Here is a 115,343-nt window from a genome sequence, read left to right on the forward strand (position 1 = left end):
TCCAGACCTGGTACGACGGCCTGACCAACACTAAGCAATACCCTTGGAAAAATTGGGCGTTTAATTTCATCCAAATACTGTCGGAGATCGCCAAGGAACGCCCTGATCTGCTGGTGTTGGTTATTTCTGTGCGCAACGGGGGTAGCGATGCCTACCAACAGGTGCACCGTGTCAACCCAGTCGCTATCGACTTCAAAGCAGGTGGCAACGCCGAGCGAATTCAGCGGGATCGGCGGCGAATGCTGTTGCACCGTCTGTTCGACAATCGCATGCAAATTGCCGATGGAACCATCGAATCTCTGATCGCTCAGCACGTGGCCGAGTCTTTTCGTCTGCTCGACGTCCCCCCAGCCGAGCAGGACCGCAAGCGCCGCGAATTCACTGAGTCTTGGCCATACGCGCCTCACCTGTTGCGCCTGCTGGAAGAGCAGGTTCTTATCGCTACTGACGCGCAAGAAACCCGCGACATGATTCGCATCTTGGCCAATCTTTACAAGAGCCAAGGCGAAGCAGTTCCGGTGCTCACTGCTGCGGATTTCCGGCTCGACGATGATGCATCGGGCATTGGTGCACTGCTGGATTCGGTATCCAACGAGCATCACCGAAGTCTGCGTGAGAAAGCGCAGCACAACATCATCTCGGTCACCGAAGCGGTGTACGACCACGCCAACTTGGCGCCACACCTGCAAGAAATTGTGGGTGCGTTGTGGCTGCGCTCAATTGCCGTCGGCAACCTTGCCGGGGCCGACCCCGCCACACTGCAGGTAGATATAACCAGGGACAAACCGGTGGACAGCAATGCCTTTCAGGTTGAGCTGGCGACCATTCTCGAAAACAGCTTCAACATCCACCAGGATGGTTCGCGCCTGGTCTTCCGAGAAGAGGAAAACCCGCGTGCAAAACTCATGGCCTGCGTCCGGAACGACAAGCTGTTCACTGACGGCTCCGATCAAGCACAGCTAGCCAAACAGGTGTGCTACGTCATCGGTGGCAGCGATGAGGTAGCCAAGACCTTCCGCGTGATCGCTCTACCTAAATCTTGGCAGAACGATCCTTGGACATCGCTGGGTGAAACTGAACAGCCTGAACGATGGGACGACCGTTTACCCATTCTGGTATTGCCGGAAGAGCCAGAAAAGATCGAACAGACTTTAGGCCGCTGGCTCAGGGATCATCTACAGAAGCGTCGCAACACCATTCGCTTTCTTATGCCCCGAGCCGGCTCCTCCAATGCCTTTCTGGATCGCGATCTGCTCATCCTCGCACGCGCCGAGATGAAGGCGCAGGAGTGGAGTAGCCAAAACCTCGAGTATAAGAAACTGCATAAGGAATTCGAGAGCACGCTGCGCGAAAACCTGAAAAAGCGTTTTGACCGCTTTGCTGTCCTGCACCGCTACGACCACCAAAGCCCGCAGCAGTCTTTGTTCAGTGTGGAGCATCTGAAAAAGCAAGGCGCGCAAATCCCTGAAGGCATCGAGGAGACATTGATCAACGATCTCTTCGTACCTGAAGATTTTGAAGACCTCGTGCTTGAAGCTTCCTCAGAAAACGCATCAGTAGGAAAATTGCTGCGTGAGCTGCAAGAGCCTCGTCCAGCAGGACAAGACTGTATTCCTTGGCTGGGTGAAACAGCGATGAAGGAGCGTATCCTCCGCCTGTGTGCACGCGGCAAGATTGCCATCAACCTGCGTAACCTTGAAAACCTGCAAACTCACGCAGGCGAAGATGAAGATACCGCATGGCGACGTTTGCGGCCTAAGCTCTCCTTTACCGGACGTCAGCTTGATGAGGTGTATCTGATGGAGCCCTCGGCAGTATCCGCCACAGGAGGCAGCGCACCGTCTGTGCCACTGCCGCTCGTAGGGGACAATGGCGGTGACATCTTTGGCGGACGAACGAGTACATCGCAACCCTCGTCAGTCGATGGCGACAATCGTTTCGGGCGCGTCGCGCCGACGGACAACGGCGGCATTTTCGGTGGCAACACAGAGAACACCACTAAGCTACGCATCCCGTTCTCTAATCCGCCCACTTCGCCTCTCAACCTGATTGGCAAGCTTGAAGGCTGGGGCATAGGCCCAGCCACCCCTCTGGCAGAAGTCTCGCTAAAAGTATCTGCTGCAACAGGCGCGCAGCTAAAGGAACTGCTCAAAAAGCTACCTGATGGCATGACATTCGAGCTGAGCCTTGAGAAGGAGGACAACTGATGCCGCTCGATGCAGGTATATTGCAAAAACTGACCCAAGGCACGCCTTCCGAAGCTTGGCGCTTGATCATTGAACGCACCATCAACATTGCCTCCAGGCCACTAGCTGAGGGCAATGCGCCAGGGGAGGTGATAAAGCGCGAGCGCGAAATTGCAGAGCTCGATCTCTTCCTGGCGTCCAGCGGATGGGATTTGTGGCAGGCCTTCGGGCAGCCCAATATCAGTGGCGTAGAACGCACATCGGAGCGCCTCGCACGGTGGTGGGATGAGCCCTTTTCGGCCCGGGCAGTCTTAATACTGGATGCCCTGAGCCTGCGTGAGCTTCCGTGGTTATTGCAGGGAGCTAAAGAGCGCGGTTTTACTATTCATGGAGTTACTGCCACGGCATCTGAGCTACCCGGTGAAACAAACGAGTTTGCCCGCGCACTGGGATTGGCCAGCCGAAGTCAATTGCAAGCCAACGGCGGCGGCTTGGCGCATAAACTACAACCGGCGCAGACAGAAAGCATTGATCTCCCCTGGAAAGATTGTGAAGGTTTACTCGACAATGCCTCAGGCGCGAAGAACTGGGTGTTCTGGCACCACTGGCCGGACGCCAAGTTGCATGATTACGGTGCAGGCCAAGGGCTGGAACTACTGACTAAGGACGCCGCACAGCAGCTTTCCAGCGACGACTTCTGGGCTTTTGTCGAACACCTAGCCACCGGGAGACGTTTAATTATCACTTCCGACCACGGCTACGCCGCCACCGGCTACTTCCCAGATGCCGATGGTGATGTCGCGACACATCTAAAACAAACATTTTCGAGCGGACGCAGCAAGGTAGGCAGAAGTGATCCCGGCCCCTTCGTCCCACCGGTCGCATTGCAAATAGACGGTCCGCATGGCCCACACCTGTTGGCACTGGGTCGAAGAAAATGGCGCAGCCAGGGCGGTTACCCGACGCTCACACATGGTGGCTTGTCGCTGTTGGAAGTTCTGTCGCCTTTCATAGAACTATCGAAGTAGGCATATAGCCTTCGTAGAGAACACGCGCGAACAGTCGTGCACGCAAGAAAAACTAAGGAAGCTTTGAATGGCCACCAAAAAACAGTTGCTCGCTCAAGAGGTTGCTAAGGCAGTCGGCGCGGGCAAGGCCGTCGCGCTAGAAACAGTCGATTTCAACGACCCCAAGCGCCCTAAGACCTGCCTAGAAGTGGACTTCCCCATCCTGCCTGTCAATCAGGTAGCGATCATAGAGGGCAATGCAGGCAAGCCGATCTACCAAATGTCGAAGTGGTGGGCACGACGTCGCTCCAGTGTGTTCCGCTCTATGTTGATAGCGGCGGCAACGAAGGCTCCGGAAGACAAATCGCATGCCGCCCGACTCGTGTGGGACAACTACTACGCCAACCATCAGAAGAAAGGCACATTCAAGCACCTGAAGGTGGCGGACATCTTCATGGGTGGCGGCACCACACTAGTGGAAGGCTCTCGCCTCGGTATGCAGATGGTCGGCAACGACCTCAATCCGGTAGCGTGGTTCGTGGTCAAGCAAGAACTGGCTGACGTCGATCTCGGTGATGTGAAGAAACTCCTCGCTGACATTGAGGCAGAGGTCAAGCCGCAGATCATGCCTTACTACTATTGCGACGGCCCTGATGGTGAAAAAGGCAAGTGGACCCACCTCCCAACGGACAAGGTAATGCCAGCCGGTTTCGACCCGCTCGCCATTCCGCGTGAAGAGCGTAAAAACTATAGCTATGAAGGACCAGAGATCATCTACACCTTCTGGTCCAAACACGGGCCTTGTCAGGTAACGGGTTGCGGTCATCGTACTCCGATCATGACCAGCCCGGTGATGGCGGTAAAAACACTCACGGTCAAGCACTGGAAACATTCGTGCGGTAAGTGTGGTGAAGCGTTCGACGTAGAGGAAGATGCCGCTCGCATGGCACCTGACGCATTGCTCTACGTCTCACCAAGCGAATATCCCTATTCCGTTCTCGACCGTAAGAAGGGCGTGATTTGTCCACAATGCGGCCACACGGCCTTGGTCAACCTCGGCAAAGGTAAGAATAAGAAGGTGGAACTGAGCCTGCTGGTCCATCCGCAGTGGCTCGCAGGCGAAGCAAAGCAAGATGCCAACGGCCAGCCCTTTGGTGGCTCTGCGCAGGATGACGTAGCGGCTACTACGCGATGGGATGCAGCACGCGCCAAAAAGATTCGCCTCTTGGAAGTGCGCGGCGCCCTGCCGGCAGAAGTGACCGACCCGGAAACCGGAATTAGTTTCGCTCCGGAAAGCGGCACCGTACCAAAGAGATCACACTACGCCTGTGGAGCCTGCGGCACGGTGCAGGATGTACTGACCACCGTCAAGGCCACTGGCAAGACAGGACCGATGGCAGCCTATGCAGTGCAAGGCTATGCGCCCAAACGCGGTGCGTCAGGTAAACCTTACAATGGACGCTTTTTCGCAGCCTACGGCACAGCGCAAGCACAGCAGCACGACACTGCGCTTGCTGAATGGGAAGCGCGCAAAGATGCCGATCTGAAAGAATACTGGCCACGTTCGGAGCTTCCCTACGGCTTCATGACCCACCACTTGCAAGGTGGCGTGCCAAATCACGGCTTCACCCACTGGTGGACCATGTTCAACCCTCGCCAGTTGCTTGTCCACGCACAGCTACTAAAAGCCATCGGTGAAGTAGGGAACTACGACTGGGCAGTACGGGAGTTTGTGCTAGGTGCGTTTCAGCAATACCTGCGTAATCAAAGTCTATTCACTTTGTGGAATGTCCAAGGCGACAAGCTAGAACCCCAGTTTGCGAACAACAACTATCACCCGAAATCGACGGTGGTAGAGAACTGCGTCTTTCCCTCATTGGGTCGAGGCAACTGGGCATCCAGTACTGAAGGTATTCTCGAAGGCCGCGAATGGGCTGTTCAGCCATGGGAGGCGGTGAGCATTGAGGCACTGAAGCGCAAAAACCCTGTACTGGCTGACCAACTGAGCGGCAAGAGTGAAAAAGTCATGCCGGGGGATCCGGTGCAGGCTGTGGATCTGTATCAGGGCTCGTCGACTGATCTGGCCCAGCTTGAAAGCAGTAGCCTTGACCTAATCATCACCGACCCACCGTTTGGCGGGCTGTTGCACTATTCGGAGCTTGCAGATTTTTTCTACGTCTGGCTGCGTTTGGCACTTAAGAATAAGTACCCAGAAATCTTCGGCCCAGAGTACACCCCCAAGTCGTTGGAAGCAGTGGCCAACCGCGCCCGCGAGCCGGAAGATCCAGATGGTTTCTACCAGCGATTGCTCACGCAGTGCTGGCGTGAGGCGCATCGGCTCTTGAAGCCCGGCGGCATTCTCGCCTTCACATTTCACCATAGCGAGGATGAGCCGTGGGTAGCGGTGCTGGAATCACTTTTCGACGCCGGCTATTACCTCGAAGCAACGTATCCGATCCGCTCCGACGAAACTAAAGGAGACGGCGAATTCGGCTCCAAGACTATCGAGTACGACATCATTCATGTCTGCCGCAAGCGAACCGAGGAACCTAAGCCCGTGAGCTGGGGACGCATGCGCCGCGAGGTGATGGCTGACGTGCGGCAGTTACAGGCTATGCTGGAGAACCATGCCAAGGAAGGACTGCCTGCAGCTGATATCCAGGTCATCCGCCGCGGCAAGGCGTTGGAATATTTCTCGCGCCACTATGGCAAGGTCTATGTGGATGAAGGCCGGACTATTTCCGTTAGGGACGCGCTGGTCGGTATCAATCAACTCATTGACGAAGACGCCGATAAGGGTAAAGAACCTCCGCCCGTGAACGCCGAACCGATGACCCGTCAGTTCCTCCGCACCTTCGGTACGGCCACCGAAATGAAGCGCGACCAGTTACAGAAATTCTTGCGCGGCACGATTACTACACCTGATGACTTTGAGCAGCGTGGTTGGTGCAGCGAAGTGAAGAAGGTTTTCACCCGCACCGCGCCTCTCGATTTCGCCCGTGACTGGCAAGGCAAACACAAACGTAAGCTGATTTCCGACCTTGACCAGGCATTGGTGCTGATCGGTGCTTGTGTAGACGGCAGCGGAGTCAATGCCTCAGACACGCTAAAAAATGAGAATTTCAAGGCACACGTGGCCTTGAAACCGTTGTTGGAATGGCTGCAAAAAAATGGCCCAGATCAAATCACACGCAATGCTGCTTCACGTGCGCTGTCGATCTACATCACGTGGCAAAGTAGCCAAGCACCCAAACCACGGCAGGTATCGTTGTTCGATGACGATTGGGAGTATGCGCAATGAGGCAGGTCCTCGATACAGTGTGGCAACGGCGCGGCACAAGTTGGTTGTGGGATGAGGAAGCGCGCAATCAAGTTTGCAAGGCGGAAGAAGTATGGAGCTTGCGTCAGTTTCTATTGTCCGCGCAGGCACCGGGTAAGCCAAGCCATTGGCCCGATGACCTGCCCAGCAACAATAGCCGGACACTGATAGTGGCCGGGCTTGAGGGTAGCCTTGACTTACTAGCCCCGGATCAGGGTGAAGTCTGGCTAGGAGATACCATCAAGCGTGCCATCCTCTCGTTTCAGGATGAATACGCCGGCGAGGCCGCATTGATATTCTGGTTGCCGCAGAAGCACGGACGTCTCAAGGTGCAAGCCTCGACCGATGCAGTGAGCTGGCTATGCGAGGCACCAAATCGAGGTCAACAGCTTGACTTTGGCCGCCTCCTCTGGGGGGAAGCCAATGAGTACCCACAGGAAATACTACTGCGCGAAGGGGCTCAAACTGCGGGTCTGTTCCATTTGCGGATTACTTGAGGTCGGCGCGTGCATACAGAAGACTTGTTCCAGCCCGGTGAGCGCATCACTCACCACGAGTATGGCCAAGGAGTCGTTCTTGATCTCCCACGTGATGGCTACGTGCGCGCGTTCTTTGGCGTCGGCGAACGACGAGTACCAGATGCGTCACTACGACGCGAACTCTCGCGCACTGAGCGCATCTTGCGCACCGTAGATGGTAGTGCAGAACGGGGGCGCAAAGCGTGGCTGTGCTATGAGGCGCACGCGCTGCCAGTGATGGAAAGCGCCTCGGCGCTTACTTCAGCTCGCATAGATCTGCTTCCACACCAGGTAGTACTCACCCACCGCATTGCCACCGCCTCGCCTCGGCGCTATCTGATTGCCGATGAGGTAGGGCTGGGAAAAACGATTGAAGCAGCGCTCATCCTGCGCGAACTGGCCAGCCGTGGCGAGTTGACACGAGCGCTAATGGTCGTACCTGCGGGCTTGGTGAACAACTGGCATCGAGAACTGAACGAGGTATTCAACCTCGATTTTGAAGTGTTCGGCTCCGAGGGCGATATCACCGACCGCAAAACCAATGCCTTCGCTAAACACGATCGACTGATTGCCAGCATCGACACCCTGAAGCGCCCGGCTCGAATCAAACGTCTGTTGGATGCCCCACGCTGGGACTTGGTGGTGTTCGACGAAGCACACCACCTGACTGCACATCGCATGGGCGGCAAGGTACGCAAGACCGAGAATTACAAGTTGGCCGAGGCATTGAAGGACCATGCACGTGATCTCTTGCTGTTGTCCGCCACCCCACACCAAGGGGATCACTTCCAGTTTTGGATGCTCGCACAGCTTTTGAATCCTACGCTGTTTGGTAGCCCGGAGGATATGCTTGAACACCGTCATCGGCTCAACACGGTGATGTTCCGTCGCACAAAGGCCGATGCCTGCCAACCCGATGGCTCACCGCTGTTTGCGCGGCGTTGGGTGCACACCGAGTCCTTCCTGATGAATCAGGAAGAGCGGCTGTTCTACGAAAAGCTGCGCGAGTATCTGGAGGACGGCTTTGATCTGGCGCGGCGCCAGGGTAACCAGGGACGTGCTCTGGGCTTTCTAATGGCGATTTTCCAGAAGATCGCGGCATCAAGCTTTTCCGCGGTTCGTCGCACGCTCAGACGTCGCCTGCTGATGTTGACGCTGCACGAGGCGTTGCTGCGCGACAAGGAGCTGGATATTGAGGGTCGCGAAAGGCTCACAGATGAAGCTCGCGCTTTGATCCACGAAGATTTTGGTCTCGCCTATGACAACATCGGTCGCAGCGAGGTTGATCGGGTTCTAGCTGATCTCAAGTATAGGCTGGTGAAGAAACTGGACGAAGAGGCATTAGAGATGGCCTCTGACCCCTACGGTAGCGAGTATTTGTCCACGGGTGCCGAGGATGCTGCATCCACAATGATTGATTTGCATCTTCCTGAGGAGCGCTTGCGTATTGGCGACTTGCTGAACATCTTCCCGCAGCTGCGCGAGACCAAAGCGCAGAAGCTCCTTGACGGTCTGGGCCATCTATGGCGGCAAAACCCGAACGAAAAGATTGTAATCTTCGCCACTTACCTAGGCACAGTGGACCTGATTGCCCGTGAGATCGAGCACACCTTTCCTGGCCAAGGAGTGGCAGTGTTGCGCGGTGGCGACCACGGTACCAAGCTGGCAGCAGAACGACGTTTCCGCCAAAAGGATGGCCCTCGCGTTTTGGTGTGCACAGCGGCGGGGCGAGAAGGTATTAATCTGCAGTTCGCACGTGTCCTATTCAATTTCGATCTACCGTGGAACCCCATGGACATGGAGCAGCGTATCGGACGCATTCATCGCTATGGCCAGCGCGACACCGCACAGGTATACAACTTGGTACTGTCGGACACCATCGAGGGTCGAATTTTCTTACTACTTGATGAAAAGCTAGTCGAAATTGCGCGCACGGTCGGCAAGGTGGATGACCAAGGTAATATCGCTGAAGACTTGCGCGCCCAGATTCTTGGACAGCTTTCCGAGCGACTGAATTATGACCGGCTTTACCAAGAGGCGCTCTCGGATCCCGAACTGAAGCGAACTCAGGTGGAGCTTGAAGCCGCACTGTCAAATTCTCGCGAGGCTCGGCAAGTGGTATTCGACTTGTTCCAAGACCTCGATGGTTTCAGCCTCGACGATTACCAGCCGTTCTCGGACGTGTCGTCAAGCTTGAATAGGCTGGTCCGATTCTTGTCGGTAGCGGTGACAGATAACCAACAACAGTTGATCAAGGTCGACGATGAAACATACGATTTGGTGTTTGCTGACGGAAGCCGTCGAACTCGTTTCACCCTGAACCGGGACGCGGCCACCAGTCAGAGGGATCTGGAGCTGCTTGGTCTGGATCACCCGTTGATGCAGGAGGCACTTGGCCGATGGCGCAGCGTACCGCCGGAAGACATCGGCATTTCAGTAACTGCTGATGTGGACGAACCTGTGCTGCTATCGTTGTGGATAGCAGATGCGTCCGCTGGCAACGGAGAGCGCCGCACCGTCGTCCAACCTATTGCTGTCAAGCTAGACGGTACACGGGTTCCTGGAGTCGAACGACAATGCGAACGGTATCTACAGGCTCCTACGACATCGCCGAAACTACTACTAGAGCATCGACTCACGCTATTTTCTAATATCATTGAACCTGCCTTGGAACGAGATCTAAAACACAAAGGCGGATTTCTCAGCGATGGAAGCTACTCATTCGATTTAATTGGGTATGCTGAGATATTTCCAAATAAGTAATATTTTTCGCCGCCCATCAGGGCGGATGCTCGGCGCTACGTCTGACGTAGCTTTATAATTTAAAGGAAAACTACGATGGCACTTAAGTCTAAGGAATGGTTTTACAAACAATGTTTGGCAGAAATCAAGACTCACACACCCAACTCACACATGGCGTGGGCTGTGGTTGAAAAGGGTATTGGCCAATCTGATGGTACCCGGGGCCATGTGACACAAGCAGTGGGTGTTGCCCAGCAGTTCCTGCAAACCCACCCCGAACACATTGAAAACATCAGGTCAACTGATCCGACAAAGCCATATGACGTGACAAGTAATCCAGATCTTCAGAACGATTTAAGGACATGGATTGCTGACCAGAGTGGCCCCCTAGGACGCGCTACCTATGGGTACGACTACGACAAATTTAAGAGAAACACAACTGCAACCTTGGGAGGGACGCGAACTGGCGGTGGGGGTGCAGACGACGAGTTTAAGAGAGTGCTCCGCTTGATGGCGGAATACCTTTGATACACATATAGAAGAGGCCGTGACTGGAAAACGTGAGCAAATATAACTCCTAGCTCAAATAGTTCCCATGGCATTCTTAGCTCAACGGGAGCAAGCTCACAACGGAGGATCTCGATGAAGCGTGCCATCTTTACTAGTGGAACGCTTCATTGGTCATTTCGACAACTCGACCTTGCTTGTAGAAACCGGAGTGACTTCCCATAAGTCTCGGCCGCTACTTTCTGATTCACTAAAGTGCATGCCCAACTTCGTATCGACCTGTTACTCTTGTGCGGAAAAAAATAATACCCGTCACCAGTGATTTGCAGAAATTCCCTAAGAACGGTGATTACTTCCTCAAATAGCCCGTGACATTGTCGCATCGCGCCAAGTCCTGACGGCAGGCCGACGCCGCCTCGAAATTGAGATCCCTTTAGCGCGCTTTATCCAGCTACAGTAGATTAGTTATGTTAAGTAATATTAAGACCACCCAAATAGTGCACTTTCTTGGACTGGCATGTTGGATCTAAGAACTGTTTCTGGATAGTCAGAAAAAGAAATACCCTGCCCATCCGCATAAACTTTCCATTCATCATGCCCTAGGCATTTTCTAGGCAGAATCAAAGTCATTGCCCTGGCGCCAACTTTTGACGTATTCTTTGATCCTTTACCTGTTCATAACAGCCTATATCCAGGCAGAATCCTCACCCCAGCTATCATTGCACCCGAATTCTATGAAACTTCTCAACACTTACGAAGACCGTGACGAAGCCGAAGACGCCGCCGCAAAGGTGACTGGAGATAAGCGGCTTGCCAGTGAACGAGACGCTACAGTAACTATATACAATCTGTTCGGTATCCCCAACTGGGGCAATTTCCACCGCTTGGGAATGTACAATCTTGGAGAGCTGAAGATTCTGCTGGATCACCGAGACGACTGGAAGCCCGCCGACCAAGCCAGGCATACCGAGATCATTACCACATTGAGGATGGTAGAAAAGAGTTACGGGACCAAATTGCCGGCACACTGGCTATAAAATAGTACTCATGGAGTCCTAGTTTCAAACCTTCCCTTTGAAGATATTTATCTTAATCTCCAGAAAGCGGCTCAAATAAAGTTTTTTGTTGCCGCTGCCTTCTTGACAAGAATACGAATGCATATCCCCTCCGGCCAAAAACCAAAAAACTCACTTTCTGAGGAGCTTCCGTATCCGTCCAGCCAAGTCATCTATCCAGCCCCGCGAGGCCAAGACATGGTATGCACTTAAATTTGGGTGGACACCATTTCTAGCCTTTTAAGCGGGTCTTTCTATGCAGCCACAACGCCGATCCTATTCCAAATCCTTCAAGGCCCAGGTAGTCCAAGAGTGCGCTCAGCCCGGCGCGTCGATTGCCAGCGTTGCGTAGCACCACAGCCTTAACGCGAACCTCGTCCATAAATGGATTCGGGTAAAAACGAACGAAGTCACGCAGCTACAACCTGCTTTCATTCCGCTACCTTTACAGCTCGCCGGAGGGCATTCCCAGGTTGCGTCATCGAGCATCTGCGTTGAAATCCAGCACTCGCGTGGCACGGTCAAAGTGAACTGCCCCACTGAACATGCGGCTGAGCTTGTCGCTACTCGTGTTAATTGCGATGATGCGACCCTCTGTAACTGGCGCAACGTGGAAGGCGGCAAGCAAGGATGGCAAGTCAAAAAGGTCGACTCAGGCCAGGAAAATGCAAAGTGGTGTTCTTCGATTTGGAGTTTTACGTTCCTGAGAAGAAGCGCACAGCATCGGGTTTCTGCTACAACCCATGGGACAAGGATTGCAGGTTCATCGGTGGCTCATTCCTGGTGGCTAACCCCGAGCGGGACTTCAGCATCGCAAAATCCGAAGTCCTTAAGAAGACCAAATCCTTCTGGCTATGGGAGCATGCGACAGAGAAGGAGATGCTTGAGCATATCTATGCCTTACTCAAAACAGCATGTGACCAGGTGAAAAACGCCCATGATGGTGCGGTGTCCGCAATTTTGTGCGGGATCGGAATTACCTCCTCAGACGTTCCGATTCTGTTCGAGCTGTTCAAACGCTTTCATATCCTTTCGAATCAGCAAGCCTTCGCGTTCCAAAACAGTTTTCGAGTCGTAGACCTTTCCCTGCTCGTCATCGGGACGTTCAACAATCCTAGCAACCTCTTATATCCAAAGTCCAAAAATCACATTCTGAATAAATACATGTACGGGACGAAATTCGAGCCGGGCAAAAGCGTTTGGCAGCTCTATGAAGCTGATAACCATGCTGAGATTCAGAGCCGCGTGCTGGATGAAGTCTATTCCACCCATAAATGCTACGAGTTGATTCAGTCAGAGTTCGAGTCGTTCAAGAAGCTCGAGGCAAGGAGCAAAAGGCAGGAGAAGCTTCTGAGCAAGGCCAGGGAAGCTGCAACTGAGGTTTCCTCTGAGGTTGAAGCCGCTGACTGACGTCAACAAAGCATCCAGTGAACATAACGTCAGCATTCTGGCATTGGTGATGGGTATACCCGCTTTTAGCGGACACAACTGCCTTATCACCATGATGTCTGTACCAATGACGCATTCAAGCGTAATGCCTGGACGACAAATGCAATATGCAAATTTTTCACATTGCTTACAGATCAGTCTGCGTCTGGTGGCCTTTTACTCCCTCGGACTTTGACAGATGAGCTCGCCGGACGCTTACGAGCTTCCGGGATTGTCATAGACAACACTCCAAGAGAAAACGTGAACAGCACACCTCAACAGCTGAAAGGCATTCCAATTGGTATCCCAAATAAAAAACAAACCGTTTATTAATCATAATAATCAATAAGATAAAAGCCAGGTTCAAATTACCCCGGCCCACCAATTTGTCTTCCCGGGAAGACCCAGAAAAGCCGTAAAGCCTAGAGAAATCAAAGCTTTACGGCTTTTTTCTTGCCCGCGTTTTCCCACTTAATCCCAGGGCATCCCACGGTTGACGGGGGCATATATGGGGGCATAAAACGCTCATCAGCTCGCTCGGAGAGGATGTGCCCCCAATGCCCCTGAAAGACACCAACTGCCGCAACGCCAAGCCCCAGGACAAGCCGTACCGCTTGTATGACGAACAGGGCTTGTACCTAGAGGTACAGCCCAATGGAGGCCGTTACTGGCGCTTGAAGTACCGCTTTCTGGGAAAGGAAAAACGCCTGGCCCTTGGCGTTTACCCCGAGGTCGGCCTGCAGGAAGCCCGTCGCAAACGTGATGACGCTCGTATTCAGCTTGCTGGCGGACAAGACCCTTCGCTGCAAAGACGCATGGCCAAGGTGGTCAGCCAGCTCGATCACCAACACACCTTTGAATCGGTCGCAAAGCAATGGCTCACTATTCGCGAGTCAACCTGGGATACGGAGTACACCCGTACGGTGCGGCAGCGCCTTGAGCTCAATGCCTTCCCCTGGCTGGGAAAACTCCCGATCAGCAGCATCACCACGCCCATGCTGGTCGAAAACCTCCAGCGCATCATCAAGCGCGGTGCTCGTGAGACGGCGCGTCGTGTAGCCCAAATCTACAAACAGATTTTCGAGTTCGCCGAAGCTGCCGGAATCACCCCACCCAACCAGATTGGTAACCTCTCTCGTACGCTCCCAGCAAAGCGGGTGAAACACTTTGCCGCCGTGACCGATCCTGAAAAACTCGGCGCACTGCTCAAAGCACTGGATAGCTACACGGGAACACTGCCTGTTTGTTGTGCACTCAAACTGGCCCCGTTGCTGTTCTGCCGGCCCGGTGACTTGCGCCACATGGAGTGGTCGGAGGTCAATCTGGATGCGGGCGAGTGGTTGATTCCCGGCCACAAGATGAAAGGACTCACTGTCACTAAACAGGATCGCCCGGATCATTTGGTTCCCCTCAGTCAGCAAGCAATCGCTGTTCTGCGCGAGCTTAAACCACTCACCGGTAGACATCGATATGCCTTCCCCTCAGCCCGAGGAGGCGATCGACCGATGTCCAACAATGCCGTTCTCAGTGCGTTACGCCGCATGGACATCAGCGGCGACGAAATGACAGGGCACGGCTTTCGTGCGACCGCGAGAACCATAGGTGCTGAGGTGCTGGGATTTCGCCCCGACCTCTTGGAGCATCAGCTTGCGCACACGGTAAAAAATCCGCTGGGACGTGCATACGACCGAACCTCATTTCTGCCAGAGCGCCGCGACATGATGCAGCGCTGGTCAGATTACCTTGATGCCATCAAGGCCTGATCTCATAGCTTGGGCTTGCAATACCGATCCTCGCTTGGTAAAAATCAGACATCCCTCGGACGTTCATAGGTCTTCATGGGATCGTCACGCTGCCCCGGTTACGGCGTTAAGAATTCAAAGTCCATCTGCTGTTAGCAAATGGATTTTCTGGCTACCTCATCGGGGTATCGCCAGCATCTCGCAGGGCCTTGCTGCACGTGCTCGCCTGCAGCAAGGCTGCTAAAAACCTACGTACTCCTATTCCGTACCAGCTGGGTCTTTCCTCTCCCCCACGCCCAAGACACAGCTTCAGCTGTCATCCGAACAGCTGTCGCCGGCAATAAAACTCGGAGACCCGTAACACGGGTCCCAACAAACTCCCTGCTTCGCAGTAGGAAAGTCCGAGCGCCACTCCCAACACATATGCGTATTGCAGCACTTGAGGATCGCCGCAACGCCACCGCCTGAGCATTGATAAATGTCAGCACATGCTATTGCACTTGGCTCTGATGAGCCGCGCTTCCTACGTCTTCCTGACGTTGAATTCGCGGTTGGGAAAAAGAGATCCACGATCTATCGCGACATAGCGGCGGGAAAATTCCCTGCTCCGTATGACTTGGGCAGCAGCAGATCGGTGGGCTGGCTCAGCACCGAAATATCTGCCTGGATCCTGAGCCGGCCGCGCGTGCAGCTTCGCGGGGAACATGACAATGACTAACGCCCTATCCCCACTGCACGCACAGACCCAATGGTTCCATGTTTTCAGGGCTATGATCGATCAAGGTGAAGTAGCGCGAATCGGCCCCCATGCGTTTACGGTTTATGCCGTTATCAAGGCGCACGCAAATTATTCCTCAGGTACAGCGCATCCAGGCATCGAACGAATTTCTGAGCAGTCAGGCGTCAGTCCTGCACAAATCAAACGTGCGTTAAGGGTTCTAGAAACGGCAGGGCTTATCACAAAGAAAAGATCTGGTCGCTCCAACATTTACACCCTACGCGAAAAAATTCAGGTTACCGAGGACGGTCGGCCCCTCGCCGTAGCTGCCTGGAGTTATGTGCCGAGTACCGCCCAGCATGCGGTTTCCGAGATCAAAAACGCACTTGCTACAGGCAATCTCGTAGGTACGAGAACTCTGAATATCGAGCGACTGAACCTACAAATCAATCTGGCCAGGGGAAACTCCCAAATCAATTTAGACTCATTGCTCACCGACCTGGACAGGTTGCCAGCAGGCATACGGGACAAGCTACGGAGAAACCTCAACCGCAGTGACGGTGTTATACACAGCTCAGAGTGATACGTATCCATCTGAGCCGCCTAGGGTGTCGATAGAGCTCATCTAGAGCTCTATCGCGTCGAAAACCAGCTCAGACTGAGCCCCTAAAAAGAAAGAATAAAAAATAAAAAGAACAGCGGGGACGACGTAAGACAAAAGCGCTGTTATGACAGCCGTTTCTCTCGCCTACTACTTTAGCCGCCCAATCTGACCGTCTCTCCCCCTGATCAACGCTAAACAAGGTACATTTGCGCAAATAGAACACGATCAGCAGTGCCGGAATGGAGCGACCTTACCGGCTTGAAAGGGAATTGGAGTTATGGACAAAAAGTCGCTTTCCGAGCGGGATATCTGCAGCAAGTTCATCGTCCCAGCAGTCCAGCAAGCCGGCTGGGACATGCACAAGCAGGTGCGCGAGGAAGTCAGCTTCACAAAGGGCCGCATCATCGTCCGGGGCAAGCTACATAGCCGGGGAGAGTCCCGCCGTGCCGACTTCATCCTTTACCACCAGGCCAACCTGCCCATCGCCGTGATCGAGGCGAAGGACAACAAGCACTCAGTTGGCTCGGGCATGCAGCAGGCCCTGGGCTATGCCGAGGCGCTGGATGTGCCGTTCGTGTTTTCCAGCAATGGCGATGGCTTTCTATTCCATGACCGCAGCGGCACGGGCGATCAGGTAGAAATCGAGCTGCGCCTCGACCAGTTCCCCAGCCCTGACGAGCTCTGGCAGCGCTACTGCCAGTGGAAGGGCCTGGATGACCAAGCCCAACACAAGATCGCAGCGCCCTACTACGACGACGGCACCGGGCGTATGCCGCGCTACTACCAGATGAACGCCATCAACCGCACCGTTGAAGCAGTGGCACGTGGTCAGGGTCGCGTGCTGCTGGTCATGGCCACCGGCACCGGCAAAACCTACACCGCCTTCCAGATCATCTGGCGGCTGTGGAAGTCCAAGCAGAAGAAACGCATCCTCTTTCTGGCCGACCGCAATATCCTGGTCGACCAGACCAAGAACAACGACTTCAAGCCGTTCGGCCAAGCGATGACCAAGATCGCCAAACGGCAGATCGACACCTCCTACGAGATCTACCTGTCGCTCTATCAGGCCGTCACCGGCACTGAAGAAGAGATGAACATCTACAAGCAGTTCTCCCGCGATTTCTTTGACCTTATCGTGATCGACGAATGCCATCGTGGCAGTGCCGCCGAGGATTCCGCCTGGCGCGAGATTCTCGACTACTTCTCCAGCGCTACCCATATCGGCCTTACCGCCACGCCAAAGGAAACAAAGGAGGTGTCCAGCATCACCTACTTTGGCGAGCCGATTTACAGCTACACCCTCAAGCAGGGCATCGAAGACGGCTTTCTGGCGCCCTACAAAGTGGTGCGCATCGACTTCGACAAGGATCTGCAAGGCTGGCGGCCGCCCAAGGGCATGCTCGATAAGAATGGCGAGCTGATCGAAGACCGCATCTACAACCTCAAGGACATGGATCGCACCCTGGTCATCGAGGCACGCACCCAGCTAGTGGCGCAGAAGGTCAGCGAATTCCTCAAGGCCACCGATCCGTACCAGAAGACCATCGTCTTCTGCGACGACATCAACCATGCCGAGCGAATGCGCCAGGCTCTGGTCAACCTCAACCCGGAGCGTGTGGCCGAGAACCGCAAATACGTCATGCGCATCACCGGCGATGACCAGGAAGGCAAGGCCGAGCTGGATAACTTCATCAACCCGGAAGAACGCTACCCGGTCATAGCCACCACCAGCAAGCTGATGACCACCGGCGTCGATGCGCAGACCTGCAAGTTGATTGTGCTCGACCAGCACATCAAGTCGATGACCGAGTTCAAGCAGATCATCGGTCGCGGCACCCGCATCAACGAGGATTTCGGCAAGTACTGGTTCACCATCATGGACTTCAAGAAGGCCACCGAGCTGTTTGCCGACCCGGCCTTCGATGGTGACCCGGTGGTGATCTATGCTCCCGAAGGTGATGATTCGCCCGTGCCGCCGGATAACCCGCTGGCCGATGAAGACGGCATCAGCGCAGGCAGCGATTCCGAGGGCAATGATCTGGAGTTCACCGGCGAGGATGACGGCAAGAAGCGCCTCAAGTACGTCGTCGACAGCATCCCGATCTACGTCATTGCCGAGCGTGTGCAGTATTACGGCCCGGACGGCCGGCTGATCACCGAATCACTGCACGACTACACCCGCGCCTGTGTGCAAAAACAGTTCGTCTCGCTGGATGACTTCCTCCGGCGCTGGAGTGATGCCGAGCAGAAGAAGGCCATCATCGACGAGATGGCCGCCCAAGGCGTGATGTGGGAAGCACTGGCCGAAGAGGTGGAAAAGAAACACGGCAAGCCCCTCGATCCGTTCGACCTCATCTGCCACGTCGCCTTCGACCAACCTGCCCTGTCACGCCGCGAGCGCGCGGAGCAGGTGAAAAAGCGCAACTACTTCGCCAAGTATTCCGGCGCAGCCCGCCAGGTGCTGGAAGCGCTGCTGGATAAATACGCCGACACCGGCATCGAGCATATCGAGGACATCAAAATCCTCCAGCTCGACCCATTCAGCCAGATCGGTGCGCCCATCGAACTGGTCAAGGCCTTTGGCGGCAAAGCCGGCTATAACAAGGCCATCCATGAACTGGAAGACGAGCTTTACGCCTAACCCATGCAAAAGCTGAATTCATTTGAAATTGCCGCCGAGCTTCAACGCCTAGGTTACGCCTTGGCCGTCAATAACAAACACGCTAACGGCTATAAGCACCCGGCCTTAGATGGCTGTGTATTCGTGAAAATGAGTAAAACGGGCACCCCTGTTTGTGAGCAACCTTTTCTCATTCATCCTGACCATCTCGACTCACCAAGCTGGAGAAAAATCAAAGTTCTCTCGCCCAGCGAGCCGAATATGGAATACAAAAACACCAATATGACGGGGTTTCCCAAAGTACCGGGGTCAGATAGCAAGCTGGCTGTTGCTTTGGATATCTCCTCCCGGACTGACCTTCAACTTCTGCTAGAGCTGCTGAGGCACCGTGGACTTGGCGCAGCGGCAATCCTGCACGTGGAAATGTCCAAGTCTGAGCAGCTTGACGTGATGCTTAAAATAAGCGGCATCACTGACACAGAACGGGAAGCCCTGATCAAAGTTCGGATCGGCCAAGGCGGTTACCGCGACGCTTTGCTGGTCTATTGGGGCGGATGCGCAGTGACTGACTGCTACGTATCCGCGCTATTACGTGCCTCGCACATCAAACCCTGGCGCGCAGCCAGTGCGAGTGAGCGTCTCGATCCATACAATGGTTTGCTGCTCACCCCCAACCTCGATCTGGCCTTCGATCAGGGCCTGATCAGTTTCGATGACGAAGGGCAGATTCTTCTTGGCGAAGATCTGGACGCGAATAGCGCTCGCGCGCTGAATCTCACCCCCGAATTGCGCTTGCGTCAGATAGAAGTGCGTCATCGCGCTTATCTGGCCTGGCACCGCGAACATTTGTTTAGGAAGTAAGCATGTCTATTAGCAGTACCATCAAATCCATCCAGGACATCATGCGCAAAGACGTAGGCGTCGACGGCGACGCCCAGCGCATAGGCCAACTGGTCTGGCTTCTGTTCCTCAAGATCTTCGATGACCGCGAACTGGAATGGGAGCTGATGGATGACAACTACCGCTCGCCCATCCCCGAAAGCTGTCGTTGGCGTACCTGGGCCGCCAACCCGGAAGGCATGACTGGCGACTCCCTGAAGGACTTTATCGACAACAACCTGTTCCCGCAGCTGCAAAATCTGCACGAATACAGCAACACGCCATCAGCCTTCGTGGTGCGCAGCGTGTTTGAAGACGCCTACAACTACATGAAGTCCGGCCAGTTGCTGCGCCAAGTGATCAACAAGATTCAGGAAGGCGTGGACTTCAACAAGGCCCAGGAGCGCCACGAGTTCGGCAACCTCTACGAGCAACTGCTGCGCGACCTGCAGAACGCCGGCAACGCCGGGGAGTTCTACACCCCGCGCCCGGTCACCGAGTTCATGGTGCGCATGGTCGACCCCAAGCTGGAAGAAAAGGTCATGGACCCGGCCTGCGGCACCGGCGGTTTCCTCACCTGCGCAATCGAGCACAAACGCAGCCACTATGTAAAAACCGCCGAAGACGAACGCACCTTGCAGGCCAGCATCTTTGGTGTGGAGAAAAAGCCACTGCCACATCTGCTAGCCACCACCAATATGATCCTGCACGGTATCGAGGTGCCCAACCAGATCCGCCACGACAACACCCTGAGCAAACCGCTGATCAGTTGGGGGCCGAGCGAGCGGGTGCACTGCATCGTCGCCAACCCGCCGTTCGGCGGCATGGAAGAAGACGGCATCGAAACCAACTTCCCCGCCGCCTTCCGCACCCGCGAAACCGCCGACCTGTTTCTAGTGCTGATCATGCAACTGCTGAAAGACGGTGGCCGAGCCGCCGTGGTGCTGCCCGACGGCTTTCTTTTTGGCGAAGGCATCAAGAGCCGCATCAAGGAAAAGCTGCTGACCGAGTGCAATCTGCACACCATCGTTCGCCTGCCCAACGGCGTATTCAACCCCTACACCGGCATCAAAACCAACCTGTTGTTCTTCACCAAGGGTACGCCGACCAAACAGGTGTGGTTCTACGAACACCAGTACCCGGCAGGCTACAAGAGCTACTCCAAAACCAAGCCCATGCGCATCGAAGAATTTGCCGTGGAAGAAGCCTGGTGGGGCAACGAGGCCGATGGTTTTGCCGCACGGCAAACTGGCGAATTTGCTTGGAAGGTCAGCTTCGAAGAGCTGCAAGCACGCAACTGGAACCTCGATTGCAAAAATCCGCATATCGGTGAACAGATCAGCCACGATCCGGACGAACTACTGCAGGGCTACGCCGCCCTGCAAGGCGAAATCAGCGAGCTGCGCGACCAGCTCAAGGCCGTGCTGGCCGAAGCCTTGGAGCGCGATATATGAACGCGCGCAATCAATTGGAAGAGGGCTGCAATCGCCTAGCCAGCACCCTGCTGACCGACAACCTACCGCTACTGGCCGGCGCGACCAACGGCATCAAAAAGCTGCGTGAATTGATTCTGGAGTTGGCTGTGCGCGGCAAATTGGTGCCGCAAGATCCGAGTGATGAGCCGGCCAGCGAGTTGCTCAAGCGGATTGCCGAAGCAAAGGCGCAAGACACTTCAGGTCGGAAGAAGTCTAGCGAACAAGGACCAAGTGTTTCTGGTGAAATCAGTAAATTTGATTTACCAAGCGGATGGCGCTGGGTGCGCTTCGGAGATATTGCTCAACACAACTCTGGGAAAACACTGGATAAGGGAAGAAATACTGGAGTTGCTAGGGATTACATAACAACTTCAAATCTCTATTGGGGACGATTTGAGCTCGCCAATGTTCGCCAAATGCTCATGGAAGAAAGTGACTTAGCACGCTGCACTGCAACAAGAAATGATCTATTGATTTGTGAAGGAGGAGAGGCTGGGCGTGCAGCAGTCTGGGATCAAGAGCGTGAGATATGCTTTCAAAACCATGTACATCGGGCTCGGTTCTATGGTGGCGTCCATCCCTACTACGCTCAACGGTACTTTGAAAAGCTAAATTACTCAGGTGAGATATCTGGGTATCGAAAGGGCGTTGGCATATCAAACATGTCAAGTAAGTCACTGGCATCTATAACAATGCCACTGCCCCCTACGGCTGAACAACACCGTATCGTCGCCAAAGTCGATGAACTGATGGCCCTGTGCGACCGCCTAGAAGCCCAGCAGGCCGACGCCGAAAGCGCCCACGCCAAACTGGTGCAGGCGCTGCTCGACAGCCTGACCCAGGCCTGCGCGTCCCCCGACTTCGCCGCCAGCTGGCAACGCCTGGCCGAACACTTCCACGCTCTGTTCACTACCGAAGCCAGCATCGACGCTCTCAAGCAAACCCTGCTGCAACTGGCCGTGATGGGCAAACTGGAACCGCAAGATTCTAGGGATGAACCGGCAAGTGATCTGCTGGAAGTAATAGTTAACGAGATTGCACTGCTTCATTCAGAAGGAAAAATCAGAAAGCCAAAACCGATAGACCCTATTTCTACAGAGGAAGAAGCGTTTGAAACGCCCAAAGGCTGGAAGTGGGTGAGGCTTTCGCAGATAACGCGACAATTAGGCGATGGCTTGCACGGGACGCCAATTTACAGCCAGGATGGCGAGTATTACTTTGTAAATGGAAACAACTTGACGGGAGGCAAGATAGTCATCAAGCCAGAAACCAAAACCGTTAGTGAAAGCGAGCATTCCAAACATAAAAAGCCCTTGGATGAGCAAAGCATTCTAGTTTCGATCAACGGCACTATCGGAAATATTGCGTTTTATAACTCTGAAAAAATTATTCTTGGAAAAAGCGCCTGCTACTTCAACCTTGCCAGCGGGGTATCCAAACACTTTGTCAGATTGTTGATTGAGGCTCCTGGGTTTATGAAGTACGCCTTGAAAAGCGCTACTGGAACCACAATCAAGAATCTTGGCCTCAAAGCAATGAATGACTATCCAATTGCCTTGCCACCTCTCGCCGAACAACACCGCATCGTCGCCAAAGTCGATCAGTTCATGGCCCTCTGTGACCAACTGAAAACCCGCCTAACCCTGGCTCGCCAACTTAACGAACAACTGGCCAGCACCTTGGTCAAGCAAGCGGTGGAGTGATGAGCGAAACCTTCAATATTTATTGCGACGAGTCCTGCCACCTAGAGAATGATGGCCAGAAGGCCATGGTGCTGGGTGCAGTCTGGTGCCCTGAAACGAAGCGTCTGGAGATCGCCAAACGTCTGCGTGAAATCAAGGCCAGGCACAAGCTGCCAGCGGACTTCGAGATCAAGTGGACCAAGGTGGGCTCGACCAAACTGCAGTTCTACCTGGACTGCATCGACTATTTCTTCGATGACGATGATCTGCATTTTCGCGCCCTAATCGTGACCGACAAGGCGCGCCTCAATCATGGGCAGTACTGCCAGAGCCATGATGACTGGTACTACAAAATGTACTTCTCGATGCTCAAGACCATCTTTGAGCCAGACGCTGGCTATCACGTCTACATCGACATCAAGGACACTCTGGGGCATGAGAAGGTCGCCAAGCTCCATGAGGTGCTAGCCAACAACGCATATGACTTCTCCCGCAAGGTGATTCGCCGGGTGCAACGCATCCACTCCCATGAAGCGCAGCAGCTACAGTTAGCCGATCTGCTGATCGGCGCACTGTCCTACCTGCATCGCGGACTTGGCGGCAGCGAGGCCAAAATGCGACTGATAGAGCGTATCCGCGAGCGCAGCCGCTACAACCTGAAGCAAAACACGCTGTTGCGCGAGTCCAAGCTCAACCTGTTCTTCTGGAATGGGAGCAACGGAGCATGAGTCTACCGGGCTGGCTGCCGCCGCTGGAGGAACTGAAGGCTTACGGTGGCGATTTTTCTCGTTATCTGGAGGCCATCTACCAGATCTTCTGTGCCGACTTCGTTGAGTCTAAAACCGTATTCGAAGGGAAACGTCTGGGCTTAAAGCGACACCCGGTTATCCAGGGGAAGGAGGCGACATTTTGGCACATGATTTCAGAGGGAGCCGTCGAAGCCGACCGCCTGCCAGACTTTCGGCGCTTCGAACGCATCCGTTGGCCAAAACCATTCATCGAAAACGCTGCCGATCCCGCACTCAAAGTATGGCGAGAGTCCCGTAAAGGAAGCACGAGAGTTCATATTTGGTTTTCTGAAGCGCAATACCTTGTAGTTCTCGACGAACGCGAGACCTACATCCTGCCGTGGACGGCTTATCCAGTAGACCAAATACATGAACAGCGAAAGCTGGAAAGACGCTGGGAGAAGTATAGCGAGGAGGATTAGGCTGGCCGCGCCCTCCGCAGGAGGACGGGGCCGTAACTCCTTCTACGCTGACACCCTAAGGCTGGTAGATGAGCTGGAGCAGACAGTAGGTGTTCCTGAACGCAATTTCAAGCGACTTAACGGTATTTCAGACGACTGTCTAGGTTGCGATTGTTTTCTTCCGCTACGGCGGACACCCTAAGACGACTCAGGCGACTCCGGCGCACTGAATGAGCGGGCATAACGATACAAAGTCGTCCGCGAAATGCCATAGCGTCGGGCCACGTCTCCAGGCTGTATCTCAGGATCTTTGAGCAGGGCTTGTATCTCGCGTAGCTGGCGGTCATTCAAACTACGCTTGCGTCCGCCTTTTCGCCCACGTGCACGAGCCGCCGCCAGCCCTGCGCGGGTGCGCTCTCGAATCAGGTTGCGCTCGAACTCAGCCAAGGCAGCGAACACATGAAAGATCAGCTTGCCGGCAGCGCTGGTGGTTTTAATTCGTTCGTTGATCGACTCGAACCCCACTCCATCCTGCTCAAGTCGACTGACGATCCCAACCAGGTCAGGTAAGGAGCGGCCGAGGCGGTCCAGTCGCCATACGACCAGAGTGTCGCCACTACGCAGAGCCTTGAGACAATGCCCCAACTCCGGCCTATCCGCTGACTTGCCGCTCATGGTCTCTTCGTAAACTACGGAGCACCCAGCCAGGGTGAGTGCATCTCGCTGCAAGTCGAGGTTCTGATCATCAGTCGACACTCGAGCATATCCAATCCGCTTTCCCATACGTTTTTCTCACACTGATTTCGGTACGGGAAAAGTGACAGGAAAGCGGTAAATCCCAAGTCCAAAAGATCATGTCACTTTCAGAAGGCGACAGCACGAAATATCAAAAGTCGACCGCACGGTCTTTTCTGACGTTGGAGTCGCCTCAGAAAACGGAAAATAAAGCACGCTAAGGCGTAGTTCCCTCGGGCTACACCGCGTCCGCACTGCGCGGTTCTTTCTTCCCTTGCAGTGACGCAATCAGCGGGCAGGAAACGTTCCCCTTCCGCGCATGGCAGGCGCACACCAAATCAGACAGCACGGCCTCCATGCGCGCCAGGTCAGCCATCCTCTCGCGCACGTCCTTGAGCTTGTGCTCGGCCAGGCTGCTGGCTTCCTCGCAATGGGTGCCATCCTCCAGCCGCAGCAGCTCGGCGATCTCATCCAGGCTGAAGCCCAACCGCTGGGCTGATTTCACGAAGCGCACCCGCGTTACATCCGTCTCGCCATAGCGGCGAATGCTGCCGTAAGGCTTGTCCGGTTCCGGGAGCAAGCCCTTGCGCTGATAGAACCGGATGGTCTCCACATTGACCCCGGCCGTCCTGGCGAAAACGCCAATGGTCAGGTTCTCCAAATTGTTTTCCATATCGCTTGACTCCGTACATAACTACGGAAGTAAGCTTAAGCTATCCAATTCAGATTCGAAAGGACAAACGTATGTCTGAACCTCAAAACGGGCGCGGCGCGCTCTTCACTGGCGGGCTGGCCGCCATCCTCGCCTCGGCTTGCTGCCTCGGGCCGCTGGTTCTGATCGCCTTGGGGTTCAGCGGCGCTTGGATCGGCAACTTGACGGTGTTGGAACCCTATCGCCCCATCTTTATCGGCGTGGCGCTGGTGGCGTTGTTCTTCGCCTGGCGGCGCATCTACCGGCCGTCAGCCGCCTGCAAACCGGGTGAGGTTTGCGCGATTCCCCAAGTGCGAGCTACTTACAAGCTCATTTTCTGGGGCGTGGCCGTGCTGGTTTTGGTCGCGCTCGGATTTCCCTACGTCGTGCCATTTTTCTATTGATCACAGGAGTTCACCATGAAAAAGCTGCTTTCCGCCCTTGCCCTCGCTGCCGTTGTTGCCCCCGTGTGGGCCGCCACCCAGACCGTTACGCTGTCCGTACCGGGCATGACCTGCTCGGCCTGTCCGATCACTGTCAAGAAGGCGATTTCCAAGGTCGATGGCGTCAGTAAAGTTGACGTGACCTTCGAGACGCGCGAAGCGGTGGTCACCTTCGATGATGCCAAGACCAGCGTGCAGAAACTGACCAAGGCTACCGAGGATGCGGGCTACCCATCATCAGTCAAGAACTGATCATGAAAGACCCGAAGACACTGCTGCGGGTCAGCATCATTGGCACAACCCTCGTGGCGCTGTGTTGCTTCACCCCTGTTCTGGTCATTTTGCTCGGTGTGGTCGGCTTGTCCGCGCTGACCGGCTATCTGGACTATGTGCTGCTGCCTGCGCTGGCGATTTTCATCGGCTTGACCATCTACGCCATCCAACGAAAACGCCAAGCCGATGCCTGCTGCACCCCGAAATTCAATGGAGTAAAAAAATGACCGAAATCACCGTGAATGGCATGACCTGCACATCCTGCGCCACCCATGTCAAAGATGCTTTGGAAAAGATTCCCGGCGTGAATGCCGCTGTGGTGTCCTATCCAGAAAGCCGCGCGCAAGTCATGGCAGACACCGCCGTGAGCCACAACCAACTGCTGGCCGCCATCGCCGCATTGGGTTATCAAGGCTCGATCCGGGTTGGTGATTTCAAAGATGAACCAAAAATCCGTGATGCACTTGAGGGCGCCGGTTTGCATATCGCCATCATTGGCAGCGGCGGGGCCGCGATGGCGGCGGCGCTGAAGGCCGTCGAGCAAGGCGCGACGGTCACGCTGATCGAACGCGGCACCATCGGCGGCACCTGCGTCAATATCGGCTGTGTGCCGTCCAAGATCATGATCCGCGCTGCCCATATTGCCCATCTGCGCCGGGAAAGTCCGTTCGACGGCGGTATTGCGGCAACTGTGCCTGCGATTGACCGCAGCAAACTGCTGGCCCAGCAGCAGGCCCGTGTCGATGAACTGCGGCACGCCAAATACGAAGGCATCCTGGACGGCAATCCAGCCATCACCGTTTTGCACGGTGAAGCGCGTTTCAAGGACGACCAGAGCCTGGTCGTCCGTTTGAACGAGGGTGGCGAGCGCGAGGTAACGTTCGACCGCTGCCTGGTCGCCACCGGTGCCAGTCCGGCCGTGCCGCCGATTCCGGGCCTGAAAGAGTCACCCTACTGGACTTCCACCGAAGCGCTTGTCAGCGACACCATTCCCGCACGCCTGGCCGTGATCGGTTCGTCGGTGGTGGCGTTGGAACTGGCGCAAGCCTTTGCCCGGCTCAGCAGCCAGGTCACGATCCTGGCACGCAGCACCTTGTTCTTCCGGGAAGACCCGGCCATCGGCGAGGCCGTGACAGCCGCTTTCCGCGCCGAGGGCATCGAGGTGCTGGAGCACACGCAAGCCAGCCAGGTCGCCCATGTGAACGGCGAATTCGTGCTGACCACCGGACACGGTGAATTGCGCGCTGACAAGTTGCTGGTTGCCACCGGTCGGGCACCGAATACGCGCAGCCTCGCGCTGGACGCGGCGGGGGTCACTGTCAATGCGCAAGGGGCCATCGTTATCGACCAAGGCATGCGCACGAGCAACCCGAACATCTACGCGGCCGGCGACTGCACCGACCAGCCGCAGTTCGTCTACGTGGCAGCGGCCGCCGGCACCCGTGCCGCGATCAACATGACCGGCGGCGACGCAGCCCTCAATCTGACCGCGATGCCGGCAGTGGTGTTCACCGACCCGCAAGTCGCCACCGTGGGCTACAGCGAGGCGGAAGCGCACCACGATGGCATCGAGACCGACAGTCGCACGCTGACACTCGACAACGTTCCGCGAGCGCTTGCCAACTTCGACACACGCGGCTTCATCAAGCTGGTCATCGAGGAAGGTAGCGGACGGCTCATCGGCGTGCAGGCGGTGGCCCCGGAAGCGGGCGAACTGATCCAGACGGCGGTGCTCGCCATCCGCAACCGCATGACGGTGCAGGAACTGGCCGACCAGTTGTTCCCCTACCTGACAATGGTCGAGGGGTTGAAGCTTGCGGCGCAGACCTTCAACAAGGACGTGAAGCAGCTTTCCTGCTGCGCTGGATAAAAAAAGGAGGTTTTCAATGAGCGCCTACACCGTGTCCCGGCTGGCCCTTGATGCCGGGGTGAGCGTGCATATCGTGCGCGACTACCTGCTGCGCGGATTGCTGCGTCCGGTGGCGTGCACCCCGGGCGGCTATGGCCTGTTCGATGATGCCGCCTTGCAACGGCTGTGCTTCGTGCGGGCGGCCTTCGAGGCGGGCATCGGCCTGGACGCGCTGGCGCGGCTGTGCCGGGCGCTGGATGCTGCGGACGGCGATGAAGCGGCCGCGCAGCTTGCCGTTCTGCGCCAGTTCGTCGAGCGTCGGCGCGAAGCGTTGGCCGATCTGGAGGTGCAGTTGGCCACCATGCCGACCGAGCCGGCACAGCACGCGGAGAGTCTGCCATGAACAGCCCCGAGCGCTTGCCGTCCGAGACGCACAAACCGATCACCGGCTACCTGTGGGGCGCGCTGGCCGTGCTCACCTGTCCCTGCCATTTGCCGATTCTCGCCATTGTGCTGGCCGGCACGACGGCCGGCGCGTTCATCGGAGAGTACTGGGGTATCGCAGCCCTCACGCTGACCGGTTTGTTCGTCCTGTCTGTGACACGACTGCTGCGGGCCTTCAAAGATCGATCATGAGCGCTTCCCATTGAGACAAACCACGCTGTCGCTACGTTGCCTCATGCCGGCATCAAATTCGGCTGAGTAGCTTCTCGCCATCTGGACGTAGCTCACCCTTGGGTGAAACATGCCGATACAGGGTCTGCCGCGTGACGCCAAGTTCCTGGCACAGGTCGCCGACCTTGGTCTCTGGCTGACCCATTGCCGCCATCGCCAGCCGCAGCTTGGCGGCGGTCATCTTGAACGGCCGGCCGCCTTTCCGCCCGCGCGCGCGGGCCGAGGCTAGGCCGGCAATCGTGCGCTCCGCGATCAACTCGCGCTCGAACTCGGCCAGGGCGGCGAAGATGCCAAAGACCAGCTTGCCGGCGGCGGTCGTGGTGTCGATGGCCGCGCCGTGCCCGGTTAATACCTTCAAGCCGATGCCGCGCCCAGTCAGGTCGTGCACGGTGTTGATGAGATGTCGCAGGTCGCGTCCGAGCCGATCCAGTTTCCACACGACCAGTGTGTCGCCAGTTCGCAACGCCTTCAGGCAGCTCGTCAAGCCGGGCCGATCCTCGCGCATGCCGGATGCCTGGTCCTCGTAAAGATGTACTGGATCGACCCCGGCGGCAATCAGCGCGTCGCGCTGCAAATCGGTAGCCTGGGAGCCGTCCGCCTTCGATACCCGCATGCAGCCTATCAGCATGTCGTACCTGTCACATATACGTTCGATTATGTGACAGTGTGAGCCAGAAAGTTCTCGCCGTCAAAAACTGTCACTTAACCCGTCATTTAGTCTAAGACCTGCAAACGGCCATTCAGGCTCGTAATGTGACAAAAACTCCGGCGGGATGCCCTCCTTGGTGAACGTGGCGCGCAAACGTTCCAGGGATTCGGGGTCGCGTCGCCCGTAGGACGCCAGTGTGAACAGCAAGCGGGCCGTCTCCGGGTTGTGTCGCGCTTCAATGATGGCCTCATCGATGGCCTGGGCTGCTCGTTGCCAGTGGTTGATGGGTTCCGGCTTCGGCACCTTCGCCGGCAGGCCGTTGGTGAAACCAGTGTGCGGCTCCGTCTGAAACAGCGCGGCCTGTTCCCCGCGCGGGATCAGCGCCTTTGACTCGATCAGCGTGATGGCGGTGGCCGCCGCCTCCAGCATCTGCCACTGCACCGCCGGGGCCAGAATCTCGTAGGGACGCCACAGACTCTGCCCGGCGCGCAGCGGATGGCCGCAGCGCTCCCAGACATGGCGGATGCTCGCCGAGCAACTGCCGCAGTGCGAGAGCGGCGTGTTCAGCTCATCAAGCAGGGTGCGCAGCAGCCGGAACCACAAGCCGGCGTGGACACGCCGACGCGGCAGCTCCACAAAACCCGTCGTCAGCGCCTGCCAGGTGCGCCGGTCCATGCAGGCGATTGCGTCATCGGCAGGGCGCGGCGCAGCATCGGCGATTTCCCACTGAAGATACCGGCCGGGCATGCCCCAGTAGGACTCCAGCCAGCAGCCATGCTGCGGGCAGCTCAGCATCAAGGGGAGCTGCCAGACGAGTAGCACAGCTTGATTCGTTGGATCGTTCAGACACTGCGGACACGCCCGGCGAATCGTCTGGCTCGGTAGCCAGGCACGCCAGCGAGTGATGGACCGCACCTTGCGGGTGCGCTTGGGCAGGAGCACCGCGCATTGGAATGTATAGGTTTCCAAGGCTGCTGGTACCGAATCGTCGAGACTGTCGAGCAGCCACGGCACCCAGCCTGCAAGACTCATGCTGCGCAACCGCTCCAGCTCGACGCCACTGCGCTGGCAGAGCGCCGTCAGCAACGACAAGGATGGTGCGGTATCCAGGTCATCAAGTTGGCTGTGACCAAGATCGTGGGCCAGCAGCTCGTGCACGTCCATCTGGTAGCAGGCGGCGACCCGGTTGAGCCATGAGGACAGGGCTTCGCCTTCCTTGGGTGCCGGATGCAGCGGCCAGCGCGGCGCGGACTTCACATCAGTTCCCGCTCGAACTGTCGCCGCCGCTCACTGGGGCCGATGTAGTCGGCCATGCTGAGCGTGCGGTGGTTGATCGCTTCCTCGCCACTCTCCACGGCGGCGACGGCCGCCGCCACCAGCAGATGTGCAAGCTCGCCGATGGTGCCTTCGCTCCGGGTGAGCAGGTAGCTGTACCGGCTTGCAATCGAAAACGGCCGTGCTCGCAATCAGCGCAATTTCCGGCTCAGATTAACTGCGACTGACGGAGCCGTCTGGCTCAGATTATTTGCGAGCGAGCTTGCATTCAGCCGCGCCGGCTTGCATTCCATCGTTCCCTACTCACATTAACTGCAACTAGCCCCGTCTTTAGAGGTGGTAAAGATGCCGATGATGGCCATGGTGTTCTCCTTTCGGATTCATGGTCGCGCCCATCGCGTCCTTGTTGTGAGCCGATCGGCGGGTGAGGGCCGAACGCACTGCCAATGCAGCCGAAACGTAGAGAAGGACCTTGAGCTCCGAACAATTTGTTGCGCGAGAAAGCCGCTCGCCGGCGGGGAAAATGTTCGGTGGGAACGGTTGTGGGCCCAGGTCCGATCCCGCCAGGATTCACGACGACTCAAGGACGCATGGCTGACCGGCCGGACAGGAGTATTGGCCGACTCTAAACACCAGTCGTAGGCGCTGGAATCTCGCGACATGCGTAGCCCTTGCTTGGCGAAAAATATTCCCGATCGCCGAGCGCTCGATCTGACATTCGTCGTTCGGTATAGTAAAGAGTGCAGACCAGGCAGATAGGGGCGCCGGTAGCTTAAGGCCAAACCAGAGACGAGCCGCGCGAATGCTCGCCGAGGACCCGGTTTTCAAGCGCATGAGCTTATTTGACCGCGACGGAAACTTGGTCTCCTCAAGCCACGCGGATGAACCGCAAAAACTCCCTGCGGGTTGGCTGTCGCAACTGCGCGAACACACGGGTAGAAGTGCCCCGGCCAGGCGCGGAGGCTTCGATGAGCGCGGATCGGACATCTTGTCCTAACGGTCGACCCCGCCAGCGGGGGCTTCGTCAGCACCGCGCTGCAATTGCCGGCAGGGCTCTGGGACAACCATCTGCGTCTGGTCTGAAAGCGTTCAAGTATCGCAGCGGTACGCCGACATAAGGGGGCGAACGAACGGTCATTTGGCTGACCGCTCGCTCAATCTTGCGTATGACTCAAGCGCCCCCCTTTCGATACGAGACCGCCCAGATGCTCTTGAAAAAATCCCTGCGCGCTCAGCTGCTCACACTGATCGGCGGCAGCCTGTTGGTGATATTGCTGATCGCCTTCGCCAGTTTTTCCTTCTTGTCGGATGACATTTCCAAGTATCAACAACTACTCAAGGGTCCGATCGAAACGTCGCGCCTGATCGACGAAGCCAACGTGGAATTCAAAGTGCAGGTGCAGGAGTGGAAGAACGTCTTGCTGCGTGGCAAATCACCTGAAGCCTTGAGCAAGTACTGGCAAAGCTTCGAGAACCAGGAACGAAAGGTCCAGGACATCCTGGGCAGACTCGTTGAGCGAAGCGAGCACAACCCTGCCCTGTCAAAGCAGCTCCGCGACCTGCACGAGGAGCACCGGCGCCTCGGCGCCGCCTACCGCGCGGGCCGTGCGGCCTACATCGCCGGCGGAAACGATCCATTCGCCGGCGACGAGGCGGTTCAAGGCATCGACCGTGCCACCAGCGAACAGCTCAGTGGTTTGGTCATCCAGCAGCGCGATTCGGCGCTGCATCGTTCGGAAACCATCAGCGAAGCCGCAGATCGTAAAATAGTCGTCGGCTCGTTGGTAATGCTAGCCGCTGGCGTTTTCATCGCCTTGCTCAGCCTATGGTTGGTAAACCGCAATCTGATCGCCCCCATCCGTCACCTGATCGACCACATCGCCAAGCTCAGCCAGGGCGACTTTGCACAGCGCGTCGATGCGTCCCGTGCTGACGAATTGGGACGTCTGGCAGTTGCCGCGAATATCCTGCGTGACTTCCTTGCCGATACGTTCACCCTCCTGCAACGCAACACCTCGGACCTGGACAGCGCCAGTGGTGAATTGAGCGCCATCGCCGCACTGATGGGCCAAGGCACTCGCGAGCAGTTCTCGCGCACCGATCAGGTCGCTACCGCCATGCATGAAATGTCCGCTACGGCGCAGGAAGTCGCCCGTCACGCCGCCGAAGCCGCGCGTGCAGCGGATGCGGCCGATCATTCGGCGCAGCAGGGTGAGACCATGATGCGTTCGACTATCCAGACCATTACCCACATGCGCGGCGAGATCAGCAACACCGCCGAGGTAATACGCCGTCTGGAGACCGATAGCGGTCGCATTGGCAAGGTGCTGGAAGTTATTCGCGGCATCGCCGACCAGACCAATCTGCTGGCGCTAAACGCAGCCATCGAAGCCGCCCGCGCGGGCGATGCCGGACGCGGGTTTGCCGTCGTTGCCGACGAGGTGCGCACGCTGGCCAGGCGCACCGCCGACTCCACCGCTGAAATTCATCAGATTATCGACACGGTGCAGACCGGCGCGGTGGATGCGGTGCGTGCGATTGAAAATGGACAAACCCGCAGCAACGAAGGTGTCGAACAGGTTACGGAAGCGGGCAGCATGCTTCAGCGCATCACCCAAGAAGTCGAAGCGATCCGCGACATGAACCGTCAGATCGCTACCGCTGCCGAAGAGCAGACGTCCGTGGCGGAAGATATCTCGCGCAATCTGACCGAAATTACCGCCATCGCCACCACCAACCAGGACAATGTCGAGCGTACCGAGGCAGCCAGCCAGAACCTGCATACGCTGTCGGCCCAGCTCAGCGAAGTGACGCACCGCCTCGCGGGCTGACACAGGCTCTGCTCCGGCCCTAGATGATCGGTGTCACCACGTTGCTAGGTCCGACTCATCCGAGTTCGAGGGAGTTGGGGCAGGGCCGATCAACATGGCTTGTCTCGTGCTTGGTCGATTCGTTCCTGCATCGCCTGCATGACTTCTCGTGGGTGTACGACTTGGCGTTGGGGTCGTCGGCCTCACGGAGAGCTTCTTCGACCTCGCGGGTCATCCGCTCATATTCTTCTGGCCACAGCGCTTGCTCCATGCGCAGCGACGCCTGCCCCAGTAGGTGCAGACCGAACAGACGCATGTCATTGGTGGCGATGACGTGCTCTCGAATCCGCACCTGGATCACCTCATCGCCAGTTGATGCAGCTTCAACAGGTCGGTGCGCAGTTGCGGAGGCCCGCCGTCTGCGTTGTCACTCAATCGCCGCGCAGCTCGTCCACGGCATCGACTGCCCGCAGCAGTGCGGTGGTATCGAAACTCTCGGGAGTCAGTTCGTTCCAATCGTCGTCGGTGATGCTGATTGTCATGTAGCTTCTTTCCTTGTCCTGGGCAGACCCCGGCGTTACAGGCCAAGCTCGCTATGCGATCCGAGACGCACGAGTTGCAGCACGGCGTCATCCGGCTTGCGGTAAATCAACACCAGGTCGGGCTTGATGTGACAGTCCCGGTGGTCTTTCCAGTCGCCGGTGAGGGCGTGGTCACGGTGCTTCTCGGCCAGAGGCTGGTTATTCGCCAGGGCTGTGACGACGGCAATGAAATCGCTCGCCAGCGTCTGACGATGCGGGCCTTTGGCTTCGCGTTTATAATCGCGTTTGAACCGGCTGGTCTGTTCAATCGTCCGCATTCAGATCCGCCATCAGATCCTCGACGGAAGCGAACGACTTCAAGCCGCCACGGCGCGCTTCCTTCATCGCCTCGATGGTGGTGGCGTTCGGAATCAGCGGCTCGAACGGCAAGGCTTTCTCGCGGGCGACTCGGGTCAACATGATGCGGAAGGCGTCAGACACGGTGAGTCCCATCGCTGCCAGCACGACGGTCGCCTCTTCCTTGATGTGCTCGTCGATACGGGCACGGACTACAGCATTTGCGGACATGGTTTGATCCTCCAGATTGATGAGCTACATTGTAGCTCAATCCTTCCAGGAGTGCACCCAGCACACCTCGCCAGAGGCGTCTATCAAACGAAGGTTTATTGGACTGTCCGTACCATTGATGTTCACTTGTAGAAAGTGAGCCCATCGCGATGGAATACAGGATCGGTTGGTCAGGCTTTCAATGCCAGGATTCGGCGCGCACCGTTCAATACGATGAGGCCAACGACCGTACCAATCACCAAGTCTGGGTAGGGAGAGCCCGTCCACGCAACCAGCGCGCCGGCGACGATAACGCCAATGTTCGCGAGCACATCGTTGGCCGAAAAAATCCAGCTCGCTTTCATGTGTGCACCGCCTTCGCGATGGCCATAGATCATCAAGAGACAGCTGGCGTTTGCGACGAGTGCAACTAAGCCAATCCCCATCATCAGCATCGACTCAGGTTCGCTGCCATAGTGGAAGCGTCTAGCCACCTCCACGAGTACGCCCAGTGCCAACAGGATCTGAAAGAAACCCGCCAGGTGCGCAGCGCGAACTTGCAGCTGTGCACTGCGGCCGACGGCAAAGAGAGCCAAGCCATAGACGGCAGCATCCGCAAACATGTCCAGCGAGTCGGCAATAAGGCCCGTCGACTGAGCGATCAACCCTGCGCCCATCTCGATAACAAACATGGCAGCGTTGATGCCGAGCAAAATTTTCAGGGTGCTCGCCTCTTTCGACGCCGCTAATTCCTCATCAGCGCGATTGGTCGAGGCTGCTTCCTGACTAGCTGGTTGAGTCCCCAGTAGCGCTGCCCCTAGACCCAGGGACTCCAGCTTGGTAGTGATTGGGTCAACCGCCCCGTCATGGAAAGCGAGTACCTGCCTGCTGCTCAGATCAAAGGACAACGAACGAAGCTCAGGCAAGCTATTCAGCGCGAGCCGAATCATTCGCTCTTCCGAAGGGCAATCCATCTTGGGTACAGAAAAATGGCTGACCCAGGCTCCTTCGGTCGAGGGCGCGCTCGCTGCTTCAGCAGGCGCTGACACTGAACCGCAGCCACAGGATTTTTCACACGAGCTCATGATCCGCCTCTCCTATCAGGTTCAATTCTGGCAATTGAAAACCATATAGCAGGTATAGGGTCAAGCCTGGATATACTGGCTGTTTATCGAGGAGCAGCCTATGCGCATTGGTCAACTTGCACAGCTGACGGGAGCGGACATTCAGACCATTCGTTTCTATGAGCGCCAGGGCCTGCTTGCATCGCCCAATCGCCAGGCAAATGGCTACCGAGCCTACGAAGCGGATCATGTGGAGAAACTGCTGTTCATCCGCCGTTGCCGGTCCTTTGGCATGTCGTTGGACGAAATTGGTGTTTTGCAGAGCGTTCAAGCACAGCCGCAGCAACCGTGCGCGGCGGTCAATACGCTGCTTGATAGCCATATCGCCCAGGTCAGGGCCCAGATCGCATCCTTGCAAGCCCTGGAAAACCAGTTGGTGACGTTACGCAGCTGCTGCGATGACGAACGACAAAGCCTGGACTGCGGAATACTTTCGGGTCTAGTGGAGGGAGGCAAACGGCTTCCATAAGGCGCGCTAGAAAAGTGCCATTCGCTTCTGCTCAAAGCGTAGAGCTTGACCCTATAGCGGCTACAGGGTGTTCACTTGCACGATCGGCCCAGAATCATGGCCTTCCAACTGCTGCGCAAGTGAGTTCCAGATGAATACCGCCCTCCGCAATGCCATCGATGAAGCCTTTTTCCAGGCAAGGACAGCACTCCGTGAAAAGGCGCCAACCGAGGCATTCCCCTGGCTCGAGCGCGCCCACATCTTGAGCCAGCACATGCCCGTCCTGCATGCGCGGAGCCATTGGTTGATGCTAAGGGCTGGCTGGCAGTTGCGCGACTACCGGGAAATGTTCGGCCAAGCACCACGGATCATCGCTGCCGTGTTGTTCTCGAAGATCTGGGTACCGCTCGGCAATACCGGACGCGCGAGGATCAGTGCATTCGCGCCGATGCCCGTCTCACCCGGATTGCAGCGACTGTTTCAGGGAGCGAAACAATGAAATCGCCACTTGGAATGGCGCACCGTATCACTCCCGGGCTCTGGTGGACGCTATCGCTAGCCGTTGCCCTGGCCGACCAGGCGATCAAATATGTAATTGAGGGTTCGCTCTCGGTCGGCGCCGTGGTTCCTCTGACCCCAGTCTTCAATCTGGTCCATTTCTGGAATACCGGCGCAGCGTTCAGCTTCCTAGCTGACGCGGGCGGTTGGCAGCGCTACTTCTTCATTCTCCTCGCACTGGTTGTTTCGATTGGGCTCGCGTTGCTCTTGCGTAAGCCCAGGGCCAAGCTCGAAGCGCTGGGCTATAGCCTCATACTGGGAGGGGCAGTGGGGAATCTGATCGATCGCAGCTTCCGAGGCCATGTGATCGACTATCTGGATTTTTTCTGGCAATCCTGGCATTGGCCTGCATTCAACTTGGCGGACATCGGCATCGTGGGCGGTGCCGCCATGTTGCTCCTGAGCAGTGTGCTGAGTCCAAGCGCGGAACTGGACCGGGGCAGATAATGCGAAGCTCGGATGCCGCAGAAGTGGCTCGCTGGTCAGGCCATGCCTGGGTCGGCCCCGGTATCGGCGTCTTTCTCGGCCATGCCGCCCACCAGGATTGGCACCATCATCAAGCACATCAAATTGCAGTGGGGCTCGACGCCGCGATAACGGTTGAAACGCCGTTGGGTGGGCAATCTGGGGCTGCCATCTTGATTCCGGCAGGCTTGAAGCACCGGCTCAGTGCTGGGCATGTCCTGTCGATCTACCTGGATGTGCTGTCCGATGAGGCGCGTGCCTTGCGGGTGAGCGGAGCCGTGAGGCTGATGGAGATCGTAGCGGCCGATATTGCTGCGATGGTCGAGGCACTGAGGGCGTCGGGGCATTCGCCTGTCCAGTTGCAGGCGCAGGTACGTCGGCTGTTGCGGCTTGCCGATCCACCAATCCCTGATCCGCGCTTGACCAAGGTCACCGCAGCGCTGCGCGAAGGCCAAATGGGGCGTGAGGCAATGGCCGCGTTGGTGCATTTGTCACCCACGCGTTTTTCCCATTGGTTCGTGGAGCAAACCGGCCTGCCGTTGCGCAGCTATGTCAAATGGCTGCGCCTCACCCAAGCCCTGCAACACCTGGCCAAAGGGGGACGGCTGACCGAAGCCGCGCATGCGGCAGGTTTTTCCGACTCGGCGCATTTCTCCCGGACATTCAGGGCGCTGCTGGGCATCGATCCGTCCTCCGCCCTGGCTGCGGTCGATCTCCAGAAGTCATAGCTCTTTCGTTCAAGTCGAACGTCGTCCTCTGCACCTACCGTGAAGGCTCTCTACATAGGAGCTGAGCGATGTCCACTTCTCTTCGATTCGCCCTACGCTGGGGTTGTACGCCGGAATCCCAGAAATTTCCGTCAGCCCAGCTCCAGTCCCGCCACGAGCGCATCCAGGTCGATGAACTTGCCGTCAGTCTGGAAGGTGTAATGCCCGTTCAGCAGGATGTGCCGCCAGGCCGCTGGCGACATCTGCGTGATCAACGCCAGCGCCTTGGCATTGCCAGCTGCCTCGTACTTCGTCAGCAGCAGGGACAGGATCGCCGAGTTGTAGAAGATGATCGCGTTGCCGATCAGCCTGGCGCACTGGTTGCTGATCTCGATTTCGATGTCGGTGCGGCCGGTCAATTCCTTCTTCCCACCGACTTGGGCGATGGTCGAGCGTAGCTGGTGATAGGACTCAATGCGGTTCTGCGAGCGGTGAACATTACGCTCCAGTTGCGGGTCGCGCAGGTAGCGCAGTGTGTAGATACTGCGGATGAGCTTGTCGAACTCGAAGATTGCGCGCCGCGTCGGGTTCGGCGCCGTATAGGTGCACAGCTTGCGGATCAGCGTGCCCTGCGTCATTTCCTTCAGGCCCAGTGTGGCGACGATTCGGTCGATGTTCGCCTTCTCACCGACGATGAGTTGCCGGTCGATCTGGCCAGCCGGCCGGATCAGGCATTTCTCGTACAATGCCAGATCATCGGCGCAATACAGCTCCTGCAACTGGTCGTCGAGGTCGGTGAAGCGCGGCTCGAAACGAAGTCCGAACCAGTGCAGGATGGCGAAGTTGGCCTTGTTGATGCTGTGCATGTCGCCGGTGATCGCGCTCGGCACGATGTCCGACGTGTTGCGGTACCAGATGTCGAACACGTGGTGAGCCTCGTACTCGTGTGCGCCTATCAGGTAGCCGTTCAACGGCACGTGATTGCACAGCAGCGTGTAGGCGACGACGCCCTTGCCGCGGCCGAAATATTTGCGCGAGTAGCGCGCCTTCACAGTTGGTCGCTCGACGCCGAATTTCTGCCCATCAACGGCACCGTACAACGAATCGAGGTCGAACGAGTAATGCGGGAAGATCGGCAGTGCGGCGATGGCGTTGCTGATGCAATCGTTGGCCACATGTAGCGTCGCCTGGCGCAGGTACTGCTGGTAGGTACTCTCCAGGACGTGGTACGGGATGTCGCTGGTACGTGCCATAACCTGGTTGCCGTGGTTCATGGCTTGGGCAATGATCACCGCCATCAGACTGTCGGCGTCGGCTACCTTCTTCGCATAGCGTGGCTGCAATGGTGTCAGCGCCGACAGGAACTGGCACTGGCCGTTGACGAAGCGAAACACGTCGGCGACATCGCAGTATGGCAGTTGCTCGTAGAGAGCTTGCTCGCGCGCCTTCTGGTTCTCCCCCTTGGGCTTGCGCCAGGTCAGTCTCTGCGTGTCCTTGTCGTATTCCAGGTGCGTCAGCTTGCCCTGTTTCAGCTCGCGATTGAACGCCACCCATTGCGCACGCAACTCGGCCGCCAGTGCATCGAGCTGGGCACTGACCGGCTGCCGCAGGAAGGGGATGTCCATCTGCGCGAGCACGGCGGCTTTCTCGTCCATCGAAACCAACTCGTCGGACAAATGCCGGTGCTGCAAGCTGTCGTCAATGTAGAGCTCGCCCGCCTGGAAGCGTTTCCTGACCTGACGGTAAAGCCAGAATTCGTAACGATCGGCATGCAGGCCTGTCGGCGTGCCTTCGGCATCGAACATCAGCAGGTACGGACGCAAGCGTTTCGGCAGCGTTGCCGCCGGACATTCGTCGAGTGGCCGTTGTGATAGGCGCTGCTGCTTGGCGAACACGCTCTTGGCCCAAGTCAGCGCCGCGAGCCATGGGTTATCGGGGGCCGTGCCGGCGAAGTCGAGCGCGACGTACAGCGGCCGTAGATGGCGTCGAATGCGTTCGGCCAGGCCGTCCACCGCCTGCCAGTGCAGCGCCAGTTTGTTCAGTGGCTTGACGCTCATGCGCTGCGCCGTGTTTTGCAGCAATTCCCTGGACATGATTTTGTAGGCGCGTTGGCGCACCTCGCCGAACGGCGTCGGATCGGCCACGCTGTCGTCCACGTACAGCGACAGCAGGCGGCCAACCTGCGGCGTTTCCTGATGGCGTCGCAGCTGTTCGGCGACAAAGGACTGTTTCGCACCCGTGCGGCTCTCGTCCTCAAGTTTTTTCATGTGGAAGGCCATCGCGTCGACCAGGTTGTCGGTGAGCTGCCGGTAACGTACCCAGGCATAGCACAGCAGGTAGAGCCGGGTCTGCTCCGCCTTCAGGTGGCGCAGGTCATGGACGGTATAGAAGTTCGCCAGGCTCGCGTAGTACAGCAGGTTCTGCTGCGAGATGCCGAGCTTGGGCAGCAGCGCCTTGGCGATCCCGTGCAAGGACTTCAGCGTGGCGCGCTTCTCGCGCTCCCCTGCCATCTGACGCCAGCCGAAATCTTTAGCGTCCTGCTTGAGCGCTGCCAGTTGAGACAGGGTGTCGTCACGCACCAGGAGCTGGCCCAGCGCAGCTTTGGCCGATTCGTCCAACACTTCTGCCAGCAAGCCGCCCAAGCGCCTGCGTTCGGTGGACAGGGCTTCACTGACCAGCTCTTGTAAGGTGGTGTGGCCGGGCCGGATGATTTTGTGCTCGCTGAGCCAAACGATCAGTTCGGCGGCCACGAATCCTGGCATTACGTCGCGCCGCACGATCTGTTCAGCCTGCTGTGCCAGTTGCGGCAGGAAGCTAGCCGCCCACGACCGGTAGCCGAACAGTTCGGCGATCTGACCCCTCTGGCTGTAGTGCTCATGCTTGGTGATCGCCTTGCGTTCGAACGCTTCGCCGTGGAAATAGCGACTCAGCACGAAGGCGCAATCGTCCTCGACCTCATGCCAATCGAAGCGGAAGAAAGCATGCTTGGCCTTGAAGTAGCCGATCTGCAAGACGCAATAGACTTGGGCCTGCAGGCTAGGCCGGCTGCTGGCGAACGCCAGTTCAGATTCGGTCAACGCCAGGTATTCCAGCCGCTGAGCATCGTCGAAGTCCGGTAGGCCGTACAAGGCTTCCTGCTCTGCGTCAGAAAAGACGGTGAGTAGCTTATTCTTGTTGCTCATCGACCGTCCTTCCCGCACCACGCCAACCTGCTCGCGTCAATGTTTCGATCAACGTAGTGCGCTTGACATTGAAGTTGCGGCACACCGCCGCCTTAGACATGCCGCCATCGAGCGCGGCGACGATGGCGTCCAGCTTCTCACCAGTGATCGCCTGCGGCCGGCCGCCGATCCGGCCGCGTTTGCGTGCGGCGGCCAAGCCCGCGACGACGCGCTCCTGAATCAAGGCGCGCTCGTACTGCGCGAGCGCACCGAACACCTGGAACAGGAATTCGCCCGAGGGCGTCGTAGTGTCCAGGTTCTCTGTCAGCGAGCGGAACGCCACCCGCTTGTCCTTGAGCGAAGTCACAATGGCGAGCAGGTGCGACAGCGAGCGACCGAGCCGGTCGAGTTTCCACACCACCAGCACATCGCCGGCTCGAACGAACTCAAGCGCCCGCGCCAAGCCGGCACGGTCATCCTTCGCGCCAGAGGCACGATCCTCAAACAGGTGACGCGGATCGACGCCGGCGGCGAGCAGCGCGTCGCGCTGCAAGTCCGTGCTCTGGCGGTCGGAGTCCGACGACACGCGCATGTAGCCAACCAACATAGGCGGATAACCATCAAAAACAGGTTTCCGCATAATAGTGAATAGCGATAGAGTTTTCCGTACATTTTTGAGGGGGTGTTGCACAGGTAGCACAGCGGCGGCTGACAGCCTGTCGCAAAACAAATGTTTTACGACACCTCCTTGAGGTTGCCGCGTTTACATCATTACCTGAACAGGTATAAAATTCCGTCATGACAAACAAAGAAAAACCGCTCGAATGGATCGCGAGCAGCCACAAGGATTTGATGGCGTTGCCGTCCGACGTGCGTCGCCGTTTCGGTTACGCGCTCTCGTTGGCGCAGATAGGCGATCAGGATGACGCAGCAAAGGTGCTCAAGGGGTTCGGTGGTGCCGGCGTGCTGGAGGTCGTCGAAGACGATGCCGGCGGCACCTATCGAGCGGTATACACGGTCAAGTTTGCGGAAGCGGTGTTCGTCCTGCACTGCTTCCAGAAGAAGAGCAAGAGCGGAATCGCCACGCCAAAGGCCGACATGGACATCATCCGCGCTCGGCTGAAGGTGGCCGAGGTATTGGCACAGGAGCTACGAAATGCAAAAACGAATCATTGAAGGCGTCGAGGTTCAGCGCAGCTCGGGCAACGTCTTTGCCGACCTTGGACTGCCTGACGCTGAAAAGCTCAAGATCAAGACCGGCCTGGTGGTCGAGATCAGGAGGGCCATGCGCGCCCTTGGGCTGACTCAACAAGCGGCGGCCAAACGCATGGGCATCCCGCAACCGAAGGTGTCGGGCATGATGCGCGGCGACTTCACCAATCTATCCGAACGCAAGCTGATGGATTGTCTGAATCGCCTCGGCTACGACATCGAAATCAAGGTACGGCCAGCAGCCGAGCCGATCGGGCATCTAACGCTCGCAACCGCTTAATCGGAGCTCTCCTGATGGCAGCCCGCATCACCGACGACGAATGGGACGAACTGACTCCCGAGAATTTCGATACCACGGCACTGCTGCGTGCAGTCGATGCCGTGGACGTGCTGCGCGGCGATTTGAATGACAGCGCAGACGGCGCACCTCCGCAACTGCGCACCGACCTGTTGAAGCTGCATCAACTGGCAATGGCCGCGTTCAACGAGGGATCACGCAGCCGAGTGGCTGAGCTATTTGATCTCGCCGTGGATCTTCAGGATCAGGTTGATCATCTGATGACCTCGCTGGAACAAGTGCAAGAAACCCTGTCCCGGTTGACGGCGCTCTACCCAGAAAGCCTGTCCTGAATGTTCTTGGAGACAACCACATCATGAGCCGCAGCCGCCGCAAAACGCCCATCGTTGGGCACACGACCTGCCGTAGCGAGCGCGAGGACAAGAAACTCTGGCATCAGCGCTGGCGAACCCACGAGCGCACCGCGCTGGCCAGCGCGTCGCCGGAAGCTCTATGCGCCCATCTGCCTCTACTGGAAAACCAGGTCAGCAACGTCTGGTCGATGGGTAAGGATGGCCGCTCCTACTGGCCCATCAAGCGCCAGGCCGCCACGGCGGATCGCATTGCCAACCACAAGGGACGCAATCCGCAAGAGCGCGCCTCCCTGAAAAAGCGTCTGCTGCGCAAGTGGATGAGCAAATGAACCTGTCCACCATCGAGGCGCTGGCTATCGCTTGGGCGCGAATCGCTGAAGAAGCAGAACTCCCAGCCGGCTACGAGGGCACGGCGACGCCAGAGGCGCATCGGGCCTGCGAGGTGATCCAGGAGCGGATTCGAGAGCACGTCGTCGCCACCAATGACATGCGGCTGTTCGGCCTGCTGCACCTGCTTGGGCAGGCGTCGCTGCGCATGGAGCAAGCGCTGTGGCCGGAAGAATATGCGCGGATGACCCGCGAGGTCGAGGAAGCTCTCCGAGAGGCCGACGACCCCAACGCCAAGTCGTACACCCACGAAGAAGTCATGCAGGCGATGCAGGAACGCATCGACCGAGCGCGAGACAAAGCCATGTTGATCGGCTGACGGAAATTTCGGCGGTTCCGGCTGATCCAAGAATCTTGGCGTGACCTTACCTCCGCTCTACCGCTGGGTGCCAGCCTCGGCGCACGCCTAACCACCCAACTCAGAAAGGAAAATAAGTTGGTAAAACGCATTCCCGTATCCGAGCTTCGTCTCGGCATGTACATCCACAAGCTCGCCGGCTCTTGGGTTCGACACCCATTCTGGCGCGGCAGCTTCCTGCTGACCGAGCCTCAGGATCTCTCTGCCATTCGAGAATGTGGCGTCGGGGAGGTCTGGGTCGACTTGGCCAAAAGCCAAGTCGACCCAGAGAGCCCAGAGAGCCCAGAGAGCCCAGAGAGCCCAGAGCCCAGAGCCCAGAGCCCAGAGAATTGTCGGAGGAGCAATCTCTGCCGTCTAGTCCACTAAGCAAGAAAAGTGACGGCGCAACCTCAATGGAGAGCGAAATGTGTTATGCACGGAAACTCTGTCTTGCGGCCAAGTCCCAAGTCATGGACATGTTCCAGGAAGCCCGGCTTGGCAAGGCCGTCGACCCAAGCACGACGTTGCCGCTGGTCGGAGAAATCGCTGCCTCGGTGCTGCGCCAACCTCATGCCCTCATCAGCGTCGCACGCATCAAAACGCACGACGATTACACCTACCTGCACTCGGTTGCCGTCTGCGCCCTGATGCTATCGCTGGCCCGGCATCTCGATCTAGACGAGGAGCAAACGCGCCTGGCTGGCATCGGCGGACTGATGCACGACCTAGGCAAGGCCGCGATGCCGCTGGAAGTGCTTAACAAACCAGGCAAGCTCACCGATGCCGAGTTCGCCATCATGAAGCGCCACCCTGTGGAGGGCGCAAAGATGCTGCGCGCAGGCGGGGCCGAGCCCGGGGTGGTGGACATTGCCCTGCACCATCACGAGAAGATCGACGGAACCGGCTACCCGGATCGCTTGGCCGGTGACGCCATTTCACTCCTGGCCCGCATGGGCGCAATCTGCGACGTCTATGATGCCGTGACGTCGGAGCGAGCCTACAAAAAGCCGTGGGACCCGTCCGCGGCGATGCGGCAGATGGCCAAGTGGGAGGGCCATTTCGACAAACGCATCTTCCACGCCTTCGTCAAGGCCGTGGGCATCTACCCCGTCGGCTCCTTGGTTCGCCTGTCCTCTCAGCGTCTGGCCGTTGTCGTTGAGCCGGGAATGGAATCACTGCTGACTCCCAAGGTTCGCGTGTTCTTCTCGCTACGCTCGAGAGAGCCGATCCCGATGCAGACCATCGACCTGGCGGCCACGAGTTGCAAGGACAGTATCACTGGCCCCGAAGACCCGACGCTCTGGAACTTCAAGAACCTCGACGACTTGTGGATGGAATAGCCCCCACAAAACGACGGCCCCGTGAGGGAGCCGTTGAACATCGTCGAGCGATGCCCGTCCAGGGAGGGATGGCCGAGCTCGATTCTCCAGAAGGTAGCTGGTGACACGAGTGTTGAGCCCACCCAACTAGGGTGACGGAAATTTCTGGGGTTCCGGCTTACATCCCCTGCTTGTGCTTTGTCGGCAATTGGCAATCGCCGACCCTGACTGTCTTGTACGTTATAGCGATCATCGTCGCTGGATACATGCGGCCGATATTCAAGAGCGCTATGGCTATCGCCACTTTACTGACCCAGGCATCGGCTTTCGTTTGAGCCGATGGCTGTATGCCCTTTGCTGGACTGGTACTGATCGTCCTGGCGTGCTGTTCGAACGAGCTACCTCATGGCTGCTCACACAGAAAGTCCTATTGCCCGGAATTTCCCAGTTAGAGCGCTTCATTGCCCAACTGCGTAGCCGGGTTGAAGAACGCCTCTGGTACACCTTGGGCCGCAGCGTGACCGAGGAGCAAAGACAGCACCTACAAGACTTGCTTCTGGTGGCCGAAGGCAACCGTAGTTCCCGACTGGATCAACTACGCTCCGGCCCGGTGATGGTCAGTGGCCCTGCACTGGTTCGGGCGCTGCGTCGGCTGGATGATGTACGCGGGTTGGGTATCGCCTTACCGGCAGCTGCGCATATCCCTCCCAGCCGCATTGCCGCCCTGGCTCGCTTTGCCAACACCGCGAAGGTCACGGCCATCAATCGACTGCCGGCGTCGCGCCGGTTGGCGACGTTGGTGGCATTCGCGGTTTCCTTGGAAGCCAGTGCGCACGACGATGCTCTGGAAGTTCTGGAAGCGCTACTGCGTGATATCTTCAACAACGCAGAGAAGGCTGACAAGAAGGCTCGGTTGCGTAGTCTAAAAGACCTGGATCGCTCGGCGGCAATGCTCGCCGCTGCGTGCAAGGTCGTGCTGGATAGCTCGATCAGCGATGACAATGTCCGTGCCCGGCTGTTCAACGACCTGCCACGTGTCACGCTGGAGAAAGCCCTGGAAGAGGTCAATGCGTTGATCCGTCCGGCCAACGATGTGTTTTACCTCGCTCTGGAGGAGCGCTACCGCAGCGTGCGCCGTTTCCTTCCTGACTTATTGAAACATATTCGCTTCGGCTTCAGCCCGGCGGGTAAGGGTGTGGCGGCTAGTTTGGACTGGTTGCAACTGAACTTGCCTCGCAGGAAGCCGGAGGATGACGTGCCGCAGGAGATCGTGGCCAAGGCTTGGCAGAACCACATCACTCGCGAAGATGGCTCCCTCGACATGGGCGCCTATGTCTTCTGCACGCTTGATGCACTACGCACGGCCCTACGCCGCCGCGATGTCTTTGTTGCACCCAGTTGGCGCTATGCCGACCCGCGTATCGGTCTGCTCGATGGTGCAGAATGGCTGTCGGCGCGACCGATCATCTGTCGCTCACTGGGCCTGACTGTGAACGCCAAAACCACCTTGGACGCCTTGTCTGCCGAGCTGGATGCGACTTGGTACGCAGTCGCCGCTCGCCTGCCCGACAATCCTGCGATCCAGTTGAGTGAGAATACAGAGGGCAAAACCGAGCTGTCCCTCGGAGCGCTGGAGAAGCTGGAAGAGCCCAACTCGTTGCTGCAACTGCGTGCAGCCGTGGCCGACTTGATGCCGCGTGTCGATTTGCCGGAAATCCTGTTAGAAATCGCCGCTCGTACCGGCTTCACTGAAGCCTTCACCCATGTGTCCGAACGCAATGCGCGGGCCGACAACTTGGTGACGAGTTTGTGCGCAGTGCTCTTGGGAGGAGCCTGTAACACCGGCCTGGAGCCCTTGACTCGCAACGACAACCAAGCGCTGCGCCGTGACCGAATGTCCTGGGTGAGCCAGAACTATCTCCGTGACGATACCCTGTCGGCAGCCAATGCCATTTTGGTGGCTGCGCAGAGTCAACTGGAGCTGGCTCAGGTCTGGGGCGGCGGCGAGGTGGCCTCCGCCGATGGCATGCGTTTTGTCGTACCTGTGCGTACCGTACATGCCGGCCCTAACCCGAAGTATTTCGGTACCGGCCGGGGCGTCACCTGGTACAACCTGATCTCCGACCAGTTTTCCGGTCTTAACGCCATTACGGTGCCCGGCACCCTGCGCGACAGCCTAGTATTGCTCGCGGTTGTGCTGGAACAACAGACCGAATTGCAGCCCACACAAATCATGACCGATACCGGTGCTTACAGCGATGTGGTGTTCGGGTTATTCCGTCTGCTCGGTTATCACTTCTGCCCGCGCCTGGCTGATGTCGGCGGTACCCGCTTCTGGCGCACCCGCCCGGACGCGGATTACGGCAAGCTCAACGGACTTGCTCGCCAGTCAGTCAAGCTCGACCTGATCGCCGAGCACTGGGATGACCTGTTGCGTTTGGCTGGCTCACTCAAACTTGGCCGAGTGCCGGCGACAGGCATCATGCGCACCCTACAAACGGGAGATCGTCCGACCCGTCTGGCCCAGGCGTTGGCAGAGTTCGGACGGATCGAGAAAACCCTGCATACGTTGACCTACATTGATGATGAGTCCAAGCGCCGCGCCACCCTGACCCAACTGAATCGCGGCGAAGGCCGACACAGCCTGGCTCGCGCCGTGTTCCATGGCAAACGAGGCGAGCTTCGCCAGCGCTACCGAGAAGGCCAGGAGGATCAACTCGGTGCCCTGGGCCTGGTGGTAAATATCATTGTGCTATGGAATACCCTCTACATGACGGCTGCCGTGGAGCGGTTAAAGCAGCACGGCTACCCGGTACAGGACGAAGACCTGGCTCGTTTGTCGCCGCTGATCTTCGAGCACATCAATATGTTGGGACGGTACTCCTTCGCGGTACCAGAAGAGGTCGCCCGAGGTGAGCTACGGCCACTGCGTAATCCAGACGACGATATTTAGGTGCGCAGGTCGAACTCAGTGGGCTATGTTGTCAGATAGCTTAGATGGGATTGACCACAGCATTTCTCAATAAGTAGAAACACTGTGGCTTAGAGAGTTATCTCAGCGCAGCAGCAATACAGGCATGGTGGCTGTTCGAAGCATCGTCGTAGTCGTGCTTCCTACCAAAAACTGCCTGATGCGTGAATGCCCATAGGCACCCATGACCAGCAGATCAATGCCGTGCTCTGTCTGATAATCGTGCAGAGCCGACTCCACCTCACCTTGTCTGATTTCAGCTTGGACTAGGAAGCCAGCCGAGAGAAGCATGCTTTGTGCTTTTCCCAGTGCCTCGTGATTGCTCACCGAATCTGCACCGACCGTAACAAGATGAATGGGCAAGTCTTTGCAAAGCGAACTGGCGGCAAACATTTGGATGGTTTTGTAGGCTGTGGAGCTGCCGTCAAATGCGAGCATCACCTTTTCGGGCTTTTTATAGCTGTTGGCTGTGATCAGGATAGGCCGGTGAATTGTTCGCACTACAGCTTCTATCTGGCTGCCAAGGCTGTGCGCGTTGCGTGAGTTGTCTTCACCCACTCTTCCTATCACCAACAGTCGAATATCCTCCTGAAGGTCGCTCAGACTTTCTACCAAGTGTCCGTGGCGCTGCTTCAGCTCAGGAAACGCAGCGCCGGAAATGACCGTTCGCTCCCTGGCCTTTTCCAGCATGTGTTGGCCCTGTTCCAGAGCGAGTCTGGCGCGTTGGGCATCCAATGTAGCCAGCTCCTCCAGCAGATGCTCTCGACTGCCGAGACCAATATTTCCACTTAGGTCAGCTGCTGCTGGGTATTTCTCTTCATCCAATACGTGAAGCAAGGTAAGAGGCGCGTTGAGTCGCTGCGACGCCCATGCTGCGTAGTCGCAGACCGCCAATGAGGATTGTGAGTTATCAATACATGCCATTACGTGGGTCATTGTCGATCTCCTTAGTGGCTCATGAGCTTGTCGATGGCGCCAGGTTTGTCATGCACGCCAAAGCGGTCAACGATTGTGGCGCTGGCCTCATTTAGACCCAGCACTTCAACCTCGGCGCCCTCGCGACGGAACTTGATTACCACTTTATCCAGCGCGGCGACGGCGGTGATATCCCAGAAATGCGCCTGTGTCAGATCGATGGTGACCTTGTTGAGCGCTTCCTTGAAGTCAAAAACTTCGGTGAACTTGTCTGCCGAGCTGAAGAACACCTGGCCTACCACGCGGTAAGTCCGATGCGACTCCGTCTCTTCAAGACTGCTCTTGATATCGAGGTAATGTCCGACCTTGTTCGCAAAGAACAACGAAGCCAGCAGTACGCCGACCAACACGCCGTAAGCCAGATTATGCGTTGCCACGACCACCACAACGGTCGCGACCATGACGAGGTTGGTCGACAGTGGGTGCTCTTTCAGATTGCGCAAGGAATCCCAGCTAAAGGTGCCGATGGATACCATGATCATCACAGCAACCAATGCAGCCATCGGGATCTTGGAGAGCCATTCGCCGAGGAAAACGACCATCAGCAGCAAGAAAATGCCCGCGCACAATGTGGAGAGACGGGTACGTCCACCGGATTTCACGTTGATGATCGACTGGCCGATCATGGCGCAGCCTGCCATACCGCCGAGCATCCCGGCAGCGATGTTGGCAATGCCTTGACCCTTGCATTCACGGTTTTTGTTGCTGGTGGTATCGGTCAAATCGTCGACGATGGTCGCGGTCATCATGGACTCAAGCAGACCTACTACGGCCAAGGCGGCTGAGTACGGGAAGATGATGCGCAGAGTTTCAACGTTCAGCGGGACTTCAGGCCACAGGAAAATCGGCAGCGTGTCCGGCAGTTCGCCCATGTCACCCACAGTGCGGATATCCAGACCGAGGTAAATAGCAATGGCCGTCAGGGCCAGGATGCACACCAGCGGCGAGGGAATCAGCTTGCCGATCTTCGGTACATACGGAAACAGATAGATTATTCCGAGGCCCACTACGGTCATGGCGTAAACGTGCCAGGTCACGTTGGTCAATTCAGGTAACTGCGCCATGAAAATCAGAATCGCCAATGCATTCACAAAGCCTGTGACTACCGAGCGCGAAACAAAGCGCATCAGAGAGCCCAGTTTCAGGTATCCAGCGAGGATTTGAAGCGCCCCGCAGAGCAAGGTGGCTGCCAGCAAATACTGAAGCCCGTGATCTTTTACCAGGGTGACCATCAGCAGTGCCATCGCACCGGTAGCTGCCGAGATCATGCCGGGTCGACCGCCGACGAAGGCGATGACAGCACAGATACAGAAGGAGGCGTAGAGACCGACCTTGGGGTCGACGCCGGCAATGATAGAGAAAGCAATGGCCTCCGGGATCAGCGCGAGCGCGACCACGATCCCCGCGAGCACGTCTCCACGGACGTTGGAAAACCACGTTTGTTTGAGCGATTGCAGCATCAGAATATCCAAGGCAATGCACCACACGCACACCAGGCAGATGGCGAGCGCGTCGATACGAATTCAAGTTGTGAGGATTATTTGGCTGTGTGCCTTGGGTGTAAAAACCGGGCATACAGCAGTACGCGACCGCGAGCGAAACTAGCGGAAGCGAGATGTTGCGAGGGGGCGTAGCGCTAAGGCGGCGTAGGCTGCCAGTAGATCGTTTGGAGTACAGTCATGCTGGTGTTCCTGTAGCTCAAGAGGTATGGCTGAGCGATAAAGTATACAGTGAAGATATCGTCAAATGCGACCTGCTGCCTCGTTTGGGTCAGTTCTTCCAGCCGTGCTGATCTCCCTAGGGCAAGTCTTTCTAGATTAAACCGCGACGAACTCCGCTGTCAGGCAGTGTACACATGGTGGAGAGATCAATTCAGATCCTCCTGGGGTCGATAGAGAAATCGGAAAAAATCGTACGCTAAGCATTCGGCCTGTCAGGTTGAGGCCATAGAGATTGACGCCTTGGCGTCAGAAAATGCAGAAAGCGGCCCTAGTCTGACGCGGTGCCAGTGAACCGCCTGACGCCGAGTTGAAGCCGTAAACTCAGCAACCTTCGATCAACTCGCCGAACAGTTCCTTAACCTTTGCACGTGCCTCGACCAGCGCAACTTGGCCTTGCTCAGTGATCTCATAGACACGCCGTTCACGTCGCCCGGTGCGTTCGTGGCGTGAGGTCAAATAGCCCTTCTTTTCCAGCCCGTGCAGCATTGGGTATACCGTCCCGGCGCTCAGCTCGTAGCCGTGTCGTTGCAGTTCTTCGATGATTCCCAGTCCGAAGACGGGCTTCTCGGCTGCATGGTGAAGTATGTGCAGGCGGATCAACCCGCCGTACAGGTCTTTATCTGTCATTTTTCGTGCCTCACAGCGCGATACTCAACAGCCAACCCGCTGCACCGCTGCCGACGACAACTAGCCACGGCGGGAGCTTCCAGAACATCAGTGCGACAAGGGCGACCAGGGCCAAGACAAAGTCTTGCGGCTGAAATATGGCGCTAGTCCATACAGGGTGATAGAACGCGGCCAGCAGCAGGCCAACCACCGCCGCATTGACCCCAGCCAGCGCGGCTTGCATGCCTGTATTGCGACGCAGACGCTCCCAAAATGGCATGGCTCCCACAACCAGCAGAAAAGAGGGTGCGAAGATAGCCAGTAGGCACACAATACCGCCGACCCAGCCAGAGGGAGCGGTGCTCATCGAAGCACCAAGGAACGCGGCGAATGTGAACAATGGGCCGGGCACCGCTTGAGCCGCCCCGTACCCCGCGAGGAAGGATTCATTACTGACCCAGCCGGAGGACACCACTTCGGCTTGCAGCAGCGGCAACACAACGTGGCCACCACCGAACACTAGTGACCCCACACGATAGAAGGCGTCCACTACCACCATCGTTGGACTTGGCAGCAATTTTGCCAAGATCGGTAGGCCAATCAGCAGGGCAAAAAATAACGATAGCCAAAGTGCGCCGGCCCGGTGACTGACCGTGATAGGTAGTGGGTCGTGCTCAACAGTATGTGCTGGCTTGAACAATAGTCGGCCTATGATGCCTGCGGCAGCAATCACACCAACCTGCCCCCACGCGGACGGTACGAGCAGGACAGCACAGGCGGCAATCGCCATTATTGTGACTCTCAGCCCATCCGTACACAGGTTGCGCGCCATGCCCCATACCGCTTGGGCGACTACGGCAACGGCCACCACTTTTAGGCCATGCAACGCGCCCGGCGAAACGGAATCCCCATAGTTGGAAATGCCCAGCGCGAACAGGATTAAAGCTACGGCCGAAGGCAGCGTAAAGCCTGTCCAAGCAGCCAGCGCCCCGCTATATCCAGCCCGTGATAGCCCCAACGCTATGCCGACCTGGCTGCTTGCTGGGCCTGGAAGAAATTGGCACAGCGCCACTAAATCAGCATAGCTGCGTTCAGACAACCAGCGCCGTCGTGTGACGAACTCGTCACGGAAATAGCCTAAGTGCACGATGGGGCCGCCGAAGGAGGTCAATCCAAGTCGTAGAAAAATAAGAAAAACCGACCATGGGCTGCGGTCATCGGTGGAGGTATTAGTCATGCGTTGGCCTACCTGATTTTCCACAGATTAATCCATAATAATCGAACTTCGATAACGAAATTCGATTTTATAGCTGCCCAAAACGACTGGAGTACCGTGCAATTCGTACTGGGTGTCGCAATGCAAGTAATCGATGTTGTGCTAGCCGCTGGTTTTGTCTGCTAGCACAGTTCATTAGCAAAACACGCTTGGCCTTAGCGTACGATTTTTTCCGTTTTCTCTATTGCCCCCCTCCTGGTCACTCCGAATGCAAATAACTGGTCAAGAATGCAGCCGGCTGGTCAATAACGGCGCCAATGGGTGGTCAAGTTGCGCAATGGTTTTATCGAGTCGGATGCCTGGGAAGAGGGCTCTGAACGGAGCTAGTCGGGCTTACGTTGGTTTTTGGTTCCATTGCTCCCCAAACCCCGTGAGCAGGTAGCGGGCCATGTCCAGCGTGGCAATCGGGGATGGCCGCCGTAGCGGGAGTGACGCCGCGAAGCTGGCCAGCAGCGAGCAGCAGTCCTCATTGGCCTCCCACGGCGGCAGCAGCATCGGCTCGAAGCGGTTTTCCAACTGATCGTCCGAACGGATGGCCAGGTACGCCTCGCGCGTGCCGACCCCGACCAGGGGGATACGCAGCTCGTTGCCGAGGAAGCGCAGCAGGTTGAGGAACTCGCGCCGGTTAACGCTGTTGCCAGCCAGTACATTGTGCAGTTCGTCGATCACCAGCATGCGCACGCCGACCTTGCGCAGCAGGGCCAGCGCCAGTTGCTCCATTTCCGGCAGCCGTGGGCGCGGGCGCAGCGGCGCGCCCATCGCAGCCAGCAGCGCGACATAGAAGCGGATCACCGATGGCTCTGACGGCATCTGCACGACCAGCACCGGGATATGTTCTTGGTCAGCGTCGGTGCCGACCGGGTGCGCCCGCCGGAATTTCTCGACGATCATCGACTTGCCGTTGTTGGTGGGGCCGACCAGCAGCAGGTTTGGCATGCGTTGCTTGTTCGGCCACGCATACAGAGTTTCCAGCCGGTTCAGCGCCTCGACCGCGCGCGGGTAGCCGATCCAGCGGTCGGCGCGAATGCGCTGGATGCGCTCGTCTGCCGGCAGCCTGGCCAAACCCTGTGCCGCTGGCAGCAGGTGGGACAGGTCAATGACGGGATATTCGTCCACGGCTACCACTCCTCGATCTGATCGAACGGTTTGGCCGGCGGCAGGTTGTCTGCCTGCGGGTCAGCCATGTCCACATCCGGCGGTATGGGCTTGGCCGGTGGCTCCGACGTCTTGAGGTGCTGGCGGCGATCAGCGTCGCGCCGCGCCTTGCGCGTGGCCTTCTGGGCGGTGGTCACGATCTCGCGCATCTGCCCGATCATGCGGAACAGCGCCGACTCGTCCACCTGCTCGCGCCCGAGCTGACGCAATTTGGCCAGCGCCTGGCGTTGTTCCCAGAGGGTGACGGCCGGATGGGACAAGGTGCGGTAGTGGATCTCCAGATAGTGCTGACCTTCCGGTTCCAGTACCCAGATGCGGCTGATGTCGCGCGGATCGCGCCGGATCAGGAAGGCGGGCAAGCGCTCGCGCCGGGCAATCCACGGCTTGAGGGCGTCGGCGTAGTAGTGGATGTGGTCGATGACAAAGCCGGTGCGGGTCAGGGTGCGGCGGATCACCGGCAGGAAATCGACCAAAAACGCGGTGGGGCGGGTAACGACGGCCGGGACGCCAACGCGCTCCACGGCCTCGGCCCAGCGCGCGGCCGGCGGCTGGAGCAGGCCGTTGTGCACGGAGCCGTGATAGGTGCCTACCGCCAACGCGAGCCAGCGCTCCAGCTCGCGCAGCGTCAGGGTGGCCATCTTCTCGGAATCGTACTCGCCGCGCTGGCCGGGATTGGAGAAGGTCGTCCCCGGTAATTCGTCGTGGATCATCTGCATCGCCGTGCCGATGATCCGTTCCACGATGCCGCCGTAGTGCGGCTGGCCTGGTGGGCGATAGTCCAGCCGGATGCCATGCTGTTCGCAGCCACGGCGCAGCGCTTCGCTTTTGAACTCGGCCGCGTTGTCCAGATAGAGCAGCCTGGGCTTGCCGCTCATCGGCCAGTCCATTTCCACATTCAGCCCTTCCAGCCAGGGCCGCTTGTCGCAGGCGGCATGCGCGAGGCATAGGCCGACCGAGACGGCGGACGGCGCTTCCAGCGTGACCACCATGCCGAGTACGCAGCGCGTGAACACGTCGATGGCGAGGGTCAAATATGGGCGGCCAATCGGTTGCCGGTCGCGCTCGTCGACCACGATCAGGTCGATGACGGTGTGGTCGATCTGCACCTGTTCCAGCGGCATGGTGACTTCGGGCGGAATGCCACCCGCGCCTTGCAAGGGACGGGCAGCGTCCTGCCCGCCCCGGCTGCGGGCTATTTTCGCCGGGTGTAGTCCGGCAATCCGCTGGGCCACGGTGTTGCGCGCCGGCACCGGCAGCTTCTGGGTTTTGCACGCCTGCGCGACTTCGCGGTGGAACGCCGCCAGGCTGCGTTTCTGCTTGGTCAGGAAGCGCTTTTGCAGCAGCTCGCGGATGATGCGCTCGACCGGTTCCGGCAAGCGCCCCTTGCCTTTGCCGCCGCCGGATCGGCCGGGCGTCAGGTCTGTTACCAGGCCAGTACCCTGCCGGGCGCGACGGATCAGGACATATACCTGTCGCCGGGACAGGCCCAGCGCTTGGGCTGCCTCATCGGCGGCTTCATGCCCGACCACCTCAAGCGCTGCCAGTGGCCCGATGATTTCCGTCCGGTGCCGGGCTTGCGCCCATGCCTCGTCGGGCAGGGTGGCCACGCCTTGCGCGGCAATCGGTGGAGTGTCTGATGTCATGCCCAAACCTCGCTTTGGTGCACACGAGTATTGAGCATAGTCGAGATTGGTGCAGACGACTCCTGATATTGGGCTGTCAGGAGCCGTATGCACACCAGGCGTTACATCCAGTCAGATGGTGCGGTCGTCTTCTGAAAACGACAGATCATTTGGAATAGGTGTGCCATAAACGACCGTTTACGGGACGGATGCGCTCGTCAATTTCAGGTGCTGAAAGCGACCGAAAACGAACCACAGGATATTTTTTCTTCCTCAACATTCCCTACAGCAGCTCAGCACCTGAGCTGATTGGAGGAATGACCATGAAGCAGAGTTTCCACCTACATTTTGATCGGGACTTGAGCAAGGCCGGTTCGGCGATCCTCAGGGAGGCAGTCCGGCGCGGCCTCCTCAGCCAACACGAGGCAATGATCCACGACCAGCAGTGGGCCCAGTTTAGTATTTACGCCAAGGAGTCTCATGAGGTGGACATCCTGGAGCTCGTCAATAAAAAACTGGTGCGGCAATACGGCGAAGAACTCTGTATCCAGGTGTACCACGGGAATCTCTCGCAGCAAGGCGCGGCGAACTTGCTTGAGACCGTGTATTCAGTAATGGCCCTTGCAACCGATGGTGGCTGGAAAGTCGCGACAGCTGACGTTGGCGACCGTATTGGCTTTCCTAACCATGCACGGATTACCGTCCCGCGCAGCCTTGATCAAGCGAGGTTCGAGGCAGCTGTAGAAGACGTTCAAACTCGCCTCTCTGAGCACCTGGCGGTGGTGATTATGTTAGTGCGGTATCTGGGCATTTCGCTGCGTGAAGCGTTTTTCTTCGATGCCCGAATAGCTCTGAATGACGCCAAAGCAGACGGATATCATTCGGTAAGTAACGGCAGCGAAGATCCATACGATCACCGCAAAATTAATATCTCAGGGGGCAAGCAGATCGCCGTTTTGGAAACGGCCTCGGCAGTTCAAGGTGTGCGGCACTGTCACCATCCAAGACAAGAAGCATGGCGGATATGGCGGCAAAACAGCCTACCTGCAGCTAAGGAGCTTTTGCTTGCTCATGGGTTAAATTTTGATGATTGCCGCTCAGCGTATGCCTGCGAGCTCTACGAACAATGGGCCGATCATAAAGCTCCGATTCTTGGGGGAAACGCTCCCCACGACGAGGATCTAGAGGCGCGGGATCACGTCGCCTACGAGCTCGGAAATTTACGTATCTGGGAAACTGATGCATACGTCGGTGCCCGAGCCACCCTACTGAAGGAAGCAGCCGGTACCAGCCGCTAAGGCACTACGCAGCAGATTTGGGATTAGATCAGACGCCCTTAAACTTGGCTTACCTCGAGTCAAAGGAGTCAGGGCGTGGATCGTTTTGAATTGTTGGTATATGCGGTACTTGCGGTCATCAGTGCGCTCACCATCACAGGTGCTGTTGGCTACATGGTCGCAGCGTATCTGGACAAGAAGCGTGGCGACGATTGAGTCTTCAGCGGTATGACCAGATACCTGTAACAAACTGTCCGCTGCCTTTTCATCGGCAGCGGGCGCCTACCCGAATCCACCTGCAAGGCATCACTACTGCGATACGCAATATTTGCCACCCAAGTCCATGAGATCAGCGATGACCTTGGCTGGGTAGTCAGTTGCCGCGTCAATGCGAAAATGACCGGAGCGCCGAAGCGCTTAGATCAACGGCATGCTCGCTTCTCGATGTGGCGAATTAGCTTGCCCGGTACGCCATAACCCGTGCGCCGACTCGCAGGCAACATCTGATCTTGGGTTTTCCTAAAACTACCGGAGAGTGTCTAGCGACCTCATCTATCCGGAGCACCACCATGGAATTTCGCCACCTCGGTAACGGGCAGTACTTCCCACCCATTGCACCAAACGGTCGGGTTTACGCCGTACCTCTTGGGCAGGAAACCCAGGTAGAAATTTTCTGCCTGACACCAGTAGGCATCATGGGCGCGGGCGTCCAATCGCACTGGTCAGAAATCGTTGGTTTTTACTACGACGACGAATCATGGGAGATCATCCCGCGCAATTACTCGGGACGAGGAATGCGCTTCCGCAGAGGCCTCTCCTGCATCATGGTGATCGCCGGCAGCGAGGCTCTCACGACCCACATCCAGGGCTACCCCATCCCCATCTGCGTAATGAACCGCATTGCATTCGAACAGCAGCGATGCAGTGAAGGGTAGCGCATCACCGCCGCCATCCGCTGCGCGACACAGGTACCAGCTAGACCGGCACCTACCAATGTTTATTTTATGAAAGTGAAGCCTCTCACTGCTAATACAGATCGCAGTTGGCCAGCAGCCTTGGACGTACGCATCACTGCTAATAGCAAATATAGCCTGTGAACCCCGCATGCACTGGCCTGCTGGCTGGCAGCGAGTAGATTTAGCGCACTACACTGCTTATAGCCCGTAACCTACTCAAGCGCTGCAACATGTCGCACAGGAATTCACTGCTGATACAAGAAAGCCCCGTCAGACCATGCTGCACGGGGCTTTCGGACGCTAAAATCGGTTCAGATCCGTTCGGCACTGCTTATAGGCACTCAGCCTCTACTCTCCCGAATAGAGACCGCCATGATCAAGCGCTTGGTATCTAGACAGTTTCTTTTCATAAGCGACCAACGTCCGACGCAGCTGACGATTCTCGCTGGCAATGCTACGAATCTCAGCAAGACGCTCCTCAACCTGCAAAACCAGGCGGCGGTAAGGGTATTTAACAAACTCGAACGAGGAAGCCGGGTATTTGTGTTTGCCATTGCCCTTGGCAATAGTAAGGGGCGCGAATTTGTTTTTTTGCCCATGCAGTGGCACCAGTTTGCACCAGTAGATCGAGTACGCATTCGGGCTCGTTTGCTTGATTGACACGGCAGCTACAACAGATCTGGCCCCAGTCTTTTTGTACAGCTTCATGGACGCATCCACATAGCTTGTTACCAGGCGTCTCGCGTCCACCAACAACTGCTCATATTGCTGATCCAGCAAGGCGACTATCGCTTGCGGTTCTTTGCTCATGGCCAAGGCTCCAACTGCTTCTAGAGCCCAAATGGTGGCATCTCATCCGGTATCAAAAATTCGCTTTCAGGCGATTTTACCGTCAGAAATTTACGGAAGCGGAGTTGGCAATGCACCGCTGCCGCTCTGCCGCGCGTTAGATGGGCGGCAGATGACGACATTGCAGACGTACAGCAACATTACGTGCAAAGGATGCACAACAGACGACGACGGATGCCCTGGCTCGAGATTGAACAGAATCAACGAATGCCAAAGTGACGATAAGCAGGCAATGGCCAAGAGCTGATCCTTCTGATCGACGGCTTCCGCCCCAAGCCGGATCTTTACCGCTCGCGCTTCGAACATTGCGGTGTTGGTTCGCAAACATTCCCAACCACAAGCAGAATGGCAGTTGCGCAAAACAAAAACGGTTATGACCCGCCTTTCCCGACTGGCGAATGCAAAGTCGTAGGCAGCGCACGGGTAGCACGGAGTTCTTCCGCGATAATGGTCGCCTGCTGCAGAGCGGCACTGTCAAGAAACGAAGCGTTCAGATCGAACGTGATGGCATCGTCGTCGGAGCTTTCCTTTATCGCATAGGGCCCGAAGAGGATGTCGTTGCTTCCCTCAACATGGGGCTGGAAACGTGACAGGGGATTACGACTGTCGTTCCCATTGTGTATCGCTATCGCGGAACCATTGTCGCTATACATGGTACGCAGAACGGAGGGATCGCGCTTGCCGCTAATCCATTGCCGGGGCGTGACAGGATCGCCGTCCATTACTAGGGGCACGCGCAAGAGGTAAATTACCTCGTCCGCGTCCTCGAGCCTACTGAACGCAGCATCATAGTCCGGCTGCCTGCCCAACACGCAGTCGATGTCCACCTGTATGTCGAAGAAGGCCACTTTGCCGGCATTCGCTCGCACGTCATAAAGGAGATCCAGAAGTTTTGGGCTACCTTGGTCAGCCGCGGTAGGGCAGAACGTGTACCAGCCGGAAATGACGGGCATCTCAACACCTATCACTGCTGGCGTAATAGCTGGCTCTGCCTGGCTCGGAATTGCTTTCTGGGAACTGTTTGCTGCCGGGGATGCCACAGAGCCTGACACTTCTGCTCCAGGAGGAGGTGCGCTGTCAACTGCAGGACCCTCATGCAACAAAGCCCATAATCTAGGCTTTGTACGAAAAGTATTGCCGCATGCAACGTAGGCTGCAGGCCAAGGTGACCATGGCTGCAAAGCTCTTGGCCAGCTTGTCATAGCGAGTGCCGATCCTGCGATTTTCTTTCAGCCAGCCAAACATCCGCTCAATGATGTTCCGTTGCCGGTATTTGGGCCGGTCAAACAGTCGGGGCAAGCCAGGTCGAGGTTTGCGCGGCATAGCGCGCAATGGGATTACCGGCTGCATTCGGTAACGGTCGCAGTACTGGCGCAGGTGCTCGGCATCGTATCCCTTGTCAGCCAGCAACCACCGGCTACGTTTACGCGGTCGTCCTGGCTTGCCAGCAATTCTTACAGCATCCAGCAGCGGCTGAGCGTGGGAGACATCACTGGCTTGTCCTGGTGAAAGCCTGAAATGCAATGGCACGCCATTGGCATCGCACACCATGTGAATCTTGGTGGTCAGACCGCCTCGACTGCGCCCGAAGGCATGGTCTAACGGTTCTTCAGGCCCCCCTTTTTCCCGGCGCCTGAAGAGGCTCGGGTTGCTCGTACTGCGGTGGAGTCGATCATCCAGGTGTCCAAGTCGATCAGTCCTTCCCGGTTCAGCCGAATATGCAGACGCTCCAGTACTCGCTCGAATGTGCCGTCGTCGCGCCAGTCACGAAAACGCTGATACACCGTTGACCAAGGCCCAAAGCGTTCAGGCAGGTCGCGCCAGGGAGCGCCCGAGCACAGGATCCACAGAATTCCGTGGAGAACCTGACGATCATCGTTGCGAGGACGGCCCATTTTCTGTTCTGGAGAAACCAAATCCTTGATCAGCTCCCATGACGCATCAGAAAGTTCGTAACGCCTTGCCATACGGGCCTCCAACCGGTCATGGCGGCAATTTTAGCCACAACGACTTTTCGTACAAAACCTAATTCGCCCAGTCTAGGGGGCTATAGATCGCCAGTCATCAGTAGCTCTCTCAGTATGCTGAGATTTTTCCTGATTTCAGCTTCTACCTTTCCAGAATAATCAAGTGCCTCAAGCGTATTCTTTGTTTGGTTCATTGCCTCTGCTATTATATCAATGGCAGTTTTTCTTGATGCTGCCATATTTTCTAGAGTCTGTTCCCCTGCATTTAGCATTGTTACGATATCTTGTTTGCTTAACTTATCATAATTCACGTTACGGAGTTGCTCTAGTATTAACTCTTGATCCGACATATATGATCCTCTTTATTATTATCGATTTGTTGTTTATGATAATATTAATTATTTCATTGTTCCAGAAAAAAACAGCTGGGATAGTGTATCATAAAAAATATATTTCGAGCGAATGGGGAAAGTCGGTCGAGCCATGCGCATAACCAATCCATGGCATTGGACGCACAGTATATCGTTACCGGTGGATAAATGAATTAACCGCTCAATCCACTAGGTTGCGACGACGCAATCAGTTCATGGACGGTGCGGTTTATCTATTACCCCTCTAGATAAATGAGCAGGGACAAACTTCGCCACCCAAGATGGCACTTTTTCTACCGGCATGGGTTTCGCAATACCATAGCCTTGCGCTACATCACAACCTAGGTTCATCAGCAACACTCCGTGCTCAACCGTTTCCACCCCTTCAGCAATAACCTCGCGGTTAAACGATTTCGCTAGGCCGATGATCGCCTTAGTCAGCCCCAAGCTGTCTTTATCGATGAGTATGTCGCGTATAAAAGATTTGTCTATCTTGATTGACTGCGTGGGCAGTTGTTTAAGGTAGCTCAGCGATGAATACCCGGTTCCAAAGTCGTCCAACGAAAATGTCACACCCAGATCCTGGCAAGCAATGAGGCACTGAGTGACATGTGATAAGTGTTCTATCACCACTGATTCGGTAATCTCAATATCCAACATCTGCGGCAAAACATTAGGGTGGCTGTCCAGCAAAAACTTTAGGGACTTTACAAAGTTTTCTTTTTTCAAATGTAATGCTGCAATGTTTACACTCACAGACCACGAATGACCCAAGTCCGCCCATTGTTCTATTTGACTGAGCGCCTGATCTATTTGACTGAGCGCCTGATCTATGACCCACTCGCCGATCTCCACGATCAGATCGCTCTGCTCAATCAACGGTATAAAATACTGCGGTAATATAAGTCCATCTCGCGGATGCTGCCAACGCAATAGTGCTTCAAAACCAATCACTGCCCCACTGCTCAAACTTATTTTTGGTTGATAATGCAAGCATAACTCACCATCATGTAACGCTTGGCGAACCCGTATTACGGTATCAAAAGCTGATTTATCCATCTTATCTTTTGATACATCAAACAAATAGAAACAGTTACGGCCACTTTGTTTGGCCTTATACATAGCCTGATCGGCATGACGTAGCAGTGTATCGGCATTCTCATTATCGTTTGGATAGAGCGTCACACCGATACTGGCGGAAATATTAATGCCTATGCCATCGATGATGTAGACGGCGGAAAGGGCAGCTAAAAGCCTCTGCAGGGCGCTTTCCAACACCTTGGGATCCCGCACACCCAAAATCAGCACGAACTCATCGCCTCCCAAACGGGCTACGGTATCTTCGATACGCATACTATGTTTCAGGCGATCAGCCACCGCCACTAACAGACGATCACCTATCTCGTGGCCATAGCGGTCGTTAATCTGCTTAAACCCATCGAGATCAAGCACGCCCACGGCAACCGTGCTGGACTGGCTCTTTGCTTTGACAATAGCCTGATCAAGCGCTTTGGACAGCAAAAAACGATTTGGAAGACCCGTCAGCTCGTCGTGCTCAGCCTGCCATTGCAAGGTTTCCAGAAACTTCCGCTTTTCGGTCACATCGAAACGAATGGAAACGTATTTCTGCACCCGCTGGCTGGCATCATCGTACATGGGTACAATGGTGCTCTCTACCCAATACAGGCTGCCATCCTTTTTACGGTTGCAAATTTCACCTTTCCATACCTGCCCACGTGAAACTTTTTTCCACATATCAATAAAGAACTCAGGGGGATGCTGCCCTGAGTTTAGTATGCGGTGGTTTTGCCCAATCAACTCCTGTGCGCTATAGCCAGAAATATCACAGAACTGTTCATTGACATAGGTGATTATTCCGGATTTATCGGTTTCCGAGAAAATAGCTGCCGCATCCACCGCTGCACGGTATCTTGCACTCATATATAAACCTAATTCACCAAAATAGTCATAAGGTCACTACCTGTTGAACCGTTCAACCAACGAGTTTAAACCACGGGATGTACTTTCAAGTTCGCGGCCACGAATCACGGCGGAGTTAGCATTCTTCGCTGTTCTCTCAACCGTTCCCGCTACGTTATTAATCTGCCGAGCAATATCTTCAGCGACACTAGCCTGCTCTTCTGAAGCGGCTGCCATTTGCTGGCTCATACCACTGATCCGTTCAACAGCATCGCGAATGCCTTGGAGAGCACACTGCGCCTCTATAACTTGCTGTACACCGTGGTCGGCCTCGCGAATACCGAGTTTGGCAATGCTCACAGCCTCATCTGCGCCTTTTTTAAGGGTTTCAATGACGTTTTGAATTTGTTGAGTCGATACGCGGGTTTTAGCGGCCAAGGCCCGGACTTCATCAGCTACTACCGCAAAACCACGACCCTGCTCACCAGCCCTAGCCGCTTCAATTGCAGCGTTGAGAGCGAGTAGGTTGGTTTGATCAGCAATGGCTTGAATCACCCCCGCAGCAGCCATAATTTGCTGGGTTTCATTGGCAAGGTAATCCACAGCAGTGCTGATATTCGTGACGGTACTGGCCAGCAACTGAATGGCCTCACGGGAAGTACCGGCGACTTTATCACCTTGTTCAGCCAGTTCATTTGCTGCTTGCGCTTCCATGGCGGTTTTTTGAACATGCCCTGCCACTTCGTTGATTGAGGCCGCCATCTCCGTCATGGCGGCTGCCGTCATGTCCGTTTCCGCTCGCTGCTCCAGCAAGGCATTTTCAGTTTGGTTCGAGAGTAAGGAGGAATGCGCAGCGGCTTCAGCCACTTGGCTGGCCAGATCGCTTAGCCGAGTCAGTGCGGTTTTAAGGCGTGCATCCTCACTAATCAATATCATTTCCAACTGCGCTGAAGGGCCATACGTATCGCTGTAAGTGATGGCGCTAATCGGATCTGAAAAAGCGTCAGGGGCGCATTTCATGATATGACTCAACTGATGTTCCAGCCGCGTATAGGACCACCATCCTGTAACGAGAAAGAGCACGGCAGTTACCGCTTGTGCTGCCAGGCTTGGCAGCACGCTAGCCGCACCTATTGCCAACGCAGCCGCAGTTGCAGGTAAGACCATCCTCCTCATGAATGCCGCATAATGACGATTTTGGGGAATGGAATTTTTACCTGCACGCAACCGGTCATACAGCTTTTGTGCGCGATCAATTTGCTCCCGAGTCGGCTTGACTCTAACGGACTCGTAGCCTGTTAAGCGGCCATCTTCGAGAATAGGTGTCACATACGCACTGACCCAATAGAAGTCACCATTCTTGCAGCGATTCTTGATGATACCCATCCAGCTTTTGCCAGCCTTCAGATAGCCCCACATCAGCCCGAAAACAGCTGGAGGCATGTCGGGATGACGAACCAAATTGTGCGGACTGCCCAACAACTCTTCACGAGAATAGCCACTTATTCTCATAAACTCGTCATTCACATAGGAAATATTCCCATTCGCATCCGTAGCAGAGATCAATCGCTGCTGGACTGGAAATATTTGTTCAACGGTTGTGACAGGCAGGTTCGAGCGCAAGATGAGTCTCCATGAGCAATAATGGCATTATGCCATAAGGCGTGACTAACGGGTCATGCGAAATAAAGGGAAATCACAGAGCACTGAGATGTTTGTACGCTAAGCCATGGTTCTCAGCTGCAACCATTATCTGACACTGGTGACTTCGGTTGAAGTCCCCCTGCCAGTGCGAATTAGGTTTTGTACGAAAAGTCGTTGTGGCTAAAATTGCCGCCATGACCGGTTGGAGGCCCGTATGGCAAGGCGTTACGAACTTTCTGATGCGTCATGGGAGCTGATCAAGGATTTGGTTTCTCCAGAACAGAAAATGGGCCGTCCTCGCAACGATGATCGTCAGGTTCTCCACGGAATTCTGTGGATCCTGTGCTCGGGCGCTCCCTGGCGCGACCTGCCTGAACGCTTTGGGCCTTGGTCAACGGTGTATCAGCGTTTTCGTGACTGGCGCGACGACGGCACATTCGAGCGAGTACTGGAGCGTCTGCATATTCGGCTGAACCGGGAAGGACTGATCGACTTGGACACCTGGATGATCGACTCCACCGCAGTACGAGCAACCCGAGCCTCTTCAGGCGCCGGGAAAAAGGGGGGCCTGAAGAACCGTTAGACCATGCCTTCGGGCGCAGTCGAGGCGGTCTGACCACCAAGATTCACATGGTGTGCGATGCCAATGGCGTGCCATTGCATTTCAGGCTTTCACCAGGACAAGCCAGTGATGTCTCCCACGCTCAGCCGCTGCTGGATGCTGTAAGAATTGCTGGCAAGCCAGGACGACCGCGTAAACGTAGCCGGTGGTTGCTGGCTGACAAGGGATACGATGCCGAGCACCTGCGCCAGTACTGCGACCGTTACCGAATGCAGCCGGTAATCCCATTGCGCGCTATGCCGCGCAAACCTCGACCTGGCTTGCCCCGACTGTTTGACCGGCCCAAATACCGGCAACGGAACATCATTGAGCGGATGTTTGGCTGGCTGAAAGAAAATCGCAGGATCGGCACTCGCTATGACAAGCTGGCCAAGAGCTTTGCAGCCATGGTCACCTTGGCCTGCAGCCTACGTTGCATGCGGCAATACTTTTCGTACAAAGCCTAGTCAGAAATCTACAAACCAGTTGTAAAATCGATACCCCGCGATAACTGACACTGCGCATGTGGTTAGGCTCAATAGAGGCCATTGTCCTTCAACGCCCAGCCACCACTGCACTTTGAACAGAAACGCTCCCATCAACACACAGGCCAGAACACCTAGAGCCAGGCCAATTAACGCAAATAGCCGAGTCCCTAACCCCGGATTTCCGCCATGCCAATTCTCACTCAGGCAAAAGGGACAGTGATTCGACGAAGGCGAATAGCCCCAGAAGCCACGGCTATATGTCGCTCTCGGAACCATCGCTTTGCCACAGTTTTGACAGGTAACCATCGAGTGTTTCATACCGCACCTCAGCTCAGACGTCCTAGATGAGCCCATGGTGCGCGACCGCGGAAAAAACCCAATTGCGTGGCCCGAGCTACCCAGCGCCCCGGCCTGGGCTAGGATCAAACCCTGGTCGCCAGATAACCGATACCATGCTGTGCACGACCGACACCATCTAATGCCCGCCGGTGAGTGGCTAGCTCCGCCTTGTCGCAGAACGATAATTCAGGACGCCAGTTCAACTCCTCAAATAGCCGTTCATCGAAAATATGTGCGCGGGGGCACTTATGGGGGCACTTACGCAGAATACAAACAAAAATGCATTTTAAAACAGTAACTTAGATACAAATATTTAATCCCCCCGGCTCCACCAAAATAAATGAGAAAAGACGTCTATGGACGTCTTTTTTTGTGCCTGGAATCCAGTGAAATCAAGGGCCTCATGGCCATTCCACCAAAGTGCATAAAAAACGCTGTTCGCGCATTGCCCCGCTGAGCGATCAGGTAATCGCACCACTGGAGACACTCAAGCCCTACGGTATCCACCGAGAGCAGGGGCTTCCGGCAAATCGAAACCCACGCTTCCACACCAACAGCCAGATCCGAACTTGGCGTTGAAAGTAAACAGGGTTCATGATCGCCGGAGCAGCCCTGACTAGCGACACTGAGCTTTGACAGTAAATCCGGTTTCATTAGAATTGCGCACCGTGCAACGCCACACCGGCCAAATGGCACGTGCCCCCCAAGGAAGGAGCGCTCTCTGATGAACCATGCCCCCACCGCATCACCCCCACCCGAAACGCCAACCGAGACGTTGGGGCTTACCAACTATCGGCAAGCGATGTCTGGGCTGCTTGCCGATATCAAATGGTGGCTACCCCTCGCAGCGACATTAATTTCAATTTCACTTCTAACCAAATATTTGTGGCTTATCCAACACCCAGAATTAATTCTGAGCTCTCTGGGAAACCCGTCAAACCTCGTAGCTTGGTTGTTTTTTGCTTTACTCGTTCTAGCGGCGCTGCTGCTAATAGTGTCAGTGCCGTCGCTAGCCTTCATGATGTGTATTACGCAGTGTTCGCCGGGTAGGGAGTTGGAAAAAACGCTCGCCCTTCGATTTTTCATTATTGTCGGCGTAGGGTACGTACTCCTCTCGCTTAATCTACTGGGATCAACCTTTGATATAACCGTTGCTCCTGTCTACTTTTTCATATTCATAGCATTCGCGGCCGCCGGGGGAGCATGGCATGTTCTCAGCAGCGAAACCTCACTCAAGGCAAAAGTGCTGGAGCTATCACCTACGCCTCGTAAATCCTGGTATAGAAGAGGCTACCGTGCTGTCCGACTTGGCTGGCTCGGTGTATTACTCGCTTTTACCTCAATGAGCGGAGTGTTTCCGGCTCAACTGGGCATCATGGCTTGGCGCGGCGGAGAGAACGGGTGGGAAGCGAGTGTCGCCATTGCTCTTTGCTTGGTGATCATGTTCCTTTACCTCGCGCCTGTTATATCTTTCTATTTATCAGAGGGCACCGTGCTCCAGCGCACCGGTCGAGCAGCTCTTGCTCTGCTGGTATGCGTTTTCGCCAATGCCGTGGTACTTCCTGCCATTTTAGATGTGTGGGTCTATTCGGCCGGTAATCTGATTAAGATCAGGGACAATACCGAGCTGAGCTACGTTTTGGACGAAAAGGACTATCCACAGGAGGTCTTTAAAAAAAATCTCTGGCAGTTGGAGGCTTATGGGGGGCCAAGCGGGCTGTACAGCGTGAGGGCATTCCGTCAGTTTCGCTTCGGGGACATATTGTTGATTTGCCCTAGCCGCTATAGAAATATCAGTCTGAAGCAGATCGGTAGCTACGCGCATCTGTGCGTTACGTTGTCTGATGCCAAGGTGAAAGTGGCGGCGCCTGTTGTAAGCAAGGACATCGCATTGCTTCCTAAGCCGGAGTGCATTTTGACGGTTCATACGCCTACACACCCTCCGCTGCTGATTAAAAAAAATGGGACGTGCCTGTACAGAAGTTTTTATAGGTAACGTATCCACCATACTGACCAGGTACGCGTCGGCGCCAAGGCGCCGGCTTTAGCAAATGTCTTTCGCCCAATCTCAAGCTATCTTGTTGACGTTTGTCGTATTTATTGCTGTCTACAGGTTCGGCAAATCATACATATCACCCTTTAAACCTCGGCCGATGTAGATGTTGTACCGAGGGGGCATTAACCACCAAAATCCGATCTTCCCCCGTGCCACTATCAAACAAGGTACATTTGCACCCATCGAGCACGATCAGCAGTGCCGGAATGGAGCGACCAGGCCGGCTTGAAAGGGAATTGAGGTTATGGACAAAAAATCGCTTTCCGAGCGGTACATCTGCAGCAAGTACATCGCACCAGCCGTTCAGCAAGCTGGATGGGGACATGCACAAGCAGGTGCGCGAGGAAGTGAGCTTTATCAAAGGCCGCATCATCGTCCGGGGAAAACTTCACAGGCATTTGGAGGCAAATTACTGGCAAAGCCTCGCTTAGCCCTTTCATACAGTCCTGACCGCCCTCATTCAGCCAGCAGAGAGTTTATCGTTACTGGCAATCTTTTAGCGTAGCGACTTAAATAAGTCATGCGCTGAAGAAGGTAGGCGGTCAATTTGGCCAGACTCAAGTATCCGGACACTGGATTTTGTTTCAGTCCCTCCAACTACCCCGTAGAAAATATAATAATGCCCCCGCTCATATGTTTTCCATTGACGCTTTTCAAAGATAGCAGGGGCACAGTGGCCGCTTAAGCTATGCTCCGGCGATGGAAAATTAAAAAAAACCCGATGAGTACCGACCTTAATTGTTGTCGGCTGACCAAATAGGAGAAAGCTTTTACCTATGTATCTGGATGGATTTTTTTGGATACGTTCGATGGGGACTATAAGGTCACGCAGCTTGATAGCATCCTCACCTTCAAACTGTACTGAAATTTCCAGAGATTTCTGAGCAAGATAAACTAGCCGCTTTACAGTCCGAAACTCACCAGCGTTCAGCAAAGTCCCGTTTTCGTTGTACACAAGTTCAAAACCACTTCCACCTCTCGCGGAACCTCTTTGTACAACATTTTTTCTTTTCGAAGACTTGTCGTTTTCGTCCTCATCGTCCGGCAACTCATCCTCATCCAGGCTTTTCCATCCTGCGAAGGTTACTAAGTTGAGCGCTTTTCTTTCCTTACCGGCACTATCACCGCCGCCACCTGCGGCACTCTTCCTATGCGGGCAAGGCACGTCGTCGTAACCCGGCATATGAAAGAAAAATGCATCAACGTCGTATTCCCGCTTGGCGAGCAGCCTAGGCATTCTGCTGCACATGACTCCGCAGTCAGGGCAATACACAGCCCCATGATGCTCAGCATCAACATAGAGCTCTGGCGGAATACGTAGAGCGTCGCTCAGAACGGGAGGGTCGATTTTCGGCAGCTGAATTTCCAGCGGAAAATAGGCAACGTGTGGGATTGATATCTGCGACGTACAGTCCTTCGTTATGACGCTAACAATTCACGAATCCTATACGGGTTTCACTGCGAAAGGTAGCGCTGTGCCAGCACTTGCCTTGTAGGTCCCGGCTCAAATTTATTCAGCACATCGCAGCATCATTAAACCACGGGCAACTCTAGTGAACCTAAGCCCCGGAAAACCAAGAAAAACTCATGGACGCTTCCACACTGCAATCACTCAAGCTTGGGATTATTTCAGCCACCGGCCTCTCAAGGGATGCCTTGCATATCTATGTAGGCCTGACACTGCTGATCGCTGCCAGCTGCATCACTCGAAAATCCCTGGGTTCCCTCAGCAACTGGCTGGTCGTGTTAGCGGGGGCTAGCCTCATCGAGCTGTTCGATCTTATGGATGATAAGGCGAGCTTCGGATACTGGCGGTGGGGCGCGAGTCTCCATGACATCGCCAATACACTGTTCTGGCCAACGGTGCTGGTCGTGGCCTATCGTTTCAGGTTGATTAAATTCTGATCAACGCTGTTGTTCACCTATCGCCATACCCCCGCCCCCACCCGCCAGCTCAATCAGTCAAACCTGCACCTTCCCCCCCTCGCGATCCCTCTGAGCCATCACCCTCACCGCAATCGAAGCACCGGCCAACAGCCCAACGATCCCCAGAACCTCAAGACCGGTAGGCAAGCGCTGCTCGGCGATCAGTCCAAAGGCGACTGCGAATATGGTTTCTACTGAAATAAGCTGCCCGGACAGGGCCATCGGTAGCCTTTGGCTGGCAAAATTCCAGGCCCATGCGCCGCCCACAGAGGCAACACAGGCCAGCGCCGCTGCGGCAGCCAGCACCGGCAGGGTGTTGCCCAAGTGCAGGTCCAAATGCGGATAGGTGTACAGGTCCAATACGAGCCCGAACGGCACGAACACGACCACGCTCAGACCGGCGCCGACCATCATCAGGCCGGTCCAAAGGCCCGCGTGTACCTTGGGGATTTTCGCCAGCATCTTCTGGTTGAGTATGCTGAACATCAGCCAGGTCAGCACCGCACCCACGGCGTAGCTGACCGCGACTAGGTAGGAGGTCAGGTCATTGTCTAAAACACCGACCAAGGTGCCATAGTTTGCCGCGACCAACCCGCAAACCGCCAGGATGATGGGGACAGCGAGGCTGCTCCAGGTGGTGGTGCGCTCGATCATATTGCCCGCGACCGCAATGATGACCGGTGTAGCGCTCAGGAATGCCGGTGCGATGATAGCGCCGCCATTGAGCACGCTGCCCATGATGCAACCGATGTACACCGCATAGCCAAGCACGCCCAGCAGCCCGGCGTTGAGGATTGAGCGCCTGCTTAAAGCAGGGTCGCCAGGCCAATAGATACGCAGCATCACCAGGCCGATGCAGCCGGATACGATGAACCGCAGGGTAATGAAGTCAATCGGACCGAACGCGCCCATCATGTAGGGCGACAGAAAATTAAGCGCCCAGCTAAAGGTGGCAAATACCGCAGCTGCCACCCCCAGTGCGTAGGATCTGGACATTAGCGCTCCTCTGCAGGCGACCGTTGCGGGGGCATCAGATGACAGGTCCACAATACGTGGAAGTGCGAATTTCCTCGCCGTCATTGATGTCGATAAATTGCGAGCCATAGGCGGTCTGGGTCGGCCTGCCCCAGTTGACCCCCATTCCTACGCCGCCACCGCTTTCAGACTCGCCTTCGAACATCGTTTTGTCCAATCGTGAACGCCAATCGAGAAAACGCATGGTCACCGCCAGTCGAGTCGCGAGCGGCCCTGGCAAGAGCGGTTCAGAGCGGTGCCACATCGATTTGGTGAACAACAGTACGTCGCCCAATGCAAAATCGTCCTGGGTTTTATACGCTTCAAACAGGTCTGTGAGCAGGCTGGGCGTTTGGAACACAGCTCTCAAATGCGCGGAAAAATCCTCCACGGCAACGCCGGCAACCATTCGTTTGGAAAGCAGGCTGGCCATCTGGAAATTCGCCTTCGCGCTATAGATGTCTTCGGCTAGATAAGCCATGCCCCCGCCTTGGCCTGAATTGTCGATAGGATCCAACGGAATCCACACGCTGAAGGCGGCGTCTTGAGGGCGGATGTACCTGAAACTCAGGGAGTCGTAGTGCCAGGCAAACCCCTCTTTATGCGGGGTAAGCTCGAAACTCTGGGACTCGGTCATGATCAGCGGATGCCCGATTAACGTCACCAAGGCCGTCCTGAAAGCGATCGAGGAATAGATGTTTTTCACCGCATCGGTTGTCCCCAGATCGTAGGTCAACCGGCTGAAGGAGTCCCCGTAGGCGGACTTCGACTCTCGTGCAGAGATTACTTTTGAACGGGCCGCCTGCTTCAAGGATTGAATGGCGCGCTCAGATAAGAAGCCTTTGAGCTTGATAAACCCTTGGCGACGAAATGCTTCGATTTCGTCGCGGCTGAACGAGAGGTTGTTAACAAGAGAGAAATCCTTTTCCTGAGATTGCATCAGCGTGGCCTCCTTTATGCCAGCGTTTGAACTCAAGCATGCAATAGGTGGGCGCTGGTAACTTGAACTCACACGACTGTTTTGCGCACTGAGGCGACATTGGACGTTGTGTTGCCAGCAGGGGGCGATATTGCTAGTGTCAGCTCATGAGTACCTATTGCCTCACCTCGACAACCACCACCACGACCGCTGAAAGCGGAGCGTGCGAGGTGTCGTGAGCCAATAACCAACGAACACTTCAAAGGCCCGCCAGCGATGGACAGGGCCTTTTTTATGCCCTTGTGTCGCTGGTTCACACGCAAGGAGATGCACCCATGTACGCCCTGTTGATACTCGATATCCAAGTCGGCCTCATCCACGGCCCGGAAAAGCCCTGGCGCTGCAACGAGCTGTTGGAAACGCTCAACACCCTGATGGACAAGGCCCGCAGCGCAGGCGCACCGATTTTTCTCGCGCGTCACATCGGCCCCGCTGGCTCGCCAATCGAATCGGGCAGTCCGCTTACGCTGATTGCACAGGAACTGAAGTTGCTGGGTGGGGAAGTGGTGTTCGAAAAGCGTAGGCCTAACGCTTTTGCAATGACTGACCTAGCTGACAATCTGCGCTCCAGCGGCGCTACCGGCGTAGTAGTCACTGGGATGAAAACGCAATACTGCGTCGACAGCACCTGCCGTGCTGCGCGTGACTTTGGCTTCGATGCGGTACTTATCGCCGACGGTCATACCTGCTCCGACACGCCCTTGATGAAAGCCGAGGCCATCGTGGCTCATCACAATGCCACGCTCAATGGGCCGTTCTGCCAGTTGGTTCGGGCTGAGGACTGGAGCTTTTAGCAGAGGTTTCCGGCTGGACAGAATGCTGGCGCTGGTGACCTGAATTCCGGAAGGAAGAAAGTCGCCAGGGCAGCGCTTCGGAATTTTCCCGCAACATGCCGCGCTGTTGGTGAACTAGCGCAATCCACTTCACAACGCTAACTTCTCTGCGTCGCTGATGATCAGCGTCCGGCTTTGACAGGCCGAAAAGTGTAACCTTTCACACCCCGTGATAAGACGGCATGCTTACGCATTCCGCCCTGTTCATGGCGGCTGTGCGTGGGGCATCTTCGGGTGCGCCGGGTTCCTACACTTCCGGTCTGTCAACCCGCGTACAGCTGCCACCTATTCTGTTTGACAGCAGGGGGAGGCAGCTCCTTGAACAGTGTAGGAGCTTCATCGTGAAAAAAATTACCCCAAATCCCCCAACCACCCTCTTCATCCTCGCCGAAAACATCCACCCCGAAACCCTGCTAATCCAAGCCAGCGAAACCCTCGCCTCCCTCAACGCCATGACCACCGACCTGGCTTTCGAACTCGAAGGCGCGCACCGCCACAAGTTGCTGGCCGCCCAACAATTGATCGTTCTGGGTGAGCTACTGGTAGAACGAGTCCTGAACACCCAACCATTCACTACCCAGCCGCCACAACCCTAAAACACGAAAACGGGCGAGCTGCCTCAGCGCATCTCGCCCCCTGGCATCCCCTCACACTTCCCATTACCCTGACGGCCTTTATCAGACAACCGGAAGTCAGATACCCGTGTTCAAGCCTTTCGCCGTCATCGCCCTCTCCGTCATGCCCGTTCTCGCCACCGCTGCCGAGCTGGCCGGGGTGTGGCAGGGTACTTTGGGCAAGTCCGCTATCACCGTGTGCTTCAACGGCGCCGACGGGGAGCATGGCAGTTATTACTACCAGCGCATCCGCACCCCGATTCAACTGACCCAGGCTAACGACAACGCCCCTTGGGTGGAGGAAGGCAACACCGGTTTCTGGGCCCTGCAAAAACCCCAGGGCGATACCCTTTCTGGTGCCTGGAGCAAAACCGATGGCGGCACGCCGCTGCCACTGGCCCTGCGCCGCATTGGCACGGACGGCTGCGGCAGCGATGCCTATAACGCGCCCGTGGAAGCCGCGATGCTGCCGATCAAGACCGAGAAGAAGACTTTCCAAAATCACACCTACCAGCTCAAAACCCAAGGCCCCCGCGTCACGCTCAAGCTGGAGGGCGATAGCCCGGCGGTGCAGAAGATCAACCAGCAACTCGCCGCCCTGGCCGTCAATGACGAAGATCTAACCGACTATTTTTATGAACGGCGTGAATACCTGGGTCGAAACGGCTCGGTCTATACCAGTGAAATCGAGGTTGAGCCCGCCTATTGGTCATCGCAATTTCTCACCGTGCGGTTCTACCGCTGGGCCGCAGGCCAGGGCGCCATGGGCATCAGTTGGGGCCTGCACTCCTGGAACCTGCAAACCGGTGACAGTGTGGACCCATGGGCCTGGCTCGGCGGCCATCAACAATGGCATGACGCCTATTCCGGCCATTTGAAGCTGCCGGCCGCCTTCAGCACCTGGCTGGCCAAGCAAACCACCACCGACGAGGGCTGCCCGGCGATCACCGATTACTCCATCTTTCACCTCAGCTTCAACACTCAGGGCCTGCAACTCTCGACACCGGCCAATGGTGACGGTTGCGACAACGACTTGGCCTTCACCTGGGAGCAGTTGGAGCCGGTGCTGACCGCACAAGGCAAAGCGGCAGTGCCCAGTTTGAAGCTGCCTTGACGCGCCGGAGAAAAACCCCACGGCCGTTCACCAAAGGTTAAGAATCGCGCTCGTATACTCCCTGACTACCCATGACCGGTCGCCCGATCGGTCTCATGCCTCGGTAGCCAGACTCCATGACGCGCCCCGCTCCCCTGCTGCTCTTGCTCGCTGCTCTGTTGTTCTTCTTCGCCCTCGGCAACCATGAGCTGCAAGGCTCCACCGAAGCGCGGGTGTCCGGGATCGCCATGGCGATGCACCTGGACAATGACTGGGTGGTGCCGCGCCTGTTTCGTGAACCCTTCCTGGAAAAACCGCCCCTGAGCCTGTGGTTGGACGCAGGGGCGATTCGCCTGTTTGGCGCCAGCACTGGGGCGGTGCGCTTGGCGTCGGCGTTTGCTGGGCTGTTCAGTGTGATGCTGTTGTACGGGATGCTGCGTCGGTTCGGGCGGCCGCAAACGCTGGCGTTCAGCGCTGCGCTGATCCTGGCGACCATGGCCAGTTACTGGGGCAATGTGCGGGGTGTGGGTGAGGATTCGTTGCTCAGCCTCGGTGTCACCGCCGCCCTGCTGGGGTTTTACCAGGCTGTGCGGCCTGAGCGCGAAGGCTCCAGTGTGTGGGCCTGGGCGTTGTTTACTGCCGGCATGGTCATCGCCACCCTCAGTAAAGGCGTGTTGGGCCTGGCGATGCCGGGCATTGTGATTTTTGTGTACTTGCTCAGCACCAGCCTGATGGATAAGCGCCTGCGGCTGGGCGATTGGCTCAAGCCGGCGCTGTTCACGTTGTTAGCGTTGGTGCCGCTGCTGATCTGGCTGGGGTTTCTGTTTCAGCGCGGTGGGATGCAGGCGGTGGGTGAGGTGTTATGGACCAATAGTGTCGGGCGCTTCAGTGGTTCGTTCGTAGAAGCCGGGCATTACGAACCTTTCTACTATTACCTCGCCAAACTGCCCGAGGCCTTCCTGCCCTGGAACATCCTGGTGTACCTGGGCCTGTGGCATTTCCGCAAAAGCCTGGTGCGCAACCGCTACCGGTTGTTTTTCAGTGTGTGGCTGGTGGCGCAGTTCACCCTGCTGACCCTGGCTTCCAGTAAACGCACGGTGTATTTGATGGCGCTGACGCCAGCCGCTGCGGTACTGGCCGCCGAATATGCGCGGGTGTTGCTGGAGTGGGCCAAGGACCATAAGCCGGGGCTGTACCGTTATCACCGGCAGATCATCGGCGGGGCTTTCACCCTGGCGATCGCCTGCTACCTGAGCGCGGCCTTCTGGTTTGCACCCAAAGCCGATGTGCGCCATTCGTTCGTACCGGTGATGAGTCAGATCCAGATCCTGCAAGACGAAGGCAGGACGGTGGCGATGTATCAACCCAACGAGCGCATCGACGGCGCCAGTGTGTTCTACCTGCAGGCCTACTTGCCGATCCTGAACACCGAAGCCGAACTGCGTACCTTCCTCAGCGCCAAGCCCGGCAACATTGCGTTGACGGACCACACCGACCGGCTGAAAGCGCCGGTTACGGTGATCAAGCAGATGGCAGTCAACCGCCAGCCTTATTACTTCGTGGAGCAGTAAGGCCGGCGCGGGGTATCAATGCTTGGTGAGCTTGTCCAAGTAGCCCATGGCAAACGCCGAGACCACGAACGTCATGTGGATGATCACGTACCACATCAGGTGCTGTGGATCGACGTTCTTGGCGTCCATGAAGATGCGCAGCAGGTGGATGGAGGAAATCGCCACGATGGACGCCGCCACTTTCATCTTCAGCGACGAAGAGTCCATGGTGCCCAGCCAGTTGAGCTTTTCCTTGTTCTCGTCGATATCCAGCTGCGAGACGAAGTTCTCGTAGCCGGAAATCATCACCATCACCAGCAAGCCGCCGACCAGGGCCATGTCGATCAACGACAGCAGCAGCAGGATCACTTCGGCTTCCAACATGGTGAAGATGTTGGGAATCACGTGAATGATTTCCTGGAAGAATTTCAGCGCCAGGATCAACAAGCCCAGGGACAGGCCCAGGTAGATCGGTGCCAGCAGCCAACGCGAGGCGTACATCGTATTTTCGATAAAACGTTCCATTGAATCTCACACAGCTTGGCTAAAAATGGCGCCGAGTATACCAGCCGCCACCGGGCACCTGTCACCGCGAGAAAACTGACCCAAGTGGCATCTGTAAGAGAATTTTTCTGCTAGTGTCGAGACCATTCACTCGGCTCGATGATGTCGGACAGGAAGACTCAGATGATGGATGTGCGATCCCCTTTGGCCGCTCTCGGCCTGTGCGCGGCGTTGCTGATGGCCAGCGGCTGCTCCCCCAAAGAAGAGCAGAAGCAGGCGACCCTCGAAGAGAAAACCACAAAGTTCGAACAGTCTCTGGACAGCATCCAGGACCCTAAACTGCGCGATGCCATTGCGGACCTGGGTGGCTCGCTGCTGTTGCTGGAGCGCGCGCGCGTCAAGCTCGCCAGCAAGCCCATCGAAGCCGAATACGGCGAAGACAGCCTGGCCCTGCTCAAGCATTACCCTACGCCCCAAGCGCTGGTGGACACCTACATCAATGGCCTGTTCGTGCTGCGCAAAACCTCGCATTCCGACTACCTCACGGATTTGCAGCCGGTCTTCCCGTTCAACTTCAACGCCCCGGACCAGTTCCCCTTCCCCCATGGCCTGGAATGGCAGTCGGTCACCCTGAGCAACAATAAAGTCATTCCCTTCCAGCCGGAATGGTCAGAAACCGACCCCGGCATCCAACTGAGCCCCAGCAGCTCCAACCTGACCAACCCCGACGACCTGACGGTGACCTACCCGTTTATCGAAGGTATCGAGACGGAAAACAAGAGCCAGCCACAACCCATCAGCCTCAAGGGTGCGGTGGAGGTGATCACCCCGGGCAAGGTGCTGACGTTCGACCTGACCCAACAAGACGTGGGCCATAAACGCACCGACGGCAACATCACCCTCAACCTGCTGACCCTGGAAAAGAACTACGCCGAGATCGAATTGACCAACAGCCAGCCCCTGGCCGCCGAAGTGGGCGATGCGTCACCCAACCCACTGCTGGTGCAGGCACGGGACAGCACCGGGCAGTTTCTGACCCGCTCAGGTTCGATCAACGAGAGTGCCGCGCAGGTGGCGTTCTATGAGAAACAACTGGCCGAGATGCAAAAACAGACCGCGTGGTCCGACGCCTTCGATAAACAGCTCACCGACGCGCAAAAAGCCTTCGAACGCCAACAGACCAGCCATTACGCCAAGGTGTATTTCAACGGGCTGATCGATAACCTGCAGGTCAATGTGCTGGATTTCTCCAAGGCCACGCTCACCCGTAAAGACCTGGACCTGCCGGTGATGCGCTTTGACAGGAACAGCCTGCAAAAGACCGTACAGCCCCTGCCAATGCCGGTCACGGTGTATGACGATGGCGCCGCCAGTTGGCTCAAAGATGCCTCAATGACCGAGGAGCAGCTGAAAAACAGCGTCACCATCAGCCAATCGACCGAAGACGCCAGTGCCGCAAAAATCGTGTTCGACCACCCGTTCACCTTCAACGACGACCTGGTCGGTGCCGAGCGCAACAACAGTGACGCGCCTATCACCTTCTTCACTGCCGATGACAAGGGCGAACGGGGCGAGCCCATCGAGCTGCCGACCGAAGCCTTTGAGCTGAATGCCGCCAGCGGCACGCTAACGTACGACCTCAACCTGTTCCCGGAAACCCCGGCGTATGTGGTGGGCTCGGTACCGTTGTTTTTGGCCACCATCGAGAAAGCCTCTATTGACGCCGCCAAGCTGCCCAAGGGCCTGTCGCTCAAGGACAACGCGCTGATCGTCGACCAGAAGGACTTCCCCGCCGACAGCTGGCGTTTCTACGCCAAGGATGCCAGCGGCAATTACCTCAAGGAGATCCTCGGCGTCAGCCACCGCGCCGAGGAATACGGCACGGCGATGTTTGACGTGCATTACTTCTACGGCCAGCCGGCCACGCTGGAGAGTTACCAGCGCACTGACCTCAGCACCGTGCAATACGGTTTTGAGGTCAAGCTGGACAAGCCTGAGAGCAAATAGCCCTGGGTGGACGCGGAGCGTCCGGGGCGGCGTTACCACGCGGAGCGTGGGAACGATCCTCAGAGGGCCAGCCGCTCCTGGCCGCCATTGAGTTGGCGCAGATGAGCCTGCAGGTGCAGGCACCAGATCTGCGGCTCGTCCATTTGCTCGTAGCCGTGCAAGGTCAGGCTATCAACGATGGTGCCCAGCATGCGCTCTGCCACGAAGGGCCCATGGAACGGCCCCTGGGATTTGACGGTGGATGGCTGTTCACCCGACATGCCGGCGGCAAATAGCAGCGTCCACATCCCGTTATCCCCGGCCAGAGGGCGAATGGAGCATTCGATACGGGTGACCAGGCCCAAGCACTGGCGGGTAAGGCAAAGGTTGCGCGACATGGCGGCGACCCTCGGTAGATCGGTGTTCAGCCCCAGCGCATGGCGAGGCTGTTTCTATCCTGCGACTCCTGTGGATATCCCTGACTCTGAGAATAGAATAAAAACGCGACAAACCAAGGTTGTAGAGACCAACGGGCGTTGGTCACTGAGGGTGGAGTCAATTTTGTGGCAGATCAGTATGTAGGAGCGAGCTTGCTCGCGAAGAACGCAAGGACACCGAGTTAAACCAGGATGCCCGCGTTATCGTTGACGTTCTTCGCGAGCAAGCTCGCTCCTACAAGGGAAGAATCAGGTTGGCTTGGCTTCTGCCAACGCCTGCTGCGCCAGCTCCTTCTCCGCCTCCTTCAAATCCTCATCACTGATCATCTCGGCAATCGCCCGCAAGCGCTCCACCACTCGCGCATTCACGGTGCCTTCGGGGAATTGCCCTTCGGCGTCCGGCTCGCCGGCATCCTCGCCCACCAGCAGGCTCAAGGCCTCATCCGCCTGGCGCACCGCGTAGATGTGGAATTGCCCCGCACGCACGGCCTGCAACACCTTCTCGTCGAGCATCAGCGTGGCCACGTTGGCCTGAGGGATGATCGCCCCCTGCTCACCGGTCAACCCGCGGGCTTCGCAGAGGCGGAAGAAGCCTTCGATCTTCTCGTTGACCCCGCCCACCGCCTGCACTTCACCAAACTGGTTGATCGAGCCGGTAATCGCAAAGCATTGCTTGAGCGGCGTCTTCGACAAGGCCGAAATCAAGGTGCACGCCTCGCCCAGAGACGCACTGTCGCCGTCCACATACCCGTAGGACTGCTCCAGGGCGATACTGGCGGAGATGGCCAGGGGGAATTCCTGGGCATAACGGCTGCCCAGGTAACCGGTGAGGATCATCACGCCCTTGGAGTGAATCGGCTGGCCGAGGTTAACTTCGCGCTCGATGTCGACAATACCGCTGCCGCCCGGGTACACCGTGGCGGATATCCTCGCCGGCACGCCGAATGCCGAGTCGCCGACCTCCAGCACCGTCAACCCGTTGCACTTGCCCACAGCGGCGCCGGCAGTGTCGATGAGGATGACGCCGGCGAGCATGTCATCAAGAATCCGCGCCGACACGCGGCCGGTGCGCGTGGCCTTGGCCTTGAGGGCGCGCTCGATATGCCCGGCATCGGTCATTTCGTCGCCGGCCAGGTGGCGAATAAAGTCCGCCTCGCTGACCAGTTGGAACAAATCGCCAATACGTGCCGACAAGCGTCCCTGATGTTCGGCCAGGCGTGCGCTGTAAGTCGCCAGGCGCGCCACCGCGTCCGAGGTCAGCGGCGCCATGCCTTCTTCCGAGGTACGGGTTTTGAGCAACTGGGCGAACTGCTCCAGGCTCTCGTCGACCATGGGGATGTCTTCGTCGAAGTCCACCAGTACACGGAACATCTCCTGGAAGTCCGGGTCGGCGTCCTGCAAGGCGTAATACAACTGGCGCGAACCGATGATGATCACCTTGACCTGCAAGGGAATCATCTGCGGGTTGAGGGTCACCGTGGCCAGGCGGCCGAGTTCGCCCAGGGGCGACTCCATCTTCAGCTTGCGCGATTGCAGGGAGCGTTTGAGCGCATCCCACACAAACGGCTCGCTGAGCATTTTTTCGGCTTCCAGGATCAGGAAACCACCATTGGCGCGGTGCAACGCGCCGGGACGCAACTGGCGATAGGTGGTGTAGAGCGCGCCTTGGTCAGTGCTGTATTCGATACGGCCGAACAGGTTGTCGTAGGTCGGGTGCGGTTCAAACACCACTGGCGCGCCGCCGTTGACCGAGTGGCCCACCACCAGGCTCGGGCAGTATTGCTCTTCGAGCAGCTTGCGCGCCTGGGCGTCGGTCTTGGCGTCGTCCACCAATTGCTCGACCACGGTTTTGAGCAGGTACACCTGCATGGCTTGCAGGTAGCCACAGACGCCTGCGTTTTCTGCGTATTTTTCTGACAACGGCGCCAGCAAAGGCTGCAGCGCCAGGGTGATGGTTTCTTCGTTGAACTGGCGCAGTTGGTTGTTGGACTCACGCTTCCATTGCGGCAGGCTGGCCAGCTCTTCGTTGAGGCGTTCTTCCAGCTCGGAGATATCGGTATGGAAGCGCTCGCGATCGGCTTCCGGCAGTTGCGAAAACTCGGCTTCGTCCAGCGCCTTGCCGTCGAGCATCGGCGTGAAGGCGATATTGGAGCTGTCGCGGTACAGCGCCACGTCTTTTTCCAGGGCCAGGCGCTCGATCACGTCCAGTGCCTTGTCGTAGCGCTGGTTGAACGCCCGGTCGATGGCGCTTTTACGCTGTTGATACGTCGGGTGTTCGAACACCGCCGGGAAGGTGGCGACCAGGTTATCGACCAGGGCGTTGATATCGGCGATAAACGCCGCGGCGGCGCCACCTGGCAATTCCAGGGCGCGGGGCTCGCGGGGCTCATCGAAATTATTCACATAAACCCAGTCCGCCGGGGTTTGCAGGCGCTTGCCTTCGGCTTTCAGGTAGCGTTTGACGAACGAAAAGCGGCCGGTGCCCGGCTCGCCCATGACAAACACGTTGTAACCGGGGCGTGGCATGGCCACGCCGAACTGCAAGGCTTCAACCGCACGTTCCTGGCCAAGCACACCGCGAAAGGGCTCCAAATCATTGGTGGTCGAGAAGCTGAACTGTTCAGCGGAGAAAGGGCGAGTCAGCGCTTCGGGCGCTAGACGCAAGCTGGCAGCAACAGGATCAGGCATCGGGCTTCCTTACATCAGGCGGGGCAGATGGGGCATTCTGGCTCCCGGTTGAGCGCTCTGGCAAGGCGCGCTTTCGGGAAAGCATAGACACGGCACGCGTCCTACAAAAAAAACCTGCGAGACGGAATGTTTATAAAAAAACACGGAACCCTGGGAACGTGCCTAAACTCCAAACTGCGCGGGTTGGACTAATAACTGGCCCCTAGGGTGCGTTGAGCACCTGAACCCTTGTCCATTGGTTTGCACACAAAGAGAACAAAGCTATGAAACGGATCCTTCTTGGTACTCTCTTCACCGTCGTCTCCCTCAATGCAATGGCAGAAGCACCAGGTGGCCCGAACTGCGGTTGGGGCAACATGTTGTTTGAAGGCCAGCGCGGTACTCCGGCCCACTTCCTCGCCTCCACCACCAACGGTACTTCGGGTAACGCCACCTTCGGCATGACCTCGGGCACCAACGGTTGCAGCACCAACAGCGCCCTGTCCTACGGCGGCAAGTCCTGGATTGCCATGAATGGCATGATGAACGAGCTGTCCGAAGACATGGCCAAAGGCAACGGCGAAGCGCTGACCACCTACGCGGTGGTGCTGGGTGTTGCCCCTGAAGATCGCGAGCACTTCGCGGCTGTGACCCATGAACACTTCCAGCAGATCTTCAGCAAAGCTGACGTGACCGCCGACGACGTGCACAACAACACCATTGCTGTACTGAAAAGCGATGCCCGTCTGGCGAAATACGCAACCCAGGCTTAAGCTCGACCTGCCCGCGCCTTTCGAGGCGCGGGTACTATTTTTGGACCCGCCTCCCCTTTGGGTCTCACTTTTTTGACTTAAGTTGCCCCTATGCTCAAACGCTTTGCCTGGTTGGCACTCTTCGCCTGCGCCCCGCTGTACGCGGCCCCGCACCTTGATGATCAACGTTTGCAGCAACTGGCCAATGATCCGTTCTGGCTGTCGCTGGGGCACTACGAAGCCGGCAAAGTCAGTGGCTGGCGCAGCTATGTCAGCGACAAGAAATTCTTCCTTGCTCCCGATGGCGCACACCATCCGGACGCCGAACTCAAGGCCACCGTTGATGCGCTGTATGCACCGGCCAGCCTGGGTGAAAAGCACGCCCAATGCGTCTACCCCGCACGTACCCGCTGGCTCAAGGCGCAGTTGCAACTCAACGACCTGCCCGCGCTGGAATGCAAAGAGTTCACCCAGTGGTTCAAGGACGTCGCGCCCCATAGCGCAGTGATGATCTTCCCGGCGGCCTACCTCAACAGCCCGTCGTCGATGTTCGGCCACACCCTGCTGCGCATCGACCAGGCCGACGTGCAAAGCAACAACACCGCGCTGCTCAGCTATGCGATCAACTTCGGTGCCTATATCGAAGGCTCCGACAACAGCATCCTCTATGCCTGGAAGGGCCTGATGGGTGGTTATCCCGGCCTGTTCGCCCTGGTGCCCTATCAGGAGAAACTCTCCGAATACCGTAGCCTCGAAAACCGCGATTTGTGGGAATACCGCCTGAACCTCACCGAGGTCGAGACCAAGCGTATGGTCGAGCACGTGTGGGAGCTCAAGCAAGTCCAGTTCGATTACTTCTTCTTCGACGAAAACTGCTCCTACCGCCTGCTCGAACTGCTGCAAGTCGCCCGCCCCGGCCTGCGCCTGACCGAACAGTTTCCGCTCACCGCGATCCCTACCGACACGGTCAAAGCGGTAAAAGACGCAGGTTTGGTGGAGAAGATCGACTATCGCCCGTCCCGAGAACGTGAACTGCTGGAACGCGCCAAGCCGCTCGACAGCGATGAGCAACAGTGGGTGCTAAAAATCAGCGATGACCAAAAGCAACTGCAGGAGCCTGCATTCAAAGCCCTACCCCGCGAGCGCCAGGCACTGATCGTGGATGCCGCTTACCGCCTGGGCCGCTACCGCGCCAACGGTCTGGAACGCGATGCGACACGCTCCCAACGCAGCTTCGAACTGCTGCGCGCAATCAACCAGAACCCGGCGCCCGACCTGAAGATCACCCCGCCCGGCCTGCCGGAAAACGGCCACGAGTCGCGCACCTGGCAAGCCGGCATCGGCACCCGCGGCGACAAAGCCTTCGGCGAATACGGCCTGCGCATGGCGTATCACGACCTCAACGACAACGCCGAAGGCTTCCCCTTGGGCGCGCAGATCGAAATCCTGCAAATGAAATTGCGCCAGTACGAGGGCAATCACTGGCAGCTCCAGCAACTGGACCTGGCCACCATCCGCTCGCTGACGCCGCGCAATGCGCTGCTGCAACCGTGGTCGTGGCAAGTCACCGGCGGCCTGGAACGCGTACCGGGCAAACACGACGACGAAACCCTGGTCGCCCACGTCAACGGCGGCGCCGGTGGCACCTGGCAACTCTCCGACGACATGCTCGGCTTCGCCCTCGGCACCGTGCGCGTAGAGCACAACAACGACTTCAGCGAAGCCATCTCACCGGCCGCCGGCTTCAACACCGGCGTGTTGTGGAAGAACCCGTTAGGCAACCTGAGCCTGGAAGCCAAGGGTGATTTCTTCACCAACGGCGAAGTGCGGCGCAGCATCAGCCTCAACCAGCAGTGGGAACTGTCACGCAACCTGGGCCTGCGCCTGAGTGCCCAGCGTGAGTACAGCCACCTGTCCACGCCCGTGAATGAAGTGATGCTTGAGCTGAAGTGGTACCACTACTGACGCAAGCCTGTTGAAAATCAAAAGCTGGGCGGCGCTCGCTCTCTGTAGGAGCGAGCTTGCTCGCGAAAAAATCATAGGCGCCGCGTTTATTCAGGAAGCACGCGTTATCGTTGACGTTTTTCGCGAGCAAGCTCGCTCCTACAGTTAAGTCCGGTACATCCCTCTGACACCCCTTTCACATACGGCTGACAAATCCCCTTCTAGACTCTCCTTATCAGCCGTTAACCGGCCAGGGAGTACGCCATGTGGCGGTATGCGGTCATGCTGTGCGTGGTGGTGGGATTGTCGGGTTGCCAGTCAACCCATCAGGAATTGCTGGCCAAAGGTTACCCACCCGCCTTCGCCGACGGTTTTGACGACGGTTGCAGCAGCGGTCGCCAGGCCGCTGGGGTGATTACCGGGGAGTTTCGCAAGAATGTGCCGCGCTATCTGAAAGACCGGCCATACGCCGAAGGCTGGGAAGATGGGTTTCGTCAGTGCAAGGCCATGCGCGAGAGCCAGGAATTGCGTGACTACGAGGAAAACCGCAGGGACGACCGCGAACACGATTGGCAGCAGGAAAAAGATCGCGACGCCGCCAAAGCCTATCGCTCGCGCTGATCGCTGATCGTTCCCACGCTCCGCGTGGGAATGCCGCCCTGGACGCTCCGCGAGGTCGTGACGCGGAGCGTCACAGGATGCATTCCCACGCGGAGCGTGGGAACGATCAGCCCGCGAACGTGGCCCAACTTCCATAGGAAGGAGAACGCCATGAGCCGAGCTTTTGTAAATGAAGACAACGCGGCGGCCCAGGCCGATCAGCCGGTGGAGCGCCAGGTCAGCGAGCAGCCCAACCGCATGACGGCGCAAGGGCTGGCGCAGTTGCAGGCCAGGGTGGCGCAGTTACAGGCGGAGCACAGCGACGAAGCCGCCAAAGGTGAGCAAGCTGATAAACAGCGCCAGGCTGACCTTGAGCGGGATTTACGCTACTTCAACCAGCGGGTGCAAAGCGCCCAGGTAGTCGCGCCAGCCACGTCCACCGACAAGGTGCAGATCGGCAGTTGGGTCACGTTCGCCAACGAGCAGGACGAACAGCAGCGCATCCAGTTAGTTGGTGAAGACCAGGCCGATGCCAACGCGGGCTTGATCAACTGGGGCTCGCCTCTGGGCCGTGCCTTGCTGGGAGCCCAGGTGGGCGACGAGGTGCTGTGGCAGCGCCCCGTCGGCGATCAGTTGATCGAAGTGCTGCGCATCGAGCCCGAGGCCTAGACGATACCCTGGGCCAGCATCGCGTCAGCCACTTTCACGAAGCCCGCGATGTTGGCGCCCTTGACGTAGTTGATGCGGCCGTTTTCTTCACCGTAATGCACGCAGGCATGGTGGATCGACTGCATGATGTTGTGCAGCTTGCTGTCCACTTCGCCTGCGGTCCACAGCAGGCGCATGGCGTTTTGCGACATTTCCAGGCCGCTCACCGCCACGCCCCCCGCGTTGGACGCCTTGCCCGGCGCAAACAGGATGCCCGCGTCGATAAAGATATCCACAGCCTCCAACGTGGTCGGCATGTTCGCGCCTTCAGCCACGCAGAGGCAGCCGTTGCGCAGCAAGGTGCGCGCAGCGTCGGCGTCGAGTTCGTTCTGGGTGGCGCAGGGCAGCGCGATATCGCAGGCCAGTTCCCACGGCGCTTGGCCTTTGCGGAACTCCAGGCCGAAACGTGTGGCCAGTTCACTGATACGCCCGCGCTGCACGTTTTTCAGTTCCAGCAGCGCCGACCATTGTTCTTCGGTCAAGCCGCTTTCGGCGTACAGGGTGCCTTCGGAGTCCGACAGGGAAATCACCTTGCCGCCCAGGTCCATGACCTTGCGCGCCGCGTACTGCGCCACGTTGCCAGAGCCGGACACCGCCACCCGTTTGCCTTCGACACGCTGGCCTTGGCGCTTGAGCATTTCTTCGGCGAAATACACACAGCCAAAACCGGTGGCTTCCGGGCGGATCAGGCTGCCGCCGTAAGTCATGCCCTTGCCGGTCAGCACCGAGGTGAATTGATTGCTCAGGCGTTTGTACTGGCCGAACAGAAAGCCGATTTCCCGCGCGCCCAAACCGATGTCGCCGGCCGGTACGTCCACGTCCGCACCGATGTGGCGGTACAACTCGCTCATGAACGCCTGGCAGAAGCGCATCACTTCGGCGTCGCTCTTGCCCTTGGGGTCGAAGTCCGAGCCGCCTTTGCCGCCGCCCATGGGCAGCGAGGTCAGGGAGTTCTTGAAGGTCTGTTCGAAGGCCAGGAATTTCAGCACGCCCAGGTTGACCGAGGGGTGAAAGCGCAAGCCGCCTTTGTAGGGCCCAATGGCGCTGTTCATCTGGATACGGAAACCGCGATTGACCTGGACCTTGCCGTGATCATCCACCCACGACACCCGGAATGTGATCGCACGCTCCGGCTCGCAGATGCGCTCCAGGATGCCCGAGTTCAGATAGTGCGGGTTGGCTTCAAGAAAGGGCCACAGGCTGCGTAACACTTCTTCTACAGCCTGGTGGAATTCCGGTTGGTCCGGGTCGCGTTTCTTGAGGCGGGCAAGGAAGGAGTCGACGGATTCGGTCATGAAAAGTCTCGGCAAATTGATTGTTGTTAAACAGAGATTGAGCCGGACTTTATCAATTCGTTTCGCACCGCGACAGGGCAAAATGTCGCCTTTGTGAAATCAAATGGTGCAATAAGTATAAATAAATGCCTTTTTTTGCCCTTAAATGGGGATTTCACTCTGGGTTTTGCACCAACAGGTAGGCCGTTATCGCAGGCAAGCCCGCTCCCACACTGCTCTTACATTTGCCCACAGGCTGGCGCAGGGTACTAGCGCGTACCCGGCACCAGGTCGAGTATCTCGTCGATGCCCAGGCAACGGGGCTCCAGCTCCAGCGTCCTGCCATTGGCAAGTATTCCGACGGCCGTATCGCGCATGGCCAGGTAGGCACTGCGCAACATGTGATTGGCATAAATCACCGCGTTGAAACCTGCTCGCTCCAGCACCTCGAACTTCAGGTGAACATAGCTGGTCGGCACGCAAATCAGCGGCACCTTGGGCCGTTGCAGGCGAAACTGCCGGGCGAACTCCAGGATTTCCAGGCCATCCTGCTTGCGGCTGTGGATCATGATGCCATCCGCCCCCGCCTCGACGTACGCCAGGCACCGCGCCATCGCCTCTTCCATGCCGCGATCCAGGATCAAGCTTTCACACCGGGCAATCATCATCAGCCCCGAGCCGGTGCGACTCGCACAGCCGGCCTGAAGCTTGGCGCAAAAGGCCTCGACGGACTCCTGCGCCTGGTCAACCTCGATGCCCAAGAGTGAGTTCTTCTTCAGGCCGCACTTGTCTTCGATCACCACCGCCGAGACGCCCGCGCGCTCCAGCATCTTGATATGAATCGCGAAATGTTCGGCCTTGCCGCCGGTATCGGCATCGAATATGAGCGGCAGCGAGCACACATCGAAAATTTCGCGAATCCCCGGCAATCGGTTACTGGGCGAAAGAATTTCGATGTCGGGTAACCCGCGCTGGGTCGAGTCGGTCAGCGAACTCGACCAGATGGCGTCGTACCCCACCGTATGCCCGGGGCTGATTTCCAGCCTGGCGCGCTGCGCGAGCAACGCCGATATCGGGCTATGGGCTTCGAGTACGCGCAGGCAACGGTTGCTATCCAATAGCGCCGACAGAGGGCGTCGGCGCGCTTCGGTATCCATCATAGGGTTCAGGCTCCTTATCAGCGGCACAACAAGGGTTATCGAACAGCCTCAATCCCAGGCGGGCTGTTCGCACTTGAGCACCGATGCCATCTTTTGCAGATGTTCACAGGCCCTGGCCACGTACTCCTTGGAGAGCCGTGCGATACGCGTGTAATCCACGGCCTGCCCGGTGGCGCTGGCATACAGCCGCAACGCCTCTGCGGCATGCTTGAAGTGGCGCGCTTCCACGCTGCCGCAATGCACGCTGAGAAAACTCGCGACGCGGCTGGCCTCACCGGCGCTATAGCCCCGCACATCGCGCAACCACTGTTTCCATAGCGGGGTCATCAGGTTGTATTCGCCGGTATTGAACAACTCCGTCATGGCCATCATTTCCAGCGCTTCGATGAGTTGCGGCGCCAACGGGCGTTTTTCCCCCACCCAACCGGAGAATTCCTTGGTGATCGGGTTGAGGAATTTGTCTTGCAGGCGCCACTCATCGGAGCCGCAGATGGCCGAAGCCATGCGGTAATACAGCTTGGAGTGGTGCGGATGCCCATGCATTTCACCCAGCCCGATGTCCTCGACAATGATCTCCCCACAATGGGCCGCCGCTTCGAGCATTTTCAACCGGGCGTCGTCCGCCAAGGATGCCGACTCCTGCAGGATGCGCACGATGATGCTCGACACTGCATGGGCGGCGCCGTCCGGGCTACGCCAGCCACAGAAGAACGTACACAGTGACGACTCGCTCCAATTACTGGAGGTCATGTCGACGTAGGTCTCGCAGTACGTGTCCAGCGCGGCGGTCTGACTGTTGAAACCGCTGAGCAGGGCCTGGGCCAGATGTCCGTCCTCGACATCCACCAGCGCCTGGTTCACGTACCCGATAAATTGGCGGTTCAGATTTTCCACGGCTCATATCCTTTTAAGGTGGGGTTAATGCGCAACGATTTCTGACATGAAACGAGCGAAGCGTGTGAGGCCCTCAATCAGCGCTTCACGCTCAACGGCGTAGGAGATGCGGATGCTGTTGTTGTCACCACAGCCAGAACCGGGCACCACCGCGATATGGGCCTCGGTCAATAACAGATCGGCCAAGTGGTCGACGTCACGAATAACGGTGCCCAGGTAACGGCCTCCCAACTTGCGGGACACATCGATAAACAGATAAAACGCCCCTTCCGGCGGGGCGCACCGAATGCCGTCGACATGCCCCAGGCAGGTGCAGGCCGCGAGCAATTGCTGGTCGAGGAAGGCATTGACCTGGCGGGTAAAGTGCGGCGCGTCCGCCATCAGGCTGCCGAGCGCGGCATATTGGGACAGGCTGCTGGGGTTGGACGTCGTATGCCCTTGCAGGTTGTGCATGGCGGCGATGACTGGGGCCGGCGCGCACGCATACCCTACCCGCCAGCCGGTAACCGCATGGCTCTTGGAAAACGAATCGACCAGTACCGTCTGATGTTTGAGCGGCGCAAACAGCGACACGATGTTGTGATGCTCATGGGGCGCGCGCACCAGTTTGCGGTAACACTCGTCGAACACCACCCAAAGCCCGTGTGCGAAGGCGAGCCGGGCAATCCCCAACAGTTCTTCGCGTTGATAAACCGTGCCCGTCGGATTGTTCGGGGTGTTGATCACAATCATCCGGGTGCGCGGGGTCAAGGCGTTCTGGACCGCTGCGCAGGTGAGGCGATAGTCATCCGCAGCCGTGTCGACATAGACGGGAACGCCACCGGCCAGTTGGATCTGGGTGGGGAAGGTTTCCCAGTACGGCACCGCGACGATGACTTCATCCCCCGGGTTGAGCAGTACCATTGCGGCGTTATACAGCGCCTGCTTGGCACCGGCGGTCACCGCTATTTCATCGGCGGTGTAATTCACCCCGCAGCGCTGAGTGACCTGCTGCGCCAGCGCGTGGCGAAGCTGGGGCAAGCCGATGGGCGGCGTGTAGCGGTTGCGGGCAGTAGCGAGCGCCTCGGCCGCGGCGGCTTGCATGACCGGGCAGGCATCGAAGGACAATTCGCCCGCGGCAAAGTTGACCACGTTGACGCCGGCTTCTTTCAAGGCATTGGCTTTACTGCGCATGCTGGACGTGCCGGGTGCGCTGAGACGTTGCGCACGCTGGGACAACGGCAATGACACGGCAGAGGGTTCACTGTTATTCATTGTTATACCTGCCAGAACACGTTGGAACGTTCGTTCGCCCTACCGGGCTTGGGCCTCCAACCCTTGCTGAACCCGCCAGGACAGCGGCAAGGTCAGCAACAGGGTGGCGGCCAGCAACAGGACGGCCATGGGCACACCGGTGGCATCCCCAAGGCTGCCGAACAGCACCGGCGCCAAGGCGCCGCCACCGATGGTGCCGGTGTAGAACACGGCGAACGCCTGGTCGCGCCTGCCCGGCCCTGCCAAGTCCGGGACTGCGCCGTACAGCACCGACGACGTGCCGTTCAGCGCCAGCCCCAGCAGCGGCAACATCACCATCAAGCCGGCGTAGGGCAAGTACACCGCCATGACGATCAGCACGGCCGTGGTGAACTCCGTGGCCCATACCGTTTTCATCATGCCGATGCGCGCACCGAGGTAACCGCACAGCAATTTGCCGAAGGCGCCGCCGACGAACAGCATCGTCAGCGCCAGGCCGATGCCCGCAGGCCCGGCGCCCTTGGCCTTGAGCAAAAACGGCAGGAACGTGAGGAAACCCATGCGCACGGCGCTGTCCAGCGTGCCGGTCACGATCAGCGCACGCAGGCCGCTCGCAGAGCCGGCGCCGGCGCTCGTACGGGCGGCTTTCACCGGCGCCGCCGAAGCCTCGGCGCGTGCGGGGATCAGCCACCACAACAGGCCTGCCGCCAGCAGCCCGAGTACACCCAGCAGGGTGACACTGGCGCGCCAACTGATGACCGCCAGCAACAGCCCGATCAACCCCGGGATCAGGGTCTTGCCGATATCGCCGCTGAAGTTGTACTGCGACAGCGCTTGTTTGACGCCTCCGCCGGCCTCGTGCGTATCGGTGATCAACGACGAGGCCAGCGGGTGCTGCGTACTCGCGCCGAGCCCGCCCAGCAACAGTGCCAACAACAACACGCCCAGCCCACCGGCCTGGCCGGCCAGCAGGTAGGCCAGGCCCGCCAACGCCGTGCCACCTACCAGCAAGCGTTCACGCCCCCAGCGCGCGGCAGCCCGGCTGGCCAGTAACTGAAAACCGGCCATCATGCCCGCGTAGGCACCGCGCAACAGGCCGATCTGGGCGTAGCTGAGGCCGAACTGCGCTTGCCAGATCGGCAACAGCACATAAATCACATCGGTCAGCCCGTCGTGCACGGCATGCGCGCCGCAGCCGGCCACCAGAGCGCGACGACGCACGGTGACCGGGTCAGGCGGCGACAACGATGGCGCTGCGGTCTGCTTCAGGGTATTCATCTGGGTCAGAGGCTCTCAGACAAAACGCCGGGTTAACCCAGCAACTGCGCACAGTCGCTCATCACACGGGCTTTACGCTGCAGGTATTGGGCAAAAATGTCGCGCGCCGTGGCGGGGTCCACTTCAATCTGCATGGCAGTGGTGAACTCATTCACCGCCGCCACCGCATGGGCGAAATGGTTGCTCTCGGTACCGCCGGTATGCACCGTGACCCAGGCCACCGTGGCACGGGATTTCTCCGGCGGCACGCCCATGTCCCGCACGAACCACTGCGAGTACAACGGGTGGATGAATTCCACTTCGCCGTGGGTGTACACCTCGTGGATCAACGTGGTCAGCAACCCCTGCAGCAGGTCTCGATCACGCAGGCGGCGGGTGTCGGTCCAGTCCTTGAACGCCTGCGCCGAGGGCAGGCAATTGTCCTTCAATATCCACTGGTCATCGCCGCACAGCGCTGTGGCCATGGTGTAGAACAGGTCTGCGTGCAAGGTGTTGCCCAACGCGCCCAGATCTTCATCGGTGATGCGTTGCAGGCTGCCGCAGGCGCGGTACAACTGCGCGGCGGCGGCGGAGCCTTCATCGGAGCGGGCCAGCAAGGTAATGCGGTTGGCCAGGCCGGACACACTGGCCGCCGAATTATTGGTCTTGGACCAACTGGCGAAGAACTTGCGCAGTACCGTCGGCGAATGCCGACGCGAGGTGAGCCGTGCAAAAGCGTCTTCGATATCCACCAGCGCGTCTTCCTGAGCCCAGAAGGCTTCGAACAGCGCGTGGCGCAAGGCACCGGCCGGCATGTCGTTCAATACCGGTTCGATGAGTTTCAACAACTGGCTGCGCTTGATCACGGTGTTAGTCATGTTCACCTCTCATAGTCCTTTATTGGATGAAAAATCAGGCTGGTTTGCCGCGCTGTCCGGCGATCAGGGCCTGGGGCGTTGCCGGTTTCCAGCCCAGCAGGGCAATCGCCAGCGACAACAGCTGAAAACCTGCGACCAACGCGACGCAGCCCGGCCAGCCCCATTGATTCCAGAGCATGGCCGGGACCACAGCGCCGGCGCTGCCGCCCAGGTAATAGCCGGTCAGGTACAGCCCCACGGCGCCGGACTTGTCCGCGCCTGCCGTGGTGGCGATATAGGCATTGGCGGATGCCTGCGCCAGGAATACGCCGGTCGAGCTCAGGGCCAGCCCCAGCACGATCAGCCACAGGGACGGCAACAATGTCAGCGCCGAGCCACAGATGCCGAGCGCCACAGCGCCGGTCAGTAACTGCGATTGTGGTCGCGATTTGCTCAAGCGCCCTGCAACAGGAATGACCACCAGCGCCAGCAGGAACACCGCATACAAAGTGCCCAAGGCTGCAGCGCCCAGGCTGAACGGAGCCTGGCTGAGATACAGGCCGGCATAGGTAAAGGTTGCGACTTGTGAGAACAGCACGCAGAAACCGACGCCATAGGCCGCCAGCAAGGGTTTGCGCAGAAGCCGGCGCACCCCGTGCGTGCCCACGGCCGCGACGCCGGGCCGCGCCACCGGATTGGCCGGCAACTGCCACACAATCAGCAGGCCGACCAGCAGGCTGATCACCGCCAACAGTTCGAAGGCTTCGCGCCAGCCCACATATTGGGTCATGACACCCGAGACAAAGCGCCCGGCAAACCCACCGAGCACCGTACCCGCAACGTACACACTGGTGATCTCGGTAACGCTGGCCGCACGCCAGCGATCGCCGATATAAGCCACGCTGGTGGCGAACACCACGGGGATCAACATCCCTTCGACAAAACGCCACACCAGCAGCTCGGCAAAACTGTCCACATAGGCCGTCAGCAGCGTCGGCAGCGCCAGCAGCAACGCGGCCACCGCAATTACCGTGCGTTGCTCGAAACGTGCGGTCAGGCGCCCGACAAACGGCGCGGTCAGCGCCACCGCCAGCGTGGTCACCGTGATGCTCCAGCCTGCCTGCCGGGCACTCACCTGGAAGCTTTCGGCAAACGCAGGCAGGATGCTCTGTGTCGCATAAAGATTCAGAAACGCCGCACAGCCACACAGAAACACGGCGAAGCGGGCGTGAGGCAAGCGCGGGTTCATATGACCTCTCGTTTTATAGTCGAGGATGTTTATAGAATACCCAGCGCAGGGAATACCAATACCGAATTCGGACCGATCAATACCCAGGAAACAGAATGCTTGATCTACGCAAGTTACGTTACTTCCTGACGGTCGCCGAAGAGCTGCACTTCGGCCGCGCAGCCCAGCGCCTGCACCTTGCCCAGCCGCCCCTGACGCGGCAGATCTCAGCCCTGGAAACCGAGCTTGGCTTTCGCCTGTTCGACCGCACCAGTCGCACGGTCACACTGACCGCCCAAGGCCAGCACTTTTTGCCGTATGCCCGCGCGGCGCTGGAGCACGCCAGGCTTGCACAAGACATCGCCGCCAAGCTGGCTGCCGGCTCGACCGGCCAACTGGTCGTAGGCTATGCCAGCTCGATCGCCCTGTCGGAACTCTTCAGCCAAACCCTGCAAGCCTTCGCCCAGCGCTTTCCCGATGTGCAACTGACCCTGGTGGAGAGCGCTTCCGGCAGCCTGCACACGCACGTGCTGGACGGGCGCATCGACGTCGGCATGAGCCGCCTGCTGCCGGAGGCCGGGCAAACCGGCGTCGAGGCTTTGTCGTTGGGGCAAGAACCGCTGGTGGCGGCGCTGTGCAGCGACAACCCGCTGGCGGAGCAGGACGAAGTCACCCTCGCCCAGCTCAGTGAGTACCCGTTGATTCTGTTTCCCAGCGATTACGGTTCGGGCCTCAACGGCTCCATCGAGCACCTGTATCAACGCCGTGGCCTGGCGCTGCGCCCGGGCCCTGCGGGGCGCCAGATCACCTCGATCATCGCCCTGGTGGCGGCAGGCCAAGGTGTATCGCTGGTGCCCCAGTGCACCCGCACCCTGGCCAGGAAAGGCGTGGTCTACCGCCCCTTGGCAGACCCCGAAGCCTGGGTACACCTGCTGATACTCACGCGCTCACCGTCACGCTCATTGTTGGTCGAGGCGTTTATGGGGGTAGTCGAAGAACTGCTGCGCAGCCGCCCGGCCCTGGCGCTCACAACGCTCCCGGCATAACGCGGGCAAAAAAATACCCCTGCGTGAGGGGTATTTTTTCAACAGGCTGGTGCGGCTATTGCAACATCAGGCCAGTTTTTTGTGACGCACACGGTGCGGCTGGGCAGCGGCCTCACCCAAGCGTTTCTTACGGTCGGCTTCGTACTCGGTGTAGTTGCCTTCGAAGAACACCGCCTGGGAGTCATCTTCGTACGCCAGGATGTGGGTCGCGACGCGGTCAAGGAACCACCGATCGTGAGAGATCACAATGGCGGCGCCCGGGAAGTCCAGCAGGGCTTCTTCCAGGGAACGCAGGGTTTCAACGTCGAGGTCGTTGGACGGTTCGTCGAGCAGCAGGACGTTGCCGCCCTCTTTCAAGGTCAGGGCCAAGTGCAAGCGACCGCGCTCACCACCGGACAGGTCCTTGACGAACTTCTGCTGGTCGCCGCCCTTGAAGTTGAAACGGCCGACGTAGGTGCGCGACGGGATTTCATAGTTGCCGATGCGGATCTGGTCGGAACCGTCGGAAATCTGCTGGAACACAGTCTTGCTGCCGTCGAGGTCGTCGCGGCTCTGGTCCACACAGGCCAGTTGCACGGTGTCGCCGATCTCGATGCTGCCGGAGTCCGGGGTTTCCTTGCCCATCAGCATGCGGAACAGCGTGGATTTACCCGCACCGTTACCACCGATAACGCCGACGATCGCGCCTTTTGGCATGGCGAACGACAGGTTGTCGATCAGCACGCGGTCGCCATAGCCTTTGGTGACGTTCTTGAACTCGATGACCTTGTCACCCAGGCGCGGGCCGGCCGGGATGTAGATCTCGTTGGTCTCGCTGCGCTTCTGGAATTCCTGCGACTGCATTTCTTCAAAGCGTTGCAGACGCGCCTTGGATTTGGACTGACGGGCCTTGGCGCCTTTGCGCACCCACTCCAGTTCTTCCTTCATGGCTTTTTCGTGGGCCGATTGCTGCTTGGATTCGGCGGCCAGACGGTCGGACTTGGCTTCCAGCCAACCGGAGTAGTTGCCCTCGTAAGGGATACCGGCGCCGCGGTCGAGCTCGAGGATCCAGCCGGCGACGTTGTCCAGGAAGTAACGGTCGTGCGTGATCGCAACCACGGTGCCCGGGAAATCGTGGAGGAAATGCTCCAGCCAGGCGACGGAATCGGCGTCCAGGTGGTTGGTCGGTTCGTCGAGCAGCAGCATGTCAGGGGCCGACAGTAGCAGGCGGCACAGGGCCACACGGCGCTTCTCACCACCGGACAGGTGCTCAACCTTGGCGTCCCAGGCTGGCAGGCGCAGCGCATCGGCGGCGACTTCCAGTTGGCGCTCCAGGTTGTGACCATCGCCCGCTTGCAGGATCGCTTCGAGCTTGGCCTGTTCGGCGGCCAGCTTGTCGAAGTCGGCATCCGGTTCGGCGTAGGCGGCGTACACCTCATCGAGGCGCGCCTGGGCGTCCTTGATCACGCTGACGGCTTCTTCGACCACTTCACGCACGGTCTTGGTTGGGTCCAGGATCGGCTCTTGCGGCAGGTAACCGATGTTCAGGTCCGGCATTGGGCGGGCTTCGCCTTCGAACTCGGTGTCGACGCCTGCCATGATTTTCAGCAGGGTGGACTTACCCGAACCGTTGAGGCCGAGCACGCCGATCTTGGCGCCTGGGAAGAAGGACAGCGAAATGTTTTTCAGGATTTCCCGCTTCGGCGGAACAACTTTTCCCAGCCGATGCATGGTGAAGACGTATTGAGCCATGGTGAACCTAGCGTCAGTGACTGATGAATTAAGCGGACGAAGCCCGTGCCAGGCCATGCGCCGCGCGGGCCTTTGACTATCATCAATGCCAGCGAGCAAAAAAAGCCTGAATGTCTGGGGCTGGAACGCCCCCGCGTAACCGGCAAAGCTACCTGAATGCGCTGGGGCAGTCCAGCCAGGCGGGACTGGCACTTTGCCACAACTCAAGGCATGCTAGCCGCCCTTCGGGCGTCCGGCTTATAGTGCACGTCGCGCGCCAGTCCAGCCAAACCGCAGGATCACAGTTTGTCCAACGTCACGCCGCCCACGCCCTTGCGCGCCGCTCATATTGCGCCGGGAGCGCCCCTGCACGGCACCTTGAAAGGCGCGTTGGCGACGCTTGTCCTGCTGTTGCTCGCCTTATTGTTCTGGCAGCTGCTTGACCAACTGCAGCAAAACCAGAAAAACCAACAGCAATACACCATCGACTACAGCGCCGACCTGGCCGAGCAGATCAGCCAGAACATGGCCCTGAGCGCGCAGATCGCCCTGAACCTGCTGCCCATCCTCGAACCACCGCGCACCGCCGAACAGCAACAGGCCTTGATGCGCTCCCTGCAGCGCTCCTTGCCAGACTTGCGCAGCTTCGCCCTGCTCGCCCCCAGCGGCGCACTGATCAGTGACACCGCCCAAGGCAGCCGAGACAGTGCCTTGCTCGAAGACCTGGTCAAGCGCAGTCACGCCCAGTCCTACTACCTGAGCAACGACAATGACGGCACGGTCATCTATCTGTTGCTGCACCAACCCAGCGGTGGCTCCAAGGTGTACTGGGCCTTGCGCCTGGCGCCCAATTATCTGGCCAACCTCACGCGCCAGGATGTCCAGGGCCAACGCCCGATGTGGGCGATCGAGAACAGCCTGAACCATCGTGTGGTCAGCCGTGACAGCGGGATGCCGGCGCAGTGGTCCGGCGCCCTGACGCCGGAAGAATTGAACCGCAGCGTGCTGGTCACGCCGTTGAGCAAAAGCGATTGGCAACTGCGCGGCATGTTTGACCGCAGTGCGGTGCTGGAACAACTGCTGCCGGCCTTTATCGGCAAGTGCCTGCTCGGCCTGGCGTTTTCACTGATCCCGGTGATCGTGCTGCTCAACATGCGCCGCCGCCAACGCCAGGTGAATGAAGGCCGGCGGCGCTATCAGGACATCTTCGAAGGCACCGGCGTGGCCTTGTGCGTGCTGGACCTGTCGGGGCTCAAGGCGTTTTGCGACAAAACCCAGGTGCAAAGCCGCGAGCAATTGCACGCCTGGCTGCAGGCCAACCCCACGCAGCGCAAGCAACTGCTCAAGGAGTTGCGCGTCACCGAGGTCAACCAGATGGCCGTGCGCCTGCTGAACGTCGCGTCCTGCGAACAGGCCTGGGAACGCCTGATCGATGATTGCCCGCGCAATGCCACGTCCATCGGCTATCAGGTGCTGGAAGCCGTACTGACCCGGCAAAAACAGCTGGAGCTGGAAATCCAGCTCAACGACGTGGCCGGCAACGAACAGTACCTGTGGCTGGTGATGCGTTTGCCGGAGCAGCAAGATGACGTCAAGGCGGTGATCCTCAGCATCAGCGACATCACCAGCCGCAAGCTGATCGAGTTGTCGCTGGTGGAGCGTGAAAGCTTCTGGTCGGATGTGGTGCGCACCGTGCCCGATCACCTGTATGTGCAGGACGTGATCAGCCAGCGCATGATTTTCAGCAACCATCATCTGGGCCACACCTTGGGCTACAACAAGGCCGAACTGCAGCAAATGGGTGAGTACTTCTGGGAAATCCTGCTGCACCCCGAAGACGCCGAGCATTACCACGATTTGCGTCAGCAGCAACGCCAAGCCGCTTACACCACCCAACTGCACTGCCAACTGCGCTTTCGCCACCGCAATAACCAGTGGCGCCGCTTCGATATCCGCGAGCAGGCCCTGGCCCGTGATACGTCCACGGTGGTCACTCGGATCATCGGCGTGGCCAAGGACATTACCGACCAGATCGAGGCCAGTGAATCGCTGCGCGACAGTGAACAGCGCTACCGGATGCTGGCCGAAAGCATCAGCGACGTGATCTGCTCCACCGACAGCCAACTGGCCCTCAACTACATCAGCCCCTCGGTCAACACCGTGCTGGGCTATGACGTGGACTGGGTGTTCAAGAACGGCTGGCAGTCAATCGTTGCCAACCCTCAGCAATTGACCGGCATTTACAGCCTGATGGAGCAGGTCAGCCGCGCCCTCGGCAACGCCGAGGCCTTGAACACCTTGCGCGATGAAGTGCAGACCCAGCTGTTTCTGTTCGACTGCCTGCGCGCCGACGGGCGCAAGGTACCGATAGAGCTGCGCCTGGTGCTGGTATGGGATGAACATGGCGCGTTTGAAGGCATCCTCGGCGTGGGCCGCGATATCAGCCAGCAACGCCGCGCCGAAAAAGACCTGCGCATGGCGGCCACGGTATTCGAACATTCCACCTCGGCGATTCTGATCACCGACCCGGCCGGTTATATCGTGCAGGCCAACGAGGCGTTCAGCCGGGTCAGCGGCTATGAAGTGGCGGATGTGCTCGACCAATTGCCGAACATGCTCACCGTCGACGAGCAGCAGGAAGCCCACCTGCGTTATGTGCTCAAACAGCTGCACCAGCACAGCACCTGGGAAGGTGAAGTGTGGCTCAAGCGCCGCAATGGCGAGCATTACCCGGCCTGGGTCGGCATTACCGCAGTGTTCGACGATGAGGGCGACCTGGCCAGCTACGTGTGTTTCTTCAGCGATATCAGCGAGCGCAAGGCCAGTGAGCAGCGCATCCACCGCCTGGCCTACTACGACGCGCTGACCCACTTGCCCAACCGCACCCTGTTCCAGGACCGCCTGCACACCGCGTTGCAGTCGGCCGAACGGCAGAAGTCGTGGGTGGTGCTGATGTTCCTCGACCTCGACCGCTTCAAGCCGATCAACGACTCCCTCGGCCACGCGGCCGGCGACCGTATGCTCAAGGAAATGGCCACGCGCCTGCTTGGCTGTGTGGCCGAAGACGACACCGTGGCGCGCATGGGCGGCGACGAATTCACCCTGCTTTTGCAACCACGGGTCAGCCGCGAAATGGCGCTGAACCGTGCGATCCATGTGGCCGAGCAGATCCTCGCCAGCCTGGTCAAACCCTTTGTGCTGGAAGGCCGCGAGTTCTTCGTGACCGCCAGTATCGGCATCGCCCTGAGCCCGCAAGACGGCAACGAGCTGAGCCAACTGATGAAAAACGCCGACACGGCGATGTATCACGCTAAAGAACGCGGCAAGAACAACTTCCAGTTCTACCAGGCCGACATGAACGCCAGCGCCCTGGAGCGCCTGGAACTGGAAAGCGACCTGCGCCACGCCTTGGACCAGAACGAATTCGTGCTCTATTACCAGCCGCAATTCAGCGGCGACGGCAAACGCCTGACCGGCGCCGAAGCCCTGCTGCGCTGGCGCCACCCGCGTCGCGGGCTGGTGCCACCTGGGGATTTCATCCCGGTATTGGAAGAACTCGGGCTGGTGGTGGATGTAGGCGACTGGGTGATCAGCGAAGCCTGCCGCCAGCTCAAGGCCTGGCACCAGAACAAAGTGCGCGTGCCGAAAGTCTCAGTGAACATTTCGGCACGGCAGTTCTCCGACGGCCAACTGGGCACGCGCATCGCCACCATCCTCAAGGACACCGGCCTGCCACCGGCATGCCTGGAGCTGGAACTGACCGAAAGCATCCTGATGCGCGAAGTCAACGAAGCCCTGCAGATCCTCGCCAGCCTGAAGAACCTGGGCCTGAGCATTGCGGTAGATGACTTTGGCACCGGCTATTCATCGCTCAACTACCTCAAGCAATTCCCCATCGACGTGCTGAAGATCGACCGCACCTTCGTCGATGGCCTGCCCTCGGGTGAGCAGGACGCGCAGATTGCCCGGGCGATCATTGCCATGGCCCACAGCCTGAACCTGGCGGTGATTGCCGAAGGGGTGGAAACCCATGAGCAGTTGGACTTCCTGCGTGAGCATGGCTGTGATGAGGTGCAGGGCTACCTGTTCGGGCGGCCGATGCCGGCGAATCGGTTTGAGGTGCAGTTCAGTAATGATGCCCTCTTCATGTTTGACTGAAAGCTGTGGCGGGGCTCCCTGATCGTTCCCACGCTCCGCGCGGGAACGCAATTCTGGACGCTCTGCGTCCGCTTTTAAATGTGACGCAGAGCGTCACGGGATGCATTCCCACGCAGAGCGTGGGAACGATCAGCATCCCCAGATGAACCCCACTTGTCCGCGACATGATGTCCTTTCATATGCCATCTAAAACCCATTGGGTTAGAATGCCCTCCTTTTCTGCCCCCGATCCTTGAGGACCGCCATGTTCAGCCGTGATTTGACTATTGCCAAGTACGACGCCGATCTCTTCGCCGCCATGGAGCAAGAAGCCGTGCGCCAGGAAGAGCACATTGAGCTGATCGCTTCGGAAAACTACACCAGCCCTGCGGTGATGGAGGCTCAAGGTTCGGTTCTGACCAACAAGTACGCCGAAGGCTACCCAGGCAAGCGCTACTACGGTGGTTGCGAGTACGTCGACGTGGTTGAGCAGTTGGCCATCGACCGTGCAAAAGAGCTGTTCGGCGCCGATTACGCCAACGTTCAGCCGCACGCCGGTTCCCAAGCCAACAGCGCCGTGTACCTGGCCCTGCTGCAAGGCGGCGACACCATCCTGGGCATGAGCCTGGCCCACGGCGGTCACCTGACCCACGGCGCCACGGTTTCGTCCTCCGGCAAGCTGTACAACGCCGTTCAGTACGGTATCGATGCCAACGGCCTGATCGACTACGACGAAGTCGAGCGTCTGGCGGTCGAGCACAAGCCAAAGATGATCGTGGCCGGTTTCTCTGCCTACTCGCAGATCCTGGATTTCCCACGCTTCCGTGAAATCGCCGACAAGGTCGGTGCCTACCTGTTCGTCGACATGGCCCACGTGGCCGGTCTGGTGGCTGCGGGCGTTTACCCGAACCCAGTGCCTTACGCTGACGTGGTCACCACCACGACCCACAAGACCCTGCGCGGTCCACGTGGCGGCCTGATCCTGGCGCGTGCCAACGCCGAGATCGAGAAGAAGCTCAACTCCGCCGTTTTCCCGGGCGCCCAAGGTGGCCCGCTGGAGCACGTGATCGCGGCCAAGGCGATCTGCTTCAAGGAAGCACTGCAGCCTGAGTTCAAGACCTACCAGCAGCAAGTGGTCAAGAACGCCAAGACCATGGCCAGCGTGTTCATCGAGCGCGGTTTTGACGTGGTGTCCGGCGGTACCGAAAACCACCTGTTCCTGCTGTCGCTGATCAAGCAGGACATTTCCGGTAAAGATGCTGACGCTGCCCTGGGCAAAGCCTTCATCACCGTGAACAAAAACTCCGTGCCGAACGACCCACGTTCGCCGTTCGTCACCTCCGGCCTGCGCTTCGGCACTCCGGCAGTGACCACCCGTGGCTTCAAGGAAGCCGAGTGCAAGGAACTGGCCGGCTGGATCTGCGACATCCTGGCAGACCTGAACAACGAAGCCGTGATCGACGCGGTACGTGAGAAGGTCAAGGCCATCTGCAAGAAGCTGCCGGTATACGGCGCGTAATACCAAGAAGCCCACTGTAGGAGCGAGCTTGCTCGCGAAAAACGTCAACGATAACGCGTGCATCTTGGGTGCACGCGTTGCCGGTGAGTTCTTCGCGAGCAAGCTCGCTCCTACAAGTGGGCTTTTTTATGCCTGATAGACCCGCTCAAAGCCTTGGCGGATTTTGTCTTCGGGCAGCTCATCGGCAATAAACACGATCACACTCTCCCGCGCCTCGCCCTCGGCCCATTCGGTATCCCAGTCGAAGCCATACAGCTTCAACACGCCCTGGAACACCATGCGTCGATCCTCCCCGGCAATATTCAGTACGCCTTTGTAGCGCAGCAGTTGCTTACCGTGGTCTTCCAGCAGTTCGTTCATGAACTCGCTGAGACGGTCGATATCCAGCGGCTGGTCAGTGCGCAGCACCAGGCTGGAAATACGGTCGACCGACGGCGCTGCACTGACCGGGCGCAGGCTCATGCCGGCGTTGAGGTTGAAACCGCGCACATCCAGCAATTGGGCCAAATCAATCTTGCCGTGGTCCACCACACGAATCGGCGCACGACGGTTGATGCGGGTAAGGCGCTGGCTGAGGGCCTCGAAGGCGGCATCGTCCACCAGGTCGCGCTTGCTCACCAGCAGGCGGTCGGCAAAGCCGATCTGGGCCTGGGCGATGGTCTGGGTCAGGTGATGCTCAGCGTGGGCCGCATCCACCAGGGTGATGATGCCGTCGAGGATATAGCGCTCGCGCAGTTCTTCGTCGATGAAGAAGGTCTGGGCCACCGGCGCTGGGTCGGCCAGGCCGGTGCATTCGATCACCAGCCGATCGAAGGCGATCTCGCCGCTGTCCAGGCGTTCCAGCAGCAGGTACAGGGCTTTGGTCAGGTCGGTGTGGATGGTGCAGCACACGCAGCCGTTGGACAGGGTCATCACTTGCACCGGCTCGTCGCCCAGCAGCTGGGTGTCGATACCGGCATCACTGAATTCGTTTTCGATCACGGCGATTTTCAAGCCGTGCTCGGCCTTGAGCAGGTGGCGCAGCAAGGTGGTCTTGCCGGCGCCGAGGAAGCCGCTGAGGATGGTGACGGGGATGGGAGAGGACAAAGAGATTCTCCTGAAATATGAGGGCGCAAAAACAACTGTAGGAGCGAGCTTGCTCGCGAAGAACGTCAACGATAACGCGTGCTGTCTGGATGCACGTGGTGTCCTTGGGTTTTTCGCGAGCAAGCTCGCTCCTACAGGTAAGGCAGTTTTACCAACTTAGCAGCACTTGGGCCCACCCTTGCCGCCGTAACGGGCTTCCTGGCGTTCCCGGAAGAACGCCTTGTAGTCCATCACCGGCTTGTCCGGGTGTTTGGTTTGCATATGCTCGACGTAAGTGTCGTAGTCGGGCATGCCGACCATCAGGCGGGCGGCCTGACCGAGGTATTTACCGAGGCGACTGATGTCATTGAACATGTCTGCAATCCTCGTTATGCGTCCGGTACAGCCTGGAACGGGGCTTCTTTATCCGTACGCTCTTTGTTGCCCCAGGCGGCGACACCCACCTTGAGCGCATAGAACAGGATGCTGAACACCACGAACAGGAACAGCGCCGTCAGCGTTGCGTTGGTGTAGGCGTTCCAGATCACGTGTTGCATCTGGTCGATGCTCTTGGCCGGGGCCAGGATCTGGCCGTTAGCCAGCGCATCGCTGTATTTCTTGGCCAGCGACAGGAAGCCGATCGCCGGGTTGGCGTCGAACAGCTTGATGAAGCCTGCGGTGGTGGTGCAGATCAACAGCCACACTGCTGGCAACATGGTCACCCAGATGTAGCGCTGACGCTTCATTTTGATCAGCACAACGGTCGCCAGCATCAGCGCGATACCCGCCAGCATCTGGTTGGAGATACCGAACAGCGGCCACAAGGTGTTGATGCCACCCAGTGGGTCGATCACGCCTTGGTACAGCAAGTAGCCCCACATGGCCACGCAACCGGCCGTGGCGATCAGGTTGGCGGTCCAGGACTCGGTACGCTTGAGCGCCGGCACGAACGAACCCAGCAGGTCTTGCAGCATGAAGCGACCGGCACGGGTACCGGCGTCGACTGCCGTGAGGATGAACAGCGCTTCGAACAGGATCGCAAAGTGGTACCAGAATGCCATGGTGTTTTCACCCGGCAGCACACTGTGCAGGATCTGCGCGATACCCACTGCCAACGTCGGCGCACCGCCGGCACGCGCCAGGATGGTGGTTTCACCGATATCGTGGGCCACGGCAGAGAGCGCCTCAGGCGTAATGGCAAAGCCCCAACTGCTGACCGTCTGCGCCACGGTAACCACGTCGGTGCCGACAATGGCAGCCGGGCTGTTCATGGCGAAGTACACGCCCGGCTCGATTACCGAGGCGGCAACCATTGCCATGATGGCCACGAACGACTCCATCAGCATGCCGCCGTAACCGATGTAACGGGCGTGGCTTTCACTGGCCAGCAGCTTGGGCGTGGTGCCCGAGGAGATCAGCGCATGGAAACCCGAGACCGCGCCACAGGCAATGGTGATGAACAGGAACGGGAACAGGCCGCCCTTCCACACCGGGCCGGTGCCGTCGATGAACTGGGTGAGTGCCGGCATTTTCAGGTCAGGCATGGTGACCAGGATGCCAATCGCCAGGGCGATGATGGTGCCGATTTTCAGGAACGTCGACAGGTAGTCGCGGGGCGCCAGGATCAGCCACACCGGCAGCACAGCGGCCACGAAACCGTAGCCGATCAGCATCCAGGTGATCTGGATACCGGTGAAGGTGAACGCCTTGGCCCACTCTGGATCAGCGGCAATCTGCCCGCCCAGCCAGATCGAACCCAGCAGCAACAGCACGCCGATGATCGAGATTTCACCGATGCGGCCCGGGCGGATGTAGCGCATGTAGATGCCCATGAACATCGCAATCGGGATGGTCGCCATCACCGTGAAGATGCCCCATGGGCTCTCGGCCAGGGCCTTGACCACGATCAGCGCCAGCACCGCGAGGATGATGATCATGATCAGGAAGCAGCCGAACAGCGCGATGGTCCCGGGAATGCGGCCCATCTCTTCGCGAACCATGTCCCCCAGGGAACGGCCGTTGCGACGGGTGGACAGGAACAAGACCATGAAGTCTTGCACCGCACCGGCCAGCACCACCCCGGCAATCAGCCACAGGGTGCCGGGCAGATAGCCCATTTGCGCCGCCAGCACCGGGCCGACCAACGGGCCTGCACCGGCAATCGCCGCAAAGTGGTGACCGAAAAGAATGTGTTTGTTGGTCGGTACATAGTCCAGACCATCGTTGTTGACCACCGCAGGGGTTGCCCGCCGTGGATCGAGTTGCATCACGTTGTTGGCGATGAACAGACTGTAGTAACGGTACGCCACCAGGTAGATGGCCACAGCAGCGACCACAATCCACAAGGCGTTGATCGCCTCGCCGCGGCGCAAGGCCACTACGCCCAGGGCGCACGCTCCTACAATTGCCAGCACCAGCCAGGGTAAGTGGCGTAGCAGGCTATTATTATTTTTCATTTTTATATTCCAGCCAGGGTGGACAGAAAGGACAGCCAGCCCGAGTTTAGCGCTACTGGCCTCAAAGACCAGCCCCCTACGTTGGTCTAGAGCCTTCAACCAGTAAAAAAAGCCGAAATAATCGCCCCTTGATGGCCCCGGGCTACACTCCCCCCATTCACAGAGGGCTTTACCATGACCGAGCATGCGTCTGAACGTCGCCGTTTTCGCCGGATTGCCTTTGATGCCACTGCCGAACTTCGGCAAAACGGCAGCGAATGGCCGGTGAACCTGGTGGATCTATCACTCAAAGGTTTACTGGTGGAACGGCCTGACGACTGGAAGGGGAATAAAGCGCTGCCCTTTGATGTCGACATACGCCTGGACCAGAAGACACATATAAAGATGCAAGCGCGGCTGACCCATGAAGATCCTGGGCAATTGGGCTTCGTATGCAAACACATTGATCTGGATTCGATCAGCCATTTGCGTAGGTTCGTTGAGTTGAACCTGGGTGATGAGCAAGAGCTGGAGCGCGAACTGGGCGCCCTGCTGGAGATCTAGCCGCCAACATGAATCAAGGGTGGGAGCTGGCTTGCCTGCGATGGCGGTGTATCAGACAAGGATGGGTAAGCTGACCCGCCGCTATCGCAGGCAAGCCAGCTCCCACAGGGGTTCAGCAGTGTTGCGGATTATTCGAACAGGGCATCCAACGCCTGCTCCAGCCGCGTCACAGCAATGATCTGTAGCCCCGGCGGCGCCTCCTTCGGCGCATTGCCCTTGGGCACAATCGCCCGTTTGAAGCCATGCTTGGCCGCTTCCTTCAAGCGCTCCTGCCCACTCGGCACCGGGCGCACTTCGCCCGACAACCCCACCTCGCCAAACACCAGCAAGTCATGGGGCAACGGGCGGTTACGCAGGCTGGACATCACCGCCGCCATCAACGCCAGGTCGGACGCGGTCTCCAGCACCTTAACCCCACCCACCACGTTAAGGAACACATCCTGGTCGTGGGTCGGAATGCCGCCATGCCGGTGCAGCACCGCCAGCAACATCGCCAGGCGGTTCTGGTCCAGGCCCAGGGTGACCCGCCGTGGGTTGGCCAAATGGCTGTCATCCACCAGCGCCTGGACTTCCACCAGCATAGGCCGGGTGCCTTCCCACGTCGCCATCACCACACTCCCTGGGACTTCTTCCTGGGCGCGGGTGAGAAAAATCGCCGAGGGGTTCGAGACTTCTTTCAGCCCCCGGTCGGTCATGGCGAACACACCCAGTTCGTTGACGGCGCCAAAGCGGTTCTTCACCGCCCGCAGCAGGCGCAGGCGACCGTCGGACTCCCCTTCGAAATACAACACGGTGTCGACCATGTGTTCCAACACCCGTGGCCCGGCCAGTGCGCCTTCCTTGGTCACGTGGCCGACCAGGAAGATCGCCGTGCCGCTCTGCTTGGCGTAACGCACCAGCAGCGCCGCGCTTTCGCGCACCTGGGACACGCCGCCGGGTGCCGACTGCAGTTGTTCGGTGAAAATCGTCTGGATCGAGTCAATGACCATGACCTTGGGCTTTTCGATGCGCGCCGTGGCGATGATGCTTTCGATGCAGGTTTCGGTCATCACCCGCAACTGGTCCTGGGGCAAGCCCAGGCGCCGGGCGCGCATGGCCACTTGCTGCTGCGACTCTTCGCCGGTGACATACAGCGCTGGCATACGGCTGGCGATGCTGCACAGGGTTTGCAGCAGGATCGTGGACTTGCCGATGCCCGGGTCACCGCCGATCAGCACCACCGAGCCATCCACCAAGCCCCCGCCCAATACCCGGTCCAGTTCGCCGGAGGCGGTGGAAAAGCGCGGGATCTCTTCGACGCTGACTTCGGCCAGGGTCTTGATCTGCGCCTGTTGCCCGGTCCAGCCGGCACGGCCGGTGGGGGCCACGGCACCGCCGCTCTCGATCATGGTTTCAGTCAGGGTGTTCCACGCGCCGCATTCGGAGCACTGGCCCGCCCATTTGGGAAAGGTCGCGCCGCACTCTGTGCAGCCGTACATGCGCTTGGCCTTTGCCATATGAGAACCTCCAACCGAAAAACCGCGATGATAGCTCAGCGCGACGCTGGGGTCCGGATTTCGCCATTAGCCAAACGTGAAGCACTGTTACCCACCGGGTCTTCGGCGTTCAGATCGGCGCCTTTGGCTTGCAGCGCCCCCAGCAACTCGACGCGCTTGAACAGCCCGGCGTACATGGCGGCGGTCTGCCCTGCGCCGTTGCGTTGGTCAGGGTTGCAGTCGGTGGCCAACAGGCGCTGGGCGATTTTCAGCTCGCCTTTGAAGATGGCGCCCATCAACGCTGTGTTGCCGCGTTGATCCTGCACACAGGCGTCGGCGCCGGCATCGAGCAGACGCTCCACATACGGGCCCTGGCCGTGATAGGCAGCCAGGATCAACGCGGTGTAGCCCTTGTCGTCCTGGGTATTGAGACCGTAGCCGGACTCAATGAAGGTGTTGAGCATGTCGAGGTCGCCACGACGGGCGGCGTCGAAATAGTAGTCCTGCAACTGTGCCTTGAGCGCCACCGGTTCGGGAGACTCGGCATGGGCAGCGAAGGCCAGCATGGCCATCAGTAAACCGATAGAGATGCGCATAGGGTGTTCTCCTGCCAAAGGTCGACGCCCGTGAAGGCGCCGACCGCAACCAACGAATCAGTCAGTCAGTTTTTCCGCCAGCGCCTTCACGCGAGCCAGATCGCCCTTGGCGACCTTGGCCACGCCGGTGCCGTATTCCGGATCGGCTTTGTAGAGGAACGACAGGATGATGTGCTTGCTCTCGTCATCGGTGGTGGCCAATGAGCCGCCGAAGTTGTTGATCAAGTCCTCGCGCTCTTTCTTGGTGTAGGAACGGTACAGGTCACCGGCCTGCTTGAAGTTCTGCTCACGCTGGATCTTGGCCTGCTGGGTGCTGCCCGACAGCGGCGCCTGGCTGTAGCGCGCGGTTTGTGGCTCTTCGCGTGGCAACAGGCGGCTTGGCTGGTAGTTCACGCCGGTGGTGGTCTTGCCGAAGTTCATCGCACCGTCCTGGTTGCCGTTGTTGACGGTGACCCGTGGAGCGTTGATCGGCAGTTGCAGGGCGTTCGCGCCCAGGCGGTACATCTGCGTATCGGCGTAGGAGAACACCCGGCCTTGCAGCAAGCGGTCTTCCGACGGCTCGATACCCGGTACCAGGTTGGCCGGGGCCATCGCCACTTGCTCGGTTTCCTGGAACACATTGGCCGGGTTGCGGTTCAGCACCATTTGCCCGACTTTGCGCTCGGGCACATTCGGCCAGATCTTGGTGGCATCCAGTGGGTCGAAATCAAACTTGGCCAGGTCTTCAGGCTTGAGCACCTGCACATACAAGTCCCACTTGGGGAAGTCGCCTTTGTTGATGTGCGTGACCAAGTCATTGGTCATATGGCTGTAGTCACGGCCTTGCACTTCGCTGACTTGTTTTGGACCCAAATTCTTGATGCCCTGCAGGCTCTTCCAATGGAACTTGACGTAGTGCACTTCACCTTTAGTGTTAATCAACTTGTAGGCATGTACGCCATTGCCGTCCATTTCGCGGTAACTGGCTGGGGTGCCGGAGTCCGAGTACAACTCGGTCAGTGTACGAGTGGACTCTGGAACATGGGAGAAGAAGTCGAAACGACGTGAGTCATCGTCCAGGTTAGTGCGCGGGTCCGGTTTGAACGCATGGACCATGTCCGGGAACTTGATCGCATCGCGAATAAAGAACGTGGGGAAGTTATTGCCGACCAGGTCCCAGTTACCTTCGGCGGTATAGAACTTGGTGGCGAAGCCCCGTGGGTCACGCAGGGTTTCCGGGGAGTGGTTGCCATGCACCACAGCCGAGAAGCGCACGAACACCGGTGTGGTTTCACCGGCGGCGAATACTTTGGCCTTGGTCAGGTCGCTGAGGTTGTCGGTCACGGTGAAGGTGCCATGGGCGCCCGTGCCGCGTGCGTGCACCACGCGCTCCGGAATGCGTTCGCGGTCGAAGCGCTGCAGCTTCTGGATCAGTTGCACATCCTGCAGCAACACCGGGCCATTGGCGCCGGCGGTCTGGGAGTTCTGGTTATCACCGACGTTGGCCCCGTTATCGCGGGTCAGGTTGGCGGCTTGCACAGAGAGGGAAAGCAGGCTGGCGGTCACCAGTGCCAGCGTATGGCGCGCCGACACGGGCCTGCGGCTGATTGGAGTGTTCATCGAGGTTTCCTCTGGTTTTTTTTAATGCACATTCAGTTGTGCTTGCCAGAGGCTAGTGACCTGCGAGTCAGAAGATAAATAGAAAAACACCACAGGTCCGATTAAGAAAATAATCTGGTAACTCGCTGAAATAGCCGGTAATTCGCGCGCGACTGGTGGCACTTTGCAAACTATTTGCGATTTAATGTGTCGATAAAAATCGACAGTGTTAACAGTTGTGTCGAGCAAGCGCTGTTCGACTGAATTACACTGACCTCCACCCTCCTCAACTGTAACAAGGAATAACCTATGGGCGTGATCAGTGAGTTCAAGGCCTTCGCGGTCAAAGGTAATGTGGTCGACATGGCCGTCGGTATCATCATCGGTGCTGCCTTCGGCAAGATTGTTTCCTCATTTGTAGGCGACGTGATAATGCCTCCCATCGGCCTGCTGATCGGTGGCGTGGACTTTGCCGATTTGGCCGTCACGCTCAAGGCCGCACAGGGTGATGTACCCGCGGTTGTGCTGGCCTACGGCAAGTTCATCCAGAGCATCATCGACTTTGTGATCGTCGCGTTTGCAATCTTCATGGGCGTGAAGGCGATCAACCGTCTCAAGCGCGAAGAGGCCGTGGCTCCAAGCCTGCCGCCGACGCCGAGCAAGGAAGAAGTGCTGCTGGGCGAGATCCGCGATCTGCTCAAGGCACAGAACAACAAGCCGCTTTAAACTGCGGATGCAAAAAAGGCGCCTCGCAAGGCGCCTTTTTTCTACCAGTAGTTTTCTACCGCCACCTGGCCAGGCCGTCGGCTCAGGCTCAGTTGCATGTCCCGCTGCTTGAGCAACTGGCGCGTGTCATCGACCATCTGCGGGTTGCCGCAAATCAGTACGCGCGAATCCTGCGCCGTCAGCTCCACGCCGGCGGCCCGCTCCAGTTCGCCATTTTCGATCAAGGCCGTAATACGCCCGTTCAACGCGCCCGGATGCAGCTCGCGGGTGACGATGGGAATGTAGGTGAGCTTGTGGGCGTAGTCGGCCAGGTACTCACGCTCACCCAGCGTGTTGATCAGCGACTGGTAGGCCAGTTCCTTGGCTTCCCGGGCGCTGTACACCAGGATGATGCGCTCGAATTTTTCCCAGGCTTCGAAGTCCTGCAGGATCGACAGGAACGGCGCAATGCCCGTACCGGTTCCCAGCAACCACAGGTCGCGCCCGTCGACAAAGCGGTTGAGGGTCAGAAAACCCGTGGCCTGGCGCTCTACCAGTAAGGTATCGCCCACCTTCAGGCGGCTCAGTTCACTGGTGAACTCACCACCGGGGACCACGATGGAAAAGAAATCCAGATGCTCGTCAAACGGCGAAGACACGATGGAATAGGCTCGCCACACGGTGCTGCCATCGGCCTTGGTGACGCCCAGGCGCACGAACTGGCCGGCGGTAAAACGAAAACCGGCATCGCGGGTGGTGCGCAGGGTGAACAGGCTGGGGGTCAGCGATTGCACATCGAGCAGGGTCTGGCGGGTAAATTTCTCAGCACTGGCCGTCATGGGGGGCTCCGTTTTGCACAGGCCTTTAGTGTCCCTCAAAACAGACCGCGCAAACACCGATGATTGGTACTGGCTTTGCAATCGCTGAAGGCCCGCGCATCTGGCCCGCGCGTTTTTGAGCCAGCCAGGGGCTACACCATGGGCGCCTCAGTGGAACTAATTATTTGGCTATTAATGCACCCCGAACACCTCACTAGATGAAACAGCACTTACAACGACATCATTTTGATACTGTTTTTAAGACATTAAAAACGTTGAAAAAACTTCCGCTGCCAAGTGCCCTTATACAAAACTTCAAGCCTTGTACAAAACCGGCGTGCGAAACAAACCCTGTAAGTAAAATATTTTTCAGACTCAGTTGTAGGACTTCCCCTACACTTGTTTTCGAGTTGCATTGGGAGATCAGGACGTACCCAAGTCACACAGAAACCTATGGAGAGTCATCGATGGTCAATTGGCATAACACCCGGCTGCCCAAGCTGGAAGGCGAGAGTGAAATCACCAGTATGTTTGAGATGGTGATTAACCACACCTATGAACTGGGTTTCGAATATTGCTCTTTTACGATGAGCTCCCAGTCACAAGACACTCAAACAAAACCCATTCTATTTAGTAACTATCCAAACGAATGGAGCCACATTTATAAACAAGCGCACTACTTCGATGTAGACCCCGTTGTAACCCACTGCAAAAGTTCGGTACTGCCCATTCTCTGGGAGCAAAAAACCTTTGCCAACACCCCCCAGTTGTGGGAGCTGGCTCAGTCCTGCGGGGTGCATTTAGGCTGGACCCAAGCCGTGCATGATTTCCAGGGTGTATTCAGCATGCTGACCCTGGTTCGCAGCAAGGGCGAGGTCAGCCCGCAAGAGCTTTACGAAAAAGCCGGCCAGGTGTTGTGGCTTTGCCATGCAATGCATGCGGTCGTCGCGCAGAAGTACGCCGACGCGCCCGAGATCAAAGCGCCCAGCAAATTGACCGCCCGGGAAACGGAAATCCTCAAGTGGTCTGCGATGGGCAAGACTGCTTCCGAGATCGCCGCGATTCTTTGCCTGTCCGAACGCACCGTGGGCTTTCATATCAGCAGTACCTTCAAGAAGCTGGGCGTGCACAACAAGATCCAGGCCGTGCTGCGCGCCGCTAAAGCCGGGCTGTTTTAGCCCACGCAAAACACCGCATGTCATCGCGTTGAAAAAAACGTAACATTTACGGCCAATTCTGAGTGTTGAGGGTGCGCTTCCCATGGTTGCCCCGCCGTTCACTCAGACGGTCCGTCGATTACCCAGAGCCTTGCCCCGCCATGCCCCTGCTTGACAGCCCTTTCGCCCAGCTCGACCTGATTCGTCAGCCAGAGCAACACAATGATCCGCTGCAAGCCTTCGATGCCGCCGACGAATACCTGCTCAGCCACCTCGCCGCGCAGCAGCCTACTGCCGCCACCCGCGTGCTGGTCCTCAATGACAGCTTCGGCGCACTGGCGGCCAGCCTTCAAGGCCAGGTGCAGGTGACCTCCAGCGGTGACTCGTTCCTCGCGGCCCAAGGCCTGGAAAAAAACCTGGTGCGCAACGGCAAACCCTTTGATGCCGTGCCCTTCATACCGGCCAGCCAGCTTGCGACCGGGCCGTTTGATCGCGTATTGATCCGCGTGCCGAAAACCCTGGCGTTGCTGGAAGAACAACTGATCCGCCTGCAAGGGCAACTGGCGCCCGGCGCCGAGGTGATCGCAGGTGCAATGGTCAAGCACTTGCCCCGGGCTGCGGGCGAATTGCTGGAGCGTTACATCGGCCCCATGCACGCCTCATTGGCGGTCAAAAAGGCGCGACTGTTGATCGCCAGCGTTGAGCAGCGCCCTGCTGCCGTCTCGCCCTACCCGACCCGCTATACCCTGGATGCGCCCGTCATCGAGTTGCGCAACCACGCCAACGTGTTTTGCCGTGAAGGCCTGGACATCGGCACCCGCGCCTTCCTGCCGCATCTGCCAAAAAACCTGGGCAGCGCCCGCGTGGCGGACCTGGGTTGCGGCAACGGCGTACTGGCGATTGCCAGCGCCCTGCACAACCCCGATGCGCATTACACCTTGGTGGATGAGTCGTACATGGCGGTGCAATCGGCCGCCGAAAACTGGCAGGCCGCCTTGGGTGAACGGGACGTCACCGTGCAGGCCGGCGACGGCCTGGCCGACCAGGAGCCGCAGTCGCTGGACGTGGTGCTGTGCAACCCACCGTTCCACCAACAACAAGTGGTCGGTGACTTCCTGGCCTGGCGCATGTTCCAGCAGGCACGCGAAGCGCTGGTGGTCGGCGGCGCCTTGTACATCGTCGGTAATCGTCACCTGGGCTACCACAGCAAGTTGGCGCGGCTGTTCCGTGGCGTCGAGCAAGTAGCGGCCACGCCCAAGTTTGTCATCCTCAAAGCGCGAAAATAAAAAAAACCCTGCTTACTTGTAGGAGCGAGCTTGCTCGCGAAAAACCTGAGAACACCGCGGGGCGTCAGGCACCCCGCGTTATCGTTGACGTTTTTCGCGAGCAAGCTCGCTCCTACATTATTGGGGTCAGTGGGTGCTCAGGCCTGCCGCATTCATGAACATGCGCATCAGGCTGGCCACCACGAACAGGGCCAGCACGCTGCCGGTCCAGATCATCGCCAGCCACCCAAGCCGGCGCCACAACGGCTGCTTCTCGGCCTGTTCAATCTCATGCAACGAAGGTTTGGACATGTTTCAACCCTCCTAGTGATAGCCGTCTTCGTGGGTGACCTTGCCGCGGAACACGTAGTAGCTCCAGAAGGTGTAGCCCAGGATGAACGGGATGATGAACAGCGTGCCCACTAGCATGAAGCCCTGGCTTTGCGGCGGCGCGGCAGCGTCCCAGATCGATACGGACGGTGGGATGATGTTCGGCCACAGGCTGATCCCCAGGCCGCTGTAGCCGAGGAAAATCAGCACCAGCGTCAACAGGAACGGCGTGTAGTGCGCGTTACGTGCCACGGCGCGGATCAACCCGTACATGGTGACCAGCACCAGGATCGGCACCGGCAGGAACCAGAACAGGTTCGGCAAGGTGAACCAGCGCGACGCGATTTCCGGGTGGGTCAGCGGCGTCCAGATGCTGACGATGCCGATCACCGCCAACACTACAAACGCCAAAGGCCGCGCCAGGTTGTGCATCTGTTCCTGCAACTTGCCTTCGGTCTTCATGATCAGCCAGGTGCAACCGAGCAAGGCATACGCCACGATCAGCGCCACACCGCAGAACATCGTGAACGGCGTGAGCCAGTCCAGTGAGCCGCCGGCGAACTGGCGGTCCACCACCGGGATGCCGTCGATAAAGGCACCCAGCGCCACACCCTGGAAGAAGGTCGCCGCCAGCGAGCCGCCAATAAACGCCTTGTCCCACAGGTGACGCTTGTGGTCCTTGGCCTTGAAGCGGAACTCAAAGGCTACGCCGCGAAAGATCAGCCCGATCAGCATCAGGATCAGCGGCAGGTACAGCGCCGACAACACCACCGAATAGGCCAGCGGGAACGCGCCGAACAACGCCGCGCCCCCGAGTACCAGCCAGGTTTCGTTGCCGTCCCATACGGGCGCCACGGTGTTCATCATCACGTCACGGTCGACTTTGCCCGGGATAAACGGGAAAAGAATGCCGATCCCCAGGTCGAAGCCGTCCATGACCACGTACATCATGATGCCGAAGATGATGATCACGGCCCAGATCAGCGGAAGATCAATACCCATCTCAATTCCCCTTGTGCTGGATGTGGTCGTGGTCGTTATCACTGCCATCGTCGGCAGCAGACAACGGACGTGCCGGGGTGCGTTTCTGGCCAGGGCCACCATGGGCCGGCTCGGTACTGTCGTGGGTTACAGGGCCTTTGCGCACCAGGCGCATCATGTAGCCCAGGCCCGCGCCGAACAGCGCGAAGTACACCACCACGAACAACACCAGGGTAATGGTCATCTGCGTCAGGCTATGCCCGGAGGATGCATCCGCCGTGCGCATCAAGCCGTAGACCACCCAGGGCTGGCGACCGATTTCGGTGGTGAACCAACCGGCCAGAATTGCAATCAGGCCAGATGGACCCATCCACAACGCCAGGTACAGGAACGGTTTGGACGTGTACATCTTGTCGCCCCGGCGCAGCCACAGGCTGAACAGACCGGTGAAGATCATCAGGAACCCCAGGCCGACCATGACCCGGAACGACCAGAACACAATGGTCGAGTTGGGACGGTCTTCAGGCGGGAACTCCTTGAGCGCCGGTACCTGCTTGTCCAGGGAGTGAGTCAGGATCAGGCTGCCCAGGTACGGGATCTCGACCGCGTACTTGGTTTTCTCGGCTTTCATGTCCGGCCAGCCGAACAGGATCAACGGCGTGGGCTCGTTGCCGATATTTTCCCAGTGGCCTTCAATCGCGGCGATTTTGGCCGGCTGATGCTTGAGGGTATTGAGGCCATGGAAGTCGCCGATCACCGCCTGGATAGGCGCAACGATCAGCGCCATCCACATCGCCATCGAGAGCATTTTGCGGATCGCCGGGTTGTCCTTGCCGCGCAGCAAATGCCAGGCCGCCGACGAGCCGACGAAGAACGCCGTGGCAACAAAAGCAGCCGTGGCCATGTGCATCAGGCGATAGGGGAACGACGGGTTGAAGATCACTGCCAGCCAGTCGGTCGGTATCACGCGGCCATCGATGATTTCAAAACCCTGCGGCGTCTGCATCCAGCTGTTAGAGGCAAGAATCCAGAACGTGGAGATCAACGTACCCACGGCCACCATCACCGTGGCAAAAAAGTGCAGCTTGCGCCCCACCTTGTTCCAGCCAAACAACATCACGCCCAGGAAA

At 58.0% G+C, this 115,343-nt stretch carries 103 protein-coding genes and 4 pseudogenes (2 of these 107 only partly in view); 59 read left to right on the plus strand and 48 right to left on the minus strand.

All coding sequences use genetic code 11. The features are described from left to right. The 18 genes and pseudogenes from V8689_RS24540 to V8689_RS24625 form a co-directional block, all read left to right on the plus strand. Window positions 1-2,207, plus strand: partial view of a DUF499 domain-containing protein gene (locus tag V8689_RS24540; RefSeq protein WP_034115122.1) — the 3' portion only. The gene continues 538 nt to the left of window position 1, outside the view; 2,207 of the gene's 2,745 nt are visible here — the last part of the coding sequence; the start codon falls outside the window, past its left edge; its stop codon occupies window positions 2,205-2,207. Beyond that, the gene (locus V8689_RS24545; RefSeq protein ID WP_042608839.1) at window positions 2,207-3,214 is read left to right on the plus strand and encodes a hypothetical protein; all 1,008 of its coding nucleotides are present in this window, start codon (window positions 2,207-2,209) and stop codon (window positions 3,212-3,214) included. The genes V8689_RS24540 and V8689_RS24545 overlap by 1 nt, the downstream gene beginning before the upstream one ends. Before the next feature lie 67 nt (window positions 3,215-3,281). Beyond that, complete coding sequence (locus tag V8689_RS24550; protein WP_034115124.1) at window positions 3,282-6,494, plus strand: DUF1156 domain-containing protein; 3,213 nt, start codon at window positions 3,282-3,284, stop codon at window positions 6,492-6,494. Further along, on the plus strand, window positions 6,491-7,009 hold the full coding sequence (locus V8689_RS24555; protein ID WP_034115125.1) for a hypothetical protein: 519 nt from the start codon (window positions 6,491-6,493) through the stop codon (window positions 7,007-7,009). Before V8689_RS24550 ends, V8689_RS24555 begins: the two co-directional genes overlap by 4 nt. Window positions 7,010-7,018: 9 nt before the next feature. Continuing rightward, window positions 7,019-9,793, plus strand: coding sequence for a DEAD/DEAH box helicase (locus tag V8689_RS24560; RefSeq protein ID WP_200645674.1), 2,775 nt, complete (start codon window positions 7,019-7,021; stop codon window positions 9,791-9,793). 75 nt (window positions 9,794-9,868) lie between these two features. Continuing rightward, complete coding sequence (locus V8689_RS24565) at window positions 9,869-10,300, plus strand: hypothetical protein (protein WP_150804655.1); 432 nt, start codon at window positions 9,869-9,871, stop codon at window positions 10,298-10,300. Between the two features lie 713 nt (window positions 10,301-11,013). Further along, window positions 11,014-11,316, plus strand: coding sequence for a hypothetical protein (locus tag V8689_RS24570; RefSeq protein ID WP_200645675.1), 303 nt, complete (start codon window positions 11,014-11,016; stop codon window positions 11,314-11,316). A 274-nt stretch (window positions 11,317-11,590) separates the two neighbouring features. Continuing rightward, window positions 11,591-11,686: a transposase gene (locus tag V8689_RS24575; RefSeq protein ID WP_150804654.1), complete on the plus strand. Its 96-nt coding sequence runs from the start codon at window positions 11,591-11,593 to the stop codon at window positions 11,684-11,686. Between the two features lie 812 nt (window positions 11,687-12,498). After that, window positions 12,499-12,744 carry a hypothetical protein gene (locus V8689_RS24580; protein ID WP_042608884.1) on the plus strand — a complete coding sequence of 82 codons (246 nt, stop codon included), beginning with the start codon at window positions 12,499-12,501 and terminating at the stop codon, window positions 12,742-12,744. A gap of 575 nt (window positions 12,745-13,319) precedes the next feature. Continuing rightward, a complete protein-coding gene (locus tag V8689_RS24585; RefSeq protein WP_038445927.1) occupies window positions 13,320-14,525 on the plus strand; it encodes a tyrosine-type recombinase/integrase in 1,206 nt (401 codons plus the stop codon). Window positions 14,526-14,982: 457 nt separating this feature from the next. Then, window positions 14,983-15,222, plus strand: coding sequence for a helix-turn-helix transcriptional regulator (locus V8689_RS24590; RefSeq protein WP_080727740.1), 240 nt, complete (start codon window positions 14,983-14,985; stop codon window positions 15,220-15,222). Beyond that, window positions 15,215-15,805 carry a helix-turn-helix domain-containing protein gene (locus V8689_RS24595; protein ID WP_223816914.1) on the plus strand — a complete coding sequence of 197 codons (591 nt, stop codon included), beginning with the start codon at window positions 15,215-15,217 and terminating at the stop codon, window positions 15,803-15,805. The genes V8689_RS24590 and V8689_RS24595 overlap by 8 nt, the downstream gene beginning before the upstream one ends. A gap of 298 nt (window positions 15,806-16,103) precedes the next feature. Beyond that, window positions 16,104-18,467: an EcoAI/FtnUII family type I restriction enzme subunit R gene (gene hsdR, locus V8689_RS24600; protein ID WP_038445923.1), complete on the plus strand. Its 2,364-nt coding sequence runs from the start codon at window positions 16,104-16,106 to the stop codon at window positions 18,465-18,467. 447 nt (window positions 18,468-18,914) lie between these two features. Further along, a pseudogene (locus tag V8689_RS24605) lies at window positions 18,915-19,307 on the plus strand (HNH endonuclease); the annotation flags it as partial. Between the two features lie 2 nt (window positions 19,308-19,309). Continuing rightward, window positions 19,310-20,779: a type I restriction-modification system subunit M gene (locus tag V8689_RS24610; RefSeq protein WP_038445919.1), complete on the plus strand. Its 1,470-nt coding sequence runs from the start codon at window positions 19,310-19,312 to the stop codon at window positions 20,777-20,779. Then, the gene (locus V8689_RS24615; RefSeq protein WP_150073054.1) at window positions 20,776-22,503 is read left to right on the plus strand and encodes a restriction endonuclease subunit S; all 1,728 of its coding nucleotides are present in this window, start codon (window positions 20,776-20,778) and stop codon (window positions 22,501-22,503) included. Before V8689_RS24610 ends, V8689_RS24615 begins: the two co-directional genes overlap by 4 nt. After that, window positions 22,503-23,210, plus strand: a complete 708-nt coding sequence (locus tag V8689_RS24620; protein ID WP_038445915.1) for a DUF3800 domain-containing protein — start codon at window positions 22,503-22,505, stop codon at window positions 23,208-23,210. The genes V8689_RS24615 and V8689_RS24620 overlap by 1 nt, the downstream gene beginning before the upstream one ends. Beyond that, the gene (locus V8689_RS24625; protein WP_038445914.1) at window positions 23,207-23,692 is read left to right on the plus strand and encodes a hypothetical protein; all 486 of its coding nucleotides are present in this window, start codon (window positions 23,207-23,209) and stop codon (window positions 23,690-23,692) included. Before V8689_RS24620 ends, V8689_RS24625 begins: the two co-directional genes overlap by 4 nt. Window positions 23,693-23,869: 177 nt before the next feature. Here the strand turns inward: V8689_RS24625 and V8689_RS24630 are convergent, their stop codons facing one another. After that, window positions 23,870-24,454, minus strand: coding sequence for a recombinase family protein (locus V8689_RS24630; protein ID WP_150073053.1), 585 nt, complete (start codon window positions 24,452-24,454; stop codon window positions 23,870-23,872). A 190-nt stretch (window positions 24,455-24,644) separates the two neighbouring features. Further along, window positions 24,645-25,079: an Hg(II)-responsive transcriptional regulator gene (gene merR / locus V8689_RS24635; RefSeq protein WP_000429838.1), complete on the minus strand. Its 435-nt coding sequence runs from the start codon at window positions 25,077-25,079 to the stop codon at window positions 24,645-24,647. A 71-nt stretch (window positions 25,080-25,150) separates the two neighbouring features. Here merR and merT point away from each other — a divergent pair, with 71 nt between their 5' ends. From merT to merE, 6 genes are read left to right on the plus strand one after another with little or no spacing between them, the layout of a single operon-like run. Next, window positions 25,151-25,501 carry a mercuric ion transporter MerT gene (gene merT / locus V8689_RS24640; RefSeq protein WP_001294667.1) on the plus strand — a complete coding sequence of 117 codons (351 nt, stop codon included), beginning with the start codon at window positions 25,151-25,153 and terminating at the stop codon, window positions 25,499-25,501. Window positions 25,502-25,516: 15 nt separating this feature from the next. After that, window positions 25,517-25,792, plus strand: coding sequence for a mercury resistance system periplasmic binding protein MerP (gene merP / locus V8689_RS24645; RefSeq protein ID WP_000735441.1), 276 nt, complete (start codon window positions 25,517-25,519; stop codon window positions 25,790-25,792). A 2-nt stretch (window positions 25,793-25,794) separates the two neighbouring features. Further along, window positions 25,795-26,040, plus strand: coding sequence for a mercury resistance system transport protein MerF (gene merF / locus V8689_RS24650; protein WP_000654684.1), 246 nt, complete (start codon window positions 25,795-25,797; stop codon window positions 26,038-26,040). A 20-nt stretch (window positions 26,041-26,060) separates the two neighbouring features. Continuing rightward, the gene (gene merA, locus V8689_RS24655) at window positions 26,061-27,683 is read left to right on the plus strand and encodes a mercury(II) reductase (protein WP_434520733.1); all 1,623 of its coding nucleotides are present in this window, start codon (window positions 26,061-26,063) and stop codon (window positions 27,681-27,683) included. A gap of 16 nt (window positions 27,684-27,699) precedes the next feature. Then, the gene (merD, locus tag V8689_RS24660) at window positions 27,700-28,065 is read left to right on the plus strand and encodes a mercury resistance co-regulator MerD (protein WP_003465059.1); all 366 of its coding nucleotides are present in this window, start codon (window positions 27,700-27,702) and stop codon (window positions 28,063-28,065) included. Next, window positions 28,062-28,298, plus strand: a complete 237-nt coding sequence (merE, locus tag V8689_RS24665) for a broad-spectrum mercury transporter MerE (RefSeq protein ID WP_001087809.1) — start codon at window positions 28,062-28,064, stop codon at window positions 28,296-28,298. Before merD ends, merE begins: the two co-directional genes overlap by 4 nt. Window positions 28,299-28,350: 52 nt before the next feature. Here merE and V8689_RS24670 read toward each other — a convergent pair whose 3' ends face one another. From V8689_RS24670 to V8689_RS24680, 3 genes are read right to left on the minus strand one after another with little or no spacing between them, the layout of a single operon-like run. Further along, window positions 28,351-28,965, minus strand: a complete 615-nt coding sequence (locus V8689_RS24670; RefSeq protein WP_434520638.1) for a recombinase family protein — start codon at window positions 28,963-28,965, stop codon at window positions 28,351-28,353. Between the two features lie 60 nt (window positions 28,966-29,025). Then, window positions 29,026-30,243 (minus strand): TniQ family protein, encoded by a 1,218-nt coding sequence (locus V8689_RS24675; protein WP_003465063.1) that lies wholly within the window; start codon window positions 30,241-30,243, stop codon window positions 29,026-29,028. After that, window positions 30,240-30,452, minus strand: coding sequence for an NTP-binding protein (locus V8689_RS24680; RefSeq protein WP_024015044.1), 213 nt, complete (start codon window positions 30,450-30,452; stop codon window positions 30,240-30,242). Before V8689_RS24680 ends, V8689_RS24675 begins: the two co-directional genes overlap by 4 nt. A gap of 1,596 nt (window positions 30,453-32,048) precedes the next feature. Between V8689_RS24680 and V8689_RS24685 the strand changes: the two are divergent. After that, window positions 32,049-32,159, plus strand: a pseudogene (locus V8689_RS24685) (hypothetical protein); the annotation flags it as partial. A gap of 228 nt (window positions 32,160-32,387) precedes the next feature. Continuing rightward, a complete protein-coding gene (locus V8689_RS24690) occupies window positions 32,388-33,092 on the plus strand; it encodes a methyl-accepting chemotaxis protein (protein WP_370588167.1) in 705 nt (234 codons plus the stop codon). 55 nt (window positions 33,093-33,147) lie between these two features. Here V8689_RS24690 and V8689_RS24695 read toward each other — a convergent pair whose 3' ends face one another. The 4 genes from V8689_RS24695 to V8689_RS24710 form a co-directional block, all read right to left on the minus strand. Further along, the gene (locus V8689_RS24695) at window positions 33,148-33,423 is read right to left on the minus strand and encodes a hypothetical protein (protein ID WP_020301383.1); all 276 of its coding nucleotides are present in this window, start codon (window positions 33,421-33,423) and stop codon (window positions 33,148-33,150) included. A 225-nt stretch (window positions 33,424-33,648) separates the two neighbouring features. Then, window positions 33,649-33,930, minus strand: a complete 282-nt coding sequence (locus V8689_RS24700; RefSeq protein ID WP_011282522.1) for a type II toxin-antitoxin system YafQ family toxin — start codon at window positions 33,928-33,930, stop codon at window positions 33,649-33,651. Next, window positions 33,917-34,180: a type II toxin-antitoxin system RelB/DinJ family antitoxin gene (locus V8689_RS24705; RefSeq protein WP_020303033.1), complete on the minus strand. Its 264-nt coding sequence runs from the start codon at window positions 34,178-34,180 to the stop codon at window positions 33,917-33,919. Before V8689_RS24705 ends, V8689_RS24700 begins: the two co-directional genes overlap by 14 nt. A 170-nt stretch (window positions 34,181-34,350) precedes the next feature. Next, complete coding sequence (locus V8689_RS24710) at window positions 34,351-35,244, minus strand: cation transporter (protein ID WP_033902376.1); 894 nt, start codon at window positions 35,242-35,244, stop codon at window positions 34,351-34,353. A 100-nt stretch (window positions 35,245-35,344) separates the two neighbouring features. Here V8689_RS24710 and cadR point away from each other — a divergent pair, with 100 nt between their 5' ends. The 4 genes from cadR (at window position 35,345) to V8689_RS24730 (ending at window position 37,482) form a co-directional block, all read left to right on the plus strand. After that, the gene (gene cadR / locus V8689_RS24715) at window positions 35,345-35,752 is read left to right on the plus strand and encodes a Cd(II)/Pb(II)-responsive transcriptional regulator (protein WP_024015046.1); all 408 of its coding nucleotides are present in this window, start codon (window positions 35,345-35,347) and stop codon (window positions 35,750-35,752) included. A 130-nt stretch (window positions 35,753-35,882) separates the two neighbouring features. After that, a complete protein-coding gene (locus tag V8689_RS24720) occupies window positions 35,883-36,230 on the plus strand; it encodes a DUF3703 domain-containing protein (protein ID WP_024015047.1) in 348 nt (115 codons plus the stop codon). After that, complete coding sequence (lspA, locus tag V8689_RS24725; protein WP_003452327.1) at window positions 36,227-36,736, plus strand: signal peptidase II; 510 nt, start codon at window positions 36,227-36,229, stop codon at window positions 36,734-36,736. The genes V8689_RS24720 and lspA overlap by 4 nt, the downstream gene beginning before the upstream one ends. Next, on the plus strand, window positions 36,736-37,482 hold the full coding sequence (locus V8689_RS24730) for a helix-turn-helix transcriptional regulator (RefSeq protein ID WP_024015048.1): 747 nt from the start codon (window positions 36,736-36,738) through the stop codon (window positions 37,480-37,482). Before lspA ends, V8689_RS24730 begins: the two co-directional genes overlap by 1 nt. A gap of 131 nt (window positions 37,483-37,613) precedes the next feature. On the opposite strand, the gene V8689_RS24735 is transcribed toward V8689_RS24730, so the two are convergent. Beyond that, complete coding sequence (locus V8689_RS24735) at window positions 37,614-40,643, minus strand: Tn3 family transposase (protein ID WP_010799689.1); 3,030 nt, start codon at window positions 40,641-40,643, stop codon at window positions 37,614-37,616. Beyond that, entirely contained in the window at window positions 40,627-41,229 is a 603-nt protein-coding gene (locus V8689_RS24740) for a recombinase family protein (RefSeq protein WP_010465829.1), read from the minus strand. Before V8689_RS24740 ends, V8689_RS24735 begins: the two co-directional genes overlap by 17 nt. 191 nt (window positions 41,230-41,420) lie before the next feature. Here V8689_RS24740 and V8689_RS24745 point away from each other — a divergent pair, with 191 nt between their 5' ends. The 8 genes and pseudogenes from V8689_RS24745 to V8689_RS24780 form a co-directional block, all read left to right on the plus strand. Continuing rightward, complete coding sequence (locus tag V8689_RS24745; protein ID WP_003151133.1) at window positions 41,421-41,798, plus strand: type II toxin-antitoxin system RelE/ParE family toxin; 378 nt, start codon at window positions 41,421-41,423, stop codon at window positions 41,796-41,798. Next, window positions 41,779-42,114 carry a helix-turn-helix domain-containing protein gene (locus V8689_RS24750; RefSeq protein WP_001172026.1) on the plus strand — a complete coding sequence of 112 codons (336 nt, stop codon included), beginning with the start codon at window positions 41,779-41,781 and terminating at the stop codon, window positions 42,112-42,114. Before V8689_RS24745 ends, V8689_RS24750 begins: the two co-directional genes overlap by 20 nt. Window positions 42,115-42,128: 14 nt before the next feature. Then, complete coding sequence (locus tag V8689_RS24755; protein ID WP_000741275.1) at window positions 42,129-42,464, plus strand: hypothetical protein; 336 nt, start codon at window positions 42,129-42,131, stop codon at window positions 42,462-42,464. A gap of 23 nt (window positions 42,465-42,487) precedes the next feature. After that, window positions 42,488-42,814 carry a hypothetical protein gene (locus V8689_RS24760; RefSeq protein ID WP_000091614.1) on the plus strand — a complete coding sequence of 109 codons (327 nt, stop codon included), beginning with the start codon at window positions 42,488-42,490 and terminating at the stop codon, window positions 42,812-42,814. Then, window positions 42,811-43,191, plus strand: coding sequence for a hypothetical protein (locus V8689_RS24765; RefSeq protein WP_001054412.1), 381 nt, complete (start codon window positions 42,811-42,813; stop codon window positions 43,189-43,191). The genes V8689_RS24760 and V8689_RS24765 overlap by 4 nt, the downstream gene beginning before the upstream one ends. A gap of 156 nt (window positions 43,192-43,347) precedes the next feature. Continuing rightward, window positions 43,348-43,596 carry a DUF3391 domain-containing protein gene (locus tag V8689_RS24770; RefSeq protein WP_313453700.1) on the plus strand — a complete coding sequence of 83 codons (249 nt, stop codon included), beginning with the start codon at window positions 43,348-43,350 and terminating at the stop codon, window positions 43,594-43,596. Window positions 43,597-43,679: 83 nt separating this feature from the next. Continuing rightward, on the plus strand, window positions 43,680-44,549 hold the full coding sequence (locus V8689_RS24775) for an HD-GYP domain-containing protein (protein ID WP_223198360.1): 870 nt from the start codon (window positions 43,680-43,682) through the stop codon (window positions 44,547-44,549). A gap of 166 nt (window positions 44,550-44,715) precedes the next feature. Further along, window positions 44,716-47,481, plus strand: a pseudogene (locus V8689_RS24780) (Tn3 family transposase); the annotation flags it as partial. 102 nt (window positions 47,482-47,583) lie between these two features. Here V8689_RS24780 and V8689_RS24785 read toward each other — a convergent pair. From V8689_RS24785 to V8689_RS24810, 6 genes are all read right to left on the minus strand, one after another. Next, a complete protein-coding gene (locus V8689_RS24785; protein WP_017735064.1) occupies window positions 47,584-48,435 on the minus strand; it encodes a universal stress protein in 852 nt (283 codons plus the stop codon). 11 nt (window positions 48,436-48,446) lie between these two features. Beyond that, window positions 48,447-49,934 carry a SulP family inorganic anion transporter gene (locus tag V8689_RS24790; protein WP_017735063.1) on the minus strand — a complete coding sequence of 496 codons (1,488 nt, stop codon included), beginning with the start codon at window positions 49,932-49,934 and terminating at the stop codon, window positions 48,447-48,449. Between the two features lie 582 nt (window positions 49,935-50,516). Continuing rightward, window positions 50,517-50,822, minus strand: coding sequence for a PadR family transcriptional regulator (locus V8689_RS24795; protein ID WP_017335982.1), 306 nt, complete (start codon window positions 50,820-50,822; stop codon window positions 50,517-50,519). 10 nt (window positions 50,823-50,832) lie between these two features. Beyond that, window positions 50,833-52,038, minus strand: coding sequence for a chromate efflux transporter (gene chrA, locus V8689_RS24800; protein ID WP_017735062.1), 1,206 nt, complete (start codon window positions 52,036-52,038; stop codon window positions 50,833-50,835). A gap of 372 nt (window positions 52,039-52,410) precedes the next feature. Further along, window positions 52,411-53,193, minus strand: a complete 783-nt coding sequence (locus V8689_RS24805; protein WP_434520639.1) for a TniB family NTP-binding protein — start codon at window positions 53,191-53,193, stop codon at window positions 52,411-52,413. Window positions 53,194-53,195: 2 nt separating this feature from the next. Further along, on the minus strand, window positions 53,196-54,875 hold the full coding sequence (locus tag V8689_RS24810; protein ID WP_003465068.1) for a Mu transposase C-terminal domain-containing protein: 1,680 nt from the start codon (window positions 54,873-54,875) through the stop codon (window positions 53,196-53,198). Between the two features lie 302 nt (window positions 54,876-55,177). Here V8689_RS24810 and V8689_RS24815 point away from each other — a divergent pair, with 302 nt between their 5' ends. Together V8689_RS24815 and V8689_RS24820 are read left to right on the plus strand one after the other, a co-directional pair. Then, window positions 55,178-56,152: a hypothetical protein gene (locus tag V8689_RS24815; RefSeq protein ID WP_017735522.1), complete on the plus strand. Its 975-nt coding sequence runs from the start codon at window positions 55,178-55,180 to the stop codon at window positions 56,150-56,152. A gap of 548 nt (window positions 56,153-56,700) precedes the next feature. Continuing rightward, the gene (locus V8689_RS24820) at window positions 56,701-57,066 is read left to right on the plus strand and encodes a hypothetical protein (RefSeq protein ID WP_017735521.1); all 366 of its coding nucleotides are present in this window, start codon (window positions 56,701-56,703) and stop codon (window positions 57,064-57,066) included. Between the two features lie 369 nt (window positions 57,067-57,435). On the opposite strand, the gene mobI is transcribed toward V8689_RS24820, so the two are convergent. The 7 genes and pseudogenes from mobI to V8689_RS24855 form a co-directional block, all read right to left on the minus strand. Then, complete coding sequence (mobI, locus tag V8689_RS24825; protein ID WP_014754508.1) at window positions 57,436-57,897, minus strand: conjugative transfer protein MobI(A/C); 462 nt, start codon at window positions 57,895-57,897, stop codon at window positions 57,436-57,438. Window positions 57,898-58,307: 410 nt separating this feature from the next. After that, window positions 58,308-58,889: a hypothetical protein gene (locus V8689_RS24830; protein ID WP_017735520.1), complete on the minus strand. Its 582-nt coding sequence runs from the start codon at window positions 58,887-58,889 to the stop codon at window positions 58,308-58,310. A gap of 160 nt (window positions 58,890-59,049) precedes the next feature. Beyond that, window positions 59,050-59,903, minus strand: a protein-coding gene (locus tag V8689_RS24835) for an IS5 family transposase (RefSeq protein ID WP_085983057.1) whose coding sequence is annotated in 2 segments (ribosomal slippage) — window positions 59,050-59,547 and window positions 59,550-59,903 — 852 coding nt in all. Because the reading frame shifts where the segments join, the coding sequence is not laid out codon by codon here. 80 nt (window positions 59,904-59,983) lie between these two features. Further along, entirely contained in the window at window positions 59,984-60,253 is a 270-nt protein-coding gene (locus tag V8689_RS24840; RefSeq protein WP_012274344.1) for a hypothetical protein, read from the minus strand. A 234-nt stretch (window positions 60,254-60,487) separates the two neighbouring features. Further along, on the minus strand, window positions 60,488-62,215 hold the full coding sequence (locus V8689_RS24845) for a putative bifunctional diguanylate cyclase/phosphodiesterase (RefSeq protein ID WP_434520640.1): 1,728 nt from the start codon (window positions 62,213-62,215) through the stop codon (window positions 60,488-60,490). Between the two features lie 36 nt (window positions 62,216-62,251). Next, window positions 62,252-63,370: a methyl-accepting chemotaxis protein gene (locus tag V8689_RS24850; protein WP_371857143.1), complete on the minus strand. Its 1,119-nt coding sequence runs from the start codon at window positions 63,368-63,370 to the stop codon at window positions 62,252-62,254. A 168-nt stretch (window positions 63,371-63,538) separates the two neighbouring features. Beyond that, a pseudogene (locus V8689_RS24855) lies at window positions 63,539-63,706 on the minus strand (PAS domain-containing protein); the annotation flags it as partial. Window positions 63,707-64,052: 346 nt separating this feature from the next. Between V8689_RS24855 and V8689_RS24860 the strand changes: the two are divergent. Both V8689_RS24860 and V8689_RS24865 read left to right on the plus strand, forming a co-directional pair. Next, window positions 64,053-64,906, plus strand: a protein-coding gene (locus tag V8689_RS24860) for an IS5 family transposase (RefSeq protein ID WP_085983057.1) whose coding sequence is annotated in 2 segments (ribosomal slippage) — window positions 64,053-64,406 and window positions 64,409-64,906 — 852 coding nt in all. Because the reading frame shifts where the segments join, the coding sequence is not laid out codon by codon here. 1,084 nt (window positions 64,907-65,990) lie between these two features. Further along, a complete protein-coding gene (locus V8689_RS24865) occupies window positions 65,991-67,262 on the plus strand; it encodes a hypothetical protein (protein WP_060765685.1) in 1,272 nt (423 codons plus the stop codon). A gap of 556 nt (window positions 67,263-67,818) precedes the next feature. Here V8689_RS24865 and V8689_RS24870 read toward each other — a convergent pair. Further along, entirely contained in the window at window positions 67,819-68,559 is a 741-nt protein-coding gene (locus tag V8689_RS24870; protein WP_223816880.1) for a hypothetical protein, read from the minus strand. A gap of 350 nt (window positions 68,560-68,909) precedes the next feature. Here V8689_RS24870 and V8689_RS24875 point away from each other — a divergent pair, with 350 nt between their 5' ends. Then, window positions 68,910-69,227, plus strand: a complete 318-nt coding sequence (locus tag V8689_RS24875; RefSeq protein WP_056792069.1) for a hypothetical protein — start codon at window positions 68,910-68,912, stop codon at window positions 69,225-69,227. A gap of 57 nt (window positions 69,228-69,284) precedes the next feature. Here V8689_RS24875 and V8689_RS24880 read toward each other — a convergent pair whose 3' ends face one another. Together V8689_RS24880 and V8689_RS24885 are read right to left on the minus strand one after the other, a co-directional pair. Beyond that, a complete protein-coding gene (locus tag V8689_RS24880) occupies window positions 69,285-70,244 on the minus strand; it encodes a DMT family transporter (protein ID WP_056792067.1) in 960 nt (319 codons plus the stop codon). Window positions 70,245-70,278: 34 nt separating this feature from the next. Then, window positions 70,279-71,202, minus strand: a complete 924-nt coding sequence (locus V8689_RS24885) for a hypothetical protein (RefSeq protein WP_056792065.1) — start codon at window positions 71,200-71,202, stop codon at window positions 70,279-70,281. A 314-nt stretch (window positions 71,203-71,516) separates the two neighbouring features. Between V8689_RS24885 and V8689_RS24890 the strand changes: the two genes are divergently transcribed. The 4 genes from V8689_RS24890 (at window position 71,517) to V8689_RS24905 (ending at window position 75,352) form a co-directional block, all read left to right on the plus strand. Then, the gene (locus tag V8689_RS24890) at window positions 71,517-72,035 is read left to right on the plus strand and encodes a cysteine hydrolase family protein (protein WP_056792063.1); all 519 of its coding nucleotides are present in this window, start codon (window positions 71,517-71,519) and stop codon (window positions 72,033-72,035) included. Between the two features lie 380 nt (window positions 72,036-72,415). After that, window positions 72,416-72,670, plus strand: coding sequence for a DUF6124 family protein (locus V8689_RS24895; RefSeq protein ID WP_056792061.1), 255 nt, complete (start codon window positions 72,416-72,418; stop codon window positions 72,668-72,670). 106 nt (window positions 72,671-72,776) lie between these two features. Then, window positions 72,777-73,802, plus strand: a complete 1,026-nt coding sequence (locus V8689_RS24900; RefSeq protein WP_056792060.1) for a hypothetical protein — start codon at window positions 72,777-72,779, stop codon at window positions 73,800-73,802. Between the two features lie 116 nt (window positions 73,803-73,918). Then, the gene (locus tag V8689_RS24905) at window positions 73,919-75,352 is read left to right on the plus strand and encodes an ArnT family glycosyltransferase (protein WP_056792058.1); all 1,434 of its coding nucleotides are present in this window, start codon (window positions 73,919-73,921) and stop codon (window positions 75,350-75,352) included. A gap of 15 nt (window positions 75,353-75,367) precedes the next feature. Here V8689_RS24905 and V8689_RS24910 read toward each other — a convergent pair whose 3' ends face one another. Continuing rightward, a complete protein-coding gene (locus V8689_RS24910; RefSeq protein WP_005791582.1) occupies window positions 75,368-75,856 on the minus strand; it encodes a TIGR00645 family protein in 489 nt (162 codons plus the stop codon). 162 nt (window positions 75,857-76,018) lie between these two features. Here V8689_RS24910 and V8689_RS24915 point away from each other — a divergent pair, with 162 nt between their 5' ends. Next, on the plus strand, window positions 76,019-77,842 hold the full coding sequence (locus tag V8689_RS24915) for a hypothetical protein (protein ID WP_081089494.1): 1,824 nt from the start codon (window positions 76,019-76,021) through the stop codon (window positions 77,840-77,842). Window positions 77,843-77,901: 59 nt separating this feature from the next. Here the strand turns inward: V8689_RS24915 and V8689_RS24920 are convergent, their stop codons facing one another. Further along, window positions 77,902-78,219, minus strand: a complete 318-nt coding sequence (locus tag V8689_RS24920; RefSeq protein WP_003194269.1) for a hypothetical protein — start codon at window positions 78,217-78,219, stop codon at window positions 77,902-77,904. A 288-nt stretch (window positions 78,220-78,507) separates the two neighbouring features. Next, complete coding sequence (locus V8689_RS24925) at window positions 78,508-80,946, minus strand: Lon protease family protein (protein ID WP_056792056.1); 2,439 nt, start codon at window positions 80,944-80,946, stop codon at window positions 78,508-78,510. Window positions 80,947-81,209: 263 nt separating this feature from the next. Here V8689_RS24925 and V8689_RS24930 point away from each other — a divergent pair, with 263 nt between their 5' ends. From V8689_RS24930 to V8689_RS24945, 4 genes are all read left to right on the plus strand, one after another. Beyond that, complete coding sequence (locus V8689_RS24930; RefSeq protein WP_010206666.1) at window positions 81,210-81,698, plus strand: DUF3015 domain-containing protein; 489 nt, start codon at window positions 81,210-81,212, stop codon at window positions 81,696-81,698. A gap of 90 nt (window positions 81,699-81,788) precedes the next feature. Beyond that, window positions 81,789-83,642: an Lnb N-terminal periplasmic domain-containing protein gene (locus V8689_RS24935; protein ID WP_056792054.1), complete on the plus strand. Its 1,854-nt coding sequence runs from the start codon at window positions 81,789-81,791 to the stop codon at window positions 83,640-83,642. A 243-nt stretch (window positions 83,643-83,885) separates the two neighbouring features. Beyond that, window positions 83,886-84,242, plus strand: coding sequence for a hypothetical protein (locus tag V8689_RS24940; RefSeq protein WP_056792052.1), 357 nt, complete (start codon window positions 83,886-83,888; stop codon window positions 84,240-84,242). Window positions 84,243-84,392: 150 nt separating this feature from the next. Further along, window positions 84,393-84,890, plus strand: a complete 498-nt coding sequence (locus V8689_RS24945) for a GreA/GreB family elongation factor (RefSeq protein ID WP_056792051.1) — start codon at window positions 84,393-84,395, stop codon at window positions 84,888-84,890. On the opposite strand, the gene gdhA is transcribed toward V8689_RS24945, so the two are convergent. The 7 genes from gdhA to V8689_RS24980 form a co-directional block, all read right to left on the minus strand. Continuing rightward, window positions 84,887-86,224, minus strand: a complete 1,338-nt coding sequence (gene gdhA / locus V8689_RS24950; protein ID WP_434520641.1) for an NADP-specific glutamate dehydrogenase — start codon at window positions 86,222-86,224, stop codon at window positions 84,887-84,889. The genes V8689_RS24945 and gdhA overlap by 4 nt on opposite strands. Before the next feature lie 248 nt (window positions 86,225-86,472). Further along, window positions 86,473-87,363 (minus strand): phosphoenolpyruvate mutase, encoded by an 891-nt coding sequence (gene aepX, locus V8689_RS24955; protein WP_056792047.1) that lies wholly within the window; start codon window positions 87,361-87,363, stop codon window positions 86,473-86,475. 48 nt (window positions 87,364-87,411) lie between these two features. Then, the gene (locus tag V8689_RS24960) at window positions 87,412-88,257 is read right to left on the minus strand and encodes a hypothetical protein (protein WP_056792046.1); all 846 of its coding nucleotides are present in this window, start codon (window positions 88,255-88,257) and stop codon (window positions 87,412-87,414) included. 24 nt (window positions 88,258-88,281) lie between these two features. After that, entirely contained in the window at window positions 88,282-89,511 is a 1,230-nt protein-coding gene (locus V8689_RS24965; RefSeq protein ID WP_056792043.1) for a pyridoxal phosphate-dependent aminotransferase, read from the minus strand. A 39-nt stretch (window positions 89,512-89,550) separates the two neighbouring features. Further along, a complete protein-coding gene (locus V8689_RS24970; protein WP_056792041.1) occupies window positions 89,551-90,768 on the minus strand; it encodes an MFS transporter in 1,218 nt (405 codons plus the stop codon). 32 nt (window positions 90,769-90,800) lie between these two features. Continuing rightward, window positions 90,801-91,625: a hypothetical protein gene (locus V8689_RS24975; protein WP_056792039.1), complete on the minus strand. Its 825-nt coding sequence runs from the start codon at window positions 91,623-91,625 to the stop codon at window positions 90,801-90,803. A 34-nt stretch (window positions 91,626-91,659) separates the two neighbouring features. After that, window positions 91,660-92,853, minus strand: coding sequence for an MFS transporter (locus tag V8689_RS24980; RefSeq protein WP_056792037.1), 1,194 nt, complete (start codon window positions 92,851-92,853; stop codon window positions 91,660-91,662). A 95-nt stretch (window positions 92,854-92,948) separates the two neighbouring features. Here V8689_RS24980 and V8689_RS24985 point away from each other — a divergent pair, with 95 nt between their 5' ends. Continuing rightward, a complete protein-coding gene (locus V8689_RS24985) occupies window positions 92,949-93,878 on the plus strand; it encodes a LysR family transcriptional regulator (RefSeq protein WP_056792036.1) in 930 nt (309 codons plus the stop codon). Between the two features lie 66 nt (window positions 93,879-93,944). Here the strand turns inward: V8689_RS24985 and ettA are convergent, their stop codons facing one another. Then, window positions 93,945-95,609, minus strand: a complete 1,665-nt coding sequence (gene ettA, locus V8689_RS24990) for an energy-dependent translational throttle protein EttA (RefSeq protein WP_014720011.1) — start codon at window positions 95,607-95,609, stop codon at window positions 93,945-93,947. A gap of 285 nt (window positions 95,610-95,894) precedes the next feature. On the opposite strand from ettA, the gene V8689_RS24995 reads away from it, so the two are divergent. Further along, window positions 95,895-99,746 carry a sensor domain-containing protein gene (locus V8689_RS24995; RefSeq protein WP_056792034.1) on the plus strand — a complete coding sequence of 1,284 codons (3,852 nt, stop codon included), beginning with the start codon at window positions 95,895-95,897 and terminating at the stop codon, window positions 99,744-99,746. A 244-nt stretch (window positions 99,747-99,990) separates the two neighbouring features. Continuing rightward, window positions 99,991-101,244 (plus strand): serine hydroxymethyltransferase, encoded by a 1,254-nt coding sequence (gene glyA, locus V8689_RS25000; protein ID WP_003194304.1) that lies wholly within the window; start codon window positions 99,991-99,993, stop codon window positions 101,242-101,244. A gap of 126 nt (window positions 101,245-101,370) precedes the next feature. Here the strand turns inward: glyA and yjiA are convergent, their stop codons facing one another. The 3 genes from yjiA to V8689_RS25015 all read right to left on the minus strand — a co-directional run bounded on the left by yjiA (window position 101,371) and on the right by V8689_RS25015 (window position 104,765). Beyond that, the gene (gene yjiA / locus V8689_RS25005; protein WP_047711827.1) at window positions 101,371-102,330 is read right to left on the minus strand and encodes a GTPase; all 960 of its coding nucleotides are present in this window, start codon (window positions 102,328-102,330) and stop codon (window positions 101,371-101,373) included. Between the two features lie 156 nt (window positions 102,331-102,486). After that, window positions 102,487-102,684, minus strand: a complete 198-nt coding sequence (locus V8689_RS25010) for a YbdD/YjiX family protein (RefSeq protein ID WP_003194308.1) — start codon at window positions 102,682-102,684, stop codon at window positions 102,487-102,489. Between the two features lie 14 nt (window positions 102,685-102,698). After that, window positions 102,699-104,765, minus strand: a complete 2,067-nt coding sequence (locus V8689_RS25015; RefSeq protein ID WP_054896154.1) for a carbon starvation CstA family protein — start codon at window positions 104,763-104,765, stop codon at window positions 102,699-102,701. A 174-nt stretch (window positions 104,766-104,939) separates the two neighbouring features. Between V8689_RS25015 and V8689_RS25020 the strand changes: the two genes are divergently transcribed. Continuing rightward, window positions 104,940-105,308 carry a PilZ domain-containing protein gene (locus tag V8689_RS25020; RefSeq protein WP_056792032.1) on the plus strand — a complete coding sequence of 123 codons (369 nt, stop codon included), beginning with the start codon at window positions 104,940-104,942 and terminating at the stop codon, window positions 105,306-105,308. A 128-nt stretch (window positions 105,309-105,436) separates the two neighbouring features. Here V8689_RS25020 and radA read toward each other — a convergent pair whose 3' ends face one another. From radA to katB, 3 genes are read right to left on the minus strand one after another with little or no spacing between them, the layout of a single operon-like run. Next, window positions 105,437-106,804 (minus strand): DNA repair protein RadA, encoded by a 1,368-nt coding sequence (radA, locus tag V8689_RS25025; RefSeq protein ID WP_056792031.1) that lies wholly within the window; start codon window positions 106,802-106,804, stop codon window positions 105,437-105,439. A gap of 35 nt (window positions 106,805-106,839) precedes the next feature. Beyond that, a complete protein-coding gene (locus tag V8689_RS25030; protein ID WP_434520642.1) occupies window positions 106,840-107,379 on the minus strand; it encodes an ankyrin repeat domain-containing protein in 540 nt (179 codons plus the stop codon). A gap of 57 nt (window positions 107,380-107,436) precedes the next feature. Next, entirely contained in the window at window positions 107,437-108,978 is a 1,542-nt protein-coding gene (gene katB, locus V8689_RS25035; protein ID WP_056792029.1) for a catalase KatB, read from the minus strand. Window positions 108,979-109,266: 288 nt separating this feature from the next. Between katB and mscL the strand changes: the two genes are divergently transcribed. Then, window positions 109,267-109,683: a large-conductance mechanosensitive channel protein MscL gene (mscL, locus tag V8689_RS25040; protein ID WP_019818024.1), complete on the plus strand. Its 417-nt coding sequence runs from the start codon at window positions 109,267-109,269 to the stop codon at window positions 109,681-109,683. Window positions 109,684-109,724: 41 nt separating this feature from the next. On the opposite strand, the gene V8689_RS25045 is transcribed toward mscL, so the two are convergent. Next, entirely contained in the window at window positions 109,725-110,501 is a 777-nt protein-coding gene (locus V8689_RS25045) for a ferredoxin--NADP reductase (RefSeq protein ID WP_056792028.1), read from the minus strand. A 446-nt stretch (window positions 110,502-110,947) separates the two neighbouring features. Between V8689_RS25045 and V8689_RS25050 the strand changes: the two genes are divergently transcribed. Together V8689_RS25050 and V8689_RS25055 are read left to right on the plus strand one after the other, a co-directional pair. Continuing rightward, a complete protein-coding gene (locus V8689_RS25050; RefSeq protein WP_056792026.1) occupies window positions 110,948-111,658 on the plus strand; it encodes a helix-turn-helix transcriptional regulator in 711 nt (236 codons plus the stop codon). Window positions 111,659-111,798: 140 nt separating this feature from the next. Next, window positions 111,799-112,923 carry a methyltransferase gene (locus tag V8689_RS25055; protein ID WP_056792024.1) on the plus strand — a complete coding sequence of 375 codons (1,125 nt, stop codon included), beginning with the start codon at window positions 111,799-111,801 and terminating at the stop codon, window positions 112,921-112,923. Between the two features lie 126 nt (window positions 112,924-113,049). Here V8689_RS25055 and V8689_RS25060 read toward each other — a convergent pair whose 3' ends face one another. The 3 genes in view from V8689_RS25060 to V8689_RS25070 are tightly spaced (at most 12 nt apart) and all read right to left on the minus strand, a layout consistent with a single transcriptional unit that may run on beyond the window. Then, the gene (locus V8689_RS25060; protein WP_003194328.1) at window positions 113,050-113,214 is read right to left on the minus strand and encodes a DUF2474 domain-containing protein; all 165 of its coding nucleotides are present in this window, start codon (window positions 113,212-113,214) and stop codon (window positions 113,050-113,052) included. Between the two features lie 12 nt (window positions 113,215-113,226). Further along, window positions 113,227-114,234: a cytochrome d ubiquinol oxidase subunit II gene (gene cydB, locus V8689_RS25065; RefSeq protein WP_014720024.1), complete on the minus strand. Its 1,008-nt coding sequence runs from the start codon at window positions 114,232-114,234 to the stop codon at window positions 113,227-113,229. 1 nt (window position 114,235) lies between these two features. Continuing rightward, window positions 114,236-115,343, minus strand: partial view of a cytochrome ubiquinol oxidase subunit I gene (locus V8689_RS25070; protein ID WP_044268827.1) — the 3' portion only. The gene runs 332 nt beyond the window's last position; only the last 1,108 of its 1,440 coding nucleotides appear in the window; its start codon lies off the right edge, out of view — the gene reads right to left on this strand; the stop codon is at window positions 114,236-114,238.

This window comes from Pseudomonas sp. AK181, assembly GCF_051122975.1.
Classification (GTDB): Bacteria; Pseudomonadota; Gammaproteobacteria; order Pseudomonadales; family Pseudomonadaceae; genus Aquipseudomonas; species Aquipseudomonas lactis.

What these genes read in the sequence shown, in the direction of transcription:
- merP (WP_000735441.1), top strand. Translation starts at nt 25,517, where the DNA reads ATGAAAAAGCTGCTTTCCGCCCTTGCCCTCGCTGCCGTTGTTGCCCCC.
- V8689_RS24970 (WP_056792041.1), bottom strand. Translation starts at nt 90,768, where the DNA reads ATGAATACCCTGAAGCAGACCGCAGCGCCATCGTTGTCGCCGCCTGAC.
- V8689_RS24815 (WP_017735522.1), top strand. Translation starts at nt 55,178, where the DNA reads ATGAAGCAGAGTTTCCACCTACATTTTGATCGGGACTTGAGCAAGGCC.
- V8689_RS24585 (WP_038445927.1), top strand. Translation starts at nt 13,320, where the DNA reads ATGCCCCTGAAAGACACCAACTGCCGCAACGCCAAGCCCCAGGACAAG.
- V8689_RS24920 (WP_003194269.1), bottom strand. Translation starts at nt 78,219, where the DNA reads ATGTCGCGCAACCTTTGCCTTACCCGCCAGTGCTTGGGCCTGGTCACC.
- V8689_RS24555 (WP_034115125.1), top strand. Translation starts at nt 6,491, where the DNA reads ATGAGGCAGGTCCTCGATACAGTGTGGCAACGGCGCGGCACAAGTTGG.
- V8689_RS24760 (WP_000091614.1), top strand. Translation starts at nt 42,488, where the DNA reads ATGAGCCGCAGCCGCCGCAAAACGCCCATCGTTGGGCACACGACCTGC.
- V8689_RS24610 (WP_038445919.1), top strand. Translation starts at nt 19,310, where the DNA reads ATGTCTATTAGCAGTACCATCAAATCCATCCAGGACATCATGCGCAAA.
- V8689_RS24795 (WP_017335982.1), bottom strand. Translation starts at nt 50,822, where the DNA reads ATGACAGATAAAGACCTGTACGGCGGGTTGATCCGCCTGCACATACTT.
- V8689_RS24890 (WP_056792063.1), top strand. Translation starts at nt 71,517, where the DNA reads ATGTACGCCCTGTTGATACTCGATATCCAAGTCGGCCTCATCCACGGC.
- V8689_RS24840 (WP_012274344.1), bottom strand. Translation starts at nt 60,253, where the DNA reads ATGTCGGATCAAGAGTTAATACTAGAGCAACTCCGTAACGTGAATTAT.
- V8689_RS24745 (WP_003151133.1), top strand. Translation starts at nt 41,421, where the DNA reads ATGACAAACAAAGAAAAACCGCTCGAATGGATCGCGAGCAGCCACAAG.
- V8689_RS24910 (WP_005791582.1), bottom strand. Translation starts at nt 75,856, where the DNA reads ATGGAACGTTTTATCGAAAATACGATGTACGCCTCGCGTTGGCTGCTG.
- V8689_RS24820 (WP_017735521.1), top strand. Translation starts at nt 56,701, where the DNA reads ATGGAATTTCGCCACCTCGGTAACGGGCAGTACTTCCCACCCATTGCA.
- V8689_RS24870 (WP_223816880.1), bottom strand. Translation starts at nt 68,559, where the DNA reads ATGCCTAGGCTGCTCGCCAAGCGGGAATACGACGTTGATGCATTTTTC.
- V8689_RS24810 (WP_003465068.1), bottom strand. Translation starts at nt 54,875, where the DNA reads ATGACATCAGACACTCCACCGATTGCCGCGCAAGGCGTGGCCACCCTG.
- V8689_RS24880 (WP_056792067.1), bottom strand. Translation starts at nt 70,244, where the DNA reads ATGTCCAGATCCTACGCACTGGGGGTGGCAGCTGCGGTATTTGCCACC.
- V8689_RS24690 (WP_370588167.1), top strand. Translation starts at nt 32,388, where the DNA reads ATGTCCGCTACGGCGCAGGAAGTCGCCCGTCACGCCGCCGAAGCCGCG.
- V8689_RS24945 (WP_056792051.1), top strand. Translation starts at nt 84,393, where the DNA reads ATGAGCCGAGCTTTTGTAAATGAAGACAACGCGGCGGCCCAGGCCGAT.
- V8689_RS25020 (WP_056792032.1), top strand. Translation starts at nt 104,940, where the DNA reads ATGACCGAGCATGCGTCTGAACGTCGCCGTTTTCGCCGGATTGCCTTT.
- V8689_RS24965 (WP_056792043.1), bottom strand. Translation starts at nt 89,511, where the DNA reads ATGAATAACAGTGAACCCTCTGCCGTGTCATTGCCGTTGTCCCAGCGT.
- chrA (WP_017735062.1), bottom strand. Translation starts at nt 52,038, where the DNA reads ATGACTAATACCTCCACCGATGACCGCAGCCCATGGTCGGTTTTTCTT.
- merF (WP_000654684.1), top strand. Translation starts at nt 25,795, where the DNA reads ATGAAAGACCCGAAGACACTGCTGCGGGTCAGCATCATTGGCACAACC.
- V8689_RS24775 (WP_223198360.1), top strand. Translation starts at nt 43,680, where the DNA reads ATGGACATGTTCCAGGAAGCCCGGCTTGGCAAGGCCGTCGACCCAAGC.
- cydB (WP_014720024.1), bottom strand. Translation starts at nt 114,234, where the DNA reads ATGGGTATTGATCTTCCGCTGATCTGGGCCGTGATCATCATCTTCGGC.
- aepX (WP_056792047.1), bottom strand. Translation starts at nt 87,363, where the DNA reads ATGATGGATACCGAAGCGCGCCGACGCCCTCTGTCGGCGCTATTGGAT.
- merD (WP_003465059.1), top strand. Translation starts at nt 27,700, where the DNA reads ATGAGCGCCTACACCGTGTCCCGGCTGGCCCTTGATGCCGGGGTGAGC.
- mscL (WP_019818024.1), top strand. Translation starts at nt 109,267, where the DNA reads ATGGGCGTGATCAGTGAGTTCAAGGCCTTCGCGGTCAAAGGTAATGTG.
- V8689_RS24785 (WP_017735064.1), bottom strand. Translation starts at nt 48,435, where the DNA reads ATGACCCACGTAATGGCATGTATTGATAACTCACAATCCTCATTGGCG.
- V8689_RS24875 (WP_056792069.1), top strand. Translation starts at nt 68,910, where the DNA reads ATGGACGCTTCCACACTGCAATCACTCAAGCTTGGGATTATTTCAGCC.
- lspA (WP_003452327.1), top strand. Translation starts at nt 36,227, where the DNA reads ATGAAATCGCCACTTGGAATGGCGCACCGTATCACTCCCGGGCTCTGG.
- V8689_RS24630 (WP_150073053.1), bottom strand. Translation starts at nt 24,454, where the DNA reads ATGGGAAAGCGGATTGGATATGCTCGAGTGTCGACTGATGATCAGAAC.
- V8689_RS24705 (WP_020303033.1), bottom strand. Translation starts at nt 34,180, where the DNA reads ATGTCCGCAAATGCTGTAGTCCGTGCCCGTATCGACGAGCACATCAAG.
- V8689_RS24765 (WP_001054412.1), top strand. Translation starts at nt 42,811, where the DNA reads ATGAACCTGTCCACCATCGAGGCGCTGGCTATCGCTTGGGCGCGAATC.
- V8689_RS24625 (WP_038445914.1), top strand. Translation starts at nt 23,207, where the DNA reads ATGAGTCTACCGGGCTGGCTGCCGCCGCTGGAGGAACTGAAGGCTTAC.
- V8689_RS24885 (WP_056792065.1), bottom strand. Translation starts at nt 71,202, where the DNA reads ATGCAATCTCAGGAAAAGGATTTCTCTCTTGTTAACAACCTCTCGTTC.
- mobI (WP_014754508.1), bottom strand. Translation starts at nt 57,897, where the DNA reads ATGAGCAAAGAACCGCAAGCGATAGTCGCCTTGCTGGATCAGCAATAT.
- V8689_RS24710 (WP_033902376.1), bottom strand. Translation starts at nt 35,244, where the DNA reads ATGAGCTCGTGTGAAAAATCCTGTGGCTGCGGTTCAGTGTCAGCGCCT.
- V8689_RS24750 (WP_001172026.1), top strand. Translation starts at nt 41,779, where the DNA reads ATGCAAAAACGAATCATTGAAGGCGTCGAGGTTCAGCGCAGCTCGGGC.
- V8689_RS24935 (WP_056792054.1), top strand. Translation starts at nt 81,789, where the DNA reads ATGCTCAAACGCTTTGCCTGGTTGGCACTCTTCGCCTGCGCCCCGCTG.
- hsdR (WP_038445923.1), top strand. Translation starts at nt 16,104, where the DNA reads ATGGACAAAAAGTCGCTTTCCGAGCGGGATATCTGCAGCAAGTTCATC.
- V8689_RS24590 (WP_080727740.1), top strand. Translation starts at nt 14,983, where the DNA reads ATGTCAGCACATGCTATTGCACTTGGCTCTGATGAGCCGCGCTTCCTA.
- V8689_RS24565 (WP_150804655.1), top strand. Translation starts at nt 9,869, where the DNA reads ATGGCACTTAAGTCTAAGGAATGGTTTTACAAACAATGTTTGGCAGAA.
- V8689_RS24720 (WP_024015047.1), top strand. Translation starts at nt 35,883, where the DNA reads ATGAATACCGCCCTCCGCAATGCCATCGATGAAGCCTTTTTCCAGGCA.
- V8689_RS24790 (WP_017735063.1), bottom strand. Translation starts at nt 49,934, where the DNA reads ATGCTGCAATCGCTCAAACAAACGTGGTTTTCCAACGTCCGTGGAGAC.
- V8689_RS24735 (WP_010799689.1), bottom strand. Translation starts at nt 40,643, where the DNA reads ATGAGCAACAAGAATAAGCTACTCACCGTCTTTTCTGACGCAGAGCAG.
- merR (WP_000429838.1), bottom strand. Translation starts at nt 25,079, where the DNA reads ATGGAAAACAATTTGGAGAACCTGACCATTGGCGTTTTCGCCAGGACG.
- V8689_RS25045 (WP_056792028.1), bottom strand. Translation starts at nt 110,501, where the DNA reads ATGACGGCCAGTGCTGAGAAATTTACCCGCCAGACCCTGCTCGATGTG.
- V8689_RS24700 (WP_011282522.1), bottom strand. Translation starts at nt 33,930, where the DNA reads ATGCGGACGATTGAACAGACCAGCCGGTTCAAACGCGATTATAAACGC.
- V8689_RS24770 (WP_313453700.1), top strand. Translation starts at nt 43,348, where the DNA reads ATGTACATCCACAAGCTCGCCGGCTCTTGGGTTCGACACCCATTCTGG.
- V8689_RS24925 (WP_056792056.1), bottom strand. Translation starts at nt 80,946, where the DNA reads ATGCCTGATCCTGTTGCTGCCAGCTTGCGTCTAGCGCCCGAAGCGCTG.
- V8689_RS24940 (WP_056792052.1), top strand. Translation starts at nt 83,886, where the DNA reads ATGTGGCGGTATGCGGTCATGCTGTGCGTGGTGGTGGGATTGTCGGGT.
- katB (WP_056792029.1), bottom strand. Translation starts at nt 108,978, where the DNA reads ATGAACACTCCAATCAGCCGCAGGCCCGTGTCGGCGCGCCATACGCTG.
- merE (WP_001087809.1), top strand. Translation starts at nt 28,062, where the DNA reads ATGAACAGCCCCGAGCGCTTGCCGTCCGAGACGCACAAACCGATCACC.
- V8689_RS24980 (WP_056792037.1), bottom strand. Translation starts at nt 92,853, where the DNA reads ATGAACCCGCGCTTGCCTCACGCCCGCTTCGCCGTGTTTCTGTGTGGC.
- V8689_RS24845 (WP_434520640.1), bottom strand. Translation starts at nt 62,215, where the DNA reads ATGAGTGCAAGATACCGTGCAGCGGTGGATGCGGCAGCTATTTTCTCG.
- merA (WP_434520733.1), top strand. Translation starts at nt 26,061, where the DNA reads ATGACCTGCACATCCTGCGCCACCCATGTCAAAGATGCTTTGGAAAAG.
- V8689_RS24595 (WP_223816914.1), top strand. Translation starts at nt 15,215, where the DNA reads ATGACTAACGCCCTATCCCCACTGCACGCACAGACCCAATGGTTCCAT.
- V8689_RS24830 (WP_017735520.1), bottom strand. Translation starts at nt 58,889, where the DNA reads ATGCCCGTCATTTCCGGCTGGTACACGTTCTGCCCTACCGCGGCTGAC.
- V8689_RS24905 (WP_056792058.1), top strand. Translation starts at nt 73,919, where the DNA reads ATGACGCGCCCCGCTCCCCTGCTGCTCTTGCTCGCTGCTCTGTTGTTC.
- V8689_RS25010 (WP_003194308.1), bottom strand. Translation starts at nt 102,684, where the DNA reads ATGTTCAATGACATCAGTCGCCTCGGTAAATACCTCGGTCAGGCCGCC.
- V8689_RS24975 (WP_056792039.1), bottom strand. Translation starts at nt 91,625, where the DNA reads ATGACTAACACCGTGATCAAGCGCAGCCAGTTGTTGAAACTCATCGAA.
- V8689_RS24575 (WP_150804654.1), top strand. Translation starts at nt 11,591, where the DNA reads ATGCAGCCACAACGCCGATCCTATTCCAAATCCTTCAAGGCCCAGGTA.
- V8689_RS24755 (WP_000741275.1), top strand. Translation starts at nt 42,129, where the DNA reads ATGGCAGCCCGCATCACCGACGACGAATGGGACGAACTGACTCCCGAG.
- V8689_RS24670 (WP_434520638.1), bottom strand. Translation starts at nt 28,965, where the DNA reads ATGCTGATAGGCTGCATGCGGGTATCGAAGGCGGACGGCTCCCAGGCT.
- V8689_RS24730 (WP_024015048.1), top strand. Translation starts at nt 36,736, where the DNA reads ATGCGAAGCTCGGATGCCGCAGAAGTGGCTCGCTGGTCAGGCCATGCC.
- V8689_RS25055 (WP_056792024.1), top strand. Translation starts at nt 111,799, where the DNA reads ATGCCCCTGCTTGACAGCCCTTTCGCCCAGCTCGACCTGATTCGTCAG.
- V8689_RS24865 (WP_060765685.1), top strand. Translation starts at nt 65,991, where the DNA reads ATGAACCATGCCCCCACCGCATCACCCCCACCCGAAACGCCAACCGAG.
- V8689_RS24985 (WP_056792036.1), top strand. Translation starts at nt 92,949, where the DNA reads ATGCTTGATCTACGCAAGTTACGTTACTTCCTGACGGTCGCCGAAGAG.
- V8689_RS24580 (WP_042608884.1), top strand. Translation starts at nt 12,499, where the DNA reads ATGTACGGGACGAAATTCGAGCCGGGCAAAAGCGTTTGGCAGCTCTAT.
- V8689_RS24620 (WP_038445915.1), top strand. Translation starts at nt 22,503, where the DNA reads ATGAGCGAAACCTTCAATATTTATTGCGACGAGTCCTGCCACCTAGAG.
- V8689_RS24740 (WP_010465829.1), bottom strand. Translation starts at nt 41,229, where the DNA reads ATGTTGGTTGGCTACATGCGCGTGTCGTCGGACTCCGACCGCCAGAGC.
- V8689_RS24545 (WP_042608839.1), top strand. Translation starts at nt 2,207, where the DNA reads ATGCCGCTCGATGCAGGTATATTGCAAAAACTGACCCAAGGCACGCCT.
- ettA (WP_014720011.1), bottom strand. Translation starts at nt 95,609, where the DNA reads ATGGCTCAATACGTCTTCACCATGCATCGGCTGGGAAAAGTTGTTCCG.
- radA (WP_056792031.1), bottom strand. Translation starts at nt 106,804, where the DNA reads ATGGCAAAGGCCAAGCGCATGTACGGCTGCACAGAGTGCGGCGCGACC.
- glyA (WP_003194304.1), top strand. Translation starts at nt 99,991, where the DNA reads ATGTTCAGCCGTGATTTGACTATTGCCAAGTACGACGCCGATCTCTTC.
- merT (WP_001294667.1), top strand. Translation starts at nt 25,151, where the DNA reads ATGTCTGAACCTCAAAACGGGCGCGGCGCGCTCTTCACTGGCGGGCTG.
- V8689_RS24615 (WP_150073054.1), top strand. Translation starts at nt 20,776, where the DNA reads ATGAACGCGCGCAATCAATTGGAAGAGGGCTGCAATCGCCTAGCCAGC.
- cadR (WP_024015046.1), top strand. Translation starts at nt 35,345, where the DNA reads ATGCGCATTGGTCAACTTGCACAGCTGACGGGAGCGGACATTCAGACC.
- V8689_RS24915 (WP_081089494.1), top strand. Translation starts at nt 76,019, where the DNA reads ATGATGGATGTGCGATCCCCTTTGGCCGCTCTCGGCCTGTGCGCGGCG.
- V8689_RS24930 (WP_010206666.1), top strand. Translation starts at nt 81,210, where the DNA reads ATGAAACGGATCCTTCTTGGTACTCTCTTCACCGTCGTCTCCCTCAAT.
- V8689_RS24850 (WP_371857143.1), bottom strand. Translation starts at nt 63,370, where the DNA reads ATGAGGAGGATGGTCTTACCTGCAACTGCGGCTGCGTTGGCAATAGGT.
- V8689_RS24570 (WP_200645675.1), top strand. Translation starts at nt 11,014, where the DNA reads ATGAAACTTCTCAACACTTACGAAGACCGTGACGAAGCCGAAGACGCC.
- gdhA (WP_434520641.1), bottom strand. Translation starts at nt 86,224, where the DNA reads ATGACCGAATCCGTCGACTCCTTCCTTGCCCGCCTCAAGAAACGCGAC.
- V8689_RS24550 (WP_034115124.1), top strand. Translation starts at nt 3,282, where the DNA reads ATGGCCACCAAAAAACAGTTGCTCGCTCAAGAGGTTGCTAAGGCAGTC.
- V8689_RS25050 (WP_056792026.1), top strand. Translation starts at nt 110,948, where the DNA reads ATGGTCAATTGGCATAACACCCGGCTGCCCAAGCTGGAAGGCGAGAGT.
- V8689_RS25060 (WP_003194328.1), bottom strand. Translation starts at nt 113,214, where the DNA reads ATGTCCAAACCTTCGTTGCATGAGATTGAACAGGCCGAGAAGCAGCCG.
- V8689_RS25030 (WP_434520642.1), bottom strand. Translation starts at nt 107,379, where the DNA reads ATGCGCATCTCTATCGGTTTACTGATGGCCATGCTGGCCTTCGCTGCC.
- V8689_RS25015 (WP_054896154.1), bottom strand. Translation starts at nt 104,765, where the DNA reads ATGAAAAATAATAATAGCCTGCTACGCCACTTACCCTGGCTGGTGCTG.